The organism is Sorangium sp. So ce204, assembly GCF_051526795.1.
Classification (GTDB): Bacteria; Myxococcota_A; Polyangia; order Polyangiales; family Polyangiaceae; genus Sorangium; species Sorangium cellulosum_B.
Genome location: NZ_CP150317.1, coordinates 3,678,873 through 3,770,000, shown reverse-complemented (window position 1 = coordinate 3,770,000; position 91,128 = coordinate 3,678,873). Strand labels below are relative to the sequence as shown.

Here is a 91,128-nt window from a genome sequence, read left to right as displayed (position 1 = left end):
AGCGCGGCGGCGTGCGCGCCCGGGATCGCGCACAGGAGATCCTCGAGGATCGACGTGAAGGAGGACGGCGCCTGGTCACGTGGAAGCCGGCGTCGGGTCCGGTTGCGACCTCCGTTGCGCGAGGTGGTCATGGCTCGATCCGCACGAGCTCGAGCAACGCATCGACGGCCCCCGCGATCTTCGGCTCGCGCCGTGCCACCTCGAGGAACCTCGCCTGGGCGGCGCGCGCGCGGTCCGCCACGACCTCGTCGCGCACCAGGCCGCGTCGCTCCTCGACAGGCACCACCTGCGCCGGGATGCGCTCGAGGAGCATGATGACATGCACGCCGAAGGCCGATGTGGCCGGTGCGGTGAGATCTCCGCGCGCGACGAGGGACGCGGCCGCGCGGGAGAAAGCGGGGTCGAACTGCTGCGGCTCCGGCGTGAGCACGCGGCCCGCCTCCGTCACCGGCGAGAGCGCCTGCGCCACGACCTCGAAGCCATCGGCAGGGACGCCCTTCGCGGCGCTGATGAACGCCTCTGCAGCCGGATCGGGGGGCGGTTGCGGCGTCCCCGCGGCGCGGGGCGGCTCGGTGCGCTGAGCGACCTCGCGCGAGGACAACACGGCCGTCCGGATGGCGTCGGCGATCGCCTTCACCCTGTCACGGGTAGCCTCGTCAGCGTCTTCCGGGAGCTTCACGACGGCGTGCACGGTGCGGTACCCCTCGGGACGATCGAGATCGAGCCAGTGGCGCTCGGTGGCGACGCGCAGCTCTTCGTCGGTCACCGGGCCGGCGTTCGCCGCCTCCTCTTTCAGGCGGTGGAGCATGCGACGGGCGAGCACCAGGCTGATCTCGCGCCGCACGTCGGGGTCCTGTTCGAGGCCGCGGGCTCGTGCCTCGGCGGCCCAGAGCGCGTCGTGGACCGCAGCGTCCCGGGCCTGCGCAGGCGGGATCTGCTGCGCCGCCGCGATGCGCGCCACCGAGTCGACGGCGACGTCGCTCGCGCCCACGCGGGCCGCCACGTCGGGCGGCAGCGGCGCCGCCCCCCTCGCGGACGTCGATAGAACAGCCCAGGCCGCGCACGCGCACAGACATGCGACGGCCGCGATCGCTCGGCGCCCAGGGCTCACGCGTTACCCCCGCGGGGACGAAGGATCTCCGTGGACGCCTTGAGCGAGAGGCCGCCGATCACGAGGAGGTAGATCGCCTTGAAATCCTGGCGATCACCGAGCGCGTGAACCCCGAAGGCAAAGGAGAACGCTGCGGCGACGAGGAGCAGAACCGCGAACACATCGACTGCGCGGGACACGCCGATGAGTGTAACGCGATTTGGTGAGGAACCGGCGGGGATGCGGGGACACCAGGGAGCGGCGGCGGCCGGGAGGCCACGGCCGCGCCGCCGCTCACCGCAGCGTCATCGCGACCGCCCCCAGGACCGCAAAGACGATCAGGACCACCAGGTGCCGAACGGCTCGGTGGGGGAGCCGCCGTCCGCCGCCCGTGTGCCGGCGGCCACGAGCCACCGCGACGCCGGACGCCGCCGTGATCAGCGCGACGGCGCAGGCCACCGCGACGGCCTGGGCCAGGAGGGCGCGCTCCGGGTCCCGGATGCGCCAGGCGAGCACGAGGATCGCGAGGCTCACGAGCGCTCCGAACGCGACGATCGCCGTCGCGAGCGGAGGGAGGTGGGCTCGGGCCTGCAGGAGCGGGGCGTCTGGCTCCGGCTCCGGCTGGCGCCGCACGTCCCAGCGATCGCGCCAGGAAAGCGCGAAGATGCCCCAGGCGATCGCGCCGATCGCCGCGCGGACCGGGTCGAGGCGCGAGGGCTGAAGGGAAGGAGAAGCCAGCAGCCAGGTCAGCGTGACCAGCGCGAGGAAGACGGAGATGCCGAGGTGCCGGGCGACCCGGCGGTGCGTGGCGGCGAGCAGCGGCGCAGCGACCCCGCACAGGAAGGCGAGCGTGGCGGCGATGCTGGCGACCACGGGCGCGCCACGACCGAAACCCGCGGGCGCGACCGTGATCATCCAGGCGACGACCGCGGCGAGCAACGCCTGCGGGGCGCGCCCGCCGCCCGGGCCCAGGTCGAAGCGCGCCGCCCCCGGCAGCGGCGCCTCCGGGGGGTCCGAGCCTGACGCCCCGTCGACCCCGCGCGTCAACGCGCCGCCGCGTCCGACGGAGGCCGCCGCGGTGGACTCCTCTTCGCGCGGAGCGCCGATCGAGATGGCGCCGGGGGCATCCGTGCTCATGAGCGAGCGCTAGGCCAGGTTTCTCAGGAGGTTGCCCACGGGCAGCACGTCCGGCGCTGGCGCACCCACGCCCGCCTCGTCGCCCGCGCTCCCCTCTTCCCGGGCGACCTCGAGCCCGAGCCGCTTCCAGAGGCCCGTGTCGAAGAGGTGGCTCGGGCGCACGTTGCCGAGGGCTGCGAGCATGTTCTGCCGCGTCCCGGGGTGGCGCGCGTCGAGATCCGCGAGGAGCTGGCTCACCGCCTTGCGCTGGAGGTTGTCCTGGGACCCGCACAGGTCGCAGGGGATGATCGGGAACCGCTCCTCCGCGGCGAACGCGGCGAGCTCGGCCTCGGCGCAGTAGATCAGCGGACGGATCACGATGTTGTCGCCGTCGTCGGAGATGAGCTTCGGCGGCATCGATTTCAGCTGCCCCGCGAAGATCAGGTTCAGGAGCAGCGTCGTCACGGCGTCGTCACGGTGGTGGCCGAGGGCGATCTTCGAGCAGCCGAGCTCGCGGGCGATGCGGTACAGGATGCCCCGGCGCAGGCGGGAGCAGAGGGAGCAGTACGTCTTGTTCTCGGGGATCTTCTCGGTGACGATCGAGTAGGTGTCCTCGGAGATCATCCGGAACTCGTGGCCGCCCGCCGCCATGTAGTCGGTGAGGAGGTGTCCCGGGTAGCCAGGGTGCCCCTGGTCGATGTTGACCGCGATCACGCTGAACCGGACCGGCGCGCGCCGCGCGAGGTCGACGAGCAGCGCGTGCATCGCGTAGCTGTCCTTGCCCCCCGAGACAGCACAGAGGATCCGATCGCCGTCGGCGATCATGTCGAAGTCGGTGATGGCGCGCCCCATGGCGCGCGCGAGCTTGCGGCGGAGTTGCACGGTTTAGCCGGTGAAGCCTTCGATGAGGCGGAGGAAGGTAAGCACGCCGTGGCCCGTCCCGCCCTTGGAGAAGATGCCGTACGGCTTGTTCGCCATGGATGGGCCAGCGATATCCACGTGCACCCAGGGGACGTCCCCCACGAACTCGCGCAGGAACAAGGCCGCGGTGATGGCGCCTCCCCAGCGGTCGGCCGTGTGCTTGATGTCGGCCCAGTCGCTCTTGAGGCCGTCGCGGAGCTCCTCGATGAGCGGGAGCTGCCACATCGACTCGCCCGCGGCCTTCGCGGCGCTCCGCAGGCGCTCCGCGAGCTCCTCGCGGTTCGAGAAGAAGCCGGACACGGTCGGCCCGAGGGCCACGACGCACGCGCCCGTGAGGGTCGCGTTGTCGACGATGAGGTCCGGCTTCAGCGCGCGCGCATAGGCGAGGCAGTCGGCGAGGACCAGGCGCCCCTCTGCGTCGGTGTTGATGATCTCCACCGTCCTGCCGTCCAGAGAGCCGAAGATGTCGCCGGGCCGGTATGCGGCGCCGTCGGGCATGTTCTCTGCCGCGCCGATGACGCCGTGCACCTCGACGTTCGGCTTGGCGGCCGCGACGGCGGCCATCAGCGCGATCACGTTCGCGGCGCCGCCCATGTCGCCCTTCATTTCTTCCATGCCCGGAGCTGGCTTGATGCAGATCCCGCCGCTGTCGAAGGTGAGCCCCTTGCCCACGAAGACGAGCTTCCGCTTCGGCTTCCCGGGAGGAGCGTAGACCATGTGGACCAGCCGGGGATCCCTCGCGCTCCCCTGCCCCACCGCCATGATGAGCTTCATGCCCCGCTTGGTGAGCGCGGCCTTGTCGAGCACCGTCACCTTGAGCCCGTGCTGCTTGCCCACGGCCACCGCGACACGCGCGAGCGCCTCCGGATAAACCTCGTTCGGCGGCTCGTTGACGAGGTCGCGCGCGACGCAGATCGCCTCGCCGACCTGCTGGCCGAGCGCGACGGCATCGCGCGCCGCCTTGCCCACCTTGCCCTCGATGACCACGGTGCCGCGGGAGAGCTGGACCTTGGGCAGACGATCGCCCGTGAAGTAGCGGGTGAACCGGTAGGCCCCGAGCACGAGCCCCTCCGCGGCGGCCCGCTCCCCGCGCTCGACGCCGGGAGGCACCACGACCGCGACGCTCTCGGCGCGCACCCCGTTCGCGAAGCGCGCCCCCTTCGCGGCGAGCAGCCTGCACTCGACGTCGGTGACCTTGCCCGACCCGAGCCCGATCAACAGCACCCGGCCGGGCTTCAACGCGCCGTTCGTCGCGAAATCGATGCTCTGATCCCTCTTCCCCGTGAAGTCGTCACGCTTGACCTGGTGAGTCACCGACTCGCCCAGCGCGGCCACGAGCCTCGCCAGCACGCCCTCACCCGTCGAAGCGCCTTCGGGCACGCCGATGACGACGACGTCGACGGCGATGCTCAGCGGGTCGGACGAGGCGAGGTTCACTTTGATCGGCATGCGGTCTCCTGAGCCCGGGATGTGGAGGGTGTCCAGCGCGGCATCTAAACACGAAGGGCTAACCCCGTCGACGTGCACGATGCCCGCAGGCGGTCGGCCCGAGGTGCGGGCGGGAGCGCGCTCCCGCTCCCAGGCGCGCGGCCCCGCACGGTACCGCGCAGCCCCGCACGGTTCTGCGCGGCTCCCGCACGGGCTTCGCGCTCGGCGGCCCGCCGTCGGAGCGCCTCGCGCGACGCTGCCCTCCGGACTGCGGGTCCGGGCCGGCCCGGCCCGAGCGCCGGATCGAGGGGCGTCAGCGCGCCGACCGGTAGATCTGGATCACGTCGGCGAGGAGCTGCAGCGCCTCGGCGCGAGGGCGCTGGAACGCGTTGCGCCCCATGATCGACCCGAAGGAGCCGCCCGCGGCCATCTCGCGCACCTCCTCCAGGACGGCGTCGGTCGCCTTGGACTCGCCGCCAGAGAAGATCACCACGCGCTTGCCGCCGAACGTCGCCTGCACGACGTGCCGGGTCCGGTCGGCGAGCGTCTGGATGGGAATCTTGTATTTCTCGTACATCTTTCTCGCCTCCTCCTGCTCGATATGAGCGGTCGGCGGCTTGACCTTGATGATGTGTGCGCCGAGCTGGGCCGCAATCGTCGCCGCATAGGCGCAGACATCGATGGCCGTCTCGCCCTGCTTCGACAATCCGGCGCCGCGCGGATAGCTCCAGACGATGACGACCAGGCCCCTGCGCCTGGCCTCGAGGGCGATCTCGCGAAGGTCCTCGTACATCCTGTTTCTCGCGCCGGACCCGGGGTAGATGGTGTAGCCGACGCCGACGCAGCCGAGGCGGAGCGCGTCCTCGACGGAGCCGGTCACCGCCGACACGGGCTGCTCCACCTTCGCCAGCGTGTCGCTGTTGTTCAGCTTCAGGATCAGGGGCACCTGCCCCGCGAACCTGGCCGCGCCCGCCTCCAGCGATCCGAGCGGCGCCGCGTAGGCGTTGCACCCGGCGTCGATCGCGAGCTGAAAGTGGTAATCGGGGTCGTAGGCCTCGGGGTTCGGAGCGAACGATCGCACCGGACCGTGCTCGAAGCCCTGGTCCACCGGCAGGATCACCATCTTTCCGGTGCCCGCGAGCGCGCCATGGTTGAGCAGCCGGACGAGGTTCGTCAGCGTGCCTGGGTTCTCGGATGCGTACCAGGAGAGGATCTGCTCTACACGCGTGGTGAGCGCCATGAATCACTCCGTCGAAGGTGCTGCTGCGCCAGGAAGCGCGTGGCCCGCCCGGGGCGTGAACCCGCCCCGTCATGCCCGCGGCGCCGTGTCAGGGCGCTCGGGCGAGCGGGCTCGGGCCGCATCTTCAGGACTTGGACGAACGTATCGAGCCCAACGCGCGGGCGGTCCAGCGCCCCGAGGATGTTGTACGAAGCCATCGGATACGCAATTCTCGAAACTGCGCCGGACCGCCCTCGGGGCCACAGCGGCCGACGCGAGCACGAGCACGTGGCGGGGCGGTAACGTCCTCGCCGCCAACGCGGAGGGATCATGTCGGACCAACGGGATCTGAGCTGGAAGCCGCCGGAGGCGCCGTCACGCATCGGGATCACGCTCGAGACATACATCCTCGAAGGAATGCTCGGGTTCCCCTCGGCGACAGGGGTGTTCACCTCCCTCCTCAACCAGCTCGGCCTGGTGGCGAAGCTCGTGACATCCAAGGTCCGGCGGGCCGGCCTCGCGAACGTCCTCGGATACACGGGACAGACCAACGTCCAGGGCGAGGTCGTGCAGAAGCTCGACGAGGTCGCCAACGAGACGCTGCTCAGCGTGCTCGGAAGGCGCGGGCACTGCGCGGCCGTGGTGAGCGAGGAGCTCGGGGAAATGAGGCTCCTCTCCACGGACCCACGAGCGAAGTACATCGTCGTCGTGGACCCGCTCGACGGCTCGTCCAACATCGACGTGAACATCTCTATCGGCACGATCTTCGGTGTGCTCCGGAAGAGCGACGCCAAGATGGGCGCCGATCCATCGGACTTCCTTCGCCCCGGCCGCGATCTGGTCGCGGCCGGCTACGTGCTCTACGGCTCGTCGACGCTGCTCGTCATCACGACCGGCCTCGGCGGCGTGCACGGCTTCACCTACGACCCGACCGTGGGAGAGTTCTTTCTCTCTCACGAGAACATCCGGATCCCCGAGCGCGGCTCGACGTACTCCATCAACGAAGGCCACAGCGCGCGATGGCCGGAGGAGGTGCGCCGCTGGAACGCGTGGATCAAGGAGGACAGCAAGCACGAGGGTCGGCCGTACGGCGCGCGCTACGTGGGATCGCTGGTCGCGGACGCGCACCGGACGCTGCTCAAGGGCGGCATCTTCGCCTACCCCGCCGATCGCAGCGGCCAGGGCAAGCTGCGGCTGCTCTACGAGGCGAACCCGTTCGCGTTCATCTTCGAGGCCGCGGGCGGAAAGGCGAGCACGGGGGCCGAGCGCATCCTGGACAGGGTCCCGAGGTCGCTCCACGAGCGCGTGCCGCTCGTCCTCGGCTCGCCCCGCGACGTCGAAGATTTCGAGCAGTTCGTGCGCGGCGAGCGCTGAGGCTGCGAGAGAAGGGCGCCGCCCTCACCGGGACGAGCCGCGGCGCGGGGGGCGACCCGCGGGTCAGACCCCCTGCGCGTCGGCTCCCCAGATCACCTTGTGGAGCTGGACCTGCACCCGGACGCGGAGGCCATCGTCGAGCACCCACTGGACGAGCTCCTTCGGCGACAGCTTGCCCCACACGCACGAGGCGAGCAGCGTCACGCCGCGCGCGTCGAGGCGCCGCTCGCGGATGGTGTCCCGCATCCACGCATAGTCCGCCCGATCGGCGAGCACGAACTTGATCTCGTCGCGCGGCGTGAGGTGATCCAGGTTCGACCAGCGGTTCCGGTGGGATTCCCCCGAGCCGGGCGCCTTCAGGTCCATGATCTTGTGCACGCGCGGATCGACGCGCGAGACGTCTGCCTCGCCGCTGGTCTCGACGAGGACCGTCCGGCCCGCGTCGCAGAGCTCCGCGAGGAGCGGGAACGACCCGGGCTGAAGGAGAGGCTCGCCCCCCGTGAGCTCGACGAGCGGCGTGCCGAGGGCGAGCGCGCGCTCGAGGACCTCGCCGCGGCGGAGCCGCTTGCCGCCGTAGAAGGCCTGCGTCGTGTCGCACCAGGCGCAGCGCAGGTTGCACCCGGTGAGCCGGACGAAGGTGCACGGCAGCCCGGCGAACGTCGATTCACCCTGCACGCTGGCGTAGATTTCGTGGACGACGAGGGTGTCTTCTTTCAAGGAAGCGACGCCTCCGAGGCGCCTCGGTCCGCCTCGGCGGCGCCACGCCGCCGGCGACCCGAGGTGGGGGCGGGAGCTTTGGCCGCGCCGAGCGCGCAACGCAAGCGGCGCGGGGCGCTCAGCTGGAGATGACGCTGACCTCGCCCGCCGCCACCGCCCGGAGGATGCCGCCGGCGCCGCGGACCAGCAGGTGCCCCTCCGGATCGATCCCCGCCGCGACGCCGACCACGCCGCCGACCTCGACGCGGCGGCCGCGCAGCCAGTCCATCCGGGCGAGATCCTCCGCGAAGGGCGCGAGCTCGCCCGCCTCGAACCTCGCCGCCGCGTCGCCGATCGCCTGGAGCAGCTCCGCGGCGAGGCGCTCGCGCGGGACGTCGTCGATCCCGAGCATCGCGAGCGACGTGGCCCGCGCCGACAGATCCGGCGGGAAGCTCGACGCATGGACGTTGAGCCCGACGCCGACGATCACGCTGCTCACCGACTCGCCGCGCAGCTGGGCCTCGACGAGGATCCCCGCCAGCTTGCGGCCCCCGGCGAGCACGTCGTTGGGCCACTTGAGCCGCACCTCGACGGCGGAGCCGCCGCCCGACGCGCCGCGGGACGGAAGAGGCGCGAGCCGCCGCTCGATGACGGACGCGACGGCGAGCCCCATGACGAGCGCGATGGGAGCCACGCGGCTCGCCGGCAGGCTCGGGCGCAACACAGCCGACAGGTAGAGGTTCTCGCCGGGCGGGGAGTGCCAGGAGCGCCCGCCGCGCCCCCGACCCTGGGTCTGCGCGTCGGCCAGGAACGCAGCCCCGTGCGGCGCGCCGGCTGCGGCCGCGCTCCGCGCGTCGTCGTTCGTCGACGCGGTCTCGGCCGCCACGGCGAGCGGCCGCCCGAACGACGCGCCCAGCCGCGAGAGCTCGCGCTCTATCGCCGCCCCGTCGAGCCGCCTCACAGCGAGAGATCCAGCGCGATGTCGGCAGCGCGTGCCGAATGCGTCAGCGCCCCGACGCTGATGACGTCGATGCCCGCCGCGACGAGCTCGGGGATGCGCTCCAGGGTGATGCCGCCGGAGACCTCGAGGAGAGGCCGGCCGTGCTGCGCCGACCGCACGCGCGCGGACGCGGCCTTGACGTCGGCCAGCGTGAAGTTGTCGAGCATGATGATGTCGGCGCCGGCGGCCAGCGCCTGATCGAGCTCCTGCAGCGAGGCCACCTCGACCTCGACCTTCGTCGTGTGCGGGGCGCGCGCCCGCGCGCGGGCGATGGCGGTCGCGATGCCGCCCGCCGCGACGATGTGGTTGTCCTTGATGAGCACGGCGCTCCCGAGGCTGTCGCGGTGGTTGTGCGCGCCGCCCACGCGCACCGCGTAGCGCTCCAGCCCGCGGAGACCGGGCGTCGTCTTGCGGGTGTCGGTGATGCGCACGCTCGACCCAGCCGGGATCGCCTCGGCGTAGCGGCGCGCCTCGGAGGCGACGCCGCTCATCCGCTGCGCGAGGTTGAGCGCGGTGCGCTCCGCGCTGAGGAGCGAGCGCGCGCGGCCACGCACCGTCCACAGCACCGCGCCGGCGCCGACGGCGGTGCCGTCCGCGACGAGCACCTCGCCCTCCACCTGCCGATCCAGGCGCTGAAAGACGCGCAGGAACACGTCGCCCCCGCACGCGACGAGCGGCTTGCGCGCGACCGCCTTCGCGGTCGCGCGCGCGGAGGCCTCGACACAGGCCTCGGTGGTGAGATCGCCTCCCGCGAGGTCTTCTTCCAGAGAGCGATCGATCAGGGCATCGAGCAACGGCGCAGCCAGCACGGGCATCTCCTCGGCGCCGCTCCCACGCGGCGCTCCCAGGTATACTCGGTCCCGCACGCGCGCATCAGCGCTGTCGCGCCCACACGAGCCGCGACGACGCGACGCGTCATCGCGCATCCTTGGGGTGGCACGTGCGCCCTGGAGCGTGCGACCTCAGCCGTATGGGCGCCCTGGACGGGACGCGGGCGGACATGGAGGGGGCTCGCTGCGCCGAAAAGCAGGGCGGATCGCGATCATCGCGACGCTGTGTCGCACAAATGGGGCTGACGTTCGTCTACCAGCCTGTGAGACTCTCCGAGCAACTCCAGCGCCCTCAACGGAGATCGATGCGTCCGCAGGCAGGCCAGGTCATCAACAACAAGTACCGACTCGTGCGCCTCATCGGCGATGGCGGCATGGGGAGCGTCTACGAAGCCCGCCACGAGGTGCTGGGGACGACGGTCGCCCTCAAGTTTCTCCACCCCGAGCTGTCCCGCCGCTCCGGCCTGGTGCAGCGCTTCCTCCAGGAGGCGCGCGTCTCCGCGCAGATCCAGAGCGCGCACGTGGTTCGCGTCAGCGACGTCGACCAGACGGCGTCCGGCCTGGCGTTCATCGTGATGGAGTACCTGGAGGGGAAGACGCTCCAGACCCTGTACGAGGAGCTCTACCGGGCAGGCATCCGTCTCGGGTACCCCGACGCGCTCGAGTACACGATGCAGATGCTGGAGGGCGTCGAGGCCGCCCATCGCGCGGGCGTCGTCCACCGGGACCTCAAGCCGGACAACGTGATCATCACGAAGTCCGCCAAGGGAGAGCCGCTCATCAAGCTGCTCGACTTCGGCATCGCCAAGCTGAAGGTCACGGGGGAGCTCGATCGCGGGTTGACGCGCCCCGGCGTGATCATGGGCACCCCCGAGTACATGGCGCCGGAGCAGGCCTACTCCGCGGACTCCGTGGACGCGCGCGCCGACATCTTCTCGCTGGGCGTCATCGTCTTCGAGATGCTGGCCGGTCGCCGGCCGGTCGGCGGCGATGAGCCCCAGCAGATCGCGGGAGCGTACCTTTCGGGCCAGATCTCGCGGCTCTCCGACCTGGCGCCGGAGCTCGCGCCCGGCCTCTGCGCGGCCGTCCACCGCGCCATGGCGGCCTCGCCGCCGGATCGCTTCGCGACCACCGCCGAGTTCCGCAGCGCCCTGGAGCCGTTCGCCCGAGCCGCCCGCGCCCCGTCGGCGCTCACCCCCGCGCCGTCCGAGGTCAGCCTGGCGCGGTCGTCCGGGGCCGCCCTGGCGGCAGCCCTCGCGGCGCCCGGGATGCTCACGCCTTCCGCGGCGGCGCCCGCGACCAACGCGATGGGGGACGGTCGCGCCAGCTCCGTTCCCAAGACGATTCCGCCGGAGGACGGCGGCGCGCAGCACGCGTCCAGCGGCCCCCCGGGCGGCCTCGGGCCCTCGACCCCCATGGGCGGCTTTTCCTCGGATGCCCGAGGGCCCTCGGCGTCAGCGCCAGGGTTCACGCCGAGGCCGGAGCCCTCCTCGGGCCCGTATTTCGCCCAAGGGGGCTATCCCCAGCAAGGTGGGTATCCCCAGATCGCGCAGCCGGCGACCGTGAGCGCTGCCCCCTACGCTCTCCCCCAGGGGGTGCCCGCCACGAGCCACGAGCCGGGACCCTTCGATGTGGCGCCGCGCCCGGGAGGGACGGCGGTCGGAGGCGCGCCGTTCATGGACAGGAGCGCGGCCCCGGGCGGCGGATTCAACGGCGGCCCAGCGCCCGGCTATGGCGGCGCATATGGCGGCGGCGCGCAGGGCTACATCCCTGGGACGGCGCCGATGGATCCCTTGCCGAGGATCTCGCAGAGCGCCTCGGCGCACGGCGCGCAGCGGCCCGCGCGAGGCGGGACGTCGCTGTTCGCCATCCTGCTGCTCGCCACGGGGGATCACGGGGGCCGTCGTCGGTGGTCTGTACATCGCCAACGAGCTGGGCCGGAAGGAGCAGGCCGACGCGGGGCCGGCCCTGCTGCCGACCCTCCAGCCGGCCAACACGGTGCCTTCGGATCCCAGCCCGCCCGCGACGACGCCCCCCGCCGTGACGCCCCCGGCGGTGACGCCACCTCCCGTCGAGCCGCCCGTGGTCGCCAAGCCGCAGCCCCGGCCGACCACGACGGCAAAGCCGCCGGCGACGCCGAGCACGACGGCGCCGACCACGACGGCGCCGACCACACGCCCCAGCGGGACGACGATCATCCCCCAGCTTCCCTGGGTCATCCCGTCGACGCTGCCGCCATTCCCGTTCCCCGCGCCGACCAGCGCGCAGCCGCCGGCCAACCCCCAGCCGAACACGACAAGCCCGCCGACGACGCCGACGACGAGCCCCCCCGACACGCCGCCGGACAGGCCTCGACGGCGCGTGATCATCGTACCCAACAACTGACGCGCCGGGCGCGTACGGTAGGTAGGATGCGATCTCGATGAGCAACCAGAATAGCGGTCCGCCGCCGGGATGGCCTGCGCCCCCGAGCGGCATGTACGGCCCTGGCAAGACCGTGCCCGGCGAGCCTCCGCTCGCAGGGCCCAACTCGCCGCAGGGCGCCTTCCCCGTGCCGCCCGGCACCGCGCCGCACGATCCGAACGCCGCTGGCGCAGCCGTCCCGCGGACCCTCGTCGAAGGCGGGACCAACAGCGCGCCTCCCGGGGGCCCGTACGGCGCTCCCGCTGGCCCGTACGGCGCGCCGCCAGCGGGTGCACCGGGCCCGTACGGGCCCGGTGCGACAGCGAATTACGGAGGACCACCTGGAGCAGGAGGCGCTTACGGGCAGCCGCCCCAGCCTCCCAGCCCGTACGGCGGCTCGCCGTTCGGGGCCCCAGGTGGCCCCGGGGCCGCCGGAGCGCCGGGGTTTCACGCCGGAGGCGCTCCCCAGCTGCCGGGCAGCGGCGCGCTGTACCCGGCGCCGATCCCCGCGCGTCCTCGCGCGAAGAGCTCCGGCGCGACGCTCGCGCTGATCGGCATCGGCGCGTTCGTGGTCATCGGCGGGCTGACGACCGCCTTCTTCGTGATGCGCAGCCGAGGATCGTCCGAAGATGCCGCAGTGCTGACGCCCATCGAGGCGCCCCCGGCGCCTGCGTCGGTCGCCGGCGATCCTGCGCCTCCCCCGCCGACGGCCGCCACACCCGCGGCGACCGCGCCGGAGCCGCCCGCGCCTGCCCCCGTGGCAGCCCCGAAGCCGACGGCGCAAGCACAACCCAAGCCGACGGCGACGGCCCCTGCGCCCACCGCCACAGGGACGACCCCCGCGCCTACCGCCACGGGGACGACCCCCGCGCCCACGGCCACGTCGACGACCCCCGCGCCTACCGCCACAGGGACGACCCCTGCGCCGACCCCTTCTACGTCCTCGACGGGTCGTCGAAGGATCGTCCTGCCAGGCAGCCGCTGAGCCCTCCTGCACCGCGCCCTGTGCTGCTGGCAGCGGCGCGGCGGGTCCGTTCCATGCCTAGGTTCCCCCAGCCCGCTTGACAGGGCGGTCACGGTGATCAGGTTCCGATGCCATGAGCAAATCCGGGATCGCCGCAGTGCTTTCGTTCCTTATTCCGGGCGTTGGGCAGCTCTACAACGGCGCGTTCCTGCGCTGCATTTTCTGGCTGATCATCACCCCCGGCCTGTGGATCGGCTCGGGCGGCTGGCTCGGCTGGATCTGCCACCTGATCTCCGCCTACACCGCGTACCAGTACGCGAAGCGCGCCGGCGGCTGAGCCGCGCTCCCCGGGACGGCGCGCCGGTTCGCGCGGCGCGCCCGCTCACGTAGCCTTCGCGAAGATCCGCTTCAGCACCTCGCCCGTCGCCGTCGGCTGACGCGCCACCTCGCGCGGGGTGCCCTCCGCCACGATGCGCCCGCCGCCGGCGCCGCCCTCCGGGCCGAGCTCCACCACGTGATCCGCGCACGCGATGACCGCCGGGTGGTGCTCGATGATCACCAGCGTGTCGCCGCGCTCGACGAGGCGATCGAGCACGCGGACCAGGCGCGTCACGTCCGCCAGATGCAAGCCGGTCGTGGGCTCGTCGAGCACATAGAGCGTGGGCTTCGGCCGCGCGCCGGCCGTCAGCTCCGCCGCGAGCTTGAGCCGCTGCGCTTCGCCGCCCGAGAGCGTGTGCGACCCCTGGCCGATGTGGAGATAACCGACGCCGAGATCGCACATCGTCGAGAGCGGGGCGCGGATCTTCGGGTGGGCCGCGAAGACCTCGACAGCCTCCTCCGCGGTGAGGTCCAGGAGCTCGCCGACGGACAGACCGAGGTAGCGCACGTCGAGCGTCGCCGGCTCGAAGCGCGCGCCGCCGCACGCCTCGCAAGGCGTGGTCACGTCCGGCAAGAACGACATCTCGTGCGCGATGACGCCCTGACCCTCGCACGCGGGGCACCGCCCGCCGGAGGCCGTGTTGAAGGAGAACCGCGCAGGGCCGTAGCCGCGCACCTGCGCGTCGGGGCAGGCGGCGTAGAGCTTGCGGACCTCGTCCCAGACGCCCAGGAACGTCGCGGGGATCGAGCGCGGCGTCCGCCCGATGGGCGACTGATCGACGGCCACCGCCCGCAGGATGCTCTTCGGCAGCCGCAGCGCCTTGTGCGGGCCCGGCTCGGGCGCCTCCAGCTCCAGCGCGCGGCGCGCGGCGGGGTAGAGCACCTTCTGGATCAGCGTGCTCTTCCCCGAGCCGGACACGCCGGCGACCACCGTCATCCGGCCCGCGGGGATCCGGAGCGTGTCCCCCTGGAGGTTGTGCGCGCGGGCGCCGAGGAGCTCGATGTGCTCGCGCGCGGGGGGGCGCGCCGGGCGCGCGCTGAGCAGCGCATCCTCGCCGGCGAGCGCCCGGGCGGTCGGCGAGTCGGGGTTCGCGAGCACCGCGCGCGACGGCCCCGCCGCGACGATCCGGCCGCCTTTGCGCCCGCCCGAGGGGCCGAGGTCGATCAGGTGATCCGCCGCGCGGATCGTGTCGGCGTCGTGCTCCACCATGAGAACGGTGCTGCCCATCCCGGCGAGCCGCCGGAGGTTGCCGAGCAGCCGGTCGGTGTCGCGCGGGTGCAGGCCGATGGTCGGCTCGTCGAGGACGTACAGCGCCCCGGTGAGGCCGCTGCCGAGCTGCGCCGCGAGCCGCAGGCGCTGCATCTCGCCGCCCGAGAGGGTGGCCGCGCGCCGATCGAGCGTGAGGTAGCCGAGGCCCACCTCGCAGACGAAGTCGAGCCGGCGGCAGAGCTCCTTGTGCGGCGCCTCGGCGATCAGCGCGCGGTCGCCCGTGAACCGTAGCCCCCTCGCCCACGCGGCCGCGGCCGCGACCGACCGGCCGGACGCCTGGTGGTAGCGCTCTCCCGCGAGCCGGACCGCCCGCGGGATCGGCGCGAGGCGCGAGCCGCCGCAGGCCTCGCACGGGTCGGGCGTCGCGAGCGCGTCGTCGTCGAAGTCCGAGGCGCCCGTCCCCTCGCAGGACGCACACCGGCCCTGCTTCGTGTTGAAGGAGAACCAGCGGGGATCGAGCTCCGGGACACCGACGCCGCAGCGCGGGCAGGTGCGCGTGGTCGAGAGCAGCTGCTCGCCGCCGCGGCCGCCGGCGAGCTTGACCGCCCCCCGCCCGAACGCGAGGGCGCGATCGAAGAGGGCGCGATCCAGGCCGTCCATGCGCCCCTCGTACATCACGAGGTCGATCGAGTGCTCGCGGCGCTTGTCGAGGCGAGGAGGGCTGTCGGTCGCGCACGGCTCGCCGTCGGCGAGCGCGCGGGTGATGCCGGCCCGGGCGGCGGCGGTGAACACGTCGAGGTACGTCCCCTTGCGCGCCACGACGGCGGGGGCGAGGAGCGTCCGCGCGCCGCGCGTCGAGACGAGCGAGCGGTAGACGTCGTCCGGCGAGCGCGCCTCGATCGGCACGTCGCAGTCCGGGCAGCGCGCCTCGCCGACCTTGGCGTAGAGCAGCCGCAGGTAGTGCGCGATCTCGGTCACGGTCGCGACGGTCGAGTTGGCGCCGGAGCGCGTGGTGCGCTGCTCGAGCGCGATCGAGGGGGGGACGCCGGTGACGCGATCGACGTCCGGCCGCGGCAGCGTGGGGAGGAACTGGCGCGCGTAGGGGGTCAGCGTCTCGAGGAAGCGCCGCTGGCCCTCGGCGAAGACCACGTCGAACGCGAGCGTGCTCTTGCCAGAGCCGCTCGGGCCGGTGACGACGACGATCTCGCCGTGCGGGATCACGGTCGAGACCTCGGCGAGGTTGTGCTCGCGGGCGCCCTCGACCTCGATCCGACCCCGGTCGAGCGACGCGCGCGCGGCGGCACCGCCGCGCTTGCCGGGCTTCGGGGCGGCGGGGGCCGCCGCCGCAGCGCGCCGCGGGCGCCGAGCGCCGCCGTCGCCCCGCTGCGCGAACCACTCGGCCAGCGAGACGCCGGTCCGCGTCGCCGTCCGGGCCACCTCCTCGGGCGTCCCCTCGGCGACGACGCTCCCGCCCTCGCTGCCCGCGCCCGGGCCGAGATCGACGACCCAGTCCGCCGCGGCGATGACGTCGAGGTCGTGATCGACGACGATCACGGAGGCGCCCTCGGTCACGAGCACGGAGAGCGCGGCGTTGAGGTGCGTCACCTCCTCGGGGTGAAGGCCGGCGCTCGGCTCGTCGAGCAGGAAGAGCGCGCCCGCGCAGGGCTCGCCGAGCGCGCGCGCGATCTTCAGCCGCTGCGCCTCACCGCCGGAGAGCGTCGAGAGCGGCTGCCCGAGCGTGAGGTAACCGAGGCCGAGCTGCTTGAGCGGCGCGAGCGCCCGCCGGATCGCGGGCTGCCCAACGAAGACCTCGAACGCCTCGTCGATCGAGAGGTCGAGCACGTCGGCGACCGAGCGGCCGTCGAGCTTCACCTCGAGCACCTCGTCGCGGAACCGCTTGCCCTTGCAGGTGGGGCAGGTCAGCGACACATCGGCGAGGAACTGCATCTCGATCGTCTCGCTCCCCTCGCCCGCGCACGCCTCGCAGCGCCCGAGCGCGACGTTGAACGAGAAGTGGCCGGGCCCGAGATCCCGCGCCGACGCCTCCGGCTGCTCGGCGAAGAGCGCGCGGATGCGGTTCCATGCGCCGGTGTAGGTCGCAGGGTTGCCCCGCGAGGTGCGCCCCAGCGGCGCCTGGTCGACGAGCGTGACGGTGCGGATGTCGGCCGTGCCCTCGATGCGCCTGTACAGGCCGGGCGCCTCGACGTCCTTGTAGCCGCGCGCCCTCGCGATGTGCCGGTAGAGCACGTCGTTCACCAGCGTGCTCTTGCCCGAGCCGCTCGGCCCCGTGATCGCCACGACGACGCCGAGCGGCACGTCGACCGTGACGTCGCGGAGGTTGTTCTCGCGCGCGCCGTGGATCGCGATCTTCCCGCTCGGCGCCCGGCGCTCCGCGCGCGCCGGCGCCAGCGGGCCGCGCGCGGCGAGCCCGTCGGGCGGGCCGTCGAAGGTGACGCGCCCGCCCTGCTTGCCCGCGCCGGGGCCCAGCTCGACGACGCGATCGCTCGCCCGGATGACGAGGGGCTCGTGCTCGATGACGAGCACGGCGTTGCCGCGATCGGCGAGCTCGCGCATGGCCGCGATGAGCGGCGGGATGTCCGTCGGGTGCAGGCCGACCGTCGGCTCGTCGAGCACGAAGAGCGCGCCCGTCAGCGACGTGCCGAGCGCCGCGGTGAGCGCGACGCGCTGCGCCTCGCCGCCCGAGAGCGTGCGCGCCTGGCGGGCGAGCGAGAGGTAGCCCAGCCCGACCCGCTCGAGGTACCCGAGCCGCGCGATGAGCTCGCGGCGCGCCATCTCCCCCTGGCCCGTCTGGGGGCGCTCGGCCTCGAGGCGCGCGCGGGCGTCGCGGAGCTCGAGCTCGTGCCACGCGGCGAGATCCAGGCCGCCGACGCGGTAGAGGAGCGACTCGGGGGCGAGCCGCTTGCCGTTGCACGCGCCGCACACGTCGTAGGTGCGGTAACGCGCGAGCAGCACGCGGACGTGCATCTTGTAGGTGCGCGTCTCGAGCCAGCGGAACCAGGCCTTCACGCCGGGGTACTTCCCCTGGGTCCACGAGCCCTCGCCCTCGAGCACGAGCGCGCGCTGCGCGTCGGAGAGGTCGCGCCACGGCTTGTCGGTGCGGATGCCTTTCCGCTCGCAGAACGCGCGGAGCAGCTTCCGCTCCCACGTCGTCGAGCGGCCGTTCCAGGGCCGGATCGCGCCGCCTGCGATCGACTTCGAGGCGTCCGGGATCACCTTGTCGTAGTCGATGCCGAGGGTGCGGCCGAAGCCGCGGCACGAGGGGCACGCGCCGGTGGGGGACTGGTACGAGAACAGCCCGGGGCGCGGCGGGTCGAAGGCGCGCGCGCACGAGGGGCAGGCGAGCCCGCGCACGAGCCGGAGCCGCGTGGGCCCCGCCCCCTGGCCGCCCTGCTCGTCGGCCTTGCGCTGCAGGTGGAGCGAGGCGTCGCCCCCGCTGCCCTTCCACGCCTCCTCGATGGCGGCGCCGAGGCGCCGGCGCTCCCGGGGGGCGACCCGGACGCGATCGACGATGACCTCGACCTTGTCCGCGCCGCTCATCGCCTCGGACGGCGCCACGGTGTCGATGTCGCGCGCCTCGCCGCGGACGAGGAGGCGCCGGTAGCCGGCGGCGAGCAGCGACTCGCGCACGTCGAGGAACCGCTCGGTCCCGGCGACCGCGATCGGGTACGTGACGAGCGCGGTCGCCCCCTCGTGCGCGCTCGCGGCGAGGTCGGCCGCGCGCGCCGGGTCGGTCCGCGCGGCCGGCGCCTCGCAGGAGGGGCAGACAGGCACCGCCTCGCGCGCGAAGAGCGCGCAGAAATACGGCTCGAGGTCGGCCATCGTGGCGACGGTCGATCGCGAGCTCTTGACCGGCGCGCGTCGGTCGACGGCGACGCCGGCCGCCACCGGCTCGAGCGCGTCGATCGGCGGCCGCTCGAGCCGCTCGAGGAACTGGCGAGCGTAGGGGCTGAAGCTCTCGACGAACCGGCGCTGTCCCTCGGAATAGAGCGTGTCGAGCGCGAGCGACGATTTGCCAGCGCCCGAGACGCCGGCGATGGCCACGAGCTCGCCGGACCGGAAGTCGAGGTCGATGCCCTGGAGGTTGTGCGTGCGGGCGCCGCGGAGACAGATCGAGTGCATAGGACGCGCGGTAGGGTGAACCCGCGGGGACGCCGTCCGGAGTGGACACGGCCGCGTGAAAACCGCGAGTGTTTAGCCCTCTTTCAGCCCATCGTCGCGAACGATCGTACGTGGGCGGCGTGCCGACCCAGCGTGCTGCGGCATTGCGTTCCGCGTCGTCGAATTATCACGGTCCGTGGCGACGGGTGCGCACGACGCTCGGGCGACCCGACAAGCCGAGCGCGGGAGGCGCGCCCGGCAGGCGCGGCGTCTGGCCCGAGCGGCCCCATCGGGCCCTCCCGAACGGGACGATCGAGCCGAGGCGCACCGAGAAGAAGCCGTCCTCGAACGTGATCGAGTGGACCTCGCTCCACAGGGGCGTCGAAGCGTCGCGCTCGTCGTAAAGGGCGAACACGACATCGAGTTCCTCGTCACGGCAAGCTCCCGTCGGCTCCGATGAGCCCTCCTCGCATCCGCACCTTGGGTGAGGTCGACGTCCCCTGGTTCTGCGTCGGCTGCCCGAGCGTGAACACCATGCGGTAGCGCGAGCTCCTCGCGACCTCGCCAGCGGTCACCGTCTCGGTCACCCCGACGCGCCTGGGCGTCTGCCCGCTGCCGCCGTGCCCGCCGCCACCGTGCCCATCGCCGCCCTGCCCGCCGCCGCCCTGCCCGCCGCCGCTCCACCCCCCATCGCCGTCCACGGTGCCGCCGTCCGCGGCGACGCCGCAGCTGCAGCTGCACCCGGGGAAGAGCGCAGAGCTCACCACGATCGCCCCGAGCCAGGCCGAAAAGCGCAGTCCGCGATTCACTGAGTCCTCCAGACCGACGGCAGGTCGAGCGAAAGGACCATTGGATGAGCGGCGGCGATCGGCGTCAAGCGAGGACGCCGGCGCCGCAGCGGGACGCGCCGCGCGAGCGGCGCGCAGCAGCGGCGCCGTGCGGGCGCGGCCCCGTGAAGCGGTGTGGACAGGCGGCGGCGCGCGCGCTATGCGGCCGCGTGAGCCGCGCTGGCAAAGAGAAGGAGCGAGAGGGGGAGAAGCTCATCGTGCGCAACAAGCGCGCGACGTTCGACTACACCCTCGACGATCGGTTCGAGGCAGGGTTGGTGCTGCTCGGCAGCGAGGTGAAGATGCTCCGCGACGGCGCGGCCGAGCTCACCGACAGCTGGTGCGCCATCGAGAACGGGGAGGCGTTCCTGAAGGGGGTCAACATCCCCGTGATGCCCGGCGCCGCCTTCGGGCACGAGGCGAAGCGCCCGCGCAAGCTGCTGCTGCACGAGAGCGAGATCGAGGCGATCCGCAAGAGCGTGGAGCGGGAGGGCATGACCGTGATCGCGACCCGCCTCTACTTCAAGAACGGGCGCGTGAAGGCCGAGATCGCCCTCGCGAAGGGGAAGAAGACCGTCGACAAGCGCGAGAGCCTGAAAGAGAAGGACGCCACCCGCGAAGCCCGCGCGGCGATGGAGCGGGCCCGCGGCGGCGCCGCCCGCGCGCGGAGCGCCGGGCTGCGGAGGCCGGAATGACGTCGCACCTCACCTGGTCCAAGGGCGGCGAGGCAGAGCTCGTCGAGATCGACGGAGATCGCGTGCGGCTCCACTCGACCGCCTCCTCGGCGCCCGGAGCGCGCGTGGAGGGCTCGCTGCAAGCGACGGGGACGGCGATCCGGGTGAAGGTCGCCCGGTGCCGCCTGCGCACACCCACCGAGCCCAGCGACGCGGCGCCCGGTGAGCGCACCTACGAGCTCGAAGGCCGGCTCATCGATGCGACGCGCGAGGTCCGCGCCGAGCTGGCGCGGCTCGTCGTCGGCGAACGCACGGGCTGAGCCACGACGATCCGTCCAGCAGCGAACGCCCAGGCTGTTCTGCAGCGGCAGCGCGGCGCGGCTCGTCCGGCGGCGGGTGTTGCGATGGCTCAGCGCGACCCATACGCTGGCTTTCTATGAAAATTACGTCGCGCCCTCGTGTAATTCTGCGCCGCTGCTCGACGTATGACGTTGCGAAGATCCGCGGCATCGTGCGCAGCGGTCTCGAAGAGCTCTCGCTGCGCCCGCACGGCCGGACGCTCATCAAGCCCAACGTCGTCGCGTCGGGCGCGCACTTTCCGCACGCGTACACGCGGCCCGAGTTCGTCGAGGGGGTGATCGGCGCGCTCAAGGATCGCGACGACGGGCGCGTGCGAGAGCTCGCCGTCGGGGAGCGGTGCGGCATCACGCTCCCGACCCGCATGACGTACGAGAGCGCCGGCTATTACCCGATGTTCCGCCGGACCGGGGTCAAGCACTACCACTTCGAGGAAGAGCAGCAGGTCGAGATCCCGCTCACGCACGAGGGCCGCCTGCGCGACTACGTGTTCACGCCGGAGCCCGTCGCGAAGGCCGACTTCTTCGTGAACTGCCCCAAGTTCAAGTCGCACCCCTGGACCACCGTGACCTTCTCGATGAAGAACTACATCGGGATCCAGGACGATCGGCACAGGCTCATCGATCACGATCACCGGCTGAACGAGAAGGTCGCCGATCTCCAGTACATCGTGCAGCCGCAGTTCATCGCGATCGACGCCATCACCGCGGGCGAGGGGCGGATGCTCACGCCCTCGCCGTTCGACCTGGGCCTCATCATCATGGGGAACAACCAGGTCGCGTTCGACTCGGTCTGCTGCCAGATCATCGGCGTCGATCCGAGGAGCGTCGAGCACATCCGCCTGGCGTCGGAGCGCGGCTTCGGCCCGATGGACCTCGGCGAGATCGAGATCACGGGGGACGTGACGCTCGAGGAGGCGAAGCACAAGGCCAAGGGGTTCAAGGTGGGCCTCGTCCGCGTCGAGAAGTACTTCGAGGGCACGAACATCACGGCCTACGCGGGCTCGCCGCCCGAGCCCGAGCGCACCGACTACTGCTGGGGCGGCTGTCCAGGGGCCATCGAGGAGGCGATCGAGATCCTGCGCGAGTACGACAAGGAGTGCGACGCGAAGATGCCGCGGATGCACGTCGTGTTCGGCGCCTACGAGGGCCCCATCGACGCAAAGCCGGGCGAGAAGGTGATCTTCATCGGCGACTGCGCGACGTACAAAGGGAAGATCGGCGATCAGCTGGTCAGCATCGAGAGCCTGTACCGGGAGCGGAGCGCGCGGGACCCCTACACCGCGAAGCACGATGACGTCCTCGCGAAGATGGTGAAGGTGACGACCAAGCTCGCGATGGCCCGGAACGAGACCACCCTCCGGCTCGAGGGCTGCCCCGTGAGCGTGGCGGAGCAGGTGCTCACGCTGGTCACGCTGGGCAAGACGAAGAACCCGTACTTCGCCCCCGACCAGCTGCTCGACTTCAACAAGGCGTACGTCGCCTGGCGCGGGGCTTCGCTCGCGAAGCGGATCGCCGGCAAGCCCTACCAGGTCCACGGTGCCTGCCCGCGCGGCGACGCGGCGCCCGAGCTCCCGTCCGAGCCGCCTAGCTCGCAGGCCGCAGAGTGAGATCGAAGAGGACGTCGAGCTCGTCCCGCACCTTGAAGGCGCCGAGCGGCCCCTTGACCTCGCGGACGCCGAGCGCGGCCATCGACAGCTGACAGGTGCCCGTCACCCCGATCGCGCCGTCGCCGCGATCGCGCGAGGAGAGCCGCGCCACCAGCGAGGCGCTCCCCGAGGCGACCTGGACGCGCACCTCGGCGCGGTCACGCGTGGCCCCCGAGGCGCGCACCGCCACGATCTCGGTCCCCGCGAGCACCTCGCCGCGCAGGCGCCGCTCGATGTCGCCGCGATCTCCCGCGGAGAGCACGTCGGGATCGACGCGATCGCCGCGCAGGACCCCCGCGACGGAGAGCTTGGCCACGGGGACCTCGAGCTCGGCGGTCCACGACTCGCCGTCGAGCCGCACCCGACCGCGCAGCTCGGACGCCGTGATCTCGAGGTCGTGCGCGAGGCGCGCGAGCATCCCTACGGCTCGGGTGTGGATCGTCAGGCGGGACGCGTTCGGATCGAGGTGCAGCTCGCTCATCGGATGGAGCTCCTTTTCATCATCATGCAAGGGCGCGCCGGTCAGCGACGCTTGGAGCGGCGGGGGCCGTCGGGCACGAGCACGTAACGGCTCGACGACGGCTCGGGCTGCCGGAGGAGCTCGGCTCGGAGCAGCGCCTCCGCGAGCCGCGCCTCGATGACCTCGTCCGTGACGCCTGGCTCGAGGGTCACCACCGCGGCCTGGATGTCGCGCGCCAGGGCGTCGAACTCCGCGCTGTCGAAGGCGTAGATGTCGTCGGGGAACAGGAGAGCGAGCGGCTTCCGCTCCACGGCCGTGTTCGTCAGCGCCGCCAGGTCGCTCTCGACGATGAGCATGACGCGAGCCCGCAGGCACATCCCCCTGCAGCGCGTCGCCAGCGCCTCGGACGAGCCGACGAGCAGGACCGATCGAGGCGCGTTGACCGCCTTGGTGGCCTCGTCGTCCCCGTGCTCCTGAGTCATTCCCCGAAGAGTACGTGAACGAGCGGATGAAGCCATCCCTCTTGCGCCGCTCACGCCATCGTCGTGAACGTCAAGCAGCCGGTCGGGGCAAGGCGAGCCGAGCCGCCGCGGCCCGGCCCAGCCCACACACGATTCCCTCACCATTCCCTGCAGCGAGCCGCCGCGACGAGCGCGAGGACGAGGGCGCTCGACGCGAGGAGGGCGACGCTCGCGGGCTGCCCGAGCCCGAGCGGCGAAGGGCCGCCGAGGAGGTTGACGGCGTTGCCCCGGGGCAACAGTGCGCCGATCACCCCGGCCGAGCCACCGAGCAGGAGATCGGCCGCGAGCGGCACGAAGCGGCCGAGGCCACGCCGGAAAAAGGTCGCACCGAGCGAGAACCAGCCAGCGTAGGCGGCTCCGGTGAGCGCGCCGATCCACCCACTGACGAGCATGTCTCGGACGAACGGCGCAGCGCCGGGACGATGAGCGACGGCGACGACGACGACGGCGAGCAGCGCTCCCACGAGGGCGGAAGCGAGGGCCGTGGCCAGGGCGATGCCGAGCGCGACATGGTGGGACGAGGCGCCGAAGCGGGCCGCCGGCCAGGCCGCGTCGCGCAGCGTGGTGCGATCGGCGGCGTCGGCGGCGAGGGCGAAGATCGTGAGCGGCGTGGCGAGGCGGAACGTGGAGAGCAGCGCCCGGTCCACGGCCCCGGAAGACCCGAACGCGATCTCGATGACCGCGGCCGCGAGCGCGAGCGCGGCGCCGAGCCCGAACGAAAGCAGCGGACGCCGCGCGCGGAGGCGGCTCAGGGTCATCTCCATCCCGAGGCGGACGCCCGTCAGCGCGCGCCCGCCCCGCTCGGCCCCCCCTTCCGCGGGAGGAAGCGGCCGCGCTGCGGCGCTCGATGCACTCTCACCCACCATCGTGGCGTCCTGTCTCCGTGGCGTGCGGCGAACCGTCGGCCCCCGGCGGGTCGGCCCCGATCCGTCGCCCGGCAGCGGCATCGCCGTGCGCCGACAGCGGCACACCAGCGGGCGCTGCCGGGCCGAGCGGCGCCGGCGCGTCGAACGCCGCCACCGCAAACGGCCCCTCGGGCGCGCCCGGCAGCGGGGCAGCGCCCTCGATCGCGGGTGCGCCGAAGGGCCGGCTCGAGCGAGCGGCGGCGAGGTGCAGCGCGGTCGCCGCCCGCACGTCGTGCATCGACGGGGGCGGCGAGGAGATCGCGAGGAGCGTGACGTCCTCCCTCGCGGCCGCATCCAGGATCGCGAGCGCTGCCGCCTCCCTGTCCGCGGCCCGGATCCGCAGCGTCGACGACGCCTCCGCCGGCCCCTGCTCCCACGCGCCCGCGCGCACGGCGGGAGCGCTCGCGAGCGCCGCGGCGAGCGCGCGAGCGCCGGGCGCGCCGGGCGCGCGCTCGTGCACGAGCACGTGGATCTCGACCTCGGGCCGCCCCGCGCCCGGCGGGTCCGCGCCCGGGGCAGCGGCGAGGCGCTCGCCGGCGCCGGGCTCCGTCCGCGCGATGACGCCGCGATCGAGCACGTGGATGCGGTCGGCGAGGGCGCTCGCGTCGACGGTCGAGGACGTGACGAGCACGACGCAGGCGGAAGCTGCAGCGAGGGCGCGCAGGCGCTCTCGGACCGGCTCCGGAGACGGCACGGCGACGTCGGCGAACGGCTCGACGAGGCAGAGCAGGAGCGGCCGCGGCACCCCGAGGGCGAGCGACAGCTCGACCGCCCTGGCCTCGGAGAAGCTCAGCGAGGCCGCGCGGCGGGTGAGGAGCGGCGCGAGGCCGAGCGGCTCGAGGAGCGCCGCGGCGCCGCTCGCGGGCGCGCCGCGGGCCCGGAGCGCGACCGACATGCACGACGCCACCGACGCGCCGTCGGGCAGCTCCGGGGCGGCGGCCAGGACGCCGATCCGCGCCCGCGTCGCCGCGCTCCGGCGCGGGTCGCGCCCCGCCACGAGGGCGCGGCCGGCGAGGGGGGCCGCGCGCCCTGCGAGCACCTCCGCGAGGGCGAGCGTCCCGTCCTCCGGGGCGCCGAGCACCGCGTGCACGCCCGGGCCGAGCGCCAAGGACAGGCCCGAGAGGCCCCCTCGAGGGCGCCCCTCTTCGCCGGCGCCGTCGCGCGCGCGCACGCCCTCGAGCACCACGACAGGATCGCCCGGGCTCATCCTGCAGGGCCTCCCGCCGAGCGGGCCGCGAAGGAGAGGAACGCGCCGAGCGCTCCAGGGATCGACCACCTCGAGTCGCCGGCGAGATCGGCGAGCCCCCAGGGGACGAGGGTCAGCACCAGGAACAGGGCGCGCCCTCGCGCCCCGGCGACGCGGCCGCTCGCCGAGGCGAGGCCGCCGAGCGTCACACCGGAGACCACGCCGAACAGGGCGAGCGCGGCGCCGTACGCGAGGTGCCGGAGGCCGAGCAGCAGCGAGCCGGAGAGGAGCGCCGCGAGCACCGAGAGCGCGGCCAGCGGGAGCGCGACGACGCGCCCGACCTCGAGCATCGCGGCGAGGCTGCGCACGCCGTGGAGCGAGGCCCGCGAGATCCCCCGCGCGGCGGCGAGCGCCTCGATGCCGTCGCGGCGGTCGGCCCCGGGGCGATCGTGCGCCGCGGCGAGGGCGATCGGGCCGGCGGCCGCCCACGCGAGCCCGCGCGCCGCGGAGCCGAGCAGCGCCTCCAGCGAGGTCGTCCCGTCGTCCAGCCGGAGCACGAGCGCCATGACGCCGCACCCCAGCGAGACGAGCGCCGCCATGGTGAGGCCGAGCCGCCCGCCGCGCGCGCCGCGGAGCCGCGCGCAGCCGAGCGCGACGGCCGCGCGCAGCGAGCGGCGCGCGGCCGCGCGCCGCCGCGCGGGATCGTCCGGACGCTTGCTCGTCGCGTCGCGCGGTTCGGGGTCGTGCGGGCGGGTCATCGGAGGGAGCGTGCGGACGGCGCAGCGGCGACGCGCGCTGCTAGCGCTGCCCTTCCAGGCGCCCGGGCGCAAGGCGAATGTGCCACGGGCCGGAGCGCGCCGCCGGAATGTGGTGCCGCCGCGCGCCAGCGCCACCCGTCGCGACGCCGAGGGGCCTCAGTCGTACGAGAGCCCGCGGCGGCCCTTGTGCTTGCGCTTGCGCTCCTTGTCGGCGACGCCGATCTTGCCCCACTCGTAGGTGATTCGACGGCGGAAGGCGCCCAGCGCGTCGCCGCCGTACAGGAAGAGCTCGCGCGGCGAGTCCGCCTCGCCGATCGTGGGCTCCCAGAGATCCGACGGGACGAACGTGAGCAGCGCCGGCGCGCTCATGCGCATCCGGGCGATGAGGAGCCCGCACGTCGTCCCGTCGCCCGGGCGCGACCGCTTCGCGCGCTTGGCGCGGCTACGCGGCGCCCCGTTCACCCCGGCCGGCCGCGCGCAGCCGCCGCCGAGCACGAGCTCCTCGTTGCCCCGCGGGTGCCAGGTCCACATGCGCTCCACGCTGAACGCCCCCTCGGCCGACCCCGCCCGGGGCGCGTTGCGCACCTCCTCCGGCGCGAGCGCCGCGAGCTGCGCCGCCGCGCGCGCGTCGACGAGCGGCTCCAGCCGGAGCGGGCGATCGCGCGTCACCTCGAGCACCACCTCGAAGCTGTTCACCTCGCCGGCACAGCAGCGGACGCCGACCTCGGGGCGGCGCGTGTCCGGCTTGGCGCCGCGCCCGTGGGCGCATCGCCCCACGAGCTCGCCCGTCGGGCCGTTGCCTCCGCGCAGGGTGACGAGCCCCGGCTTGCCGCTGCCCCGCTGCCATTGGCTCGAGGTCCAGGTCCATACGCCGCCATGGAGATCGTGCACCCCGAACGCGCTCACGCACCCGGCGTTCACCCCGTTGGGCGTCAGGACCCGGCTCTGCCCGGTCGCGCAGACCTGCGCCTTGTACGTGTCGCCGTACTCGTACGTGGTGTTGTCCGGCCCCTTGCAGGCCCGCTCGATCTCGAGCTCCGTGCAGAGGCGCTTGCCCTGCGCCTCGCACAGCGCGCGCGCCTCGTCCTGCGCGATGTTCGTGGTCGGGATCGCGCCGACCTCGTTGGGGTACGAGAAGATGTCGATGTAGAAGCCGTGCATCACGACCTGCGCGCCCGCCATCTCCTCGTCGGCGATGCGCGGCAGCCGGTCCGGCGGCGTGCCCGCGATGAGCACGCCCTTCGGGATCCACGCCATGCCGGGGCGCGGCTCCGGCTCGGTCTGGCTCACGTCCCAGGGCGGGGCGGCGTCGAGATCGGCGTCCGTGCCCGACGGGGCGCCGCCGCGATCGCAGCCGGGAGAGGCCGCGAGGAGGCCGGCGAGCGAGGCGGCGGCGGCGAGGGCCTTCCCCCCCGGCGCGCGGACGGAGCGATGCTCGCCGAGGCCCACGGGCTCACTCGGCGTCGCGCTCGCGGAGGTTCAGCTCCTTCATCTTGAGCTGGAGCCCCTTGCGCGAGATCTTGAGGAGCCGCGCGGCGTGGGTGACGTTGCCGTGCGTCTGCTTGAGGGCGCGCTCGATGAGGTCGCGCTCGAGCTTGCTCATCGCCGCCTTCACCTGCTCCTTGAGGCCGTCGGGCGTCGACGGCGCGGCGGAGGTGTCCGCGGCGGCGGCCGCGAGCGGCAGCGACGCGCCGGGCAGAGGCGTGGCGCCGCCGCGGATCTCCTCCGGCAGGTCGTCGAGGCGGATGCGCGCGCCGTCGGCGAAGAGCAGCGCCCGCTCGACGACGTTCTCGAGCTCGCGGATGTTCCCCGGCCAGGCGTGCGAGGCCAGGCGCTCGAGCGCCTCGGGCTCGATGCTCTCGATGCTCTTCTTGAGGCGCGCGTTGAACTTCGCGACGAAGTGGGTGCAGAGGTGGGGGATGTCGCTCCTCCGGTCGCGCAGCGCGGGGAGCGCGATCGGGACGACGTTGAGCCGATAGAAGAGGTCTTCCCGGAACGTGCCCGCCGCGATCTCCCGCTTGAGGTCGCGGTTCGTGGCGGCGACGAGCCGGACGTCGACGTGGATGGTCTTGATGCCCCCGACCCGCTCGAACTCGCTCTCCTGCAGGACGCGCAGGAGCTTCACCTGCATCTCGTTCGGGATCTCGCCGATCTCGTCGAGGAAGAGCGTGCCGCCGGAGGCGAGCTCGAAGCGCCCCGGCTTGGAGCCGACCGCGCCGGTGAAGGCCCCGCGCTCGTAGCCGAAGAGCTCCGACTCCATGAGGTCCTTCGGGATGGCCGCGCAGTTGACCTTGATGAACGGCCGGTCGCGACGGCCGGAGTTCTCGTGCAGCGCCCGCGCGACGAGCTCCTTCCCGGTGCCGCTCTCGCCGCTGATGAGCACCGTGGTCGGCGTGTCGGCGACCCGCTCGAGGATCGCGTAGAGCTCCTGGATGGGCGGGCTCTCGCCGATGATGCCGAACCGGTCAGAGCCCCCCCGGGGCTGCGCCGCGGAGACGTCCCGCGTCGCGTCCGCGCTCGCGAGATCGCGGGTGCGGAGGGCCTTCTTCACGACGACGCGCACCTCGTTCTGATCGAACGGCTTCGTGATGTAGTCGAACGCGCCCGTCTTGAGCGCCTCGACGGCGTTGTCGACGGTCCCGTGCGCCGTGAGCAGCACCACAGGCCGCGACGGGTCGTCGCGGAGCGCGGCGCGGAGCAGGTCCATGCCGTCGACCTTGGGCATCCGGAGATCGGTGATGACCAGATCGATGTGGTGCTCCTTCAGGAACGCGAGCCCCTCCTCGCCGTCTTCCGCGGTGTGGACCTCGTAGCCATCCCGGCCGAGCTGGGCGCTGAGGACCCGCCGGAGGTTCGCCTCGTCATCCACGACGAGGATCTGCTTCTTTTCGGGGAGCATCACCGGGCGAGACTAGCAGAACCGGAAACCAAGCAAGCGCCGGGACCGTCCCTCGACGATCCTGCCGGCCGGTCGGCCACCCACGCGCCGCGCGGGCGCGCCGGCGGCGTTCCCCGCCCCGCTCCCGCGGCCGCCGCCTCGCTCTGGACTCCCATGCCGTCCCCCGGCCGTCGCTTCGCTCGGGGCTCCTGTCCCGCTCCCCTGGCCGCCCCTTCGCTCGGCGCTCGCCACGCCGGTCGGCAGGCCGAACGCATTGCCTCGAGGTCCGCAACTATTCCTTTTTCTCGCTGCCGGCGAAGCGGATCAGTATGCTGCGGCCACTTCTCGGAGGGCGGCTCGGATGCGTGTGCTTCGGACTTGGCTGGTCGGTCTCGGCGCGGGGATATTCCTCGCCGCGGGGTTGGCCTTAGCAGGAGATCCGGCCATCGAATACCCCGAGTGCTACCGCACGGCGACCCCCGCCGACCTGGAAGGCGCCAAGGGGGCGCACAAGGCCGCCACCCAGTTTTACGAGCGCGCTGACTACGATCGCGCCATCCAGTACTGGAAGGACGCTTACCAGCTCGACTGCTCGGCGCACGGCGTGCTGATCAACATCGCCAACGCCTACGAGAAGAAGGGCGAGCGGGCCGAGGCGGTCACGGCGCTGGAGACCTACCTGGCCCGCACGCCGGACGCGAGCGACGCGCAGACGATCCAGGACAAGATCCAGAACCTCAAGAACGCCCTCCGGCCGGCGCCGAGCGCCAGCGCGAGCGCGTCCGCGTCCGCGCCGGCGGTGCTCCCGACGGCCCCCACCGCCTCGGCGGTCCCGGATCGCCCCAGGGAGGAGCCTCCGCCGCAGCCTCCTTACGGCTATTCGCCGTGGGTCGCGACGGGCGCCGGGGTCGTCACGCTGCTGGTCGGCGGGATCCTCACCTCGAGCGGCTTCGCGGACATCAGCGCCGCCGAGGATCGTTGCCCGTCGCGCAAGGGCTGTACGGAGGAGGTGGCCGAGAAGGGCAATCAGGGGCGCACGCACGCGACGGTCGGCGGCGTGCTGCTCGGGTTGGGCGCCGCCGGCGTCGCCGGTGGCCTCATCTGGGAGCTCGGGTTCAACCAGCCCTGGCCGAGCAAGCTCCAGCTGACGCCGGTCGCTGGACCGGGCGCGGCCGGGCTCGGCATGACCGGCCGCTTCTAGGGCTGGCGACCTGGCGCCGGGCGCGACGGCGACGGGGTCGGGCGCCCCGGCCGCGCGGGACGGCGGGGAGGCAGAGGCTGGCAAGCGAGCGCCTCCTCGCGAGCGAGCGCTCACCGGCGCATCGTCTACTCTCCTGTCGTGCATCTCAGCTCCTACGCCCGCTCGCCCCTGACACGGCGCCGTCTGCGCAGGATCGCGCTCCCCTGCGCGCTGCTCGCCGCGCTGACGGGCACGATGACGGCGGTGCTCGCCGATGGCGACGCCGCTGCGCCCGCGATCTCGCGGGTCGGCCGTCTCCTCGTGCCCACGGCCGTCGCGGCGCTCGCCGATCCCTCCGCGCCACCCAGCGTCGCGATCCTCGCGACGCCTCCGGGGGCGGCCCGGACCACGCTCCACATCGCGCCGATCGGCGGAGCCAAGGCCGGTCCCGCGCTCGCCGCGCTCCGGCACCTGAGCGACGCCGTGGTCCGCGCCCGCGTCGTCCCGCGAACGCGGCTCGTTGTCGCGACCGCCGAGACGAGCCCGTCCAGCGACCGCTCGTTCAACGCGAGCCTCTTCCGGATCCAGCCGGGCGCAGAGCCCGTCGCGCTCTGCGACGGCGTGGTCCACGCGAGCCGCCCGCTCGTCACCGCCGAGGGGCGCGTCTTCGTCTCGCGCGGCGTCGCCGGCCCGGAGCGGCAGCCCAACAACAACCCCACCCAGATCCGGGTCGACGCGCTCACCATCGACGAGGTCGACCTCGCCACCGGCGCGATCCGCACCGTGCACCGGCACACCGGCCACCTCGCCTTCCTCGCCGGCGCGTGGAACGGCGAGCTCGTCCTCTACCGCGTCTCCCCGGCGTCGGCCGACATCGTCCTCGTGGACCCCGACTCCGGCGCGACGCGGGTGATCGCCCCGTCGATCCCGCCGTTCGCGCGCGATTTCTCGATCGACGCCGCGGCGGGCGCGCTCGTGTTCCAGGAGCGGCACGAGACCGACCCGGGCCTGTGGGTCATCGATCGGATCGATCTCGCCCGGGGCAAGCGCACCCGGCTCGGGGCGAGCGCGAGCCACGGCCTCGCCCCGTACGCCTGGCCGGGCGGCGGGCTCGCGTACACGCCCGAGCGCGCCACCGGCTTGTCCGTCGTCGGCGCGCGCGCCGCGATCCGCAGCCCGCTCGGGCCCGGCATCGACGCCATCCAGGCCGTCTCGCAGGACGCGGCGTGGGTGGCGGCGCTGCACACGAACCCGTCCGCGTTCGCCGTCCCCTTCGCGATCCGGGTGGAGAGCGGCGAGGTCGCCACGATCCCTGCGCCACCCGGAGCGCGCATCGCGGTCGCCGGCTTCACCGTCGCGAAGGAGGAGCCGTGACGGGCCGCCTTCTCTTGATCCCGGCGGCGCTCTCCGCGGCCGCGCTGCTCGCGCCGGCCGCGCGCGCCGCGTACTGCCCCTGCTTCACGGCGTCGAGCGCGTACAACGATCGCGGCTGCGCGATCGAGGCCGTGCCCGGGATCAACCCCTCCGTCGCGGAGTGGAACGCCATCTTCGATCGCGTCTCGCGGGGCCCCGAGGCCTGGGGCGACGCCGGTCCGCCGGCCTTCAACCTCGGTCAGGGCTGCGATCTGCCCGAGGCGCGGCGCAACGTTCCCGCCACGTTCCCCTGCGAGCTGCTCAAGGCGATCGCCATGCAGGAGTCGGGGTGGCAGCAGTTCTGCGCGCCGGACCGGCCCATGGATCAGGTGGGGGAGAGCTCGCGGACGATCATCTCCTTCGACTGCGGCTACGGCGCCTCGCAGATCACGAGCGGCATGCGGCGCGGCGACAGCCCGGATTTCGATCCTCGCCGCGTGGCCGCGGAGCCGACCTACAACGCGGCCACCGGCACCCAGATCCTGGCCGCGAAGTGGAGGGCCACGCGCTGCGTCGGCGACCGGCAACCCGCGTTCATCGAGCACTGGTACAGCGCCGTGTGGGCCTACAACGGGCTGGCGTACGTCAACAACCCGAACAACCCCAACTACGATGCGGGCCGCGGCGTCTACGACCCGGCGATCGGCGGCGCCGTTCCGTACCAGGAGCGGGTGTTCGGCTGGATGGAGCACACCGGGGGGCGCTGGGAGAGGACCGAGGTCGCCTACCCTGACCTGGGCGAGATCGGCGGCACAGGCGCGCCGCCCGCGCTCTCCGATCCCCGCTGCGCGTCGCCGACCGACTGCACGCGCAAACGTCCCCTCCATCTCACGCGCTGCGCGGACGACGGCGGCGAGACGGGCAGCGGCGGCGAGACGGGCAGTGGCGGCGAGACGGGCGGCGGCGCAGGCAGCGGCGGCAGCGCAGGCGGCGGCGGCGGTGAAGGCGGGAGCGGCGGCGCAGGCAGCGGCGGCAGCGCAGGCGGCGGCGGCGGTGAAGGCGGGAGCGGCGGCGCAGGCAGCGGCGGCAGCGCAGGCGGCGGCGGCGGTGAAGGCGGGAGCGGCGGCGCAGGCAGCGGCGGCGATGAAGGCGGCGGCACGGGCGGCCGCGGCGGCGCAAGCGGGAGCGGCGACGATGCCGGTGACGCCGGCGGCGCGCCGATCGCGACCACAGGCCACGGAGGCGCTGGAGCCCCGCTGGGCAACGACGACGACCACGACGGCGAGACGACGGTCGGCATCTACGGCCGATGCTCCTGCGACGCGCCCGGGAACGGCGCGGCCGCGGGCGTGGCGTCCTGGCTCTCGCTCGGCGCCGGGGCGCTCGCGGTCGCATGGCGCCGGAGGCTTCCGAGGCGACGCCGCGCCGACTAACCTCGACATCCATGCCGCCTTCGCTGGGATCCGAGCACATCGCGGCGTGGGCTGCCCGGCGCGGCCTCGCCTTCACCGCGCGCCCCGACGAGACCTGGTTCCGCCGCTGGGAGCCCTACGACACGATCGCGCCGCCCTCCGCGTACCTCTCCGCGTGCACGTGGACGGCGAACCCCGGGCACGCGGTGATCGCCGAGCCCTGGTATGCCGAGGGCGAAGCCGAGCCCCTCGAGCGGACGCTGCTCGGCTTCGCGGCGCACCCGGCGCTCCAGCGCCGCGCCTCGATGCGCGTCGGCGAGCATTTCCTGACGCGCGTCGCCTTCATCGAGAGCGCTCCCCCACCCCGGGTCACCCTCGACGATGCGCTCTGGGACGCCCACGTGACGACCTTCGCCGCCTCCCAGCGCGAGGCCGCAGGCGCGTTCCACCCGCGGCTGCGCAAGCTCCTCGCCCGCCGCGGTTTCCAGGGGCACCTCGAGCTCCGCCCTGGCGGCCTCGTGGTCCACTGCGCCGGCCTGCAGCCCATCCCGGAGCACTACGAGCGGCTGCTCGGCGTCGTACGCGAGCTCGTCAGCGCGGCGATCCCGCACGCCTGAGCGCGAACGAACGCGGCGATCGCGACGCCCGCGAGCCCCCGCGGGGGCGGGGCCGGCCAGGCCCGCCGACCAGCCCCGCCGACCAGCCCTGTCGACGCGTCCGCCGCGCCGTTCTAGGCTCAGAGGCCATGGCCAAGGTCCTGGTCGTCGAGGATGAGCCGGCCATCGCCGAGTCGATCGCCTACTTCCTGCGCCGCGACGGGTTCGCGGCCACCGTCGCCACCACGCTCGCGGCCGCGGAGCGGGAGATCGACAAGGCCGACCTCATCATCCTCGATCTCATGCTCCCCGACGGCAGCGGCTTCGACCTGATCGGGCAGGCCCGGCGGAGCGCGGCGCGCGCCGCGATCATCGTCCTGTCGAGCCGCGACAGCGAGGCCGACCGCGTCGCCGCGCTCGAGACCGGCGCCGACGACTACGTGACCAAGCCGTTCTCCCCCCGGGAGATCGTGGCGCGGGTGCGGGCCGTCCTGCGCCGCGCCGCGCGGCCCTCGCCGTTGGCCGGCGCGCCGGCGCCGCTGCCGCTCGTGGTCGACGAAGCCACGCGGCGCGCGTACGTGAGCGGCCAGAAGGTCGACCTCACCCGCGTCGAGTTCGATCTGCTCGCCTGCATGCTGGCGGCGCCGGGAAGGGTCTTCACGCGCGCGCAGCTCATCGATCGCGTCTGGGGCGACGGGTTCGCGATCACCGACCGGACCATCGACTCGCACGTGAAGGGGCTCCGGAAGAAGGTCGTCGAGGCCGGCGGCGACGCCGACCTCATCGAGACGGTGCGCGGCGTCGGCTACCGCGTCGCGGACAAGCCGGGCCCCGCGGAAGGCGGCGGTTGACGCGTGCTGCGCCTCGTCGTCACCGCGGCGGCGGCGGTCTCGCTCATCCTGCTCGTCGCGCTGTTCGCCTCCCGCCTCGTCCGCGCCCGCACGGCGGGGATGAGCATCCGGATGCAGATCTTCATCGCGCTCGGCGGCATCGTCGGCGCGTTCGCGTTCGGGCTCGGGCTGCTCGTCATCGATCGCATCGAGGCGCGCGCGACGCTGCTCGCCGAGGGCAGCGCGCGCGACGAGGCGGCCGCGTTCGCCGCCGTGGCCGCGATGGAGATGGAGGTGCGCGGCGTCGATCTCGCGGCGGTGCGCGCGCTCGACGGCGAGGCCGAGGGCCCGACCGCCCAGAGCATCGCGCTGCTCGATCCCGAGGGCCGCGTGCTCCGGGCGCGCGGCGCCTCGCCGGGCGAGCCAGGGACCGTCTTCGTGACCGCGCCCATCCAGGTCCGCGGCCAGCGCGTCGGCAGCGTGCAGGTCGTGAAGCCGACCATCGTGGTGCAGCGGATGGTCGCCGACTTCGCCCCGCCGATCCTCGTGCTCAGCACGGTGCTCGGCGCCGCGGCGGCGATCTCGTCGTTCCTGATCGGCCGCACCATCGCGACGCCGATCGAGGCGCTCACCGAGTTCGCGGTGCGCGTGAGCGAGGGCGAGGTGCGCGCGGCGACGCCGCCGGCGCAGGGCCGCGAGGTCCAGCGGCTGACGCGCGCCATCGACTCGATGCGGCGCCAGATCGAGGGCCGCCCCTTCGTCGAGACGTTCGCCGCGGATCTCTCGCACGAGCTCAAGAACCCCGTCGCCGCGATCCGCGCGAGCGCCGAGGTGCTCTCCGAGGGCGCGCTCGACGACGCCGAGGAGGCCGCCCGCTTCGTCGCGCGCATCCGCGAGGCGACCACGCGCATCGAGGCGCTCCTCGGGGAGCTGCTGTCGCTCGCGCGCCTCGAGGCGCGCGGCGTGGAGCACGCCGCCGTGGTCGACCTTGTCGCGATCGCAGAGGCCGCCGCGGCGCGGGCGCGAGAGCGCGGCAGCCGCGTCGAGCTCGACGCGCCGAGCTCGGCGACGGTGCGCGGCGACGAGCAGTGGCTGTCGCGCGCCCTCGACAACCTGCTCGACAACGCGCGCACGCACGGCGACGCCGCGGCCCCCGTCCAGATCGCCGTGTCTCGCGTGGGCGGACAGGTCGCGATCTCGATCCGCAACCGCGGCGAGATCGGGCGGCACGTCGCGGGCCGCCTCTTCCGCCGCTTCGTGACGACCCGCGCCGACCGGGGCGGCACCGGCCTGGGCCTCGCGATCGTCAAGGCGATCGCCGAGGCCCACAGCGGCTCGGCCGAGTGCACCCACCGCGGGCCGCCCGAGGTCGAGTTCAAGCTCTCGCTGCCGGGGGCCTGATCCTGTGAAAGGGTGAGCTCTCTCGCCACGCCGCCCCTCCCCGGCGGCCCTCTTGGTTTCCGGGAGGTTTCCTCGGTTTGACAGCGCGCCGGATCGGTGGTGCGAAGGCGCCGCGGTGGTCGTCGGGCGAGCGGGCTGGAGCGCTCGCGCACCCGTCAGCGGACAGAGCGCCTTGAGCTCTCCCGCGCCATCCTCCACAGAACCTCCACAATCGCATCACCGTCGGCCCCCCCGCCGCGCCCATGCTCGGCGCAGAGTCTCTCGTCGTCCCCACCCAGGAAAGCCCATGACGTCCAGCAATCTCCCCAAGCACGTCGCGATCATCCTCGATGGCAATGGCCGCTGGGCGGCGGCGCGGGGGCTCCCCCGCATGCAGGGGCACCAGCACGGGGCGAAGGCCGTGCGCCTCTCGGTGCGCGCCTGCCGCGACCGCGGCATCCCGTACCTCACGCTCTACGCGTTCAGCGTGGCGAACTGGTCGAGGCCCAAGGACGAGATCGACGCGCTGATGCGCATCTGCCAGGAGTTCGCCGAGGGGGAGCACGACGAGCTGATCCGTCGAGGGATCGCGGTTCAGGTGGTCGGCGATCTCGAGGACATCCCGACGCCGACGCGGCGCGCGATGGAGAAGCTCGTGGAGGACACCGCCGGGGGCACCGAGATGACCCTGGCGCTCGCGCTGAGCTACGGCGGTCGCCGCGACATGGCGAACGCGATGCGCGCGCTCGCGGTCCGCGCGCGGGCCGGGCTGGTCATCCCGGAGGAGATCAACGAGAAGTCGCTCCGGAACTTCCTGACGACCAGCTCGATGCCGGATCCCGATCTCATCATCCGCACCGGCGGAGAGAAGCGCCTCAGCGACTTCCTGCTCTTCGAGGCCGCGTACGCGGAGCTGTTCTTCACCGACACGCTCTGGCCCGATTTCACCGAGGCGACCTTCGACGAGGCGGTCGCGACCTACAGCCGGCGACAGCGGCGTTACGGCCGGACCGGCGAGCAGGTCCGCCGCCTGGCCGCGTCGACCTGAGCGGACGTCGCCGGGCGCTCCCCGCGCCCACGGCGCTGGCGACGCTCGTAACGCTCGTAACGCTCGATTCCGCGTCCGCGATGCAGTACGAGAGATGCGCTTGTCGTCCAAGCGCCCGTAGCTCAGCTGGATAGAGCAGCGGCCTTCTAAGCCGCGGGTCGCAGGTTCGAATCCTGCCGGGCGTGCCGAACGTCCTCGGTGCGTCGCTTGACGGTCCTGCCCAGCGCGGACCACCATGTCCCTGACGCCATGGATAAGAGGGTCGTGCTCGTGCTGGGCGGTCTGGTGCTGGGCGCGGCCGTCGCGCTCGCGGCGGGGCGAGTGCGCGCCCAGGGGCTCACGCCGAGCGTCCCCGCGCCGCGGTGGGAGCAGGACTGCGAGCAGGCGCACGGCGTGGACGAGGCGCGTGCCATCGCGAAGGCGCGGGGCGAGGGTGGCTGGGAGCTCGTGGCGCTCGACGCCGGCGTGATGTGCTTCAAGCGGCCGGTCCCGGCGCCTCCGAAGCCGGCCGATCCCTGGCCGGGTTACTGACGCACCGCCGCTCCCCTGCCCGCCGTTCGAGGCGGAGGAGCGCCCGTGGCGGCGCAGCGACGGCCCTTCTCGGCCCGCGCGCTGCGTGTCAGCGTTCGGCATGATCGAACTCGGCGATCGGCGCTATGCGCTGCCCGCGCGCAAGACGGTGGTGTTCTGCGTCGACGGGTGCGCGCCGGAGTACCTCGACCAGGCGCTCGCGGACGGGCTGATGCCGCGGCTCGCGGGCACGCTCGCCGCCGGCGGCCTGTACGTGCGCGGCCGAGGCCAGGTCCCGAGCTTCACGAACCCGAACAACGTGTCGATCGTCACCGGCCAGCCGGCGCGCGTGCACGGCATCTCGGGCAACTATTACCTCGACGCCGCCACGGGGGAGGAGGTGCCGATGAACGATCCACGCTTTCTGCGCGTCCCGACGCTCTTCGAGAAGATGGAGCAGGCGGGCGTCAGGACCCTCTGCGTCACGGCCAAGGACAAGCTCCGCGCGCTCCTCGGCGCCTGCCGCGAGGGGGGTCCTCGCCCGATCTCGCTGTCAGCCGAGAAGGCGCACGAGCAGGCCATCCCGGAGCACGGGATCGGCTCGATCACCGCCGCGGTCGGCCGCGAGAACCCGTCGATCTACGACTGGGACATCTCCCACTACGCCATGGAGATGGGCCTCGCGCTGCACGAGCGGCTCTCGGCCACGCTGCTCTACGTGTCGCTGACCGACTACGTGCAGCACAAGGAGCCGCCGCGCGGGCCGATGTCCGATCGGTTCTACGCCCGCTTCGACGCCCTCTTCGGCGAGTACCTCGACGCCGGCTTCGTCTGCGGCATCACCGCGGATCACGGCATGAACGACAAGACCTCGCAGGACGGCTCGCCGAACGTGCGCTACCTGGACGACGCGCTGCGCGAGGCCGGCCTCTCGGGCTTCCGCGTGCTCCTGCCGATCACCGACCCGTACGTCGTGCACCACGGCGCGCTCGGGTCGTACGCGACCGTGTACCTCGGCGCGCCGGACGACGGCGCGCGCGCCGCGCAGGTCCTCGGGCGGCTCCCGGGCGTGGAGGTCGTCCTGACCCGGGAGGAGGCAGCGCGGCGCTTCGCGCTGCCGCCGGATCGGATCGGCGACCTCGTGATCCTCGGCGATCGGAGCACGGTGCTCGGCAAGAGCGCGGCCTACCACGACCTCTCCGCCGTGCAGCGCGGGCTCAGGTCCCACGGCGGCCTGCACGAGGCGGAGGTGCCGATCCTCGCGAGCCACCCGCTCCGGCCCGGAGAGCGCGCCTGGCTCCTCGGCGCGGAAGCCGCCGAGGCGGACGCGGACGCCGCGCGCGGCCGGCCGAGCGCGCTGTCGAACGCGGACGTCTTCGATCTGGTGCTCAACCGACTCTCGACCGCCATGGCCTAGCGCCGACGATCGAGCGCCTGAAGGGGGGACAGCGATGGGCTCGATGCTCTCAATCGATCGACCAGCGTTCCATTTTCCGTGCCTGATCGGGGGAAGGCCGGTGAACCGGGACGAGGTCATCCTCGTGCGCTACCCGTTCACGGGCGAGGTGATCGGCAGCGTGCCGAGGCTCGACGAGGGGGCGGTGCTGGAGGCGCTCGCGAGCGCGTCCTCCGGCCCGCCGCGGCTCTCTCGCCACGAGCGCAGCGAGATCCTGCTCCGCGCCGCGGCGCACATCGAGGCGCAGGCGGGGGCGGTGGCGCGGCTCATCACGTGGGAGAGCGGGCTCTGCCTCAAGGACACGGCCTACGAGGTGCGGCGCGCGATCGACGTGCTCCGCTTCTCCGCGTACGAGGCGCTCCGCGACGACGGCCAGTGCCTCGCGTTCGACATCTCGGCGAACGGCAAGCCCCGGCGGGGGTACACGCTGCGCGAGCCGCTCCGCCTGGTGACGGCGATCACCCCGTTCAACCACCCGCTCAACCAGGTCGCCCACAAGGTCGCGCCGAGCGTCGCGAGCGGCAGCTCCATGGTGCTCAAGCCGTCGGAGAAGACGCCCCTCTCCGCGATCTACCTCGCGTCGGTGCTGCACGAGTCGGGGCTGCCGCCGGGCATGCTCAGCGTCGTGACCGGCGATCCGGCGGAGATCGGGCGCGCGCTCGTGACCCACCCCGCCGTGGAGCTCGTGAGCTTCACCGGCGGGGTCGAGATCGGCAAGCGCATCGCCGGCCTGCTCGGCTACCGGCGCGCGGTGCTCGAGCTCGGCGGCAACGACCCGCTCATCGTGCTCGACGACGCGGATCTCGACGAGGCCGTGCGGCTCGCGGCGTACGGCTGTTACAGGAACTCGGGGCAGCGCTGCACGGCGGTGAAGCGGCTCATCGTGAGCGAGCGCGTCGCCGACGAGCTCGCCGGGCGCCTCGCCGCCGCGTCGGCGCAGATCAAGGTGGGCGATCCGCTCGATCCGGCGACCGACATGGGGACGGTGATCTCCGAGGCCGCGGCGCGGCAGCTCGAGGCGGCGGCCGAGGACACGATCGCGCGCGGCGCCCGGCTGCTGTTCGGGAACGAGCGCCGCGGGGCCCTGTACGGCCCCACCGTGATGGATCATGTCCCCCGGGACGCCCCGTCCGTGCAGCACGAGACCTTCGGCCCGCACGCGCCCATCCTGCGGGTGAGGGACATCGACGAGGCGATCGCGGTGGCGAACGGGACGAGCTACGGCCTCTCCGCCGGCGTCTGCACGAACGACCTGGGGCGCGTCCACAGGCTCGTGCGGGAGCTCCGCTGCGGCACGGTGAACGTGCGCGAGGTGCCGGGGTACCGGTCCGAGCTGTCGCCGTTCGGGGGGATCAAGGACAGCGGCATCGGGATCAAGGAGGGCGTCGTCGAGGCGATGAAGGCGATGACCAACGTGAAGCTCTACACGGTCCCCTGGGAGTGAGGGGGCGCCGGCGCTTCCCCGTACCGCCTCGGCGCGCGCCGTTGTAAGCGGATCGGCATGAGCGGAGAGCCCCTATCGGAGCGAGAGTTCGACGACGTGGCCGATCGGTCGCTGCGCGCGCTGGATCGAGCGATCAACGAGATCCCCGACGGCGTCGAGGCCGACCTGCAGAGCGGCATCCTCACCCTGGAGTTCGAGGACGGCATCAAGTACGTCGTCAACAGCCACCGCGCGGCGCGGCAGATCTGGATGGCCGCCGAGCGGGCCGCGTGGCACTTCGACTACCGGCCGTCCGAGGACCGCTGGGTGGCCCAGAAGTCGGGCGACGAGCTCTGGAGCACGCTCGAGGCCGTGCTGTCCCGGAAGCTCGGCCGCGCCGTGAAGCTCGCTCGCTGAGCCCGCGGTCCCGGGGCGAGGCGCATCACAGGGCGAAGCGGATGCCGAGCCCTCCGACGAGGCCCGTCACGGAGGCGCCGACCCGGAGGTCGAACGCGACGCGGTCCCACGGGCGAAGCGCGAGCCCGATCTCGGGCAGGACGAGCCACGGATAGACGAGCGGACGCAGGCCTTGAGGCCGCCCCTTGGGACGGGTGAACCAGCTCGGCTCGACATAGCCGGGGTAGTGATCCGCGTCGTAGTCGAGCTGGTTACAGTACCGGAAGCTCCCGACCGGGTTGTTGGGCCCGCGGCATTTCACATAGCGGTACGGGTCCCCCGGCACGAAGGAGCCCGGGTCGCCGGGCACCGCGTCGCCGGGATATGCCTGGGTCCGGTAGAGATCGCCCATGAACGTCCAGCCCACGCCAAGGCCGGCCCCGACGCGGAAGGCGAACAGCTCGTCCCGATCGAGCGGGATGTTCCAGACCAGGCGGACCCCCGCCTGGAGCGCCTGGAGATCGCTCTCGACGATCTCGTAGTCGGTGTCCGGGTGTCCCTTCGGCTTGAACGGCGTCTCGTCCATCCAGAAGCGCGCGTAGGCGACCGAGAAGACGAGATCGAACCGCCGCCCGAGCCGCGTGGACAGCGAGATGTCGCCGCCGGGGACGAGGACGTCCCGCCCCCCTTCCCCGAGGAGCCCGAACATGAGCTGAGGGATGAAGAAGCCCTGGAAGCCTGCGCCGAGCCACACGTCGCGCTGCTTGCGCGGACTGGGCGGCGTGGGCTCGGGCATCTCGACGGCGGGCTTCGGCTTCTCGTCGGGGCCCGTCGCGACGCGCGGCGTGTCCTCGGCCGGCTTCTCGGCGGCGCGAGGCGGCTTCTTCGCGACCGGCTTCTCGGCGGCGCGAGGCGGCTTCTTCTCCGGCGGCTTCTTCGCGACCGGCTTCTTCGGTGGCTTCTTCTCCGGCGGCTTCTTCGCGACCGGCTTCTTCGGTGGCTTCTTCTCCGGCGGCTTCTTCGCGACCGGCTTCTTCGGTGGCTTCTTCTCCGGCGGCTTCTTCGCGACCGGCTTCTTCGGTGGCTTCTTCTCCGGCGGCTTCTCCGCGCTCGGCTTCTCCGCGCTCGGCTTCTCCGCGGCCGGCTTCTCCGGTGGCTTCTTCGCGACCGGCTTCTCCGGCGGCTTCTTCCCCCCGGGCTTCGGCTTGAGGCGCAGCTTGATCTCGCGCCGCTGCTTCTCCTTCAGCGTGATCTTCTGCGACGTCTCCTCGTGGCCCTCGGCCCTCGCGACGATCACCAGCACCTCGCCCGGATCGAACCGGTGCGGCGCCGACGGCTCGCTGATCACCTCCCCGTCGATCTCGACCACCAGCCCCTCGTACGGCTCCGCCGGCGTGACGACGAGCGTCGGGATGCGCGCATCGAGCTGAGCTGCCTTCTTCTTGGCCGATGTGATGGCCGCGACATCCCGCGCGTTGTAGCCGGGCGCCTTCTTCTCGCTCGCGACCTTGTGATAGATGTCGCTGGCCTTCAGCAGCTCGCCCTGCTTGACGTAGCAGTCGGCGAGCGGAACCGCCGAGCTCGGGCGATGCCGCTGGCTCTCGGCGGACTCGAGCAGCGGGATCGCCCGCTTGCAGAAGCCGCCTCTGGCTGCGTTCATGCCCTGGTTCGCCTCCTTGTCGCCGGGTCCGGCGAACACCGGAGGGGCGAGCAGCACAGCCAGGAGGCCGAAGAGAGAAGCGATCGGAAGGCGCAAGAGGCGCTCAGTCTACCATCGCCCCCACGGGGCGCGCGGGACGGACCGGGCGCCGCGACGCTGCGACCGCGGATGTCGCGAACGGCGCGGCCGGAGGTAAGGAGCAGCGCCAGGGATCGCCCACATTGGCCCCTGCGTTGCCTGGCGGCTGGCTCGACGGAGCGAGCAGGGCCTGGACCGCCCACCGTCCGGGCAGATACCGCAGACCCCGGCGAAAGCGCGGGATCTCGTCAGGATCCAAGAGCGCTCCCCGGCGCGCCGAGCGCCGCAGACGAAAAGCTCGACGGATTCCGCTTTACACCTTCGACGCTGGCCGAGAGCCCCTGTAAGCTCCCCCGGAATGGCTTCCGGCGCAGGTATCGAAGGACCGCACGGGCTGGGCGAGAGCACCAGCGCAGAGGGATCGGGCGGCGGTGTTTTGTCCGGGCCCGTGCGACGCACATTGAAGGCAGGCGAGATCCCGAACACGCTGATCGAGTGCACGCACTCGGTCGAGTGCGCGGGCTGTCCGCTCATCGCGGGGGATTACGCGGAGCAGCTCGGCACCAAGCGTGCTCGGGTCGTGTCCGCAGCCGCGCACTACCCATCGCTCGGGCTGCTCCAGACGAGCTCGGTCATCCCGGCCGATCCGATCACCGGCTACCGCGGTCGAGCGAAGCTCATCGTCGCCCCCTCCGGCGCGATCGGGCTGTACGGCCGCACGGGACATCACGAGGTCGTCGACATCCCGGGCTGCCGGGTGCTCACCCCGGCCCTCGCCGCGGTCACCTCGCGGCTGCGCGAGCTGATCGCGTCGCCGCCGCCGGAGGTCCGGCCGCTGCTCCTCCCGTACGACCCGGCGAGGGGCGGCGTGCTCCGCGCCCTCGATCTGCGCGAGGTCCACCTCGCGCCCGGGACGCCGCTCTTCGCGGAGGTGGGAGCGACAGAGGACAACCCGGCGTTCGTGCTGGTCACGTTCGTCCTGCAGCGCGAGCGCGCGTGCACGCGCGAAGAGCTGCGGGAGGCCGGCCGCGCCATCCGCCCGATGCTCCCGCGCGTCATCGGCGTCGCGGCGAACTTCCACGACGCGGAGGCGCCGCAGATCCTCGGGCCCGAGACGATCGTGCTCGACGGTACCGCGCACGCGGAGGACCGGATCGGGCAGACCTACCACATCGCCGCGTTCGGCTCGTTCGTGCAGGCGCACCGCGCGCAGGCCGCGCGCGTGCACGCCCTCCTGCTCCGCGAGATCGCGTCGCTCGAGAACGACGGGCCCGTCATCGAGGGAGAGGCCGCGCTCGGCCCCGCCTCCCGGCGCAAGGAGCCGCCGCGCATCCTCGATCTGTACGGCGGCTCGGGCGCGATCTCGCTCGCCCTCGCGCAGGGCGGCAACCGGGTCCTCATGGTCGAGTCGTTCGCGCCCGCGGCGGCGAACGCCCGCGCAGCGGCCGAGGCCCAGGGCCTCAGCCAGCGCGTGGAGGTGCGCACCGGCGACGTCGCGGAGATCGTCGGCTCCCTCGTCAACAGCTCGGAGAAGTTCGACGGCATCGTGGTCAACCCGCCGCGCCGCGGCGTCTCCCCGACGGCGCGCGAGGCGATCGCGCGCCTCGGCGCGCCGCTGCTCGTCTACGTCTCGTGTGATCCCGACACGCTCGCGCGCGACCTCGATCACTTCTGCCGCCTCGGGTACTCGTCGACGGAGCTCACGCCGCTCGACATGATCCCGCTCACGGAGGAGATCGAGACGATCGCCGCCCTCCGCCGGACGCCCCCGCCCGCGCCGAAGGTCATCTACGACGACGACGGCGTGCTGGTCGTCGAGAAGGGCCCCCACGAGCCGGTGGCCATGCAGCCGGAGTACCTCGGCTCGCTGCTCGCCCGGTGCGCCCGCATCCCGGGCAGCACGACGACGCCCATCATCGTGCACCCGCTGGATCCGGGCACGAGCGGCCTGGTCATGCTCGCGCGGAGCGAGGAGGCGGCCGCGCGCTGGGGCGAGGCGCTCGCGAAGACGGGGCGCCTCATCTACCTCGCAGCGGCCAAGGGCGTCACGCCGGGCAAGGGCGCGATCACCCGCGATCTCCGCGAAGGGACGCGCACGTACACGGCGCGCACGCGGTACCGCCGCCTCGCGGTCGCGTCGGGCCACTCGATCCTCCGCGTCATCCCGGACGGCGGGCGCACGCACCAGATCCGGCGGCACCTCGCCGCGATCGGGCACCCGATCCTCGGCGACGAGCGCTACGGTCACGTGCCCACGAACCGGTACTTCGAGGAGAAGCACGGGCTCGATCGCTCGTTCGTGCACCTCGTGCGCATCGAGATCGAGCACCCCCGCACCGGGGTGAAGATGATCATCGAGTCGACGCTGCCCGGCGATCTGCGCTCCGCGCTGGAGCGCTCGACCGGCCCCTCGGTCCTGCGCTTCCTCGAGCAGAAGCACGCCCTCGGCGAGCAGCGCGCCGTGCCCGTCCTGACGACCGCGAGCGACGAGCCCGCGCCGAGCAGCAGGATGATCCCGCTCCGCCCCGAGGACGCGGAGTCCGCGCCTCCTCCCTCCATCCGCAGCCCCGGGCCCATCTCGATCCGCGTCCCGGATCTGGACGAGTCGCCCCGGACCATCCGGCACCCCATCATCTCGACCGGCGACGAGGACTGAGCGGCCCGCGCGCGCCGTGTGGATCGGCCACCCCGGCGAGGCGGGTCCGCTCCTGTGCCCGACCCGCCCACCTTGGTGCGATGCGCTGCGAGCGGATCTGGTAGGCTTACCGGCCGCATGTCCACGTTTCCAGAAGACCGCCCTCGCATCCTCGTCGTGGACGACGAGAAGGTGATCCGCGACATGCTGGCCGACTTCCTCGGCATGGAGGGCTACTACGTCCGCACTGCGGAGGACGGCTCCAGCGCGCTGAACGAGCTCACGAAGGGTCACTACGATCTCGTGATCAGCGATCTCAAGATGCCGCGGATGGGCGGCATCGCGCTGCTGGACGAGATCGGCAAGACGGCGCCGAACGCGCTCACGGTCATCATGACGGGCTTCGGCACCGTCGAGACCGCGATCGACGCGATGAAGCGCGGCGCCTACGACTACGTGCTCAAGCCGTTCAAGCTGGACGAGGTGGTGCACGTCGTCCAGCGCGGGATCGAGAAGCAACGGATGGCCGCCGAGAACATCCGGCTGCGCGAGGCGGTGTCGCTCTACAAGGTGAGCGAGGCCATCGCGGCGAGCCTCTCGCTCGACCAGGTGCTGGAGACCGTCGCGGACAGCTGCCTCCACGAGGTGTGCGGCGATCTCATCTCGACCTGGCTCGACGACGGCGAGGGCGGCTTCTTCGAGCGCCAGCACCTCCGCGGCCCGTCCATGCCGGCGGGCGCCGACCTCGGGCGGCTCGACCCCGCGCTCGTGCTCGAGCACTTCCGCCCCGACGCGCAGCTGCTCGAGCAGGGCATGAAGGGGCTCAGGTTCTTCGCGGCGGAGCCGGCGCTCCCGCTCCAGTCGCTCGTCGCCGTGCCGCTCCGCATCCAGAAGCGGCTGATGGGCTTCCTCGCCGTCGCGTCGTTCACGCGGACGAGGCGCTTCGACGAGGGGCAGCGCAAGCTGCTCAGCATCATCGGTTCGCGCGCCGCCGCGGCGATCGAGAACGCGCGCCTTTACCAGGATCTCCAGGCGACGTTCCAGCAGACGATCGAGGGCCTCGCCAAGGCGATCGACAAGATGGACCGCTACACGTCGGGCCACTCGGATCGGGTCGCCGTCTACGCCGTGCTGCTGGCGCAGCGGCTCGGCCTCGGCCCGCACGAGATCGAGATCGTCCGTCAGAGCGCGCTCATGCACGACATCGGCAAGATCGGGTGCGTGCTCAACCTGAACAAACCGGGCAAGCTCACGAACGACGAATACGAGGTGTTCAAGCGGCACCCCGCCTACGGGCGCGACATCCTCGACCCGATCAAGTTCCTGCACCCGCTCATCCCCGGCGTGCACCTGCACCACGAGCGCTGGGACGGGCGCGGCTACCCGCTCCGGATGCGGGGCAACGAGATCCCGATCATCGCGCGCATCATCTCCGTGGCCGACACGTACGACGCCATGACGAGCGACCGCTCGTACCGCCGCGCGCTCCCCCACGAGGTCGCGGTGACCGAGATCGAGCGGTGCTCGGGCTCGCAGTTCGACCCCGAGGTCGCGGCCACCTTCACGACGCACATCGAGGCCTACCGCGAGGAGCGGCGGGCGCGGGGCGAGAAGGTCCCGGAGTAGCCAGCCATGCCGACCACCTCGCTCCGCGACCTCCTCCAGCCCGCGACCGGCCAGGCGACGGCCGTCGAGGCGCCCCGGCCGAGGCGCGCGCGCGCCTTGTGGATCGGCCGGCGCCGCTATGCCCCGATCCACGATCTGCAGAAGCAGCTCGTCGAGGCGCGCGCGCAGGGGCGGATCGGCGACACGATCCTGCTCCTGGAGCACGATCCCGTGATCACGCTCGGCCCGCGAGCGAACCCCGAGAACGTGCTCCTCGACGCCCGCGCGCTGGACGAGCGCGACATCGACCTCGTCGCGACGGGGCGCGGGGGCGACGTCACCTACCACGGCCCCGGCCAGCTCGTGTGCTACCCGCTGCTCGATCTCAGGCCGGACCGCTGCGACGTGCGCAGGTACGTGCGCTCGCTCGCGGAGGTGATGATCCTGCTCGCGCGCGAGCACCACGTCGAGGGCGGCGTGGTCGACGGCATGATCGGCGTCTGGGTCGATCGCGCCGCCCCGGAGGCGTGGGGCGGCGCCGAGTGGGCGCGCGAGATCGCGAAGCTCGGCGCGATCGGCGTGCGCCTGTCGCGATGGCTCACGATGCACGGCTTCGCGTTCAACATCGCGGTGGACCTCAAGGCGTTCGAGCTGATCGTGCCCTGCGGCATCCGAGAGCACGGCGTGACGTCGCTCCACCAGCTCACCGGGCGGAAGCTCACCGTCGCCGAGGTCGCCCTCGCCAGCGCGCCGCAGCTCGCCCGCGGGCTCGAGCTCGACGTCGCCTGCGTCGAGGATCTGTCGGCGGTCACGGATCTCGCGGGCGCGCTCCTCGCCCCGGAGGCCGGCGCCGCCGAGGGCCGGAGCGCGCCCTAGCCGCGCGCGCCGGCCTCCGGGGCGAGGAGCGCGCTCGCACGTCGCGCGCGCGCTCCGCGGGTGACGCCGCCCCGCGGGACGTGGAACACGCTGCGTCGCGGAGGCAGTGTCGCTCGGCCGTGCCGTGGGCTAAAAGCCGTCCCGTGTGCGCGCAGCCCACCCCACGGCCTCGTGAGCGCGACGGGGGCTCCCCGCTCCACCGCGACGCCTCGACCGCGCGGCCGCCCTGGCGGCGCCCCCTCGCCCTGGCGCTCGCGGCGGCCGCCGTGGCCGTGCCCGCGCTCGCTCTCCTCGGCCCTGTCGCGGCGATCCGCGTGGGCACGCGCACCGCCGCCGCGTGCCTCGCCTCGATCGAGGCGCCGCGCGGCCCGGCGCTGCCCGACTGCAGGCCCGAGATCCGCTGGTTCGCGCTGCCGTCGCGGCTGCCCTGGACCTACAGGGCGGCGAGCGCGCTGGCCGAGGAGCTCGGCGTGCGCGCGGCGGTCGCCGACTACACCGACGCCGCGGTCGGCCGGCCGGACGGCGCGGCGCTCGCCGGCGCGACCGAGGCGGTGGCGACGGCCCAGGCCACGGTCGCCGCCGGGACCGGGCGCGTCACGTTCGATGAGCTCGGGCCCGCCCGCGGCGCGCCGAGCCTAGGCCGCGAGGCGGCGAGGCTCGGCGATCGCCGCACGCTCCTCTCGCAGCCGGACCGCTGGACCGACTGGCACGTGCGCGTGCACACCCTCAGAGCGGCGCTCACCGAGGGCGACCCGCAGCGCGCGCTCGCGATCGCCAAGGGGTACGCGGCGATGGAGCCCCGCGACGAGGATCTGCGCACGACCACCGGCGCGATCCTCTGCCTCGGCGCGAGCGCTGAGGCGAAGCGCGGCATCGAGCTCCTGACGCTCAACCAGGACGACCGGGCGTCGAGGCGCTACGCCGGCATGGCGCGCAACTGGGGCGAGGTCCGCGCCGTCCTCGTCGCCTGCGCCGCCCGGGCCGGCGTGGAGCCTCCGCCGATGCCGGAGGCCCCCGAGGCCGGCGTGGCCGACGCCGTGGAGGCGCGGCTCGCGCAGCGCGCCCGCCTCGCCGCGGCCCGGAAGGACGCCGTCGAGGCGACGCGGCGCGCGACGCGCGCGATCCGCGACCTGCTCGGCACCTCGGCCGCGCTCGATCCCGAGGCCCGCGGCGATCTGCTCGCCGTCGTGCTGGCGGAGGACGAGGCGCTCGACGCGGCCGAGGCCGCCGCGCTCGCGCGGCCGGAACCGGAACCGGAAGAAGACGACGGGGGCGAGCCCGCGGCAGGAGAGGCAGGCCTCGACGGCGCCCCGGCGCGCGTGGAGGCCCGCGCGGCGACGGCGCTGCCCGCGGGCTCGCTGCGCGCGCTCGACTGGCTCCCGGAGCGCGGGCTCGCGAGGCCCGCGATCGCCGGGTCGTTGCGCGCGCGCGCCGCCGCGCGCGCCGCCGAGCTGGCCGCCGCCCCCCAGCTCTCGCCGTCCCAGGCCGACGCGCTGCGCGCGGCCGCGGGCGCGCTCGCGCTGCGCGCCGCCCGCGAGCTCGCGCTCGAAGGCGACGCGCCCCGGGCGGTCGACGCGCTGGATCGCCTTGGCCCGCTCGCCCCGGAGCTCGCGCCGGAGGCGGCCCGGGCGCTCGCGCGATCGAGCGTGTGGGCCCTCGTCGGCGAGCGCGATCGCGCGCTCGATCTCGTGGAGCGCGTCGACCTCGCCGCCGCGCCGCCAGCGCTCCGCGCGGCCGTGCTCCTGCAGCGCGCCGAGCTCCTCGCCTCGCGCGGGCGCCGGCGCGACGCCGCGCGCGCGGCCGTGCTCGCCGACGAGGAGGCCGCCGCCGCGCGCGCGGTGGACCCCGCCGGCGAGGCGATGCTTGCCCGCGCGGAGCTCGCCCTGCTCGACGCGCGATCGCGGTGGACCCGGCTCTCCCTCGCGCTCCCTCCGGGCGACTCGCCGCTCCGCCAGGGCAGCCCGCCCGCCCAGCTGCCCGCGGACCACGCCGCCGCCTGGCCGTGGGTCGGCTTCGCGAGCCTCGACGCGCCCTGGGCGCGCGACGGCCAGCCGGCGCTCTCGCGCGCGCTCTCCACCTGGAGCGCCGCGCGCGACGCGCCGCCGCCCGCGCGCCGCGCGCTCCGCTACGCCGCCCTCCGCCGGCGCGGCGACGCGCCGCCCGCGCTCGTCCCGTACGCCGCGCTGTCGGCCCAGCTGCTCGGCGACGGCGAGGGCGATCCCGAGGTGTGGCTCGACGCCTTCCTCGCGCTCGACGCCTCGCGCTTCTCGCTCCGGCGCTACGCCTTCGCCCGCGCCGAGGCGGCGCGATGGCGTGGAGATGAAGGCAGCGCGGCCGCATGGCAACGCCGGTACGACGCCCTGCGCGCCGTGGCCTCCGACCCGGCCCGCGCCGAGATCGCGCGCTACCTCGGAATCTGACGCTGACGGACGCTGACGGACGCTGACGGACGCTGACGGACGCTAACGGACGCCGACCGACGCCGACCCGCGCGGCGGGCCCGCGAAAAACCTGGAGATCCCGCGGCCGCACACCTGGCGGCGGAGGGGCTTCATTCCTACGCTACGGCCTGGCTCGCGGAGATCTGCTCGCGGGGGAGTCCTCATGTGTCCTCATTGCGGAAAGAACGCGCCCGTCATCCACCGCGGGCTCGCCGCGTACTGCACCGCGTGCGGTCGGGAGCGCCTGCCGTTCGCGGGCAAATCGGTCAGCCTGGCGGGGCAGCCGTCCAGGGTCGGCGGCGCGGTCGCCGGCGTGCTCGGCTGGCTGGTCCTCATCGGCGGGACCGCGCTGGCGCTCCTCCTCGGCCTGGGCGCGGCCGCGCTGTTCCCGGGGTCGATCGCCGGCCTCGCGCTCGGCCTGCCGATCGGCTTCGTCGCCCTCGCGATCGGCCTGCTCCTCCTGCTGGGCGGGCGGAAGCTCTCCCGCTCCGGGGCGAAGGCCTCGCGCGACGCCCAGGTTCAGGCGATCTTCTCGCTCGCGTCGCACCGCCGCCGCCCGCTCACGGCGCAGGAGGTCGGCGTCGCGCTCGACCTGCCGGCCCCGGAGGCGGACGCCCTGCTCACCGAGCTCGCCAAGGAGCGCCCCGGCGACGTGGGCGTCGAGATCGGCGAGCGCGGCGAGATCCTCTACACCTTCCCCGGGATCTCGGGGGCGGCCGCCGTCCGCTTTCCCCGGCCGTCGCTCCGCATCGATCCGGGCGAGGGCGCGGCCGACCCCGCGGCGCGCATCTACGCCGACGAGATCGAGGACGAGGGCGCGGAGGCGCCGCGCGCTCCCCGTCGCCGCGAGCAGCTCCGCTGAACATGTCCTGCGGCGCGCGTGCTAGCCTCGGCCGCGCGCGCCCATCGAGCGCCCGGCGCGCGCCGTCGTCGCCCTCGATCCATGGTTCATCGCGGGGGCGCTCCGGGCTGCTCGCCGCAACCGACCATGAGATGCCCCCCTGTCGCCCTGCTGACCTCCGCCGCGCTCGCGCTCCTCGCGCTCCTGGCCCCCTCGCGGGCCGACGCCTTTGAACGGCAATGGCATGCCGGCGCCGGCGTCGGCTACGCGCTCCTCGCGGACGGCGGGACGTACCCGGGGATCGGCGGCAGCCTGCACCTCGCCTACGGGCTCACGGACGCCTTCAACGCGGTCGCCGAGGTCAACACCGCGTCCCACCCGGGGGGCGATCTCATGCTCCTCGGCGCATCCGCCGGCGCCACGTACGTCATCGATATCCTGCAGTGGGTCCCCTACGTCGGCCTCATGACCGGCGCATACGACAGTGTGCGCCTCGCGCCCTGCGGCGCGTCTGGCCAGCCGGGCTGCCACCGGGGGCAGTTCGGGGTCTCCATCCCGTTCGGCATCGACTACGCGTTCAATCGCGAGTTCGCCGCCGGCTTCGCTGGCAAGTACACCCTGCTCCTCCCTGGCGCGGGCGACGGTCCGGGGAGCTATTTCACGGCGTTCGCCCGCGCGGAGTTCCTCTGGGGATACTAGAGCGGGGTGCAGGCTCGTAGGATACGGGCCCAGCCGCGAGGCAGGCGAGCGAGGCGCACGAAAGTACGCCGCAGCGAGCTTCACTCTGCGGAGGATCCCGTGGCGCACGACGATGCGCCCCGCTCTGGGCCGTGTGCGCCTGGAGAGAGGAGGAGCGGACCGTGGAACAGCTCTGGCAGCGCATTTCCGAGGGCCGGCACACGGCCTTGCTGAACATCGTCCCCGGGGATCCGCCGGCGCGGCTCGGGCTGCGGATCGTGCGGGTGCGCTGCGACGTCCCCGAGATGACGCTCGGACCGCTGCGCGACGCGCGGACCCAGATCGAGCGCCTCGCCGGCGGGGCGCAGGCGACGATCGATCAGGCGCGCGGCCGCGCCGCCTCGGGGCTCCGGCGCCGCCTCCTCGGCGACGTGCACGAGCTGATGGTGGACGCCGAGTTCATCGAGACCGCGAACCGCCTCGCACAGCAGGCGGATCGCACGTGGGCCATCGTGTTCGACGCGGTCGAGCACGCCGATCCTGCCACGCTCGACGTGCTGCGCCGGGTGGTGTCCCGCCCCGACGCGCTCCGCGTCGCGCTCGTCCTCTCCTTCCGCCTGCACGCGCCGACCGGCCCCGCGGGCGGCCTGGTCGACGCGATGCGCGCCGCCTGCGGAGCCGACGCGCTCCTCCGGCCGGCCGACGGCGCGATCACGCTGACGAGCGCGACAACGCCCCCGCCGCCGCAGCCGCAGCCGCATGTCCCGGTGCGCGAGCTGCCCGGCGAGGTGCTCCGGGTGCTCCGCGCCGGCGCGATCGTCGGCTCGGGGTTCGAGAGCGAGCTCGTCGCCGCGCTCCTCCGCGTCGACGCGCTCGACGTGCTCGAGGCGCTGCAGCGCGCCGCGGACGCGGGTGTTCCGGTCGAGGACCGCGGCGACGGGCGCTTCCATCTCCCGCAGGAGACCGTCGATACGCTCCGCGGATCGATCCTCCCGTCGCTCGCCCGCGTGTGGCACCGGCGGCTCGCGACGCTGCTCAGCGAGGAGGGGACCACGCCGGACGCCGCGGCCGCACGCGAGCCGCGCGCCGCGCCGGGCGTCGTCTCGGCCGATCACCAGGCGGCCCATGCCGCGGCGGCGCCGGCCCATGCCGCGGCGGCGCCGGCCCATGCCGCGGCGGCGCCGGCCCATGCCGCGGCGCCGCCGACCCAGAGCGCGGCCATCCTCACGTCGACCGTCGAGCGGCACGTCGCCGGCGGGGCGAACCTCGGCGTGCCTCGCGGCGACGACCCGGCCACGAGGGCCGCCGCGCAGGCGAAGGCCGGGGCGGCGCCGCTCTCGACGGCGCCGCCGTCCGCGTCGTTGCCCGCCATGGCGACGCCGCGCACGGTGGCCGCCGCGCCCGCACCCCCACCGCCGGGCCTGTCGCCGGCGACGGCGTCACCAGCGGCCGCTTCGCCCGGCGTGCCCGTCGCCGGCGGGCCGACCCCCGAGGCCGGCGGCGCGGCGACCGCCGATGAGTGGGAGAAGACCGCCGACCCCACGCTCTCGGTGGCGCGCGGCGGGGTGCCGCGGGCGGCCGAGACGCTGAGGCCGCCGCCAGCCGTGGCCCCTGCCGGCGGTGCGTCCATGAGCAACACGCGCCGCGCGCCGCCGCGCGTCACCCAGGACAGGCCCGCGCCGATGGCCCCCGCAGGGCCCGGCAATCCCGCGTGGCCCTACGCCGATCTGTTCCACCGCAGCCCCGAGAGCCGCCGCGTCTCGGAGCCGCCCGAGTCCCTCATGTTCGACGCCCCGCCCGACTCGCTCGACGCGCCCATCCCGGGGCCGATGCGGGTGCCCCGCGATCTCGCGTCCCTCGGCGGCGCCTTCCCGGACGAGCCGAGCCGCTCGGCCCGCGGGGCCTCGCTGCGCGTCCCTGCCGCGCTGTCCGAGCGATCGTCTTCCGGATCCCGCCACGCCTTCTCCTGGCCGGCGGCGGCCGACTCCGTCGCCGGGCGCGCCGCGGCCGAGTCCCTGCGCGCCGCGGCGCCGCTCGGCGTGTCCATGTACCCGGCGCCCGCGGCGCCCGATCGCGCCGAGGCAGCGGGCGCCGCGAGCGCGGCGGCGCACGGCGCTGGACGCCACCTCCACGACGTGCGCGCGGCGGCGCACCTGACCGAGGCGGGCGAGCACGAGGAAGCGGCGCGGCGCTACTGCGCGGCCGCGGTCGAGGCGGCGGACATGGGAGCGTACGCCCAGGCGCTGAGCTACGGGCGGAAGGCGCTCTCGCTGCTCGACGGCATGCCGGCCACGCCCGCGCGCCGCCGGCTCCGCATCGGCGCGCTCGCGGGCATCGCCCGGGTGCAATGGCAGGCGGCCGGCCCGGACCCCGCCAGCACGCTCGCCGACGCGCTCGAGGTGCTCGACGCCGCGCGCGCGCTCCTCGCGCAGGGCGACCCACCGGAGCTGCACGCCGACGTCGCCGCGCTCATCGCTGGCGTCTGTTACGACATGGGCGACGCGCGCTCGCTGGAGCGCGCGCTGGAGGAGCTCGCGACCGCGAGCCGCCAGCTGCTCGACGCCGGGGACGCGCTCGGCGCGGCCCGGCTGCTCAACGATCAGGCGGCGGTCCACGTGCGCATGGGCGATCCCGTCCGCGCGACGCACCTTCTGATCGAGTCGCGCCGGACCTTCGAGGAGCGGGCCCGGGTCGATCCGTCGGCGCGCGTCGAGCTCGCCGAGACCGACCACCTCTTCGCGCGGATCCCGCTCCACGTCCCCGCCCGCCCCGGGCGCGAGTCCGACGCGCTGTCGATGGGCCTCGACCACGCGCTCGCCGCGGAGCGCGCCTACAAGCAGCTCGGCGACACCCGGGAGCTCGCCCGGGTGTGGGAGACGATCGGCCGGCTGGAGCTCCGCAACGGCCGCCTCGACCGCGCGACGCAGCGCCTGACCGCGGCGATCGAGGCCGAGGAGGCGCTCGGCGACCTGCTCGGCCTGGCCCGCTCGACGGCCGCGCTCGCGGAGGTGCTCTCGGCGAAGGGGTTGCACCGGGAGGCGCTGGCGGTGCTGGCCGAGTCGATGGTGATGAACCTCGAGAGGGGCTCGCCGCTCGGGCTCGCGTACAACCGCCGCGCCCTGAACGCGCTCGTCCCGAACATCTCGCTCCAGGGCGAGGAGGCCGAGGAGCTGCGGAAGCTCGCGGCGCAGCTGGCGGCGGCGGAAGCGGCCCTCGGCCGCGCGAAGCTCCCCGGCGAGCTCGACTGAGGCGGGCCCGCGCCGCGCGGCCTCTTGACCTTGCCCGCGCCGCGCGGCCTTCGACCTTGCCCGCGCCGCGCGGCCTTTGACCTTGCCGGCGCGCGCCCGCTCCGGCGAAATGCGCCGCATGTCGTCCTCCTCGACGCAGCGCGTGCGCCATGGCGCCGCGCGGCGATCCTTGCTCGGCTTGCTCGGCTCCCTCGCCCTCTCCGCGGCGTGCGCGCCGGCCCCGCCGGTCCCTCCGGCGGCTGCGCCTCGGCCTGCCGCGTCCGCGCCTCTGGCGCCGCCTTCGCCCGCCGGACCGCCGCGGCCTGCTGCGCCCGCGCCGGAGCGGCCCGGGTACGCGGGGCACGGCGCGGCGAGCGTCTCTCCGGAGATCCTGGCGCGCTACGCGCCGCCTCCGCTCCCGGACGACGTCTCGCGCCGGATCCAGGCCATGCTCGACGTGCGCGCGCCTTCCGGAGGCGTCCTCGGGCCGGATGGCAAGGCGCTCTACTTCACCTGGACGATCACGGGGACGAGGCAGGTCTTCCGGCTCGACGGGCCGCAGCGCTTCCCGCTGCAGCTGACGGGCGGCGAGGATCCGACCGTCGTGGCGGACGTCACGCCGGACGGCGCGCGCCTCGTCCTCTCGCGCGACCGCAAGGGCGAGGAGAACCCCGGGCTCTACCTGCAGGACGTGAAGGGCGGCCCGCTCGTCGCCATCCAGCACATGCCCGGCGTGCAGACGCAGCTCCAGTTCGTCTCCGACGACGGGCGGCACGTTTACTATCGGGCCAACGACGTCAAGAAGGACGCGTACGTCATCTACAGGTACGACATCGCGTCGAGGCAGCGAGAGGTCGTGTTCGATCGCGAGGGCATCTGGCGCGCCGTGGACGCCGCGGGCGACGGCCGCCTGCTGCTCGCGAAGGACGTGGGCTCCAACATGAGCGAGCTCTTCGAGTGGGCGCCTTCCGCGAAGGCCGCTCCGGGCGCCGACCCGCTGACTCCCCTCTTCGGGCAGGGCGAGCGCGAGGACTACAGGGCCCTTTACGGCGCGGCCCCCGGCGAGGTCCTCGTGCTCACGCCGCGCCTCGGGGAGCACCGCCGGCTCTACAGCTGGAAGGCGGGGAAGCTCACGCCGATCTCGCCGGAGATCCCGTTCGACGTCAGCGCGTTCTCCGTCGATCGGGCGAAGAAGAGGATCCTCTACACGGTGAACGAGCGGGGCTACACGCGGCTCCGCGCGCTCGACGCGAGGTCGCACCGCGAGATCAAGCTGCCCGCGCTCCCGGCGGCGGATCACGTGACCCCTGTCTCGACGACGCGGGACGGCCGGTTCACGACGCTGCTCCTGGAGACCTCGACGTCGCCGGCGACGGCGCATGTCCTCGACTGGACGACTGGCAAGCTTTCGCAGTGGCACGCTCCGAGCATGCCCGAGGTGGCGCCGGGCGCGTTCTCGGCGGCCGCGCTGGAGTCCTATCCAGCGCGCGACGGGGCGCAGATCCCGATGTTCGTGCGCCGCCCTGCGCGGTGCGAGCGGCCGTGTCCCGTGATCGTCCATTTCCACGGCGGCCCGGAGGTGCAGACCAGGGCTGGGTTCAGCGCGCGGGCGCAGATCTTCGTGGACGCCGGGTTCGTGTTCGTCGAGCCGAACGTCCGCGGGAGCGACGGTTACGGCAAGACATGGCTGCACGCCGACGACGGCGCGAAGCGGCTCGACGTCATCACGGACATCGAGGACGCCGCGAAGTTCGTCAAGGCGAGCTTCGGCCACGAGGGCCGGCCGCCGAAGGTCGGCATCTTCGGCGGCAGCTACGGCGGCTATTCTTCGCTGATCGGCATGACCATGTTCGCCGGCGCGTACGACGCGGGCGCCGCCGTCGTCGGCATGAGCAACCTCGTGACGTTCCTCCAGAACACGGCGCCTTACCGGCGCATCCTCCGGATCTCCGAGTACGGTGATCCCGAGAAGGATCGGGACGCCTTGCTCAAGCTCTCGCCGATCACGTACCTCGATCGGGTGAAGGCGCCGCTGCTGATCGTGCAGGGCGTGTCCGATCCGCGGGTCCCTGCGGGTGAGTCGGTGCAGATCCAGCAGGCGCTGGAGGCAAGGAAGATCCCGTCCGAGCTCATCCTGTTCGCCGACGAGGGGCACGGCGCGCAGAAGCGGGACAACCAGGTGCTCCAGTACGGGCACCTCGTGCGTTTCTTCCGGGCGCACCTCGGGGGCGGGGACGGCAGGTAAGGAGAGAAATGAACCGCCATGGCGCCGAGGACGCCAAGGACGCCAAGGACGCCAAGATTCTTTCTCTCCTTGGCGTCCGTGGTGTCATGGCGGTTCTAAATTCCGCTCTCTCCTGGCGGTTTCAACCCGTCGAGCTCCGGCGTGAGCAGCGGAATCGTCACGCGTGCTCGTGCTCGTGCGCGTGCTCGTGCTCGTGCTCGTGCTCGTGCGCGTGCGCGCTGGCCGGCAGGCGTCGCGCGGCGGTGGCCACCTCGGCGGCGCGGGGGGCGCGCGGCAGATCGCCGAAGATCTCGGGCATCAACGACGTCTTGCCGTGGAGCCGGAGCACACACTCCACGAGGAGCTTCGCCGCGCGGTAGGTGTTGAGCCACTCGTCGCGCGCGGCCTTCATCTCCGGGGTGATGGCGCGGCGCGCGAGCCGGGTCTTGCGCACGCTCCGGATGAGCGGCTCGAGGGCGTCCCGGGAGCGCTCGAGGTCGGCCGTCCACGCCTCGCGCTCGGGCAGCTGCCCCTCGTGCTGCTCGATCACCTCGATCGCGTGCGTCAGCGCCGCGGCGAGCGCCGCGGGGCGGCGGCGCAGCACGGTGGCGAGCGTCTGGCCCTGGAGGAGCTCGCGGGCCAGCGCGACCCCGTTGGGCCGCGAGGCGGCGTGCTCCACGAGGCGGCGCAGCAGGCCGCGGCCCGCCGCGACCGGATTGGCCCTGCCGCCCCTCGATCCGCGGACCGCGCCGGGAGGCACGGGAGCGGCCGTCGCGTCCAGCTTCGCCTTGCGCAGGGCTTCGGCCGCGGCGTCGAGGCGCGCCGTGACGGTGCGCAGCGCCTTCCCGAACCCCGCGTCGACCGGCACGACGAGCTTCTGTATCTGCGACGCGGTGAAGCGGCCGTACGTCTCGATGTCACGCTGGTAGATGTAGGGATCGGGCATGGGAGCGACTCCACCGCGCGCGTGCGCGTTCAGGGCGGGCGCCATCATACCTGTCGCCGGCGCCGACGAAAGGAGTCGAGCTCGCGAGAGCGGGAACGGGGGCGCAGCCGACGACAGCCTGCCGCCGACGTCGCGACCTGACCAGACCCTCGTCTCCAGCCTGCCGCCGACGTCGCGACCTGACCAGACCCTCGTCTCCAGCCTGCCGCCGACGTCGCGACCTGACCAGACCCTCGTCTCCAGCCTGCCGCCGACGTCGCGACCTGGCTGAGCCCTCCTCTCGCACCCGCCTCAGAGGTCTCGACCTACCCCAGGGCACGCGCCACGACGTAACCCCCAGGTCTGGATCTGGGCGTTCCTTCAAAATTCTACCGATCCCTGGATCGTACCCCCTCACGCCCACGGTGATGAGCGCGCTCCACGGTCGCGACGTTCCGGATCCCCCGCACAGGTCCGCCTCACGCGCCCTCTGGATCCCCACGGCCGGGGATCCTGACGTGAAAGGCGGTCCGCGCGCAGCGCCCTGGCTCGGCGCCGTCGAGCCGAGGCGCTCATTCGCAGTTCGCGTTCGGGCAAGGAGTGCACGCAGCGGGCGAGCAATGGCCGTCGACCTCGATATTCCTCGCGCAGAGCGCGTCCAGCACGCTGCCGAACGAGCTCTCGCCGGGGTTCCCCGAGAGAGAGACCCGCGCGCAGGATTGGAACACGACGTCGTTCAGCGGAGACGCGTCCTCGATCAGGTTGTCCGACAGATCCAGTCTGACGATGCGCTGTACGCCCAGGAGGGGTGTGAGGTCGGTGATGGCGTCGGAGCGCGCCTCGATCCACGTGAGACCCGTGAGCCCCGTGACCCAGCTCAGATCCGCGCCGCTCGATCCGATCTCGCTGATCTGCACCACCACCAGCTGCGGGTGGCTGGCGAGCGGGGACGTGTCCGTCAGCGGATTGCGATCGAGCCCCAGGTTCTTCAGCTTGGGCACGTTCGCGGGATCGAGCCCCGCGATCGACGCGATGTGATTGCCGTCGAGCTGAAGGTTCTCGAGGGCTGGAAGCTCCGCTCCGAGGCGCGCGTCCTCGACCTCCGCATCCGCCAGGATCAGCGCCCTCAGGGAGCCGTGGCGCGGCAGCGTCCCGAGGCTCCTCACGTCGGTGTTCGTGAAGTGCGCGACGTTCAGGGCCGGAAACTTGGAGAGGCTCGAGAGCTCGGCGATGTGCGTGCGATCGACCGCGAGTTGGTAGAGGGCCTGCACGCCGTCCAGCCCTTCGAGCGCATCGAGCGGATTGCCCGACAACATCAGGTGCTGAAGCTCCGGAAGGTCATTGAGGTCGCTCGTCGACGAGATGAGATTGTCCTTCGCGGACAGCGTGGAGAGCGCCGGGTGCCCGGAGAGCGCACCCAGCGAGACGATCCCATTCTCGTCCAGGTACAAGGAAGTGATCCGCGGCAGGCGCGCGAGGACCGAGATGTCCTCGATCTCGTTACCTCGGAGGGACAGCTGCTCGGCCGACGTGGCGCACTCGAGGCCGCTCAGGTCCTCGATGCCGAGTCTGCTGAGGAGGAGCAATCGAGGAACGGCGACCGCCGCCCCCGGAATCGGCTCGTCGGCGCCGAGGCCAAGCATCTGTCGGAGGCCCGCGGCGAGCGCCGGATCCGGCACCTCCAGAATACCGCTGCAGCCCTCCGGAGCGGGCCTGGCGTCGACGCTCGCGCCCGGAGCGCCGCCCGTGTCCGACGCGCTCCCATCGTCGTCGAGGGGGGCGCAGCCGAAGAGGGAAAGGTACGTGGCCAACACGAAGCAGCTTGGCGTTCGGATGAGCATGAGGCGGCTCCAGCAAACCCGATGCCGCCGAGCACGGCCAATTCTGGCGCATCCCGCTCATCCCCCCGCCTGATGGGCCAGGCTGCGCCACATCCCTCGCGCCGCGTCGCAGCCGGCTCGCTCGACGGGCGCGTTCGTCAGCGGCGCGCGCCTTCTGGCGCGCCGACCACGGCGATCGCTCCGTTCTAGCGTTTCATCTAGGATTTTATCCCGTAGGATATGCAGCGCACGGACGGGACCCGTCGGCTGCCCTCGCTCCCGCCCGTGAACCCCGGAGTTTCCGCGGTCGGCGCCGGCCGAGACCACCTTGGCATCCGCCCTGCAATACCCCCCTGCGTCCACGCCAGAGTAGCTCAGCGGTTAGAGCGCGAAAACAACTCCGGACGGTGTTCTCCGGCGCGATGAGCGCCGGCAGTGAGATCCGGGGTTACTTCCCTTCTAAGGACGAGGCAGCGGGTTCGACTCCCGCCTCTGGCACCAGGGTGCAGCGCGGCAGTGAGCGTCACGGTTCCTTCGTTTTGACACGACCAACCCCGTGACCACCATCCTCCGCGCTGCGCCCGCTTTCTCTAGCGGGGCGCACCTTCAACCCGGCGCCCCGCTCTCGACCCCTCGCCGCGCGTGCGTCGAGGATGGAGGTGTCATCATGGCGTTCTTTCAGCATCTCAAGCGTCAGGACAAGCGCAGCGCCGACGCGCACCTGAACTGGATGGGCGGCCGCTCCTACGACATCGCCGATCCGCTGAAGCGCCTGCGCCTCGCGGCCTCGTCGTGCTTCTTCGGCGAGCCCATGTATTACCACCTCGATCCCGCGGATCCGCGCCCGGCGAAGGCCGTGAGCGCGGCGAAGGCGAAGACGTCGGCGAAGGCGGCGAGGAAGGCGGCCGCCCGCGCGCGCCTCTCGGACGCCGAGGTGCGGCGCCTGCGCGAGACGCTCGGCGCCGTGGACCCGGCCGAGTGGCGCAAGCTCTCGCCGGCGGCGCTGATCGAGAAGGCCATCGACGAGGCGCTCGCGGCCGACCCGGAGGCGACGCTCGCCGAGGCGGCGCGGCTGCGCGAGGAGGAGCACATGCGCACGACGCCCCAGGTCATCCTGGTGCGCGCGGCGAACGCCGCCTCCGTGCGCGGGACGGGCCTCGTGCGCCGCTACGCGCCGTCCATCCTGAAGCGGGCGGACGAGCCGACGGTCGCCCTCGCGTACCAGCTCTACCGCTTCGGCAAGCCGGTGCCGAACGCGCTGAAGCGCGCGCTGCGCGACGCCCTCGAGCGCTTCGATGATCACGCCCTCGCGAAGTACCGGCTCGAGGGCAAGGGGAGCAAGACCGTGGACGTCATGAACCTCGTGCACCCGAAGAGCCCCAGCGTGGACCGCCTCGCGAAGGGCGCCCTCCGCGCGACGGGCCGCACCTGGGAGGCGATCGTCTCGGCGCGCGGCTCGAACCGGTGCGCGTGGCGCAAGGCGCTGCCGGTCATGGGCCACATGGCCCTGCTGCGCAACCTGCGCAACCTGATCGAGGCGGGCGTGCCGTTCGACCAGTTCTTGCCGAAGCTCGTCGAGACGGCCGCGGAGGGCAAGCAGCTGCCGTTCCGGTACTACAGCGCTTACCGCGCCGTGAAGGGCTGCGCGCCGGGCGCCGTGCTCGACGCGGTGGAGAAGTGCCTGAACCGATCGCTCGGCCAGGTGCCGTACTTCCCCGGCCGCGTGATGGTGCTCTGCGACAACAGCGGCTCCGCGCAGGGCACGACCACGAGCAGCCTCGGGACGATGCAGATCTCCACGATCGCGAACCTCACGGGGGTCGTGGCCGGGATGCGCTCGAGCGACGGGCACCTCGGCGTGTTCGGCGACCGGCTGGAGACCTTCGCTGTGCGCAAGCAGGAGAGCGTGTTCTCGCAGCTCGAGAAGGCGGAGCACCTCGCCCGCACGATCGGGACGGCGACCGAGAACGGCGTGTGGCTCTTCTGGGATCGCGCGATCCGCGAGCGGCAGCGCTGGGACTCGGTGTTCGTGATGAGCGACATGCAGGCCGGCCACGGCGGCCTGTACGGTACGCGGCCGAAGGACTACGCGGACTTCGCCTGGAACGGGCACTACATCGACGTGGCGAAGCTCGTGGCGACGTACCGCGCCCGGGTGAACCGCGACGTGCGCGTGTTTTTGGTCCAGGTCGCCGGGTACCAGGACACGCTCGTGCCCGAGTTCTACGACCGCACGTACATCCTCGGCGGCTGGGGCGAGGGGCTGCTGCGCTTCGCCGCGGCGATGGCGCAGGACTAGCGTCCCGTCCCTGGAGAGCGCGAACCCAAGGAGCGCAGCAGCGGGTGCCGAGTCCGCTGCTGCGCCAAGAACGGCCGATGGATCTGGGCGTCGGGCGACGACGCGGAGCGCAGGGTCACAGCGGCTGACGGCACGACGCATCGCGGGCGCGCCTTCGCGCTCCTCGATGTGGTGAGCCTCGTGGCCTCGCTGTCGCCGGCGAGCGCCGCCTCGGGCTCGCGGGGGGGCCCGCCCTTCCCCTCCGGGCCTGCGCCAGCCCGAGACGATCCTCGATCCGGCAGGCGCCGATCAGAAGCTCAAGGCGTTCGGCGCCCGCGTCGCGCGCGACGTGCGGCGGTGAAGGTCGGCGCGGGCTGCGCCGTCACTCGCATGCGTAGCCCACTCCGCTGCAGTCGTTCGGGCACTCGTCGCAGTAGACGCAGGAATACATGGCATGGGCCAGCGCGGCGCCCGCCGGGAACGTCTCCTCGCATTCGGCCACGCATTCAGGATCCAGCCCGCACGTGACCGTAGTGCACTCCAGGTAGAGGACGCATGAGTCGCTGCCCCCGCAGGCGTCGAGAGCAGCTGAGCAGTTGCCTGCGAACGCGCATTGGACACACCCGCTGGCATAATCTCCGCAAACGTTCGTGTTGTCGCAGACGAGCTCCTCCTCCAGGGCGAAGGCGTCTGTCGCGTGGCTCTCGCTGTCACACCCCGCCTCGCCCGGCGCGCAGTCGCTCGCTTCGCCTGGTGAGGCGACCGTGCACGACGCCGCGGACACGGCAGCTCCCGCGGCGACGCAGAACAACATGAGCGAAGACGCAATCCTGAAGCGCAAAGCGAGCTTTTTCGATGTCATTGATTTTCCTCCAGCAGACGTGGTGGCAAGGCGGGCTCTAGACCCAATACATCGTTGAAGACAAGCCTGTCACCGCCCCCCCCGCAGCGTTAACCTAATCAGCGGAGCCGATCAAGCGGCAGCTGCTCTGACGCAGCGGCGTGACATGTCACGTGACATCGGAGAGGCGTGACATGTCACGTGACATCGGAGAGGCGTGACATGTCACGTGACATGGGAGAGGCGTGACATGTCACGTGACATGGGACATCGGAGGCCCGACTCCGCACGCCGGCGGTGAAGTGAAAGCGGCTACGCTGTACGGCGTGTCATCGGAGCCGGCGCGGCGCGCGCAGGGGCCGTATCAGGGACACGTCAGGTCGTCCGCAGCGCAGGCCTCGCTCGGCGGAGCGATGTCCGCGCGCCCGTTCGCCGGCTGCGAGCTCCGGATATAGAAGTCGCTCTGGACGAAGCGATCGACCCGCGTGAACACGATATCCACGCTCGGGGAGCTCCGCCCCTCGTGCCAGGCGCTCTGCGCGCCGCCCATGGACTGACCCTTGTCCACCACCCGCGCAGGGCCGCCCTGGAGGAGGATGCCTCCACAGGTGCCGACGGCAACGTCGCTCGGTCCGATGAGCTCAGCGCTCGCATGGAGCGACGCCGTGCACCCCTGACGGAGCGATCACGACGCCACAACGCAACACGCCGCGAGCAGCCTCACCGACCGGGTCGGGGGCCGCTCACGGCGAGCGCATCACGACGGTGGCAGAGGTTCGCTCAGGCTTTGCCGCCGAGCCCGAAGCCATCGTGCAGCGCACGGACGGCGAGCTCGGCATACTTCGTCGAGACGAGGCACGAGATCTTGATCTCGCTCGTGGAGATCGCCTGGATGTTGATCCCCTCCGCCGCGAGCAGCTGGAACATCCGCGCCGCCACGCCCGCGTGCGTCCGCATCCCGAGGCCGACGATCGACACCTTCACGATGTCCTCCTCGTAACGGATGCTCATCGCGCGCACGCCGCTGGAGACCTTCTCCATCACGAGCTTCGCCCGCGGGAGATCCGCCTTGCCGACGGTGAACGTGACGTCCGCCTTTACCTCGCCGGACGTGCCGCGCGTCTCCAGGCCGTAGCTCGGCGCGTTCTGGATGATCATGTCGACGCTGATGTTCTCCTCGGCCAGCGCGCCGAAGATCTGCGCCACGACGCCCGGCTTGTCGTCGACGCCGACGAGCATCACCCGCGCCTCGTTCCGGTCGAGCGCCACGCCCGTCACCGTCACGCTCTCGAGGGACTGCTCCTCGCTGACGACCCACGTGCCCGGCACGTCCGAGAACGATGACCGCACATGCACCGGGACACCGTACTTCATCGCAACCTCCACGCTCCGTATCTGAAGGACCTTCGCTCCCAGCGAGGCGAGCTCCAGCATCTCTTCGTAGCTGATCCGCTCGATCTTCCGCGCCGTCTTGCAGATGTTCGGGTCCGTCGTGTAAACGCCGTCGACGTCCGTGTAGATCTCGCACTCGGCGCCCACCGCCGCCGCGATCGCCACGGCGCTCGTGTCGCTGCCGCCCCGGCCGAGCGTCGTGATGTTGCCCGCGTCGTCCACGCCCTGGAACCCGGCGACCACCGCGATCTTCCCCCCGGCCAGCGCCTCGTGCAGCCGCTGGGCGTCGATCGCCTTGATCCGCGCCTTCGTATAGGCGCTGTCCGTCAGGATCTTCAGCTGGTGGCCGAGGAAGCTCCGCGCCTTGCCCCCCTGCGCCTGGATCGCGATCGCCATCAGCGCAGCCGAGACCTGCTCGCCGGTCGCCGCGAGCGCGTCCATCTCCCGCGCGTCGGGCACGGGAGCGATGTCCGACGCCAGCTTGAGCAGCCGGTTCGTCTCGCCGGACATCGCGCTGACGATGACCACGACGTCATGACCGGCCTGCTGTGTGGCGAGCGCCCGCGCGGCCGCCCGCTGGATGCGCTCAATGGACCCGACGGACGTGCCGCCGAACTTCTGGACGATGAGGCTCACGCGAGGTGTGGCCAACTAGTCCAACACAGCCGCCCGGGTCAAGGAGAAATTCGGCAACGGCGCGCGCCGGACGAGCCCGTCCCGCGCACGACACGCCGCGGAGGAACCGCTGCGACCCCGCCAAACCGGGGATAGCCCGGACAACCGTGCCCGGTGCGCCCCCGATCGCCGGGAATAAACCCCAGGTTCAGCCGCTTCGGGTCGGCGCTGTTGACAGAGATCCACCCGCCGCTACGATGGCGCCGCCATTCGCCTGGGTAATGGGTGATCCAGGGTGCCACAACGGCGCGCCCGCCGGTCAGTGCGGGGGGGATCGCCAGGGGCGAACGACGGAGCAGGGCGCTCCGCTTCTCAAGGAACCATCTAAGGAGGTCATTTTGGCTAGCGATGTGATGATCGAGGCGAGCTCGCTGACCAAGCGCTATGGGTCGCTGCGCGCGCTCGACAAGGTGAGCTTCGAGGTCCATCGCGGCGAGGTCGTCGGCTTCCTGGGACCGAACGGGGCCGGCAAGTCGACGACGATGCGCATCCTCACCTGCTTCCTCTCGGCGTCGGCCGGGACGGCGCGGGTCCACGGGTACGACGTCTTCGACGACCCGCTCGATGTCCGGCGCAAGCTCGGGTACCTGCCCCAGCGCGCCCCGCTCTACGGCGAGATGAACGTCTGGGAATACCTCTCGTTCGTCGCCGACATGCGCGGCCTCGATCACTCGCTCTTCAAGAAGCGGATGAAGGGGATCGTCGAGGTGTGCGGCCTCGCCCAGGTGCTCGGCAAGGACATCGGCACGCTCTCCCACGGCTATCGCCAGCGCGTCGGCCTCGGCCAGGCGCTCGTCCACGACCCCCCGATCCTCATCCTCGACGAGCCGACGAGCGATCTCGACCCGAACGAGAAGGCGGAGGTCATCCGCTACATCAAGGAGATCGGCAAGGAGCGGACGATCCTCCTCTCCACCCACAACCTGTCCGAGGTCGAGGCCGCCTGTGCCCGCGCCATCGTCGTCTCCAAGGGGCGCGTCGTCGCCGACGGCCCGCTCGACGACATCCGCGCCAAGAGCGGCAAGGTCCGGTACGTCATCACCGTCCACGAGAAGAAGGTCTTCGAGGGCGGCGACGGTTACCGGTCGGGCGCGCGCAAGCCCCCGACGGCCCAGGAGGTCCAGGAGGCGCTCTCCGGTCTGCCCGGCGTCACCAGCGTCACCGAGCTGCCGACCGGCGACAGCGCCCACAGCTTCCAGCTGCTCGGCGCGCTCGGCGGCGACATCCGGCCCGAGCTCTTCCAGCTCGTCGTGCAGAAGGGCTGGCTCCTCCTCGAGATGCGGCGCGACTCGCAGAGCCTCGAGGACGTGTTCAAGGCGCTCACGCGCGGCGACGAGCGCAAGGACCGCGGCCGCAAGCTGATCACCGACGACCTCGACGACGAGGACGAGGCGGGCGCGCCGGCCGACGACGAGGACGACGAGGACGACGAGGACGAGGACGACGACAGCGCCGGCGACGAAGCCAAGGACGGCGGCGACGGCGACGAGGACGAAGGCGCGAAGGAAGAAGCGCCCGCCAAGAAGAAGGGCTGAACGGTATGAGCACCACCCTGACCATCGCGAAGCGGGAGTTCCGCTCCAACTTCGATTCCCCCCTGGCCTATGTCGTGATCTGCTTCGGGCTGATCGCGCTCGGCGTCATCTTCTTCCTGATGAACGGCGGCTTCTGGCAGGCGGACCGCGCCTCGCTCGTGCAGCTGTTCAGCTGGGCGCCGATAGGGCTCTCCTTCCTCATCATCCCCGTCATCACGATGCGGCTCATCGCCGAGGAGAAGCGGAGCGGCACGCTGGAGATGCTGATCACCCTGCCCGTGCAGGATCACGAGGTCGTCCTCGGCAAGTTCCTCGGCGCGTGGGGGCTCGTCCTCGTGCTCGTCTTCTCGACGATCCTCTACCCGCTGATGATGTTCGTGTGGCCCTGGCACCTCGGCGCGCTCGACAGCGGGCCGGTGCTCTCGGGGTACATCGGCCTCGTGCTCTACAGCGCGGCGGCGGTGTCCATCGGCCTCCTCATCTCGTCGCTGACCGACAGCCAGGTGATCGCGTTCTTCATCACCTTCCTGGTGCTCGGCTTCCTGCACGGCGTGGACAACCTCGCCGACTACGCCCCGTCGCTCTTCCGCGACGTCCTCTCCTTCATCAGCTTCGACACCCGCCTCACGCCGTTCGCGCGCGGCATGGTGTCCACCCGAGACATCGTCTTCTTCCTCTCGATCACAGCGGGCTGCCTCATGGCCTCGTTCAGGGCGCTCGAGCGCAGGAAGTGGGCGTAAGGACCAACCATGGAACGGAAAGCCAAAGCCGCGACGCAGACAGGCGTCTACCTGGCCATCGTCGCCGCCATCCTCGTGGCGGCCAACATCATCTCGTACGGCGCCTACAAGCGCTTCGACATGACGAAGGCCGAGAGGTTCACCCTCTCGAAGGGCTCGGCCCACCTCGTCCGCGAGGGGCTCAAGCAGGATCTCCAGATCGACGTCTACGTCACCCGGGGGCTCCCGAAGCACGAGGCGTTCATCCAGGACCTCACCGACCTCATGAACGAGTACGAGCAGGCCTCGAACGGCAAGCTCCACTACGCGATCATCGAGGCGAAGACGGACGAGCAGCGCGCCGCCGCCAAGGAGGCGGGCCTGCAGGAGGCCGCCTTCGGCGAGGGGAGCGAGACCGGCCAGGATCAGGCCACGATCACCCGCGGGTTCATGGGCATCGCCTTCAAGTACGGCAGCGAGAAGGAGGCGATCCCGATGCTCTCGCCGGACCAGGCGCAGGGCCTCGAGTTCTGGATCACGAACACCATCCGCGAGATCCGCGACAAGGCGGACGCCATCGACACCAAGATCGGCGTCGTGACCGGCAAGGATGAGATCAAGCTGACGGACGCGAACCTCGTCGCGTCGCAGGGCGGCCGGGGCGGCGGCCCGTCGATGCGCGCGCTGCTCGAGCACCACTTCCCGTTCTACAAGTTCGAGGACGTCGATCTGAAGGGCGGCGACAGCGAGATCAACAAGGAGCTCGCCGGCCTCGTGATCACGCAGCCGGGCAAGGAGTTCACCGAGAAGGAGCTGCGCCGCATCGACCAGTTCATGATGCTGGGCAACAAGGCGCTCGCCGTGTTCGCCGGCGCGGTGAACCTCAAGGCGTCCGACCCGGCGATGAAGGCGTCGCTCAACACCTGGGGCCTCGAGAAGCTGCTCGACGGCTACGGCGTCGAGATGAAGAAGGAGGCGATCCTCGACTGGAGCCGCTCGATGGCCATCCCGGTGCAGACGCAGTCGGGCCAGATGATGTGGTTCCGCGCGCCGGGCATCCTCCAGCTCCAGGAGGACAGCCGCTTCGACGAGAAGGAGCAGATCCTCGACTCGTCGTTCCCCGGCTTCTTCCGCCTCCCCGAGCTCTCCTTCCCCTTCCCGTCGACCCTCGTGCCGCACCCGGAGAAGCAGCCCGAGGCGACGATGAAGGTCGTGGCGCGCTCGACGCCGAAGACGACGGTCGACGTGTCCGAGGCCATCGACATGAAGTTCTCGGCGGACTGGAAGCCGAAGGGCGAGTACGCGCAGCGCGCGATCGCGGTGACGGTCGAGGGCAAGCTCAAGAGCGCCTTCGGCGGCCAGGAGGGGCTCGGCATCAGCGCGCCCGCGGAGAGCGCGGACAAGGGCCGGATCCTCGTGCTCTCGGCGTCGCAGTTCCTCGCGAACCCGTTCGCCCGCTCCGGCAACCCGCCCCCCATGCCGCCGCAAATGGCGATGATGGGCGGGATGGGCGGCGACGAGGATCTCCTGATGCTCTCGCAGCCGTACGCGCAGAAGTACCTGACCGCCACCATCCTGGCGTTCAAGAACACCCTCGACTGGATGGCGGGGGACAGCACGCTGCTCGCCGCGACCGCGAAGATGTTCGGCGAGACGAACCTGACCTACGCGGGCATCGAGAAGCCGAAGCAGGAGGCCACGGACGACGAGGCCACCCTGGCGAAGAAGGCCGAGGAGTACCGGGCGGAGCGCAAGACGGTGCAGCAGCGCGTGCAGTGGACGCTGACGCTCCTGCCGGCGGCGCTCTTCGCCGTGTTCGGCCTCATCCGGTGGCGGCGTCGCGAGAGCGCCCGCGAGAACATCACGCTCGACTGAGCCAGAGCCCCATCGGGTGAAAGAGCCATGAAGACCGAGCACAGAATCTACATCGCCCTCGCCGTCCTCGCGCTCCTCGGCCTCGGCGTGTACTTCACGCAGAAGAAGCAGAAGGACGAGCTCGCCGCGCACTCGGCGACCGCCGCCACGGCGGATCTGCCGAAGGTGGGCGTCTCGAAGGATGACGTCGAGAAGGTCACGAAGATCGCGATCAAGAACGCCGACAAGTCCGACGTGACGCTCGAGAAGAAGGGCGACACGTGGGAGGTCACGAAGCCCGTCAACGCCAAGGCGAACGCGGCGAACGTGCGGAGCCTCCTCGACAACCTGAAGGAGCTCAAGCTGAAGGAGGTCATCGACCGGACGAGCGGCACGTACGGTCAGTACGAGCTCACCGACGAGAAGGCGCTCCACGTCGTCGCGTACAAGGGCGAGGAGAAGGCGCTCGACCTGTACTTCGGCAAGAGCGGCTCGCGCGGGCAGATGGCGCGCGTCGACGGGCAGGACGGCGTCTACGTCGCGGGCGGCTACTCGAGCTACCTCTACACGCGGGAGCCGAAGAACTGGCGCGAGACGTCGATCCTCAAGTTCGAGGACGAGAACGCTATCCAGGTCTCGGTCGAGAACAAGAACGGCCTGTTCAGCTTCTCGAAGAACGGCGACAAGTGGGCCGGCACGTTCGCTCAGCGCGACAAGGGCGGCAAGCTGGGCGCGGCCTCCGCGAAGTGGGAGAAGTTCGACGAGGCCAAGGTGAAGGACCTGCTGCGCGCCTTCAAGAACCTCGGCGCGGAGGACTTTGGCGACGAGAAGTCGGACACCGGGCTCGACGCGGCGGCCTCGAACGGCGGCATCATCACGATCAAGCTGAAGGACAACGCGGGCGACTTCACCGTCAACGTGGGCAAGATCGCGAAGGGGTCGAGCCGCTACGCCACGAAGGAAGGCGGCGACGGCACGATCTACGTCCTGTCGTCGTGGTCGGCCGACTGGGCCCTCGCAGAGGCGAAGAGGTTCGAGAAGACCGAGAAGAAGGACGACAAGAAGGGCGAAGACGCCCATGACGACGAGGCGGCGGGCCACATGGGCCTGGACGGCGTCGAGTAGCCGGCGACGTCGCGCATGAGAGCGGGAGGCGCTGGGAGACCGGCGCCTCCTTGCATTTTGTGCGCCCGCCTCCCGAAGCCGCGTCGGCGTCGCTGCGGCCCAACCAGACAACCTCAACCCGGGTCGGCGCCGGAAACCTCAACCCGGGTCGGCGACGGCAACCTCAACCCGGGTCGGCGACGGCAACCTCAACCCGGGTCGGCGACGGCAACCTCAACCTGGGTCGGCCGGCAACCTCAACCTGGGTCGGCCGGCAACCTCAACCCGGGTCGGTGCTATCGGCCCGTGTGGCTCCCGCGCCACGCGAACCTCGATTCGCACTCAGAGGCCGATGTGACGAATATTCGACGCACTCTGCGCACGATTTTTCGTCACCTATGACCACCGCGCCCGGTCGCATCAGAGGCGTTCACGGCGGAATCAAGCCCAAACCCTGGATTCCCGTGTTTTCTGTTTGCCCTGGCTCGATTTTCGCTTATGGCTGCGCTCACTCAGGCCCCCGCTGTCCTTATCGGACGGATCACGACATCCGGCCGACCTGAGCCGCCAGAGACCCTATGCGCACGTTCGTCGAAGTCCTCCAGCAGAATTCGGTGCACGCCGACCGCGCAGTCACGTTCGTTCGCAGCTCCGGGGAGGAGCGAGCGATCAGCTACGCCGAGCTCTGGCTCGAGGCGAGGCGCCGGGCCTACGCGCTTCGCAAGCTCGGGCTCCGCAAGGGCGACCGCGTCGCGCTGATCCTGACGGAGGCCGACGAGTTCGTCCTGACCTTCGTGGGCGCGCTGACGGCAGGCATCGTCGCCGTCCCGATGTACCCGCCGCAGTCGCTGGCCAAGCTCGAGGCGTACGGCGAGACGGTGCAGCACATCCTCGAGGCGTCGGGCGCCAGCGTGCTCGTCACGAACGAGCAGCTCAAGGAGATGATCGACGCCTACCTCGCGGCGAACGGAGAGAGCCGTGAGGCCCTGCCAGGCCTGCGCGTGGTCCTCGAGCGCGACCTGCGCGCGGTCGATGGGTCAGACGCATCCGACGCATCACACGCGGCCGAGCCCTGGCGCGTGTCCCTCGACGACCTCGCGTTCCTGCAGTTCACGTCGGGGAGCACCTCGCGGCCGAAGGGCGTGATGGTGACCCACCGCAACCTGACGGTGAACAGCCACGCCATCATGTTCGACGGGCTGCGCTCCACGCCGGAAGATCGCGGCGTCAGCTGGCTGCCCCTCTACCACGACATGGGGCTCATCGGCTTCGTCATCGCGCCGCTCTACGCGCTCGTGCCGGTGATGTTCCTGCCGACGACGGCGTTCATCCGCCGCCCGTCGCTCTGGCTCGACGCGATCCACAGGTTCCGCGGCACGATCACCTTCGCCCCGAACTTCGCCTTCGCCCTCGCCACGCGCGCCGTCACCGACGCGCAGGCGGGCAGCTGGGACCTCTCCTGCGTGCGCGCGCTCGGGTGCGGCGCCGAGCCGATCCAGGCCGACGTGCTCCGCGCGTTCCTCCGCCGCTTCAGCGAGCGGGGGCTCCGCCCGGAGAGCATCCTCCCCTCGTACGGCATGGCCGAGGCCACGCTGGCGATCACGTTCAGCGACCTCAAGGCCCCGCTCACCACCGATCGCGTGGACGCGAAGGCGATGCAGGCCGGCAAGGCGTGGCCCGCGAACGGCGGCGCCTCGCTGGAGCTCGTCTCCTGCGGTCGCCCCCTCCCCTGCCACGAGCTCATCATCGCGGGCCCTGACGGATCGCCGCTCGGCCCGCGTGAGGTCGGGGAGATCTGGGTGCGCGGCCCGAGCGTCGCCGCCGGCTACTTCAACGAGCCAGAGGCGACGGAGGCCGCGTTCGGAGGGGGCTGGCTGCGGACAGGCGATCTCGGCTATACCGTCGCCGGCGAGGTGTACCTGTGCGGTCGCTCCAAGGACCTCATCATCCTGGGCGGCAAGAACTACTTCCCCCAGGACATCGAGCGCATCGCGTCCTCCGTCGAGGGGGTGCGCGACGGCCACTGCGTCGCGTTCTCGTGCCTCACCGCCGAGGGGGCCGAGCGCGCGATCGTCGTCGCCGAGGCCAAGCGGAGCGTCGCCGGCGTCGCGCAGGCGATCACCCAGGCCGTGCGCGCCCAGCTCGGCGTGCAGCTGTCCGAGGTCGCGCTGATCAAGCGGGGGACGCTGGCGAAGACGTCGAGCGGCAAGGTGCGGCGCCGCGAGATGAGGCGGCGCTTCGAGGCCGGCGAGCTCGAGGTCGCCTCGGACATTGACGAGGGCGCGACGCCCTCTCCCCATGGCGACGTGGTCCGCGCGGGCGGCCCTGTGTCGCGAACCGAAGGGGGCCGCGCGGGCGGCGCCCCGGCACGTGTCGAAGGAGTCATCGATGGGATCCAGTAAGGCCGAGGTCGAGGTCAGCTACGACGTCTCGAACGAGTTCTTCAGGCTCTGGCTCGACGAGCGCATGAACTACACCTGCGCCGTCTACGAGTCCCCCGAGCAGTCGCTCGAGGCCGCGCAGCTGAACAAGCTCCGGATCCTGTCGGACTTCGCCAAGGCGGGGCCCGGGAGGAAGGTGCTCGACATCGGCTGCGGCTGGGGCGCGGCGCTCGAGTACGTGGCCACGGCGCGCGGCGTGACGCGCGCCGTCGGCGTCACCCTGTCCACCGCGCAGGCCGCCGAGGTGAACGCCCGGAAGATCCCCGGCGTCGAGGTGGTCGGCGGCGACTTCCGGACCTTCGCGACGGCCGAGCGGTTCGACAGCCTCATCTCGATCTGCATGATCGATCACCTGTGCTCGCCGGAGGAGGCGCGCCAGGGCAAGGCGATCGACATCTATCGGGCTTACTTCAAGAAGGCCTGGGAGCTCACGAACAAGGGCGCCTGGTTCGGCCTCCAGACCATCCTCCGCAACCGGACGCCGCGGATGACGCCCTGGGGCGGGCTCCCCGCCGGCACGAGGAAAGATCTGGAGGACATCTACTTCGTCACGAAGGAGATCTTCCCCGGCGGCCTGAACCCTCGGCTCGAGGACATCATCCAGGCGGCGAACCCCTACTGGGAGGTGATGCAGGTGAACACGCGGCGCGAGCACTACCAGCGCACCACCGCGGAGTGGCTCCGCCGGCTCAGGCTGAACGAGAAGACCATCCGGTCGACGTGGGGGGACAAGGTCTTCGACGACTACGATCGTTACCTGTCGACGTGCGTGAACGCGTTCGACAAGCACTACAGCTCCCTCGCTCAATACGAGCTTCGCAGGATCGACTGAACCATGACGGACAAGACCAATCTGCTCGAGATTTTCAAGACGGTTGCCGCCCGGGTGGACAAGCGCGAGTTCCCGAACGTCACCGCGGCTTCTGTGATCACGGAGCTCGGCATCGACTCGCTCTCGATGATGCAGATCGTCGGAGAGATGGAGACCGAGCTCGGCGTCATGATTCCGGACGAGGATCTGGTCGAGCTCATCACCGTGGGCGACCTCTGCAAGAAGGTCGGAGAGCGGCTGGAGGCGACCGTATGAGCCGGCTGGAGGAGAAGATCTTCCAGGAGTACATGACGTTCTTCGAGAAGGCGGAGCGCGAGCGCCGCTGGAACGTCTTCCAGGACATCCCCTGGGAGCGCGTGAACAAGGACGCGAGCGAGGAGCTCGCCCTGTGCGCGGAGACCTTCTGCTCGGTCGAGATGTACCTGCCCGACTACGTGTCGAACGGCATCAACCTCGTGCGGAAGTACTTCGGCCAGGCGTGGTTCCAGGCCAACTGGGCGTATGAAGAGTCGAAGCACTCGCTCACGCTGATGCAGTACCTCCTGCGCTCGGGCAAGCGCACGGAGGAGCAGCTCAGCGATCTGCAGCATCAGATCTTCGCGAAGAAGTGGGACCTCCCGTTCCACACGCCGCGGCAGATGACGTTCTACGGCTGCGTGCAGGAGATGGCGACGTTCGTCATCTACGTGAAGCACCGGGAGCGGGCCGCGACGGAGGGCGACGAGTGCCTGCGGACGATCTACGACTACATCGCCCGCGACGAGATCGCCCACTGCCGCTTCTACCAGAGCGTCGTCAAGGTGCTGCTCGAGGAGGACCGGCCGGGCACGCTCGCGGACATGGCGCACGTGTTCGCGAACTTCGAGATGCCGGGCGTCGGGATCGTCCCCGACTACGACTCGCGCATCCTGAAGATGCGCGAGGCCGGCGTCGACCGGAACGTGTTCATCCAGAAGGTCTACATGCCGATCCTCAAGTACCTCGGCGTGGGCCGGCACGAGATGCTCGCCGCCCAGCGCGCCGCGCTCGAGCTTCGCCGCGGCGGTGAGCGCCGTGACCCCTCGATCGAGGGGCTCGCAAGCGCTCCCAACCTGGACAACACTGCGCCCCAGGCGCTGTCCGCCTGAACCTTCCACCTCCCCCCAACGAGCAAGAGCAGTCCGATGCGAAGGCGCGTCGTCGTGACCGGGATCGGCGCCGTTTGCCCGCTGGGCAACGACGTCGCCACCACCTGGCAAAACCTCCTCGCCGGCCGATCCGGCGTGGACTACATCCGCGATTTCCCCGTCGACAGGCTCCGCAGCGACATCGCGGCCAGCGTGAAGGGGTTCGATGTCGCGAGATACCTGTCGCCCAAGGAGGCGGAGATCTATGGCCGCGTGACCCACTTCAGCCTCGCGGCCGCGGTGGAGGCGCTGCGCGAGGCCGGCATCGCGCCGATCGAGCGCGCCTCCGCCGCGGAGGACGAGGCGGCGGAGCGCGCGGGCGCGCGGGCCCAGGGCGCGCCGCCGCTCGCGGCCGCGGCGCCGGCGAGCGGCTTCGACCGGACCCGCGTCGGGTGCCTGATGTCCACGGGCATGGGGTCGGTCGAGATCTTCGAAGAGCAGGTCGGCAGGAGCGCGGCGCGCGGCCCGCGGGCCGTGTCGCCCTACTTCATCCCGGGGGTCATGCCGAACGGCGCCGCGGCGCTCATCTCCATGCGATACGGGCTCATGGGGCCTTCGTACAACCTCGCGAGCGCGTGCGCGACGGGCACGCACTCGATCGCGACCTCGGCCCTGATGATCGAGGCGGGCGAGGCCGACGTGATGGTCGCGGGGGGCGCCGAGGCCGCGACGCGGCTCAACACCGTCGCGGGGTTCGGCAACGCGAAGGCGCTCGCCAGGGCCGTCGACGGCGACCCGGCGCGCGCGAGCCGCCCGTTCGACCGGCGCCGCCAGGGCTTCGTGATGGGCGAGGGAGCAGGCGCGCTCGTGCTCGAGGAGGAGCAGCACGCGCTCGCGCGCGGCGCGAAGCCGCTCGCCGTCGTGGCCGGCTTCGGGATGACCACGGACGCGGAGCACCTCACGCGGCCGCACTCGGGGGGGCTCGGGCTCGCGCTCGCGCTTCAGCGCGCCCTCGCCAGGGCGGGCACGGCGCCGGAGGCGATCGGCTACATCAACCCGCACGCGACCTCGACGCCGCAGGGCGACGCCGCCGAGGTGCTCGCGCTGCGGCGCGTCTTCGGCGAGCGCCTCGCGCGCATCCCGATCTCGGCGACCAAGTCGATGATCGGGCACCTGCTCGGCGGCGCCGGCGCCGTCGAGACGATCGCGGTCGTGTGCTCGCTGCGCGACCAGCTGCTGCACCCGTCGATCAACGTGGATGAGCTCGATCCGGAGTGCTCCCTGGACGTCGTGAGGGAGCGGCGGGCGGTCGATCTGCGTCACGCGGTGAAGTGCTCGGCGGGCTTCGGCGGGCACAACTGCGCGCTTGTGCTGGAGCGGGCGTAGCGCCGGCGACCGCGCCACGGCTGGCGGCCCCCCGCGCCCGGCTCTACGTAGGGCCCATGGCAGCCCACAAGAACAGGCTCGCGAGCGAGTCGTCGCCGTACCTCCTGCAGCACGCGCACAACCCGGTCGCGTGGTACCCGTGGGGCGCCGAGGCGCTCGATCTCGCGCGCCGAGAGGACAAGCCGATCCTCCTGTCCATCGGCTACGCCGCCTGCCACTGGTGCCACGTGATGGAGCGCGAGTCGTTCGAGGACGAGGCGATCGCCCGGCACATGAACGACCTCTTCGTGAACATCAAGGTCGACCGGGAAGAGCGGCCCGATCTCGACCACATCTACCAGCTCGTCGTGCAGCTCATGGGCCGGAGCGGCGGCTGGCCGCTGACGGTGTTCCTCACCCCGGATCAGCGCCCCTTCTTCGCGGGCACGTACTTCCCGCCGAAGGACGCGCTCGGCATGCCCGGCTTCCCGAAGGTGCTCGACAAGATCGCCGACGCCTTCAGGAACCGGCGCGACGACGTCGAGCAGCAGGCGCAGGAGATCACCCATGCCATCGAGCGCGCGCAGCGCGCGCCGGCGCGCGCTGCAGGCGTCGTCGCGCCCGCGCCGTCCGATCTGCTCCGGCGCGCGTCGCGGCAGCTGCTCGCGCGCCTCGATCCCCGCCACGGCGGCATCGGATCGCGGCCGAAGTTCCCGAACACCATGGCGCTCGACGTGCTGCTCCGCCGCGGCGTGCTGGAGGGCGATCGCGTCGCGGCGGAGGGCGTCGAGCTCACGCTGGACAGGATGCGGGACGGCGGCATCTGGGATCACCTGCGCGGCGGCTTCCACCGCTACTCGACGGACGAGCGCTGGCTCGTGCCCCACTTCGAGAAGATGCTCTACGACAACGCGCTCCTCCTGCGCCTCTACGCCGACGGGTTCCGCGCGTTCAAGAAGCCGATCTACGCCGAGACGGCGCGCGAGATCGTCGGCTACCTGTTCGCCGAGATGCGCGCCCCGGAGGGCGGCTTCTACGCGTCGCAGGACGCCGACTCGGAGGGGCGCGAGGGCAAGTTCTTCGTGTGGACGCTCGAGCAGCTCCGCGACGCCGTCGGCGAGGATCAGCTCGCGTACGACGTGGCCCGCCTCGTCTTCGGCATCAGCGAGGAGGGCAACTTCGAGGACAGCGGCGCGACGGTGCTCTCGCAGCACCGCACGCTCGATCAGGCCGCGGCGGTCATCGACGACGGCACGGGAGGCGGCCCCTCGACCCACCTCGATCGGTGCCGCGACGCGCTCGCGCGCGCCAGGGTCGCGATGCTCGCGGCGCGCGACGCGAGGCCTCGGCCGGCGCGCGACGACAAGGTGCTCGCGAGCTGGAACGGGCTGCTCATCGGGGCGCTCGCCGACGCCGGGCGCGCGCTGGACGAGCCCGCCTGGGTCGACGCCGCGGCGCGCGCCTTCGCGCTGCTCGAGCAGAAGCTCGTCCGCGGCGGCCGCGTCGGCCGCTATCTCAAGGACGGCGCGCCTCCCGGCGCGAAGAGCGAGCAAGGCGGCTCCGGGGCGGCCGTGCGCGACGTCCGGCCAGGGTTCCTCGACGATCAAGCGTACCTCGGGAACGCGGCCCTCGACCTCTACGAGGCCACCTCCGACCCGCGCTACGTCGACGTCGCGCGCGCGATCGCCGACGCGATGATCGCACACCACTGGGACGAGGCCACGCCCGGCTTCTTCTTCACGCCGGACGACGGCGACGCGCTGATCGCGCGCACGCAGGACATCTACGACCAGGCCGCGCCCTCGGCCGCCTCGATGGCGGCGCTCCTCTGCCTGCGCCTCTCCGAGATCGCCGACGAGCGTTACCTCTCACCGGCAGAGCGGCAGCTGGACGTCCTCGCGCCGACCGCGATCGAGAACTCCTTCGGTCTCGGCCAGACCGTGTGCGTGCTCGACCGCCTGACGCGCGGTGCAGTGACGGTCGTGGTGGTCGGCGAGGCGGGCTCGGCGTCGGCGGCCGAGCTCACGCGCGAGGCGTTCAAGGCGTACCTGCCGAACCGGGCGATCGTGCTCGTGGATCCGGCTCGGCCGGAGAGCGCCGCGGCGGTCAAGGTCGTCGCCGAGGGCAAGCCCGCGCGCCCTGATGGGGCGGTCGCCTACGCATGTCGCGGGCGGACGTGCTCGGCGCCCGTCACGACGGCGGCCGACCTCAAGGCGCTGCTGGCGTGACGCGGCACGCGCCGAGCTCGCACGGGCCGCGATCCGGGGCGCCTCCGCAGGTACAGCCGGACACCGGGCCCGGCGCGTGGGTCTGCGCGCATCCACGTCCGACGCCTTCGGCGCGGGCGTCGCTCGGAGCGCAGACCTCCACGTCGAGCCTCGAGTCGTCGTCGAAGTCCGTGACGAAGGTGCAGCTGCAGCGGTAGGGCGTGCCCTGCTCAGGGCGGCACGCCGGCGAGAGCACCACGCACAGCAGGGCTCCCGCGCGCGCCGCCCGGATGAGCCACCTACGGCGTGACGGTACCGCCACCCTTGTCGCCGCCAGCCTTGTTCCCGCCCGTGTTGCTCTCGCGGATGTGGAACTCGACGCGCCGGTTCTTCTGGCGCCCGGCCTCGGTGTTGTTGTCGTCGATCGGCCGCTTCGGACCGAAGCCCGCCGCCGTGAGCCGGGCGGGATCGATGCCGCCCCGCTCGATCAGGTACGTCCTGACCGAGTGAGCGCGATCGTTCGAGAGCTTCTCGTTGAGCTGGTCCGAGCCCCGGTTGTCGGTGTGGCCCTCGATCGCGACGAGCGTGATCTCGGGGTTCACCTTCAAGAGCCGGACGACCTCGTCGAGGATGCTGTAGCTGTTCGGCAAGATCCTCGCGCTGCCGGTCGCGAACTGCACCTGCTTCAGGATCTGGATCTCGCTCGACCCCGTGATGCGGCGGATGAACTGCGGGCAGCCGTTCTTCGTCGGCTCGGGGCTCGGCTGGCCCGGCTCCTTGGGGCAGGCGTCCTTCGCGTCCGGGATGCTGTCCTCGTCGGCGTCGTCCTCCGGGCAGCCGTCGGCGTCGTTGATCTTGTCGAAATCCTCGGGCTGATCCGGGCACTTGTCGCTGGTGTCCGGGATGCCGTCGCCGTCGCGATCGGGCAGCGCCGGGCAGCCGTCGTCGCGGTTCGGCGGCTTGCCGTCCTCGGGATCGGTCGGGCAGAGATCGATGTCGTCGGGGAGCCCGTCCTTGTCCGTGTCCGCGGCGCGCGGCGGGACCGCCTGGAAGCGCCTGCCAGGAGACACGGGCTCGACATCCTTGATGCCGAACGAGTAGCCGATGACCCCAACCATCCGGAAATCCGGCGCGTAGCCGCCCGACAGCCGCGTTCCGGCGCCGACCCCGAGCCACCCCTTCTTCCGCTGATCGAGCGCGAGCCGCCCCTCGGCCATCCACTCCAGCGGCGTGTTGTCGCCCGTGAACGTCGTGCCGCGGCCGAGGCCCGTCGATCCGAAGATCTGCGCGCCGAGCCGCAGCGCCCCGTTCCGCAGCGGGAGGAAGCCGCCGACCCCCCACCTCCACTCGTTCGTCACGGCGAAGTCGTTGAGCGATGAGTACGGACGGAAGTGCACCCCGGTGTTCAGGACGAAGAACATCGACTTGAGATCGATCTCCCCCGAGAGCCCGATCATCGCGCTCGCGGCGTTGTCGCCCGAGAACGAGAGCTTGCTGCCGGTCGGCACCCACGCCGTCACGTTGGCGCCCAGCTTGAAGAAGCGATCCTCGGTGCGGTACAGGATCGCCCGCCCGTCGAGCCGGATGTCCATGAGCGCGGCGGTCGACGGGCTCGCCGCGTCCTCTGCGCCGGCGACGCTCGGGTCGTTCGTCGGGTTGCTCGTCTGGAGGGCGATGATCGGCAGCCCCACCTGGAACGAGAAGCGGTCGAGCAGCTCGACGCCCCCGTTGAAGTAGCCGATGAGCTGCGAGGACACCGGCGAGCCGTGTTCCCTGCTGAACCGCCCCGCGGCCTGCTCGTCATTCAGCATGTTCTCGACCCGGAAGGGATTGAGGCCGAGCCCGAGCCCGAACTGCCCGAAGAAGCGCGTCTCCGGCGCCACCTGCGGTCGCCAGAGCGCGATCGAGTCGTCGGGAGCGCCGGCCATGTAGAGCCGGTCCAGGTAGAACGTTCTCGTCTGCGCGCTCACAGGGAGCGCGCTCAAGAACAAGGCTCCCGCCGCAGCAGCCGCCAGCGCGCGTCGCTTGACGCCCCGTGCGGGCGCGTGCTGCTTTTCCCCCTCATGTCCTCCGGTGCGCGTCAAATTCCCTCCTGTGACCCGCTCTTGAACGACCGTTGCGGTCGATCGGAGGCTACACGCTAACCCAGGCCTCTAGAAAGGTGAGAGAGAACGGCGAACGTGGGCAAGGCGCGTCATCTCCCGTCACCGCGCGTAACCGCCCGTGACCGCGCGTCACCGCGTCGTCTGGTGTTGACCTGGGCCAAATGCCGTGCTTTCTTGCGCGCCCGCTTGACGTGCGGCCAGGATGCCGCCGTTCGCGGTCCAGACCGAGGGACCACCAGCCATGAAGCGCACCTACCAGCCCCATAACACCCGCCGCGCCCGGACCCACGGCTTCCGTGCGCGTATGGCGACCGCCGGCGGTCGCAAGGTCATCAACAACCGCCGCCGCAAGGGCCGCGCCCGGCTCGCGCCCACCATCTACAAGAAGTAACGCGGCGGTGATGGCGCCAGCGCAACCGCGCTCGTCGGCGTCCTCCTCCTCGTTCCCGCGCGAGCGCCGCATTCGCAGGCGAGCAGAATTCGTCTGCATCCAGAACGGTGGTCATCGCGTCAGCACCCGCCACCTGCTGATCCTCGTCGCGGCCCCCACCGAGGGCGCTGCTCGCGGCGGGGCCCTCCGCGGCACCAAGAGCGCTGCCGCGCCTGTCCCATCCGGGGCGCCTCGCCTGGGCCTCGTCGCCTCGCGCAAGGTGGGCGGCGCTGTGGCGCGCAACCGCGCGAAGCGCCTGCTCAGGGAGGCGTTCCGGAGATTCCCGGAGCTCTTCCCGGAGCGCGTCGACATCGTGGTGATCCTCCGCACCGGCGCCGGCTCGCTCGGCCTCGATGACGTCCTCGCGGAGCTTCGTGGCGTGGTTCCGGTGCTCCGCCGCCGGGCAAAGGAGGCGCTCACTGCCGCGTCGCGCGCGCGAACGGAGGTCGTGGCCGAGCGCCGCGCAAGCGATCCACCGGCGCCCGCGCCAGACCCGACTGACCCGACCAACCCGACCGACCCAGCCGGCAGCTAGAAGATGGCGCGGCATACCTTGCGCCCTGGTGCGCTGGGCCCCAAGCTCCTCGCTCTCTCACGGCTCACCGCATGCTGGCGACGCTCCTCCTCGCGCTGATCCGCGCCTACCAGATGACGCTCTCCAGGCTCATCGTGGCGTTGATGGGCCCGGTCTGTCGGTTCGAGCCCTCCTGCTCGCGCTACGCCGCCGCCTGCATCGTGGACCACGGGGCGCTCCGGGGGAGCTTGCTTTCGCTCAAGCGACTGTGTAGGTGTCACCCGTTTCATCCAGGCGGGTTCGACCCTCCGCCACCTCGTCTTCGCCGTGCCGCGGCTGCCCGGATGCCGCGTCAACGGGACGCTGACCCGCGGGATACGACACGCTGTTCGTCTACTGGCGCGGAGCTCGCCTCGCGCGCCTCATCCCCCTGTCGAGCGGGCTTCAGCGGCCGGGTCACCCTCATGGACTAATCCCGCTCGGCCATCGACAAGGCCCCCTGCGGCACGGCGCCCGACACGCCGCGGAGCGAAGCCCGCACGAAGCGACCCTGGGCAGCCTCGTGAGGCGTCACGAGACGCCCGTAGCGAAGGGCGCGGCTCGAGATCCTGGGATCGACGAAGGACTTCATGGAACGCAGCAATATCGCCAAATGGCTGTTCCTCGGCCTCGCCATCATCCTGTTCTTCCAGTTCGGCAAGCCGCTCCTCTTCGGTGAGGGCGCGCCGCAGCTGCAGCCGCTCGACGTCAACGACAGCACGGCCCCCGCCGAGCGCGCTCCCCCGGAGATGTGCGTCATCGACGGAGACCGCTTCAAGGCTGAGCTATCGACGCACGGCGGGTCGCTCCGGCACCTCTGGATGACGGACCCGAAGTACACGACGGGGAACGGCGAGCGCAGGCCGATGGACCTGGTCACGACCTCGCTCGAGTCGCGGATGCCTCTCAGGACGGACCTGCACCTGCCTGGCGGCAGCGCGCAGCAGGTGCCGTTCGACGACCTCGACTGGAAGCTCTCGGCGCAGGACGGCAAGAGCTGCACGTTCACCTACGCCGACAGCGCGACGAGGCTCACCAAGGTCGTCGCGGCCACGGGGCGTCCCTTCGAGCTCTCGGTGCAGATGACGGTCGAGAACCTCGCGCAGGAGCCGCGCAAGCACCGGCTCGCCGTCGAGCAGACCGCGTGGCGGACCCAGAAGGAGACGGAGGGCCATCTCGGCCTGATCTCGGAGTGGATCACCGAGACGGTCGCCGCGACCGACCAGAAGACCGAGCGCCAGCTCCCCGACGCCTTCGAGCCGGGCGACTTCAAGGACCCGGAGTTCACCGCCGAGCGCTGGCGGCGCACCCCGGGCAACGCGCGGTTCGCCGCCGTCTCGAGCAGCTACTTCAGCAAGATCGCGATCCCGCTGGAAGGGCCAGGGCAGCCCACGGCCGAGACGCAGATCGAGGACGTCTGGGATACCTCGAAGTTCCAGGACAAAAGCAAGGACCCGAGCTACGGGCACATCTATCGCGCGCGGCTCGCCTATCCGGAGCACGAGCTCGCGCCCGGCGGCGCGGTGACCTACAAGCTCCTGTCCTTCACCGGGCCGAAGGAGCGCGAGCTGCTCGCCGCCGTGGATCACGGGGCGAGCGAGGTCATCAACCTCGGCTGGTTCTCGCCGATCGCGAAGCTCCTCGTCTCGTACCTCTATGTCCTCTACGGCGCCGTGGGCAGCTGGGGCTGGGCCATCGTCCTGCTCACCATCACGGTCCGGCTCCTGCTCTTCCCGCTGAGCATCCAGCAGATCAAGAGCGCCGCGGCGATGCGCAAGCTCAAGCCGGAGATGGATGAGATCAACGCGAGGTACAAGGACGACGCCGCCCAGCGCGGCCTCGCGATGCAGGAGCTCTGGCGCAAGAACAAGGTCGCGAACCCGGTCGTGGGCTGCTTCCCGATGCTGCTCCAGATGCCGGTATGGTTCGCCCTCTACACCGCGCTCCAGACCGCGGTGGAGCTCTACCACACCCCGTTCGGCCCCGTGATTCCGGACCTGTCGGCCCCGGGAAAGTACTTCATCATTCCCATCGTCCTCGGCGGCTCGAGCTTCATCCAGCAGAAGCTCATGCCCCCGCAGGGCGACCCGGCGCAGCAGAAGATGATGCTGTACCTGATGCCCGGCATCTTCACCGCGATGATGCTCTTCCTCCCGGCCGGCCTCGGCGTTTACATGTTGACGAACACCTGGCTCGGCATCGGGCAGCAGGTGCTCGTCGAGCGCTACCTGAAGGCGAAGAACGAACGGGCCGGCGGCATCCAGGTGCGAGAGGTCGCGAGCGCGGAGCCCCAATCCGCGATGAAGAAGACTCCGGGCGACGACGACAAGTCGGCCCCTGCTCTCGGAAAGGGAAAAGCACGTGTCCGTGGATAGTGAAGTTGCCGAAAGGGGAATCGACGCGGCGGACGTCGATGTCGATGCCGAGGCGCAGGGCGCTGGCGACGCGGCCGAGTTCGAGGAGGACGGGCGCGCCGACATCGCGCTCGACTTCGTCATCGATGTGCTGGCGGCGATGGGCATGGACTGCACCGTCGACCTCCTCGAGAACGAGGAGGAGGATCCGCCCGAGGAGATCCGGCTCGAGATCGAGGGGAAGGACGCGGGCCGCGTGATCGGCAAGAAGGGGCAGACGCTCTCGGCGCTGCAGTTCCTCGCCAACCGCGTGATCAACCGGCCGGGCAAGAAGCGGCGTCATGTGATCATCGACGCCGAGGGCTACCGGCAGCGGCGCGAGGACACGCTCTCTTCCATGGCGCGCAGGCTGGGCAAGCAGGCGGTCGAGGAGGGCAAGATCATCACCTTCGAGCCGATGAACCCGCAGGACCGCCGCGTCGTCCACCTGGCGCTGGCGAAGTTCCCGGGCGTCGTCACCAAGAGCGACGGCGAGGGAGAGGCCCGCCGCGTGCAGATCATCCCCGTCCGCCGCTGAGGCTGAAGGCCCGGCACGAAGCGCGCCCCCAACGCGCACCCAACGCACGCCCAACGCACGCCCAACGCACACCTGACGCCCACCAGGCGCGCGCATCAAGAGCGACTGCGCCGCTGCCGGCGTTGACACCGGATCGCCCGCATGCATAATGCCGCACCTCTCCGGTACCCCCCGGGGAGGTGCGCGGGCACGCGCTCGCGCCCATGTTCTCCCGGAACCGCAACCGGGTTCCATCTGCGTTCATCGCGTGAAGCACGAGGGCCGCGCGCGGCCCCCGCTCCGCCGGACGCAGTCCCCGAACGGCGGCGGCCCAGCCCCCTTGAGCACGGGCACGGGACCGCGAAGACGGATCCCCGACCCTTTGAAGGATTGACCGACCATGCAGACCTCGAACATCCTCGCGAAGATCGAAGCTCCCCTGTTCCGCGAGGGGATCCCGGATTTCCGGGTCGGCGATACGGTGCGCGTCCACTACCGGATCGTCGAGGGCGAGAAGGAGCGCATCCAGGTGTTCCAGGGTGTCGTTCTGAAGCGCCACCGCGCCGGGGTCCGGAGCACCTTCACCGTGCGCAAGGTGAGCTTCACGGTCGGCGTCGAGCGCATGTTCCTCCTCCACAGCCCCCGCATCGACAAGGTCGAGATCGTCTCGCGCGGCGTGGTCCGCCGTTCGCGGCTCTTCTACCTGCGCAACCTGGCAGGCAAGGCCGCTCGCGTCCGCGACGCAAAGGATTGATCCCGCCGGCCGGCCCCCCGGCCGCGAGCAGAGCGCTCCCGCAGAGCAGATTGCCAGGGGGACAGCCGGCTCCCTGGTTCGATCGCGCGCGCAAGCATCCATGGCACGGCGCGGAAGCAGCTGTGCGCTGGGCGGCGACGCGTGCATGCGCGCGCACGCACCGCGTTGCCGGCCTGTAGCAAGGGTTCCCGCATACTTCTTCCTTGATCCTCGGCCGAGCGGCCACGGTATGCTCGCGGCGGCGGTGCCCCAGCGCCGCGAAACCCGAGAAGGATCACCATGCTCTGTCCGCGTTGCGGTGCGCCCGCGACCCCCGCCGATAAATTCTGCGCTGTGTGCGCCTCGCCGCTCACCCCGTCGGGGCCTGGAGCGTTCGGGGCTCCTCCGCCGCCGCCGCCTCCTCCTCCGCCGTTTCCTGCTCCGGGCTTCGGTGCGCCCCCCGAGCCTCCCCCGAACTATGGCTCGCCGAGCGGCGGTTTTGGTCCGCCCCCGCCGGCGCCTTTCGGGGCTCCTCCAGGCCCGCCTCCCGGGTTCCCGCCGGCGCCCGAGGGCGGCCCGGCCGGCTTCGGTCCGCCTCCGCCCTTCGGGCCGCAGCCTGGTGGCTTCGGTGCGCCCCAGCCGCCGCCTCCGGTGCCGCTGAAGCCGCCGCCGTTCCCGCCGGAGCCGCCGATCTACGGCGCGCCGGGCGGAGGCTACGGCTCGGCCCCGAGCTTCCCGGAGCAGCAGGGCAGCTATCCCGGCCCTCCGCCCCCGCGGCCCGGCTTCGGCCCGCCCCAGCAGCCCGGCTTCGGTCCGCCGCCGCAGCCGCAGGGCGCGCGCTGCGTGCAGGGGCACGCGATCCCGGCGGGCGGCTCGTTCTGCATGGAAGGAGGCCACCCGATCGCCCTCGACGGCATCCAGATGAGCGGCGATCCCTTCAACCAGACGGCCTATGCGCCCAACCAGCAAGGGGCATCCGCGCCGCCGCCGATACCGCAGGCGAGCGGCAGCGGCGCCTACGGCGAGCCGCCGCAGCCACAGCAGAACCTCGCCCCGCCGGGCCCGCCGCCCGCGTACATCCCGCCTCCTCCCGCGGTGCGTCCGGCGACGCCGGCGCCGCCGAGGGCCGCGGGGCAGGAGAGCCGCCGCACCCTCGCCGGCTTCCTCGTCAGCTTCCAGGACGACGCGCTCGGCAGGTTCTGGCCGCTCTGGCAAGGCAAGAACATCGTCGGCCGCGCCGAGACAGGGCAGAAGGTCGACATCGAGATAGCGCACGGGACGACCTCGACCCACCACGCGACGCTCGAAATCGACGGCGGTCGGATCGTCCTCGCCGACCTCGGCTCCACCAACGGGACATTCCACAACGAGGAGGCGATCGGCTTCCAGGGCCGACGCGAGCTGCGCGATGGCGACAAGATCCGCTTCGGCGGGTTCAGCGTCATCCTGCTCAGCGTGGCCGCGCGGGCCTGACGGGCCCATCGCACGAGGAGAGGCGTTGCCGAGCCTGGCCCCCTTCCCCCGCGACGTTCGACCGGCACCTGGCGCCCCTGCCGGGCTGCGTGAAAACCAACCGGATAGCCGCCGCCAGCGCGCGGCGGCCGCCCCGCTCGCGCAGGGAGCGCTCCTCGGCTCCCTCGCGCCCGCTGGAGATCCCCACGCATGACTCCCTCTCATGACGCGACTCGCCCGATCCACTCCATGAGCGCCTCCGCCCGTCGCGGCAGGCGCGAGGGCAAGGCCTTGCGCTGCGCGAGGCTCCTCGCGCTCGCGGCCGCTGTCCTCGCGCTCCTCGCCGGACAGCGCCGCGCCGAGGCCGCGCCCGAGGCGCACGTGCTCCGCATCGACCCGCGCGCGAGCACCGTGGACGGCTCGCCCGTGCTCACGACCGTGCTCGAGGTCGTGCAGAACAAGCGCCTCAGCGACCTCACCCGCAACTGCGCCGCGCTCACCGGCAACGCGAACCTCGACTGCGTCGCCGACGCGATCGAGCAGCCGTCGGCGCTCTACTCGTCGTTCGACTTCCCGGACAAGAACGCGATCCTCTCCGTCACGGTCGACGGCACGGATCTTCCGGCGAAGTTCGAGTCGAAGGCGCGGTGGGGCGACAGCGCCGGTCAGCCGGGCGTCGGGACGGCGTGGCTCATCCTCATCGACGCCGCGTCGAGCATGGGCAACCGCTTCGACGAGGCGAAGGCGGTCGCGAGCGCGTTCGTCAACGCGATGCAGCCGAACGACATCGTCGACGTGATGTTCTTCAACGATCGCGGCGTCGTCGAGGACTCGAAGTGGGTGAGCAACAAGCAGGCGGCCGCGCAGGCGATCGCCGGCGTCGCGCGCACCTACCCGACGCAGGGCCGCACGCGCCCGCTCTTCACGATCATCAAGAACGCCGCCACCGACGCGTTCAAGGAGCTCGGCAACGCAGGTCAGGGCGTCCAGGTGCCGATGCACCAGGCGATGGTGGTCCTCTCGAACGGCTCCGCCGGCGCGGATCCCAGCTCGACCGCCGCCGCGTCGAACCTCCTCCGCGAGTACCTGACGAAGGGGCGGTTCCCCGAGAACAACGACGTCCTGCCGAAGACGCCGGTGCCCGTCATCTCGATCTGGTTCCCGAGCCAGCTCGTCGAGGAGTTCACGGCGAACGCCCGCGAGTTCATGGAGGGGATGGCGAACACCGAGATCGGCGGCTTCTTCAGCGTGGTGCGCGACGGCCAGCAGCGGCGCGCGGCCAACATCGTCAACGCGATCCGCACCCGCTTCAACAAGATGCACATCGTGAAGTGGCGGGTCTCGTGCGTCGCGCCGAGCATCACGCAGACGTTCAAGCTCGCCTTCATCAACACGGATCCGCCGATCGCCGGCGACGCCACCTTCCAGAACGTCCCCGTCGGCATCGATCCGACCGCGTGGCCGCTCGACGTCGACCGCGACGCGACCGACCGCGCGGCGAAGAAGACGCCGATCTATCCCGGCGGCACGGTCAAGATCTTCGGCAACTTCTGCTGGGGTGGCAACGCGCAGCGGGCCGAGATCTACATGGTCCCGAAGAACCAGGCCGCGCCGCAGTCGCTGCAGGGCGGGAACCTCGAGGACGCGAAGAAGGCCCAGCGGACGCTGATCGAGGGCGGGATGCGCGGCAAGGCGATCTCGGCCGGCGACAGCGTCGTCGAGTTCGAGCTCCCGGACACCGACAAGTTCCTCGTCGGCAAGGGCGACCAGACGACGGCGCGCCTCATCATCTACGACAACCAGGCGCGGCGGACGAGCGCGGTCACGGCCGACAAGATCCTCACGCTGAAGGCGAAGGAGGCGCCGCTGCCGTACCTGCTCATCGGCGGCGTGACCTTCGGCGGCGTCGTCATCGTGCTGCTCCTCGTCTCCATCTTCCGCGGCGGCGGGAAGCGGCGCGGCGGCACGGTGGCGGCCGCGCCCCCGAGGCCCATCGTGGCCGGGAGCGGGCCGCCTCCGCCCTACGCGCCCGCGCCGCCGCCTCCGGGTGACTTCGGCTATGGCGGCGGGCCGATGATGGGCCCCCCCATGGGCGGGGCCAGCCGGGCGACGCTCTCGGGCCCGGCGGGCATCTTCACCGTGCACCCCGGCGCCGAGGTGCGCGCCGGGCGCGACGGCGCCTCGTGCCTGATCGCGCTGTCGGAGCCGCGCGTCTCCGGCACCCATGCGAGCGTGAAGCTCGAGGCCGGCCAGCTGTTCGTGCGGGACGAGAACTCCAACAACGGGACCTACGTGAACGGCCAGCGCATCGCCGCGGCCGTGTGGACGCTCGTGCCGCCCGGCGCGTCGTTGCGGTTCGGCCCCGTCGAGTTCAGCGTCCGTTTGGAGTAGCGTGTCCGGGGCCCGTTCTCGCGCCCCGAGCGACGCCCCCCCATGATGCCCCCGACCGAGTCCTCCCCGCACCTCAAGATCGAGTTCGCCCAGGCCAGCGATGCTGGCCGGGACCCGAACAAGCAGGTCAACGAGGATGCCTGCGGCTACGCCGAGACCAAGTTCGGTTACCTGTGCGTCCTGTGCGACGGCATGGGCGGACACTATGGCGGCAGCGAGGCGAGCCGCACCGCCATCCAGACCATCTTCGAGATGATCGAGCGCACGCCCGCCACCGTGGATCCGAGCGGGGCGCTCAAGGCCGCGATCGAGGAAGCGGGGCGCCGCGTCTACCAGCTGGGCGGGCCGCCGGAGAACCGCGTCCGGCCCGGCTCGACCGTCGTCGCGATGGTCCTCCACGAGCGCGGCGTCGATGTCGCGCACGTCGGCGACAGCCGCGCGTACGTGATCCGGAGCCACCAGATCTACCCCCTCACGCGCGACCACTCGATGGTGCAGGGGATGATCGACGCGGGCATGCTCACGGAGGCGCAGGCGATCGGCCACCCCGACGCGAACAAGATCACGCGCGCGCTCGGGATGAGGCCAGAGGTGGAGGTCGAGGTTCGACCCGAGCCGATGGAGCTCTACCCGGGAGACGTGCTGATCCAGTCGAGCGACGGGCTCACCGATCTCGTGCTCCCCGGCGACATCCTCGGGTGCACGCGGCAAGCGCTCGCGTCGGGCTCGGTCGATCACGCGTGCCGGATGCTCGTGCAGCTCGCGAACCACCGCGGCGGTCACGACAACATCACCGTGCAGATGGTCCGGGTGCTCGAGACGGGCAGCCGCTCGCTGACCATCGCGCACGGGCCGCCAGGGGCGGCGGGCCCGGGCGACGGCGTCCATCCTGCGCGCGCTTCGCGCCCTCAGGAGACCGTCGCGATGCCCCGGTCCGATGCGGCGGCGATCGGCCAGCAGCACGCCACGAGCACGCCGCTCCCCCACGGCCATGGCGCCCCTGCGGCCGCGAGCGGCGCGGCGGCGGGCATGGCGGCCGCAGGAAACGCGCCGGCGCCGTACCCGGCGTCCATCAACAACGCGATCACCGTGGTCCCGACGGGCTCCCCCGACACGCCGCGCCCTGCGTCCACCAGCGACGCCGTCACCGTGGTCCCGGCAGGCTCCACCGGCGCGCCGGGGCTGCGTCCAGCGTCCCCCCGCTCCGCGGCGACCGCGGCCTCGGCGGGCTCCGACGACGTGCCGGCCGTCGCGCCGACAGCCACCGACGACGTGCCGGCCGTCGCGCCGACAGCCACCGACAACGTCCCGGTCATCGCGCCGACAGCCACCGACAACGTCCCGGCCGTCGCGCCGGGTGCTGCCCATGGCGCGCCGGCGCTTCGCCCCACCACCGTCGACAGCGCGCCGGCCGTGAGCCCCACGGCCACCGACGAGCTGCCTCCCGTGGCTCCGGCCGCTGCCCCCAGCGCGAAGGCCGTGAGCCCCACGGCGGCCGACGGCGGGTCGGCCATGACGCCCACGCCGATGGACTCCGCGCTGGCGCTGCCTCCAACCGTGCCAGGCGCCCATCCCCCGGTGGCTTACCCGAACGCGCCCGACGCGCCCGCCGTGCTGTCTCCCCTTCCCCTGAGCGCTCCCGCGCCGCCTCCCATGGGCCGCGCCGCGGCCCCTCAGCCTGGTTCGTTCGGAGCGCCGCCTCACCCAGGCGCCGCTTACGGCGCTCCGCCCCACCCCGCCGTCCCCTACGGCGCACCACACCCTCCTGGCGCCGCCTACGGCGCGCCGCCCCCTCCTGGCGTCCCCTACGGCACGCCGCACCATCCTGGCGCCGCGTACGGTGCGCCGCCTCACGTCGGCGCCGCCTATGGTGCGCCTCTTCACGCGACCGAGCAGGATGTTCCGCCGCCTTCGGTGGCCTTCCCGGGGCACAACCCAGCAGCGCCCGGTGGTCCCCCGGTCGCCGCCGCCCCGCCCCCCCACCTCGCGCCCGCGCCGCTGCACGCTCAGGCGTACGCCGCGACCGGCCCGCGCCCCGCGCCAGCACCGAGCTTCTCCGGCCCCGTCTCGTCCTCCGGGGCACCGAGCGTGCCGAGCACCGTGCGCGCCCCGCGCGGCGTCTACATCGCCCTCATCGCCTCGGCCTCGGCCGTGATCCTCGTGCTGTTCGTCTTCCTGCTCTGGAAGCTCCTCGGCAGCTGAGGCGGAGCGGAAAGACGCGGAAAGACGCGGAAAGACGCGGAAAGACGCGGAAAGGCCGCCCCCACCCACCGCCCCGCACGGACGAGCGGAAACCTCGACGGACACGATCACGACGACCGAGCTCGGCTCGCTCGACGCGCTCGACTCAGACGACCACCGCACAACGGCCCCGCTCGTGGAATGCGATTGAAGAAAGATCGGATTCCGGATTAGCCTAACTTTCCGGAGGTCCCTCCATGCCTGGCGACCAAGAGCTCGAGCACGGCGACGACATGCATGGCGCGCCTGAGGATCTGGAAGAAGAGGTGCCGGAGTCGACCCGTACACCCTCTCTCGAGGAGGCCCGCGCCGGCTTCATGCTGCTCGATCTGTGACCCGCTGAACCCCCTGTTCCCGGAAGTCACGACGCTCCGCGCCGACACGCCGTTCGTCGATCGGGCGAGAGCC

75 protein-coding genes and 2 tRNA genes (1 of these 77 cut by a window edge) are annotated in these 91,128 nt (G+C 72.1%); 48 read left to right on the top strand and 29 right to left on the bottom strand.

The window, feature by feature from the left end:
- The 7 genes from WMF22_RS14210 to WMF22_RS14180 form a co-directional block, all read right to left on the bottom strand.
- Nucleotides 1–131, bottom strand: the 5' portion of a protein-coding gene (locus tag WMF22_RS14210) for a roadblock/LC7 domain-containing protein (protein WP_437299622.1). Its footprint begins 523 nt before the window's first position; only the first 131 of its 654 coding nucleotides appear in the window; it begins with the start codon at nucleotides 129–131; the stop codon falls past the left edge of the window.
- Nucleotides 128–991: a peptidylprolyl isomerase gene (locus WMF22_RS14205; protein WP_438036070.1), complete on the bottom strand. Its 864-nt coding sequence runs from the start codon at nucleotides 989–991 to the stop codon at nucleotides 128–130. Before WMF22_RS14205 ends, WMF22_RS14210 begins: the two co-directional genes overlap by 4 nt.
- Nucleotides 992–1,107: 116 nt before the next feature.
- On the bottom strand, nucleotides 1,108–1,290 hold the full coding sequence (locus tag WMF22_RS14200; RefSeq protein ID WP_437768582.1) for a hypothetical protein: 183 nt from the start codon (nucleotides 1,288–1,290) through the stop codon (nucleotides 1,108–1,110).
- A 94-nt stretch (nucleotides 1,291–1,384) separates the two neighbouring features.
- On the bottom strand, nucleotides 1,385–2,227 hold the full coding sequence (locus WMF22_RS14195) for a hypothetical protein (RefSeq protein ID WP_438036069.1): 843 nt from the start codon (nucleotides 2,225–2,227) through the stop codon (nucleotides 1,385–1,387).
- A 9-nt stretch (nucleotides 2,228–2,236) separates the two neighbouring features.
- Nucleotides 2,237–3,088: a tRNA 2-thiocytidine(32) synthetase TtcA gene (gene ttcA / locus WMF22_RS14190; RefSeq protein ID WP_437908967.1), complete on the bottom strand. Its 852-nt coding sequence runs from the start codon at nucleotides 3,086–3,088 to the stop codon at nucleotides 2,237–2,239.
- A gap of 3 nt (nucleotides 3,089–3,091) precedes the next feature.
- Nucleotides 3,092–4,576: a leucyl aminopeptidase gene (locus WMF22_RS14185; protein WP_437299617.1), complete on the bottom strand. Its 1,485-nt coding sequence runs from the start codon at nucleotides 4,574–4,576 to the stop codon at nucleotides 3,092–3,094.
- 292 nt (nucleotides 4,577–4,868) lie between these two features.
- A complete protein-coding gene (locus WMF22_RS14180; protein WP_438036068.1) occupies nucleotides 4,869–5,795 on the bottom strand; it encodes a class I fructose-bisphosphate aldolase in 927 nt (308 codons plus the stop codon).
- A gap of 309 nt (nucleotides 5,796–6,104) precedes the next feature.
- Between WMF22_RS14180 and fbp the strand changes: the two genes are divergently transcribed.
- Complete coding sequence (gene fbp, locus WMF22_RS14175; protein ID WP_437299615.1) at nucleotides 6,105–7,148, top strand: class 1 fructose-bisphosphatase; 1,044 nt, start codon at nucleotides 6,105–6,107, stop codon at nucleotides 7,146–7,148.
- A gap of 63 nt (nucleotides 7,149–7,211) precedes the next feature.
- Here fbp and WMF22_RS14170 read toward each other — a convergent pair whose 3' ends face one another.
- The 3 genes from WMF22_RS14170 to nadC form a co-directional block, all read right to left on the bottom strand.
- Nucleotides 7,212–7,865 (bottom strand): radical SAM protein, encoded by a 654-nt coding sequence (locus WMF22_RS14170; RefSeq protein ID WP_437299614.1) that lies wholly within the window; start codon nucleotides 7,863–7,865, stop codon nucleotides 7,212–7,214.
- A 118-nt stretch (nucleotides 7,866–7,983) separates the two neighbouring features.
- Nucleotides 7,984–8,805: a biotin--[acetyl-CoA-carboxylase] ligase gene (locus WMF22_RS14165; protein WP_438036067.1), complete on the bottom strand. Its 822-nt coding sequence runs from the start codon at nucleotides 8,803–8,805 to the stop codon at nucleotides 7,984–7,986.
- Nucleotides 8,802–9,653, bottom strand: coding sequence for a carboxylating nicotinate-nucleotide diphosphorylase (gene nadC, locus WMF22_RS14160; protein ID WP_437301562.1), 852 nt, complete (start codon nucleotides 9,651–9,653; stop codon nucleotides 8,802–8,804). The genes WMF22_RS14165 and nadC overlap by 4 nt, the downstream gene beginning before the upstream one ends.
- A 326-nt stretch (nucleotides 9,654–9,979) precedes the next feature.
- Between nadC and WMF22_RS14155 the strand changes: the two genes are divergently transcribed.
- Nucleotides 9,980–12,100, top strand: a complete 2,121-nt coding sequence (locus WMF22_RS14155) for a protein kinase domain-containing protein (protein WP_438036066.1) — start codon at nucleotides 9,980–9,982, stop codon at nucleotides 12,098–12,100.
- Between the two features lie 424 nt (nucleotides 12,101–12,524).
- Here the strand turns inward: WMF22_RS14155 and WMF22_RS14150 are convergent, their stop codons facing one another.
- Nucleotides 12,525–12,986 carry a hypothetical protein gene (locus WMF22_RS14150; RefSeq protein ID WP_438036065.1) on the bottom strand — a complete coding sequence of 154 codons (462 nt, stop codon included), beginning with the start codon at nucleotides 12,984–12,986 and terminating at the stop codon, nucleotides 12,525–12,527.
- Nucleotides 12,987–13,174: 188 nt separating this feature from the next.
- Between WMF22_RS14150 and WMF22_RS14145 the strand changes: the two genes are divergently transcribed.
- The gene (locus WMF22_RS14145; RefSeq protein ID WP_437299610.1) at nucleotides 13,175–13,378 is read left to right on the top strand and encodes a hypothetical protein; all 204 of its coding nucleotides are present in this window, start codon (nucleotides 13,175–13,177) and stop codon (nucleotides 13,376–13,378) included.
- Between the two features lie 45 nt (nucleotides 13,379–13,423).
- Here the strand turns inward: WMF22_RS14145 and uvrA are convergent, their stop codons facing one another.
- The 3 genes from uvrA to WMF22_RS14130 all read right to left on the bottom strand — a co-directional run bounded on the left by uvrA (nucleotide 13,424) and on the right by WMF22_RS14130 (nucleotide 19,557).
- Nucleotides 13,424–18,769: an excinuclease ABC subunit UvrA gene (uvrA, locus tag WMF22_RS14140; RefSeq protein ID WP_438036064.1), complete on the bottom strand. Its 5,346-nt coding sequence runs from the start codon at nucleotides 18,767–18,769 to the stop codon at nucleotides 13,424–13,426.
- 166 nt (nucleotides 18,770–18,935) lie between these two features.
- The gene (locus WMF22_RS14135; protein WP_438036063.1) at nucleotides 18,936–19,163 is read right to left on the bottom strand and encodes a hypothetical protein; all 228 of its coding nucleotides are present in this window, start codon (nucleotides 19,161–19,163) and stop codon (nucleotides 18,936–18,938) included.
- Between the two features lie 16 nt (nucleotides 19,164–19,179).
- The gene (locus tag WMF22_RS14130) at nucleotides 19,180–19,557 is read right to left on the bottom strand and encodes a hypothetical protein (protein ID WP_437299607.1); all 378 of its coding nucleotides are present in this window, start codon (nucleotides 19,555–19,557) and stop codon (nucleotides 19,180–19,182) included.
- 188 nt (nucleotides 19,558–19,745) lie between these two features.
- On the opposite strand from WMF22_RS14130, the gene smpB reads away from it, so the two are divergent.
- The 3 genes from smpB (at nucleotide 19,746) to WMF22_RS14115 (ending at nucleotide 22,215) form a co-directional block, all read left to right on the top strand.
- Nucleotides 19,746–20,270, top strand: coding sequence for an SsrA-binding protein SmpB (smpB, locus tag WMF22_RS14125; RefSeq protein ID WP_044968393.1), 525 nt, complete (start codon nucleotides 19,746–19,748; stop codon nucleotides 20,268–20,270).
- A complete protein-coding gene (locus WMF22_RS14120; RefSeq protein ID WP_437299606.1) occupies nucleotides 20,267–20,569 on the top strand; it encodes a hypothetical protein in 303 nt (100 codons plus the stop codon). The genes smpB and WMF22_RS14120 overlap by 4 nt, the downstream gene beginning before the upstream one ends.
- Before the next feature lie 191 nt (nucleotides 20,570–20,760).
- Nucleotides 20,761–22,215 carry a DUF362 domain-containing protein gene (locus tag WMF22_RS14115; RefSeq protein ID WP_437299605.1) on the top strand — a complete coding sequence of 485 codons (1,455 nt, stop codon included), beginning with the start codon at nucleotides 20,761–20,763 and terminating at the stop codon, nucleotides 22,213–22,215.
- On the opposite strand, the gene WMF22_RS14110 is transcribed toward WMF22_RS14115, so the two are convergent.
- From WMF22_RS14110 to WMF22_RS14080, 7 genes are all read right to left on the bottom strand, one after another.
- A complete protein-coding gene (locus WMF22_RS14110; protein WP_438036062.1) occupies nucleotides 22,193–22,735 on the bottom strand; it encodes a hypothetical protein in 543 nt (180 codons plus the stop codon). The two genes, WMF22_RS14115 and WMF22_RS14110, sit on opposite strands and share 23 nt — an antisense overlap.
- 41 nt (nucleotides 22,736–22,776) lie before the next feature.
- Nucleotides 22,777–23,196: a hypothetical protein gene (locus WMF22_RS14105; protein WP_157906649.1), complete on the bottom strand. Its 420-nt coding sequence runs from the start codon at nucleotides 23,194–23,196 to the stop codon at nucleotides 22,777–22,779.
- Between the two features lie 137 nt (nucleotides 23,197–23,333).
- The gene (locus WMF22_RS14100; protein WP_438036061.1) at nucleotides 23,334–24,101 is read right to left on the bottom strand and encodes a hypothetical protein; all 768 of its coding nucleotides are present in this window, start codon (nucleotides 24,099–24,101) and stop codon (nucleotides 23,334–23,336) included.
- Complete coding sequence (locus tag WMF22_RS14095; protein WP_438036060.1) at nucleotides 24,091–25,347, bottom strand: ABC transporter ATP-binding protein; 1,257 nt, start codon at nucleotides 25,345–25,347, stop codon at nucleotides 24,091–24,093. The genes WMF22_RS14100 and WMF22_RS14095 overlap by 11 nt, the downstream gene beginning before the upstream one ends.
- Nucleotides 25,344–26,084 carry a hypothetical protein gene (locus WMF22_RS14090; protein ID WP_438036059.1) on the bottom strand — a complete coding sequence of 247 codons (741 nt, stop codon included), beginning with the start codon at nucleotides 26,082–26,084 and terminating at the stop codon, nucleotides 25,344–25,346. Before WMF22_RS14090 ends, WMF22_RS14095 begins: the two co-directional genes overlap by 4 nt.
- A gap of 156 nt (nucleotides 26,085–26,240) precedes the next feature.
- Entirely contained in the window at nucleotides 26,241–27,533 is a 1,293-nt protein-coding gene (locus WMF22_RS14085) for a formylglycine-generating enzyme family protein (RefSeq protein ID WP_438036058.1), read from the bottom strand.
- A gap of 4 nt (nucleotides 27,534–27,537) precedes the next feature.
- Nucleotides 27,538–28,983 carry a sigma-54-dependent transcriptional regulator gene (locus WMF22_RS14080; RefSeq protein ID WP_437301561.1) on the bottom strand — a complete coding sequence of 482 codons (1,446 nt, stop codon included), beginning with the start codon at nucleotides 28,981–28,983 and terminating at the stop codon, nucleotides 27,538–27,540.
- Between the two features lie 340 nt (nucleotides 28,984–29,323).
- On the opposite strand from WMF22_RS14080, the gene WMF22_RS14075 reads away from it, so the two are divergent.
- The 12 genes from WMF22_RS14075 (at nucleotide 29,324) to cyaY (ending at nucleotide 40,567) form a co-directional block, all read left to right on the top strand.
- A complete protein-coding gene (locus WMF22_RS14075) occupies nucleotides 29,324–30,163 on the top strand; it encodes a tetratricopeptide repeat protein (protein WP_438036057.1) in 840 nt (279 codons plus the stop codon).
- 138 nt (nucleotides 30,164–30,301) lie between these two features.
- Nucleotides 30,302–31,516 carry a hypothetical protein gene (locus tag WMF22_RS14070; RefSeq protein WP_437299598.1) on the top strand — a complete coding sequence of 405 codons (1,215 nt, stop codon included), beginning with the start codon at nucleotides 30,302–30,304 and terminating at the stop codon, nucleotides 31,514–31,516.
- On the top strand, nucleotides 31,513–32,928 hold the full coding sequence (locus WMF22_RS14065; protein ID WP_438036056.1) for a hypothetical protein: 1,416 nt from the start codon (nucleotides 31,513–31,515) through the stop codon (nucleotides 32,926–32,928). The genes WMF22_RS14070 and WMF22_RS14065 overlap by 4 nt, the downstream gene beginning before the upstream one ends.
- A gap of 11 nt (nucleotides 32,929–32,939) precedes the next feature.
- Nucleotides 32,940–33,524, top strand: coding sequence for a hypothetical protein (locus tag WMF22_RS14060; RefSeq protein WP_437299596.1), 585 nt, complete (start codon nucleotides 32,940–32,942; stop codon nucleotides 33,522–33,524).
- A 128-nt stretch (nucleotides 33,525–33,652) separates the two neighbouring features.
- Nucleotides 33,653–34,354 carry a winged helix-turn-helix domain-containing protein gene (locus WMF22_RS14055; RefSeq protein ID WP_437299595.1) on the top strand — a complete coding sequence of 234 codons (702 nt, stop codon included), beginning with the start codon at nucleotides 33,653–33,655 and terminating at the stop codon, nucleotides 34,352–34,354.
- Nucleotides 34,355–34,357: 3 nt separating this feature from the next.
- Nucleotides 34,358–35,734 carry a histidine kinase dimerization/phospho-acceptor domain-containing protein gene (locus WMF22_RS14050; protein WP_437299594.1) on the top strand — a complete coding sequence of 459 codons (1,377 nt, stop codon included), beginning with the start codon at nucleotides 34,358–34,360 and terminating at the stop codon, nucleotides 35,732–35,734.
- Between the two features lie 286 nt (nucleotides 35,735–36,020).
- Entirely contained in the window at nucleotides 36,021–36,761 is a 741-nt protein-coding gene (uppS, locus tag WMF22_RS14045; protein ID WP_437299593.1) for a polyprenyl diphosphate synthase, read from the top strand.
- 111 nt (nucleotides 36,762–36,872) lie between these two features.
- Nucleotides 36,873–36,946 (top strand) — tRNA-Arg (locus WMF22_RS14040).
- Nucleotides 36,947–37,010: 64 nt separating this feature from the next.
- Nucleotides 37,011–37,292 (top strand): hypothetical protein, encoded by a 282-nt coding sequence (locus WMF22_RS14035; RefSeq protein ID WP_012235184.1) that lies wholly within the window; start codon nucleotides 37,011–37,013, stop codon nucleotides 37,290–37,292.
- Between the two features lie 100 nt (nucleotides 37,293–37,392).
- Nucleotides 37,393–38,688, top strand: coding sequence for a phosphonoacetate hydrolase (phnA, locus tag WMF22_RS14030; protein ID WP_437299592.1), 1,296 nt, complete (start codon nucleotides 37,393–37,395; stop codon nucleotides 38,686–38,688).
- 43 nt (nucleotides 38,689–38,731) lie between these two features.
- Entirely contained in the window at nucleotides 38,732–40,171 is a 1,440-nt protein-coding gene (phnY, locus tag WMF22_RS14025) for a phosphonoacetaldehyde dehydrogenase (protein ID WP_438036055.1), read from the top strand.
- A gap of 57 nt (nucleotides 40,172–40,228) precedes the next feature.
- Complete coding sequence (gene cyaY / locus WMF22_RS14020) at nucleotides 40,229–40,567, top strand: iron donor protein CyaY (protein WP_437299590.1); 339 nt, start codon at nucleotides 40,229–40,231, stop codon at nucleotides 40,565–40,567.
- 25 nt (nucleotides 40,568–40,592) lie between these two features.
- Here the strand turns inward: cyaY and WMF22_RS14015 are convergent, their stop codons facing one another.
- Nucleotides 40,593–42,302: a hypothetical protein gene (locus WMF22_RS14015; protein ID WP_437299589.1), complete on the bottom strand. Its 1,710-nt coding sequence runs from the start codon at nucleotides 42,300–42,302 to the stop codon at nucleotides 40,593–40,595.
- 430 nt (nucleotides 42,303–42,732) lie between these two features.
- Between WMF22_RS14015 and WMF22_RS14010 the strand changes: the two genes are divergently transcribed.
- The 8 genes from WMF22_RS14010 to WMF22_RS13975 all read left to right on the top strand — a co-directional run bounded on the left by WMF22_RS14010 (nucleotide 42,733) and on the right by WMF22_RS13975 (nucleotide 56,832).
- Complete coding sequence (locus WMF22_RS14010; protein ID WP_437299588.1) at nucleotides 42,733–44,940, top strand: pseudouridine synthase; 2,208 nt, start codon at nucleotides 42,733–42,735, stop codon at nucleotides 44,938–44,940.
- A gap of 117 nt (nucleotides 44,941–45,057) precedes the next feature.
- Nucleotides 45,058–46,545, top strand: coding sequence for an HD domain-containing phosphohydrolase (locus WMF22_RS14005; RefSeq protein ID WP_437299587.1), 1,488 nt, complete (start codon nucleotides 45,058–45,060; stop codon nucleotides 46,543–46,545).
- Between the two features lie 6 nt (nucleotides 46,546–46,551).
- The gene (lipB, locus tag WMF22_RS14000; protein WP_438036054.1) at nucleotides 46,552–47,400 is read left to right on the top strand and encodes a lipoyl(octanoyl) transferase LipB; all 849 of its coding nucleotides are present in this window, start codon (nucleotides 46,552–46,554) and stop codon (nucleotides 47,398–47,400) included.
- 143 nt (nucleotides 47,401–47,543) lie between these two features.
- Nucleotides 47,544–49,820 (top strand): hypothetical protein, encoded by a 2,277-nt coding sequence (locus WMF22_RS13995; RefSeq protein ID WP_438036053.1) that lies wholly within the window; start codon nucleotides 47,544–47,546, stop codon nucleotides 49,818–49,820.
- Nucleotides 49,821–50,004: 184 nt separating this feature from the next.
- Nucleotides 50,005–50,703 (top strand): hypothetical protein, encoded by a 699-nt coding sequence (locus WMF22_RS13990; RefSeq protein WP_438036052.1) that lies wholly within the window; start codon nucleotides 50,005–50,007, stop codon nucleotides 50,701–50,703.
- A 126-nt stretch (nucleotides 50,704–50,829) separates the two neighbouring features.
- Complete coding sequence (locus WMF22_RS13985; protein WP_438036051.1) at nucleotides 50,830–51,381, top strand: hypothetical protein; 552 nt, start codon at nucleotides 50,830–50,832, stop codon at nucleotides 51,379–51,381.
- 161 nt (nucleotides 51,382–51,542) lie between these two features.
- On the top strand, nucleotides 51,543–54,608 hold the full coding sequence (locus tag WMF22_RS13980) for a hypothetical protein (RefSeq protein WP_438036050.1): 3,066 nt from the start codon (nucleotides 51,543–51,545) through the stop codon (nucleotides 54,606–54,608).
- A 118-nt stretch (nucleotides 54,609–54,726) separates the two neighbouring features.
- Nucleotides 54,727–56,832, top strand: a complete 2,106-nt coding sequence (locus WMF22_RS13975; protein WP_438036049.1) for a S9 family peptidase — start codon at nucleotides 54,727–54,729, stop codon at nucleotides 56,830–56,832.
- Nucleotides 56,833–56,989: 157 nt separating this feature from the next.
- On the opposite strand, the gene WMF22_RS13970 is transcribed toward WMF22_RS13975, so the two are convergent.
- Together WMF22_RS13970 and WMF22_RS13965 are read right to left on the bottom strand one after the other, a co-directional pair.
- Nucleotides 56,990–57,757: a hypothetical protein gene (locus WMF22_RS13970; RefSeq protein ID WP_438036048.1), complete on the bottom strand. Its 768-nt coding sequence runs from the start codon at nucleotides 57,755–57,757 to the stop codon at nucleotides 56,990–56,992.
- 551 nt (nucleotides 57,758–58,308) lie between these two features.
- Nucleotides 58,309–59,547 (bottom strand): leucine-rich repeat domain-containing protein, encoded by a 1,239-nt coding sequence (locus tag WMF22_RS13965; protein ID WP_438036047.1) that lies wholly within the window; start codon nucleotides 59,545–59,547, stop codon nucleotides 58,309–58,311.
- Nucleotides 59,548–59,919: 372 nt separating this feature from the next.
- Here WMF22_RS13965 and WMF22_RS13960 point away from each other — a divergent pair.
- Nucleotides 59,920–60,057: transfer RNA gene (locus WMF22_RS13960), tRNA-Arg, on the top strand.
- A 166-nt stretch (nucleotides 60,058–60,223) separates the two neighbouring features.
- On the top strand, nucleotides 60,224–61,855 hold the full coding sequence (locus WMF22_RS13955) for a TROVE domain-containing protein (RefSeq protein WP_438036046.1): 1,632 nt from the start codon (nucleotides 60,224–60,226) through the stop codon (nucleotides 61,853–61,855).
- Nucleotides 61,856–62,216: 361 nt separating this feature from the next.
- On the opposite strand, the gene WMF22_RS13950 is transcribed toward WMF22_RS13955, so the two are convergent.
- The 3 genes from WMF22_RS13950 to WMF22_RS13940 form a co-directional block, all read right to left on the bottom strand.
- Nucleotides 62,217–62,648 (bottom strand): hypothetical protein, encoded by a 432-nt coding sequence (locus WMF22_RS13950; protein WP_438036045.1) that lies wholly within the window; start codon nucleotides 62,646–62,648, stop codon nucleotides 62,217–62,219.
- 391 nt (nucleotides 62,649–63,039) lie between these two features.
- Complete coding sequence (locus WMF22_RS13945; RefSeq protein ID WP_437299576.1) at nucleotides 63,040–63,225, bottom strand: hypothetical protein; 186 nt, start codon at nucleotides 63,223–63,225, stop codon at nucleotides 63,040–63,042.
- Nucleotides 63,226–63,455: 230 nt separating this feature from the next.
- Nucleotides 63,456–64,703 (bottom strand): aspartate kinase, encoded by a 1,248-nt coding sequence (locus WMF22_RS13940; protein ID WP_012235167.1) that lies wholly within the window; start codon nucleotides 64,701–64,703, stop codon nucleotides 63,456–63,458.
- Between the two features lie 377 nt (nucleotides 64,704–65,080).
- On the opposite strand from WMF22_RS13940, the gene WMF22_RS13935 reads away from it, so the two are divergent.
- The 10 genes from WMF22_RS13935 (at nucleotide 65,081) to WMF22_RS13890 (ending at nucleotide 77,926) form a co-directional block, all read left to right on the top strand.
- Nucleotides 65,081–66,277, top strand: a complete 1,197-nt coding sequence (locus WMF22_RS13935; RefSeq protein ID WP_437299575.1) for an ATP-binding cassette domain-containing protein — start codon at nucleotides 65,081–65,083, stop codon at nucleotides 66,275–66,277.
- A gap of 5 nt (nucleotides 66,278–66,282) precedes the next feature.
- Entirely contained in the window at nucleotides 66,283–67,017 is a 735-nt protein-coding gene (locus WMF22_RS13930; protein WP_012235165.1) for an ABC transporter permease, read from the top strand.
- Nucleotides 67,018–67,026: 9 nt separating this feature from the next.
- Nucleotides 67,027–68,871 carry a GldG family protein gene (locus tag WMF22_RS13925; protein WP_437299574.1) on the top strand — a complete coding sequence of 615 codons (1,845 nt, stop codon included), beginning with the start codon at nucleotides 67,027–67,029 and terminating at the stop codon, nucleotides 68,869–68,871.
- A gap of 27 nt (nucleotides 68,872–68,898) precedes the next feature.
- Nucleotides 68,899–69,975: a DUF4340 domain-containing protein gene (locus WMF22_RS13920; protein ID WP_437299573.1), complete on the top strand. Its 1,077-nt coding sequence runs from the start codon at nucleotides 68,899–68,901 to the stop codon at nucleotides 69,973–69,975.
- A 557-nt stretch (nucleotides 69,976–70,532) separates the two neighbouring features.
- A complete protein-coding gene (locus WMF22_RS13915) occupies nucleotides 70,533–72,356 on the top strand; it encodes a fatty acyl-AMP ligase (RefSeq protein WP_438036044.1) in 1,824 nt (607 codons plus the stop codon).
- Nucleotides 72,343–73,227, top strand: a complete 885-nt coding sequence (locus WMF22_RS13910) for a class I SAM-dependent methyltransferase (protein WP_437299571.1) — start codon at nucleotides 72,343–72,345, stop codon at nucleotides 73,225–73,227. The genes WMF22_RS13915 and WMF22_RS13910 overlap by 14 nt, the downstream gene beginning before the upstream one ends.
- Nucleotides 73,228–73,230: 3 nt before the next feature.
- The gene (locus WMF22_RS13905; protein ID WP_437299570.1) at nucleotides 73,231–73,482 is read left to right on the top strand and encodes an acyl carrier protein; all 252 of its coding nucleotides are present in this window, start codon (nucleotides 73,231–73,233) and stop codon (nucleotides 73,480–73,482) included.
- Nucleotides 73,479–74,354, top strand: coding sequence for an acyl-ACP desaturase (locus WMF22_RS13900; RefSeq protein WP_438036043.1), 876 nt, complete (start codon nucleotides 73,479–73,481; stop codon nucleotides 74,352–74,354). Before WMF22_RS13905 ends, WMF22_RS13900 begins: the two co-directional genes overlap by 4 nt.
- 36 nt (nucleotides 74,355–74,390) lie before the next feature.
- Nucleotides 74,391–75,719, top strand: a complete 1,329-nt coding sequence (locus WMF22_RS13895; RefSeq protein ID WP_437299568.1) for a beta-ketoacyl-[acyl-carrier-protein] synthase family protein — start codon at nucleotides 74,391–74,393, stop codon at nucleotides 75,717–75,719.
- 56 nt (nucleotides 75,720–75,775) lie between these two features.
- Complete coding sequence (locus WMF22_RS13890) at nucleotides 75,776–77,926, top strand: thioredoxin domain-containing protein (protein WP_438036042.1); 2,151 nt, start codon at nucleotides 75,776–75,778, stop codon at nucleotides 77,924–77,926.
- A gap of 278 nt (nucleotides 77,927–78,204) precedes the next feature.
- Here WMF22_RS13890 and WMF22_RS13885 read toward each other — a convergent pair whose 3' ends face one another.
- A complete protein-coding gene (locus WMF22_RS13885) occupies nucleotides 78,205–79,890 on the bottom strand; it encodes an OmpA family protein (RefSeq protein WP_438036041.1) in 1,686 nt (561 codons plus the stop codon).
- Between the two features lie 361 nt (nucleotides 79,891–80,251).
- Between WMF22_RS13885 and rpmH the strand changes: the two genes are divergently transcribed.
- The 3 genes from rpmH to yidD all read left to right on the top strand — a co-directional run bounded on the left by rpmH (nucleotide 80,252) and on the right by yidD (nucleotide 81,427).
- Entirely contained in the window at nucleotides 80,252–80,401 is a 150-nt protein-coding gene (gene rpmH / locus WMF22_RS13880) for a 50S ribosomal protein L34 (protein WP_012235155.1), read from the top strand.
- Between the two features lie 10 nt (nucleotides 80,402–80,411).
- Entirely contained in the window at nucleotides 80,412–80,975 is a 564-nt protein-coding gene (gene rnpA, locus WMF22_RS13875) for a ribonuclease P protein component (RefSeq protein WP_437299564.1), read from the top strand.
- Between the two features lie 71 nt (nucleotides 80,976–81,046).
- Nucleotides 81,047–81,427 carry a membrane protein insertion efficiency factor YidD gene (gene yidD / locus WMF22_RS13870; RefSeq protein WP_437299563.1) on the top strand — a complete coding sequence of 127 codons (381 nt, stop codon included), beginning with the start codon at nucleotides 81,047–81,049 and terminating at the stop codon, nucleotides 81,425–81,427.
- On the opposite strand, the gene WMF22_RS13865 is transcribed toward yidD, so the two are convergent.
- Nucleotides 81,424–81,585, bottom strand: a complete 162-nt coding sequence (locus WMF22_RS13865; RefSeq protein ID WP_437299562.1) for a hypothetical protein — start codon at nucleotides 81,583–81,585, stop codon at nucleotides 81,424–81,426. The two genes, yidD and WMF22_RS13865, sit on opposite strands and share 4 nt — an antisense overlap.
- On the opposite strand from WMF22_RS13865, the gene yidC reads away from it, so the two are divergent.
- From yidC to WMF22_RS13830, 7 genes are all read left to right on the top strand, one after another.
- Nucleotides 81,584–83,368, top strand: a complete 1,785-nt coding sequence (gene yidC, locus WMF22_RS13860) for a membrane protein insertase YidC (RefSeq protein ID WP_437299561.1) — start codon at nucleotides 81,584–81,586, stop codon at nucleotides 83,366–83,368. The two genes, WMF22_RS13865 and yidC, sit on opposite strands and share 2 nt — an antisense overlap.
- Nucleotides 83,361–83,924, top strand: a complete 564-nt coding sequence (locus tag WMF22_RS13855; RefSeq protein ID WP_437299560.1) for a protein jag — start codon at nucleotides 83,361–83,363, stop codon at nucleotides 83,922–83,924. Before yidC ends, WMF22_RS13855 begins: the two co-directional genes overlap by 8 nt.
- 379 nt (nucleotides 83,925–84,303) lie before the next feature.
- Complete coding sequence (gene rplS, locus WMF22_RS13850) at nucleotides 84,304–84,657, top strand: 50S ribosomal protein L19 (protein WP_012235149.1); 354 nt, start codon at nucleotides 84,304–84,306, stop codon at nucleotides 84,655–84,657.
- A gap of 279 nt (nucleotides 84,658–84,936) precedes the next feature.
- The gene (locus tag WMF22_RS13845; protein WP_438036040.1) at nucleotides 84,937–86,109 is read left to right on the top strand and encodes an FHA domain-containing protein; all 1,173 of its coding nucleotides are present in this window, start codon (nucleotides 84,937–84,939) and stop codon (nucleotides 86,107–86,109) included.
- Nucleotides 86,110–86,337: 228 nt separating this feature from the next.
- On the top strand, nucleotides 86,338–88,479 hold the full coding sequence (locus WMF22_RS13840) for an FHA domain-containing protein (protein WP_437299558.1): 2,142 nt from the start codon (nucleotides 86,338–86,340) through the stop codon (nucleotides 88,477–88,479).
- A gap of 42 nt (nucleotides 88,480–88,521) precedes the next feature.
- Entirely contained in the window at nucleotides 88,522–90,681 is a 2,160-nt protein-coding gene (locus tag WMF22_RS13835) for a protein phosphatase 2C domain-containing protein (protein ID WP_438036039.1), read from the top strand.
- A gap of 236 nt (nucleotides 90,682–90,917) precedes the next feature.
- Nucleotides 90,918–91,055 (top strand): hypothetical protein, encoded by a 138-nt coding sequence (locus tag WMF22_RS13830; protein ID WP_437299556.1) that lies wholly within the window; start codon nucleotides 90,918–90,920, stop codon nucleotides 91,053–91,055.
- Nucleotides 91,056–91,128 lie beyond the last annotated feature (73 nt).

Bases quoted from the DNA above. Each gene is read 5' to 3' on its own strand.
- WMF22_RS13890 (WP_438036042.1), top strand. From the start codon at position 75,776: ATGGCAGCCCACAAGAACAGGCTCGCGAGCGAGTCGTCGCCGTACCTC.
- WMF22_RS13955 (WP_438036046.1), top strand. From the start codon at position 60,224: ATGGCGTTCTTTCAGCATCTCAAGCGTCAGGACAAGCGCAGCGCCGAC.
- WMF22_RS14035 (WP_012235184.1), top strand. From the start codon at position 37,011: ATGGATAAGAGGGTCGTGCTCGTGCTGGGCGGTCTGGTGCTGGGCGCG.
- WMF22_RS14180 (WP_438036068.1), bottom strand. From the start codon at position 5,795: ATGGCGCTCACCACGCGTGTAGAGCAGATCCTCTCCTGGTACGCATCC.
- WMF22_RS14155 (WP_438036066.1), top strand. From the start codon at position 9,980: ATGCGTCCGCAGGCAGGCCAGGTCATCAACAACAAGTACCGACTCGTG.
- WMF22_RS13830 (WP_437299556.1), top strand. From the start codon at position 90,918: ATGCCTGGCGACCAAGAGCTCGAGCACGGCGACGACATGCATGGCGCG.
- WMF22_RS14060 (WP_437299596.1), top strand. From the start codon at position 32,940: ATGCCGCCTTCGCTGGGATCCGAGCACATCGCGGCGTGGGCTGCCCGG.
- WMF22_RS13840 (WP_437299558.1), top strand. From the start codon at position 86,338: ATGAGCGCCTCCGCCCGTCGCGGCAGGCGCGAGGGCAAGGCCTTGCGC.
- WMF22_RS13950 (WP_438036045.1), bottom strand. From the start codon at position 62,648: ATGTTGTTCTGCGTCGCCGCGGGAGCTGCCGTGTCCGCGGCGTCGTGC.
- WMF22_RS14120 (WP_437299606.1), top strand. From the start codon at position 20,267: ATGACGTCGCACCTCACCTGGTCCAAGGGCGGCGAGGCAGAGCTCGTC.
- WMF22_RS14095 (WP_438036060.1), bottom strand. From the start codon at position 25,347: ATGAGCCCGGGCGATCCTGTCGTGGTGCTCGAGGGCGTGCGCGCGCGC.
- WMF22_RS14145 (WP_437299610.1), top strand. From the start codon at position 13,175: ATGAGCAAATCCGGGATCGCCGCAGTGCTTTCGTTCCTTATTCCGGGC.
- cyaY (WP_437299590.1), top strand. From the start codon at position 40,229: ATGAGCGGAGAGCCCCTATCGGAGCGAGAGTTCGACGACGTGGCCGAT.
- WMF22_RS13910 (WP_437299571.1), top strand. From the start codon at position 72,343: ATGGGATCCAGTAAGGCCGAGGTCGAGGTCAGCTACGACGTCTCGAAC.
- WMF22_RS13920 (WP_437299573.1), top strand. From the start codon at position 68,899: ATGAAGACCGAGCACAGAATCTACATCGCCCTCGCCGTCCTCGCGCTC.
- rpmH (WP_012235155.1), top strand. From the start codon at position 80,252: ATGAAGCGCACCTACCAGCCCCATAACACCCGCCGCGCCCGGACCCAC.
- fbp (WP_437299615.1), top strand. From the start codon at position 6,105: ATGTCGGACCAACGGGATCTGAGCTGGAAGCCGCCGGAGGCGCCGTCA.
- WMF22_RS13915 (WP_438036044.1), top strand. From the start codon at position 70,533: ATGCGCACGTTCGTCGAAGTCCTCCAGCAGAATTCGGTGCACGCCGAC.
- rplS (WP_012235149.1), top strand. From the start codon at position 84,304: ATGCAGACCTCGAACATCCTCGCGAAGATCGAAGCTCCCCTGTTCCGC.
- WMF22_RS13975 (WP_438036049.1), top strand. From the start codon at position 54,727: ATGTCGTCCTCCTCGACGCAGCGCGTGCGCCATGGCGCCGCGCGGCGA.
- uvrA (WP_438036064.1), bottom strand. From the start codon at position 18,769: ATGCACTCGATCTGTCTCCGCGGCGCCCGCACGCACAACCTCCAGGGC.
- rnpA (WP_437299564.1), top strand. From the start codon at position 80,412: ATGGCGCCAGCGCAACCGCGCTCGTCGGCGTCCTCCTCCTCGTTCCCG.
- WMF22_RS14055 (WP_437299595.1), top strand. From the start codon at position 33,653: ATGGCCAAGGTCCTGGTCGTCGAGGATGAGCCGGCCATCGCCGAGTCG.
- WMF22_RS13845 (WP_438036040.1), top strand. From the start codon at position 84,937: ATGCTCTGTCCGCGTTGCGGTGCGCCCGCGACCCCCGCCGATAAATTC.
- yidD (WP_437299563.1), top strand. From the start codon at position 81,047: ATGCTGGCGACGCTCCTCCTCGCGCTGATCCGCGCCTACCAGATGACG.
- uppS (WP_437299593.1), top strand. From the start codon at position 36,021: ATGACGTCCAGCAATCTCCCCAAGCACGTCGCGATCATCCTCGATGGC.
- WMF22_RS13895 (WP_437299568.1), top strand. From the start codon at position 74,391: ATGCGAAGGCGCGTCGTCGTGACCGGGATCGGCGCCGTTTGCCCGCTG.
- WMF22_RS13905 (WP_437299570.1), top strand. From the start codon at position 73,231: ATGACGGACAAGACCAATCTGCTCGAGATTTTCAAGACGGTTGCCGCC.
- WMF22_RS14110 (WP_438036062.1), bottom strand. From the start codon at position 22,735: ATGAGCGAGCTGCACCTCGATCCGAACGCGTCCCGCCTGACGATCCAC.
- WMF22_RS14080 (WP_437301561.1), bottom strand. From the start codon at position 28,983: ATGCTCCCCGAAAAGAAGCAGATCCTCGTCGTGGATGACGAGGCGAAC.
- WMF22_RS13865 (WP_437299562.1), bottom strand. From the start codon at position 81,585: ATGAAGTCCTTCGTCGATCCCAGGATCTCGAGCCGCGCCCTTCGCTAC.
- WMF22_RS13985 (WP_438036051.1), top strand. From the start codon at position 50,830: ATGAGATGCCCCCCTGTCGCCCTGCTGACCTCCGCCGCGCTCGCGCTC.
- WMF22_RS13945 (WP_437299576.1), bottom strand. From the start codon at position 63,225: ATGGGCGGCGCGCAGAGCGCCTGGCACGAGGGGCGGAGCTCCCCGAGC.
- WMF22_RS13930 (WP_012235165.1), top strand. From the start codon at position 66,283: ATGAGCACCACCCTGACCATCGCGAAGCGGGAGTTCCGCTCCAACTTC.
- lipB (WP_438036054.1), top strand. From the start codon at position 46,552: ATGCCGACCACCTCGCTCCGCGACCTCCTCCAGCCCGCGACCGGCCAG.
- WMF22_RS13970 (WP_438036048.1), bottom strand. From the start codon at position 57,757: ATGCCCGATCCCTACATCTACCAGCGTGACATCGAGACGTACGGCCGC.
- WMF22_RS13990 (WP_438036052.1), top strand. From the start codon at position 50,005: ATGTGTCCTCATTGCGGAAAGAACGCGCCCGTCATCCACCGCGGGCTC.
- WMF22_RS14100 (WP_438036061.1), bottom strand. From the start codon at position 24,101: ATGGTGGGTGAGAGTGCATCGAGCGCCGCAGCGCGGCCGCTTCCTCCC.
- WMF22_RS13835 (WP_438036039.1), top strand. From the start codon at position 88,522: ATGATGCCCCCGACCGAGTCCTCCCCGCACCTCAAGATCGAGTTCGCC.
- WMF22_RS14090 (WP_438036059.1), bottom strand. From the start codon at position 26,084: ATGACCCGCCCGCACGACCCCGAACCGCGCGACGCGACGAGCAAGCGT.
- WMF22_RS14185 (WP_437299617.1), bottom strand. From the start codon at position 4,576: ATGCCGATCAAAGTGAACCTCGCCTCGTCCGACCCGCTGAGCATCGCC.
- phnA (WP_437299592.1), top strand. From the start codon at position 37,393: ATGATCGAACTCGGCGATCGGCGCTATGCGCTGCCCGCGCGCAAGACG.
- WMF22_RS14005 (WP_437299587.1), top strand. From the start codon at position 45,058: ATGTCCACGTTTCCAGAAGACCGCCCTCGCATCCTCGTCGTGGACGAC.
- WMF22_RS14105 (WP_157906649.1), bottom strand. From the start codon at position 23,196: ATGACTCAGGAGCACGGGGACGACGAGGCCACCAAGGCGGTCAACGCG.
- WMF22_RS13900 (WP_438036043.1), top strand. From the start codon at position 73,479: ATGAGCCGGCTGGAGGAGAAGATCTTCCAGGAGTACATGACGTTCTTC.
- WMF22_RS14195 (WP_438036069.1), bottom strand. From the start codon at position 2,227: ATGAGCACGGATGCCCCCGGCGCCATCTCGATCGGCGCTCCGCGCGAA.
- phnY (WP_438036055.1), top strand. From the start codon at position 38,732: ATGCTCTCAATCGATCGACCAGCGTTCCATTTTCCGTGCCTGATCGGG.
- WMF22_RS14075 (WP_438036057.1), top strand. From the start codon at position 29,324: ATGCGTGTGCTTCGGACTTGGCTGGTCGGTCTCGGCGCGGGGATATTC.
- WMF22_RS13925 (WP_437299574.1), top strand. From the start codon at position 67,027: ATGGAACGGAAAGCCAAAGCCGCGACGCAGACAGGCGTCTACCTGGCC.
- yidC (WP_437299561.1), top strand. From the start codon at position 81,584: ATGGAACGCAGCAATATCGCCAAATGGCTGTTCCTCGGCCTCGCCATC.